This window comes from Mesorhizobium sp. M0159 (assembly GCF_040322295.1).
Classification (GTDB): Bacteria; Pseudomonadota; Alphaproteobacteria; order Rhizobiales; family Rhizobiaceae; genus Mesorhizobium.
Window position 1 is genome coordinate 170,572 of sequence record NZ_JAMYTF010000006.1, and the last position, 102,945, is coordinate 273,516.

A 102,945-nucleotide genomic window follows, 5' to 3' on the forward strand; every position below is an offset into this window, starting at 1 on the left:
ATCCTGCTCCATCACCTCGGAGCCGAGAATGTCCGATGGCATCAGGTCGGGCGTGAACTGGATGCGGCGCGAATCGAGGCCGAGCACGATGCCCAGCGTTTCGACCAGCTTGGTCTTGGCGAGGCCGGGCACGCCGACCAGCAGTGCATGGCCGCCGGCCAGCAATGCGACGAGCGTGCGCTCGACGACGCTTTCCTGGCCGAAAATGACCCGGCCGACGCCGTCACGGACCCTCGAAATGTCGGCCAGCGCTTTCTCGGCCTGCGCCACCATGTCCTTTTCGCTGATCGGGCTTTCCTTGATCATAACGCTCATGCAGCATCGATCCTTCTGGTTGGAAATTCCGCTTGGCACCTTGGTGCCGCAGAGAATGCCGCGATTCGGCCTCGCATGGCGCCTGCAATGAACTTAAATCACAGACTTAGGCTGACAAGCGGAACAACAGTGACTATTTCGTGACCATGACGGAAGCCGCCGACCATCGTGAAGAGAGGCTGACGGCCGCGACCGAGGCGCGCGGGCTGGAGGCGCTGGTCTCGCGCGCGACGCGCGCTGGCAAGGGGCCGGCGCCGGTGGAACGCTGGAATCCGGCATTTTGCGGCGATCTCGACATGGAAATCAAGCAGGACGGCACCTGGTTCTATCTGGGAACGCCGATCGGCCGGATGCCGCTGGTGCAGCTTTTTTCCTCAGTGCTGCGCAAGGACGCGGACGGTAGAACCTACCTGGTGACGCCGGTGGAAAAGGTCGGCATCCGCGTCGCCGACGCGCCCTTCATTGCCGTCGAGATGGACGTGTCGGGCGCCGGCGACGGACAAATCGTCACCTTTCGCACCAATGTCGGCGACGTGGTAGAGGCTGGGGCGGGACACCCGCTGCGCTTCGTCGATGAGGACGAGACAGGTGGCCTGAAGCCTTATGTGCTGGTGCGCGGGCGGCTGGAGGCGCTGGTGGCACGGCCGGTGATGTACGAATTGGTCGAGCACGGCGAAGAGATCGACATCGGTGGCAAGACGATGTTTGCCGTCCGTTCCAAAGGCGAGGTCTATCCAATCATGCCGGCTGAGAAACTGAAACGGCTGAGCGCATGATGGACCGCCTATGATGGATCAGGTGATGCCGTTGCCGTTTTCCGCTGCCGGGTTTCGCCAGCGCGTCGCGGCACAGCCGCTGGCGCATGCCGGCGACGATTTTGGCGACCACCGCTTCAATCCGGGCCATCCCAGGCTGAAGCTGGCCAAGGCGCTGCGCGATGCCGCCGTGCTCATCCCGGTGGTCGATCATGGCCATGAAGCCACGGTCCTTTTGACCAGGCGGGCGGAAAAGCTGCGCAACCATTCGGGGCAGGTGGCTTTCCCCGGTGGTACCATCGATCCAACCGATGCGAGCCCGGAAACGGCGGCGTTGCGCGAGACATCCGAGGAGATCGGTCTCGATAGTGATTACATCGAGATCATCGGCCGTCTGCCGGACTACGTTTCCGGCAGCGGCTATCGCATCGCCCCGGTGCTCGGGATTGTACGGCCCGGTTTCAGCCTGACGCTGAATTCCGACGAAGTCGATGCCGTCTTCGAGGTGCCGCTGGGCTTTCTGATGGACCCCGCCAACCACACCAGAGACAGTCGCATGTGGAACGACCTCGAATGGTTCTATTACGAGATGCCCTATGGCGGCCAGCGCATCTGGGGCGTCACCGCGGGCATCATCCGTACGCTTTATGAAAGGCTCTATTCGTGAGCGATCCAGTATCGATCGCGGGCAAGGCCGGGTGGCTCGGCGAACACCACCTGCAGCGCCTGCTCGCCGCTCTGACTGATGGCGGCGAGGAGGCGCGTATCGCCGGCGGTGCGGTGCGCAACGCGCTCATCGGCCAGCCGGTCGCCGACATCGACATCGCCACCACCACGGTGCCCGAGGAAACCATCCGGCGCGCCGAGGCGGCAGGCTTCAAGACGGTACCGACCGGCATCGAGCATGGCACAGTCACCGCGGTCGGCCACGGCAAGGCCTATGAGGTCACCACGCTCCGTGCCGATATCGAAACCGACGGCCGGCGCGCCAAAGTGTCGTTCGGCCGCGACTGGAAAGCCGACGCTGAGCGGCGTGATTTCACTATCAATGCACTCTATGCCGAGGCCGATGGAACGGTCGTCGATCTGGTCGGCGGTATCGCCGATATCGAAGCGCGGAGGCTGCGATTCATCGGCGATCCGGAAGCGCGTATCCGCGAGGATTATCTGCGCATCCTGCGTTTCTTCCGTTTCTTCGCATGGTATGGCGACGGCAGGCCGGATGCCGAAGGGTTGAAGGCTTGTGCCCGGCTGAAGCAGGGGCTCGACCAGCTTTCGGTCGAGCGCGTCTGGTGGGAATTGAAGAAATTGCTGTCGGCGCCGGATCCGTCGCGGGCGCTGCTGTGGATGCGCCAGGCCGGCGTTCTGACCGCCGTTTTGCCGGAAAGCGAGAAATGGGGCATCGATGCCATCCACGGGCTGACCAAGACCGAGAAGGATCTGGCCTGGGCGCCGGACCCGCTGCTCAGGCTGGAAGCCATCGTGCCGCCGGATGCCGCGCGCATGAAAACGCTTGCCGAGAGATTGAGGCTTTCCGTGAGCGAAGCAAGCCGGCTGCGGAATTGGGCGATCACAGCTGCCGTCGATCCGAAAACGACCGAAGGAGAGTTGGCGAAAAGGCTCTATTTTGGCGACCGCCAAGGCTTTGTCGATCGGTTGCGGCTGTTGCTCGCTTCCGCTCGAGCCCGCGCGATCGAGGACAATGACGCACTGCTCGAAGCCGGCGGCTTCTCGCGCCTGCTTGCCTTCGCTGCAAAATGGCAAAACCCTGTTTTTCCGGTCAAGGGCGCCGATCTGACGACGCTTGGCGCATCACCGGGGCCGAAGCTTGGTGCAACGTTGAAGAATCTCGAAAAGGAATGGGTCGAGTCCGGTTTTGCGCTTGATCGCGGCGCGCTGCTCAAGCGCGCCGCGGAGGCACTCGAATCCTGACTGTCACGCTGCGTCGCGGACCTTTTCGATGCGCGAGCGGATCGCCTCGATCATCGTCTCGCGGATCACCGTCTCGCCGTGCGTCTCGCGCAGATGCTCGACGGCACGGCGCATGACCTCAGCCTCCTCCTCGGCGCGTGTGTGCCACTCGCAGCCGGGTACGAGCGACCCGCAATGGAATTCCTTCATCGGCTTCTCCTCATTTCCTCCTTGGAGCGCCGCGCCGCGCAATGACACGGAAGCTCCAGACCTTTGACTGCGCGATCCGGAAACCGCGTCCGGTATCCGGGCTACACGCTGGCCAGCTTAGCATAACACGATCGAACGGTTTTGGTTGCCTTAGAGTGCCGTGCGTCCAAGCCGACACGCGGCCCTCTAGTGATCGGGTTGCGAAAAGGCGGAGCATCGCTGCTCCGCCCTCTTACGCTACCCAGGAGTAAGACCTCGTCTTGCTCCAGCGGGCAGGACATCACTTCACGATCTTGACTGCCTCGGCAATTTTATCCTTGCCGCTCATATCCCACGTGACGCGGACCTTTTCGCCGACCTTCAGGCCAGGATCCTTGAAGGTCTGGGGCAACGTAAAGGTGGCTCCGTTATCCAGAACTAGGCTCATCGCCGTTCCATCAAAGCTTTTGATCGTGCCGGTGGTGTGCTTGACCGCAGCGAATGCGGCAGTACCAGAGGCGAGAACGGCAGCGGCGGCTGCGGTCATAATAAGCTTGCGCATGGCATGCTCTCCTGGAAAATGCGGGCACCGCTTGGGAAAGGTGCCCCATTCAATCATGGGCCGTCCGGTCACGTCGGGTCGCGGCTCTCGGGAGTAAAGAACCGCCGGCGTTTCCCGGCCCGACGCGACAAATAGCCCAATCTTTACAATGGTATATTAGACGAAAAAGATATTTTCTGGCGCGCCTTGCGCCACATTCGCCGTCAAATTCTGGGGATTTGGACCCGATTGCGGCTCACGTCGTGCTCACCGAGATTTTACGGCCATTTCGCTTCTGGCGGCAGGCTGGACAGGATCGAGGCGACATTGCCGCCGGTCTTCAGCCCGAAGATGGTGCCGCGATCGTGAAGCAAGTTGAATTCGACATAACGGCCGCGGCGGATGAGCTGCTCGTCACGGTCGCCATCGGTCCAGTTGTCATTGAAGTTGGCGCGCACCAGATGTCCGTAGACGACGAGAAAAGATCGCCCGACGTCCTGGACGAAGTTGAAATCGGCGTCCCAGCCGCCATTGTCCTCATCCGAATGCAGCCAGTCGAAGAAGATACCGCCGGTACCGCGTGGCTCGTCGCGGTGCGGCAGGTAGAAGTACTGGTCGCACCAGGCTTTGAATTTCACGTAGTCGGCGATCGCCGCGTTCTTCTCGCAGGCAAATTGCATCGCTCTGTGGAAGGCGATCGTGTCGGGGTCGTCCTGGCTGCGGCGGCGGTCGAGCACCGGTGTCAGGTCGGCGCCGCCGCCGAACCACTGGCGCGAGGTGACGACCATGCGCGTGTTCATATGCACGGCCGGCACGTTGGGGTTCCACGGATGGGCGATCAGCGAAATGCCGCTTGCCCAGAAGGAGGGGTCCTCTTCGGCGCCCGGCATCTGCTTCCTGAATTCGGGCGAGAACTCGCCGTGGACGGTCGAGGTGTGGACGCCGACCTTCTCGAAGACGCGGCCGTGCATCATCGACATGATACCGCCGCCGCCCTTGCCGGCATCGCGTTGCCACGGCGTCTTTTCGAAGCGGCCGGGCGACCAGCTGGCCTGCGGCCCCTGCAGGTCCTGCTCGATCTGCTCGAAGCTGGCACAGATGCGCTCGCGCAACGTCTCGAACCACAGCCGTGCCTTCGTCTTCTTCTGTTCGATGTCGGCTGGCAGCCCCGCCGGTATCTCGGGTCGTTGCAAATCCTGTCTCCGGTTGCGGGCGCGCCCGACAAATGACTCGTCTTTTCCGGCCGCGATCCCTAATCTCTTGGGTGCAAGGGTCAAGTGTGAATGGAGTTCTTTCGTGCGCACCCCGGCAAGACCGCCGCTGGATGGCCTGAAGAAGAGGCTCGACCGTTCGCGCGCCGAGAACGCGCGCATGCCGCGCGACGGCTTCCTGCGCGAGACCTTCGTGCTGCCGCGCTCGGACGCTCGTCTCAAGGCGAAGGAATGGTTCGAGCGCTTTCCTAAGCAGGCCTATTGGACCGAGATCGAAAGCTGGTTCGAGCGGCCGGGCGACGTCATCGAATTCACCATCAGGCGGCTGCCGGCGGCGGATTAACGCTCCGGTCTCGAGGCTGAACGTATCAGGGCTAGTTCATCTGCCCTGAACGATCTTGATAAACACGCTTCTGTCGCCCGTTCCAAGATGCGCTCGTTTCATCTCGGCATACGTCAGGCGCCCATTCGCGAAGGCCCGCACGGTTCTTCCGCACCAGACACGTGGCGCCGCGGCTGCGCTGACATTCATGATCTTGCCAGCTTCCTGCTTCGAACTGAGAGGCGATTGCTCCGAATGCCTGATGCATTCCGTAAGCACTTTCTTATACATGGCAGGACTGCCCTGAACCAAAGTCCTTGCCGTATTCCATTCACCTTCGCTCGGCATGCATCCAGCCAACACAATGGCGCCAAGCAACGCGGCGTAAGTCTTGTATGCAAATTTCAATTCTGCCCCCCAAGGTTAGTTGCAGGGGCGTATCAAGCACGGGCACATGACCTTCACAAGACTGTATAGTGACTAACGGACAGGATAAGTTCGCTGAACCCGTCCAGACCGTCATGGCTTCAACGCACGACCAGCCTGCGGGCGCCCGCGCCGTCCCTTGCCAGCCTGTCGTTCTTATTCCGCAGCGGACATTTGTCGATCGACATGCAGCCGCAGCCGATGCAGTCGCTCAGCCCGTCGCGCAGCTTCTTGAGCTGACTAATTTTCTGGTCGAGGTCGTCGCGCCAAGCCGTCGAAAGCAGGTTCCAATCCTCGCGCGTCGGCGTCCGGCCTTCAGGCAATGATCGAAGGGCTGTGCCGATCTCGGCCAGCGAAATGCCGACCTCCTGCGCTACCTTGATGATCGCCACCCGTCGCAGCACGTCGCGGCCGTAACGCCGCTGGTTGCCTGATGTGCGGTGGCTGCGGATCAGCCCGCGTGCTTCGTAGAAATGCAGCGCCGACACCGCCACGCCGCTGCGCATCGCCACCTGGCCGACTGTTAATTCCGTTGCCGCAGCCATCTCCGATTTTCCGCTTGACCTCAAGTTAAGTTGAGCTTGTAGCGAAGAAGCCTCGAAGATGCAAACGGCAGGAGAAGGCGATGGGCGTCTGGATGAGAATGACCGGAGAGGACGCAGTGTTGCGTGAGGATGACGCCTTGGTCGCTGCGGCCGGCGATCGCGTACACATCCTAGCGGAGCTGCCGGATCGCCTCGGCCGCCACCATTGCAACGGAAAGCGCGACGTTGATGCTGCGCGCGCCGGGCTGCATCGGGATGATCAGTCGCGCATCCGCCGCCTCGTGAACGGCGTCCGGCACGCCTGCGGATTCACGGCCGAACAAGAGAATGTCGTCGCCGGCAAAAGCGAAATCCGTGTAGGCGGCAGCTGCTTTGGTCGACAGCAGCACCAGCCGCCGCATGGCAAGCTTGCGCCAGTCCTCGAAGGCGTGCCAGTCGACATGGCGGGTCAGCGCCGCCATTTCGAGGTAGTCCATGCCGGCCCGTTTCAGCGCCCGGTCACCGAGCGGGAAGCCCGCCGGTTCGATGATGTCGACGCCGAGACCGAGGCAAGCGGCGAAGCGCAGGATTGTCCCGGTGTTGCCGGCGATATCAGGCTGATAGAGCGCGATGCGGAGACGGTCGTTCATTTCCGCGTCTTTCTAATAAGTGGCAGATCAGCCACAGAGCTCTCGCGGTTTTGGAAATTCCTGGACTGGCGGGTGGTCATTTTCTGCGAAGTCGGTTATACGGCCAGCATTGTCAACCCGAACCGATGGAGGGGTAATTCATGATGGCCATGCACATCCACCACCCCTCTCGTGGGCTTACCAGCCCGACGGCGGTTTCGGTACGACGATTCTCCTGACCTTCTAGACTTCAATCGCACCGATTCCCGCCGAAACCTTTTTCGGCCTTTGAAGGAATCCTGCGATGTTTTTCAAGCTGTGGAAGGGGCTGAACGCCCCACCTGAACACGCTTCGACCGATGCCACCTTTGCCGCGCCGCGCGTGCCCGCGGCCTGGGTTGGTTCACCCTTCTACCTGCATCTTCAACTGGAGGACGGACCGATGTTCGATCCATGTAGAATACCCGGCTCAAGAAGCCTGCACGAGCGCAAGACTGCGACCTGGGCGCTTTTGATCGGCGAGACCTACTCGTCGGCGGTTCACGCCGAGACCCGCCGGCGTCCGCATCGCGGCATGCTGCCGGACGTCGATTTCTCGCGCGCCGTTCCGGACTATAGCCGGCCGTCGCTGGTGCGCCGGATCATCAGGCTGATCCGGCCTGGTGCAAAAACCAGCGCGAAAATCCGGATCGTCAAAACGTCGTCAGCATCGTCAAACGAGACTGTCGGCGAAAGGCCCGCGACAACCTATATAGCGCGAAGCAGGACCGGCGAGGCGGACGATTCCGTATCGCCGGTCCTTGACGCCATGCGGTCTGGGCACCTCGTCCGTTCGCGTGCCGCGTGAGCGGAAACAGTATTGTGAGCATCTCTATGTTTAGCTGGTTTGAAAAAAGGCTCGATCCGTTCCCTGCCAAGGAGCCGGTCGAGCCGCCGCGGACACTGATCGCCTTCTGCGTGCATTATACGCGCGGCGCGTGGCCCTACATCGCTCTCGATGCGGTACTGGTGACGGCCATCGCCCTTGCCGAGGTGTGGATGTTCGGCTTCATGGGCCGGATCGTCGACTGGCTGTCCGGACAGAATCGCGAGACGTTCCTGCAGACCGAAGGCTTGAAGCTGGTCGGCATGGCCTTCATCGTGGTTTTCGCGCTGCCGGCGACGGTCTGGTTCCATTCGCTGCTCAACCAGCAGACGCTGATGGGTAATTATCCGATGCGTATCCGCTGGCAGGTGCATCGTTACCTGCTCAAGCAGTCGATGAGCTTCTATCAGGACGAGTTTGCCGGGCGGATCGCGACCAAGCTGATGCAGACCGCGCTCGCGGTGCGCGAGTGCGTCATCAAGCTCATCGATGTGCTCAACTATATCGTCGTCTATTTTCTCGGCATGCTGTTCATTGTCGGCTCGGCAGACTGGCGGCTGGCTGCGCCGCTTGCCGTCTGGCTTGCCGGATATGTCCTGCTGTTGCGCTATTTCATCCCGCGGCTGGGCAAGGTCGGCGAGGAGCAGGCCAATGCGCGCTCAACCATGACCGGCCGTGTCGTCGACAGCTACTCCAACATCCAGACGGTCAAGCTGTTCTCGCATGCGCGGCGCGAGGCATCCTTCGCCAAGGACGGTATGGCCGGCTTTCTCGATACAGTCTACCGGTCGATGCGGCTGGTGACACAGCTCTACGGCCTGCTCTACGTCCTAAATTCGCTGCTGTTGTTTTCGGTCACCGCAATCTCGCTATGGCTGTGGCTCGGCCAAGCCGTGACGATCGGCGCCGTCGCCCTGGTCATCGGCCTCGTGCTTCGGCTCTGGGGCATGTCGCAATGGATCATGTGGGAGATGTCCACGCTGTTCGAGAATATCGGCACGGTGCAGGACGGCATCGCCTCGATCTCGCTGCCGCGCCTCGTCGAAGACCGGCCTGGCGCCAAGGATATCGCCGTGACCAAGGGCGAGATCCGTTTTGAGGACATCCGCTTCCACTATGGCAAGCAGAGGGGCGTGATCGAAAGCCTGTCGCTGACGGTGAAGCCGGGCCAGAAGGTCGGCATCGTCGGCCGTTCGGGTGCCGGCAAGTCGACGCTGGTCAATCTTCTGTTGCGCTTCTATGACCTCGAAAGCGGCAAGGTCCTGATCGACGGCCAGGACATTGCGGCGGTGACGCAGGACTCGCTGCGCGCCCAGATCGGCATGGTCACGCAGGACACCTCGCTGCTGCATCGCTCGGTGCGCGAGAATATCCTCTATGGCCGGCCGGACGCCAGTGACCAGATGCTGATCGAGGCGGCGCGGCGCGCCGAGGCGCTGGATTTCATCGCCGGATTGTCGGATTCTAACGGTCGAAAGGGTTTCGACGCGCATGTCGGTGATCGCGGCGTCAAATTGTCCGGCGGCCAGCGGCAACGCATCGCCATAGCCCGTGTTATGCTGAAGGACGCACCAATCCTTATCCTCGACGAAGCGACCTCCGCCCTAGATTCCGAGGCCGAGGCGGCCATCCAGGAGAACCTCTACAGACTGATGCAAGGCAAGACCGTCATCGCCATTGCGCACCGGCTGTCGACGATCGCCGCCATGGACCGGCTCGTCGTCATGGACAAGGGCCGCGTCATCGAGGAAGGTTCGCATGAGGAACTGGTTGCCAGCGGCGGGCTCTACGCCCAGCTCTGGCAGCGCCAGTCGGGCGGCTTCCTGCTCGACGACGGCCCCTCTGCCAACGATGCAGCCGCCAACGATGCACTCGTCAAGGGTGAAGCCGCCGAATGACTGCCATCTACCGCTGGTTCGAGAACTGGGTCTATCCATTCCGGGAGCCTGCGGACCTTCGGCCACCTGCCGGCGTCAGGGGTTTCCTCTGGCATTATGTCGGGCAGGCGAAGATCGCCTTCTTCGCCATGCTGCTGATCGGCGGCATCGCGCCGTTAGTCGAAGCCGGACTGTTCTATTTCGTCGGGCGGCTGGTCGACATCCTCGACCAGCTTCCCGGCGAACGCAGCTGGCACGCGTTGTGGACTGCCGCCGGCCCGGAACTTGTCTTCATGATCGCGGTGGTGCTGGTCATCCGCACCATCGTCGTCGGCCTGTCGGCGCTGGTCGACGAGCAGACGATCACGCCGGGTTTCTATAATCTGGTGCGCTGGCAGGCGCATCGCCATGTCTCGCGCCAATCCTACGCCTTCTTCCAGAACGACTTTGCCGGACGTATCGCGACCAAGGTCTGGCAGGCGGGACAGGCGACCGGCGATCTGATGGAAAGCTTCATCGAGGTCGTCTGGTTCATGGTCGTCTATACGGTAACGACGCTGGCGCTGGTCGCCGGGCTCGATCTCCGGCTGGCGGTGCTGGTGGTGATCTGGATTACCGCCTTCGGCTTGCTGGCCAGGCGCTATTTGCCGGCGATCCGCAAGCATGCCGAAGCCACCGCCGAAGCCGGCTCGATGATCACCGGCCGCCTTGTCGATTCCTATTCGAACGTCCAGACGCTGAAACTGTTCTCGGCCGATGGCGACGACCGCTACATCAGGAACGGCTTCGACATCTATCTCGACGCGCTGCGCCCGTTCACCCGCAGGCTGACCGGCGTGCGCATGGCACTGACGATGCTGTCGGGCATTATGATCACGGCGATCGCCTGCTTTGCCGTTTATCTCTGGGTCGAGGGTTCGATCACAGTCGGCGCCGTGGCTTTCACGCTGTCTTTGGTGCTGCGGCTGAACATGCTGCTCGGCCGGCTGATGATGCAGCTCAACGGCATCTTGCGGAACCTCGGCGTGCTGGAAAACTCCAAGGCGCTGATCTCACAGCCGCTCGGCCTGATTGATGCGCCGGACGCGAAAGAGATTGTCGTCGGCGGCGGGCGTATCGACGTCAGCAATGTCGAGTTCCACTACGGCAAGGGGTCCGGCGTGCTCGACGGCATCGACCTCGTCGTGCGGCCGGGCGAAAAGGTCGGCCTGGTCGGCCCGTCCGGCGCCGGCAAGACGACCTTGGTCAATCTGATCCTGCGCCTCTACGACCTCGAGAGCGGCAAGATCACCATTGACGGGCAGGACGTCTCCAGGGTCACGCAGAATTCGCTGCGCGCCAATATCGGCGTCGTCAGCCAGGATACGGCACTTTTCCACCGCTCGCTGCGCGACAACATCAAGCTCGGCATGCCGGAAGCGACCGACGCCGAGGTGGTCGCGGCAGCGAAGAAGGCCGAGGCGCACGAGTTCATCCTCGGTCTGCGCGACAATCGCGATCGTATCGGCTACGAGGCCTATGTCGGCGAGCGCGGCGTCAAGCTCTCCGGCGGCCAGCGCCAGCGCGTGGCGATCGCCCGCGTCTTCCTCAAGGATGCACCGATCCTGGTGCTCGATGAGGCGACCTCGGCGCTCGATTCCGACATCGAGGCGGCGATCCAGGAAAATCTGGCAAGGCTGATGGAAGGCAAGACGGTCATCGCCATCGCGCATCGGCTGTCGACCATTGCGGCACTCGACCGGCTGGTGGTGCTCGACGAGGGCCGCATCGTCGAGCAAGGCACGCATGACGAGCTGGTCGGGCTCGACGGGCTCTATGCCAGGCTGTGGAAGCGGCAGTCCGGCGGCTTCCTGTTCAACGAGGAGAGCGCGCTGGCCGAGACCCGGCCGGCGGAGTAGTTTCTAAAAACCGGAGTAGACCATGGCGGTGAGAATGCCATCGAATTTCGGACGGTCCGGCGCGCAGGAGAGCGCGTTGGACCTGCTTGGCCATGAAATCCTCGGCGAGAAGGCGGCCGCGCTCGGCCGCGCCGGCCGGCGCGTCGAGGAAACATTGACGAGGCTGCGCGAGAATGGCGACAGCGACGATCGAGCCCGGCTGCTCAGGGATGCAGCCGAAGCGGTGCACAGCTATTTCATCCAGCGCGAACTCTGCGGCCTGCGCAAGCACGACGCGGTGATCCGGGAATACAATATTCCCAAGGCCGTGCTGGCCAGGCTCGGCGCCAGCGCATGATCCGAACCGAAATCGGTTTGGGAGGCGCTATTCCAGCCACTCGGTGATGAAGCTGCCGTTCTCGTGTATGTCGGTGGTTTCCAGCGGGCCTGGATTGGTGAATTTGTGCGGCGTGTTCGGCGGTACGACCAGGATCTGGCCGGCTGTGGCCTCGATCTGCCGGTCGCCGACGGTGAACAGACCGGTCCCGGTCCGGATGATAAAAATCTCGCAATAGGGATGGCTGTGCAGCCTGGGGCCGCCGCCGATCTCGGGCAGGTAGTTGAAGATCAGGCAGCTGCGGGAGCCGTAAGCTCCGCCTTGCAGCCCGCCCTGCCAGTGGTCGGGCCAGCGGTCGGGCGCTTCGGCCCATTTGTCGCGATCTATGACATGCGCCATAGGCCGAGGATAAACCGGGCCAGCGCCAGCTGTCGAGGCGAACGCAGCCAGTTGGTTTTGCTGCTGTTTTCCAATCGTTCCGCCGTGCGAATTACGCCCCCGCGACAATCTGCCCTTGTGCCTTCACCCGTCTGGACAAAAACAGGCTTCACGCATAAACCCAAGTCCCAAATGCCGGAGGAATTCGCTAGCCTGTTCGCCATGCGCAGTCGGGCCGGCGCGATTGAGCGGGGAACAAGGCTCGGCCGCCGGCACGGAAAAGGCGAAAGGATCAGGCACCCGTGAGCGCAACCGACACCCAGGATCCCAACCGTCGTGATTTTCTCTACGTCGCCACTGGCATGGCGGCGGTGGTCGGCGCGGGCGCTGTCGCTTGGCCGTTCATCGATCAGATGCGTCCGGATGCCTCGACGCTGGCCCTTGCCTCGGTTGAGGTCGACGTATCTTCGCTGACGCCAGGAATGTCGCTCGTTGTGAAGTGGCGGGGCAAGCCGGTGGTCGTGCGCAACCGCACCGAGCAAGAGATGAAGGACGGCGAGGCGGTCAATCTCGCCGAGCTCAAGGATCCAATCGCCCGCAACGCCAATTTGCCGGCCGACGCCCCGGCAACCGACGCCAACCGCACCACGCCGGGCAAGGAAGCCTGGATGGTGATGGTCCAGGTCTGCACCCATCTCGGCTGCATCCCGCTCGGCCAGGAAGGCGATTTCGGCGGCTGGTTCTGCCCGTGCCACGGTTCCGTATACGATACCGCCGGCCGCATCCGGAAGGGGCCGGCGCCCGAGAACATGGCGGTGCCGGTGTTCCAGTTCATTTCCGACACCAAGATCCGTATCGGCTGAGGCAAGGGATATTTCCATGAGCGAGGGACACTCGACCTATACGCCCAAGACCGGCATCGGACGCTGGTTCGATTCGCGCATGCCGCTGCCGCGGCTGGTCTATGACAGCTTCATCGCCTATCCGGTGCCGCGCAATTTGAATTACGCCTGGACCTTCGGCGGCATTCTCGCGCTCATGCTGGCGGCGCAGATCCTGACCGGTATCGTGCTGGCCATGCACTACGCGGCCGACAGCACTCTCGCCTTCGATTCGGTCGAGAAGATCATGCGCGACGTCAATTCGGGCTGGCTGCTGCGCTACCTGCATTCGAACGGCGCGTCGTTCTTCTTCGTCGCCGTCTACATCCATATTTTCCGTGGCCTCTACTACGGCTCCTACAAGGCGCCGCGCGAGCTGCTGTGGATCCTCGGCTGCATCATCTACCTCTTGATGATGGCGACCGGGTTCATGGGCTATGTGCTGCCCTGGGGCCAGATGAGCTTCTGGGGCGCCACCGTCATCACCGGCTTCTTCACGGCGATCCCGCTGGTCGGCGACTGGATCCAGCAACTTTTGCTCGGCGGCTTCGCGGTCGACAATCCGACGCTGAACCGCTTCTTTGCGCTGCATTACCTGCTGCCGTTCATGATCGCCGGCGTCGTCGTGCTGCACATCTGGGCGCTTCACGTCGTCGGCCAGAACAATCCGACCGGCATCGAGGTCAAATCGAAGACCGACACGCTCGCCTTCACGCCTTACGCGACCATCAAGGATGGGTTCGGCATGATCGTGTTCCTGTTCGTCTTCGCCTATTTCGTCTTTTATCTGCCGAACTATCTCGGCCATCCGGACAATTACACCGTTGCCAACCCCCTGAAGACGCCGGCCCACATTGTGCCGGAATGGTACTTCCTGCCGTTCTACGCGATCCTGCGCGCTATCACCTTCAATATCGGGCCCATCAACTCCAAGCTCGGCGGCGTGCTCTGCATGTTCGGCGCGATTGTCATGCTGTTCCTGGTGCCGTGGCTCGACACCTCGAAGGTGCGCTCGGCAGTCTACCGGCCCTGGTACAAGCTGTTCTTCTGGCTGTTCGTGGCCGACGCCATCCTGCTCGGCTGGCTGGGCTCGCAGCCGGCCGAGGGCAGCTATGTGTTCATGGCGCAGATGGCGACGCTGTTCTACTTCGCCTTCTTCCTGGTAGCGCTGCCGGTACTTGGGCTGATCGAGACGCCGCGGCGGCTGCCGAATTCGATTACCGAGGCGGTGCTCGGGAAGAACAAGGGTGGCGGTGGACATCCTGCCGGCGCCACGGCCGCGCCGGAAACCAAAGGCTGAGCATGATCCCGAAAAGTGGAAACCGGTTTTCGGACAAGATCATGCTCGAGACGATGACAGCGCGTCAGAGAATCTCAAGGGGATTTGCATGAAGAAGATTCTCACCTCGCTGGCGCTGCTTGGCCTTGTGGCCGCTGGCATTGGGGCCACAGGCACTGGAGCGCGCGCCCAGGAAGAGGCGCACAACGAGGCGGCGCCGACGCATTTCCCGATACACGAACCAAAGGAAATGGACTGGAGCTTCGCCGGGCCGTTCGGCACCTACGACAAGGCCCAGCTGCAGCGCGGGCTGAAGGTCTACAAGGAAGTCTGCTCAGCCTGTCATTCGATGAATTTGGTGGCGTTCCGCACGCTGGAAGGCCTTGGCTATTCGGATGCGCAGATCAAGACGCTGGCGGCCGAATACACGATCCACGACGGCCCGAACGATGCCGGCGACATGTTCGATCGCCCCGGCAAGCCGTCCGACCATTTCCCGGCGCCGTTCCCCAATGCGGAAGCGGCGGCGGCGGCCAATGGCGGCGCAGCACCGCCCGACATGTCGCTGCTGGCCAAGGCGCGCGGCGTCGAACGCGGCTTCCCGCGCTTCGTCTTCGACATCTTCACGCAATATGCCCAGGGCGGTCCCGACTACATCCACTCGCTGCTGACCGGCTACGACCAGCAGCCGCCGGCGGGCATGGTCATACCGGAAGGCACGCATTACAATCCGTACTTCCTGTCCGGCGTGTCGCTGAAGATGCCGAAGCCGCTCTCTGACGGCCAGGTAACCTATGATGACGGCGCGCCGCAGACGGTCGACCAGTATTCGCGCGACGTGTCGGCCTTCCTGATGTGGGCGGCCGAGCCACACCTCGAGGATCGCAAGAAGACCGGCTTTCGCGTGCTGGCCTTCCTGCTGCTGTTCGGTGCGCTGGTCTACCTGACCAAGCGCAAGGTGTGGGCCGGCGTAGCGCACTGAGCCCTGCAACACACGAGACCGGGAGGGCGTCGAAAGGCGCCCTTTTCATTGCAGGCATTTCGATTCATTGCAGCCGTCGCTGAGCACGCCCTTTGCCGGACAATTTTCCGTCAGGCGTCACATGGCGGTAGCCGGACTTAGCTGCACCGGGTTACGATTGGCCAATTCCCTTCACGTCTTCAGCCGAATCTGAAAGGCCCGGAGAGCCGCTTGATGAAATCCTCGCTCGAAGAGACGCTGCTTGCCGCGATCCGCACCATTCCGGATTATCCCAAGCCGGGGGTCCTGTTTCGCGACATCACCACGCTGCTCGGCAATGCGCGGGCCTTCCGCCGCGCCATCGACGAGCTGGTGCATCCCTATGCCGGCCTCAAGATCGACAAGATCGCCGGCATCGAGGCGCGCGGCTTCATCCTCGGCGGCGCCATCGCCCACCAGCTCTCGGCCGGCTTCGTGCCGATCCGCAAGAAGGGCAAGTTGCCTTACGAGACGGTGCGCGTCGCCTACAGCCTGGAATACGGGCTGGACGAGATGGAGATGCACAAGGACGGTGTTTCTCCAGGCGAGAAGGTAATCCTCGTCGACGATTTGATCGCCACCGGCGGCACGGCCGAGGCGGCCGTCAAGCTATTGCGGCAGATCGGCGCCGATATCCTCGCCGCCTGCTTCGTCATCGACCTGCCGGACCTTGGCGGCCGAGAGAGGTTAGAGGCGCTCGGCGTACCGGTGAGGACGCTGATCGGGTTTGAGGGGCATTGAGCGTTTCTTCCTTCTCCCCTGTGGGAGAGGGAAAGAACTCCGCTCATTCCACCTTCACCAGCACGGCACTTTCGAATTCGATGACCTTGTCGCCGGTCGAATCGAAGGCCTCCGAGCGGAGCGTCAGCAGCCGCCAGCCCGGTCGCGAGGCAATGGGGCGATGGGCCAGCGCGGTGCGGGTGAAAGTCACGGTTTCCCCGGCATAGACAGGTTTGGGCCATTTGAGGTTCTTGAAGCCGGGCGAGGGGCCGAATTCCGGCACCGGCCCAGGACCGGGCCAGCGGGCGACCTCTGCCTCTATGCCAGCCTCGAGGTTCAATTTCATCCAGGTGGCGGCGGTGTGCCAGCCCGAGGCGCAGAGCCCGCCGAATATGCTGTTCCTCGCCGCCTCTTCGTCGATATGGAATATCTGCGGGTCGTATTTGCGGGCGAACGCCTTGATCGCCTCCGGTTCGAATCGATGTGAACCGAGCGTGACGGTGATACCGATGCAGAAGAATTCGTCGAGGCTCACGCACGGCCCTCGCGGGTGAGGAACATGACGGTGTTTTCGAGCTCGAAAACACCTTCGCCGCGCTGGTTGAACAACTCGCTGCGCATGGTCACCAGGCCAAGCCTGGGCTTCGATCTGGACAGTCGCTTGGCAAGGACGGTGGTGCTGCCGGTCAACAGGTCGCCGGCCAGGACTGGCCGTTTCCATTTGACCTGGTCGACGCCCGGCGCGCCCTGCGAGGTCGAGTCGAGCAGGAAGGCATCGCACAGCATGCGCATGAACATGGCGCAGGTGTGCCAGCCCGAAGCCGCCAGCCCGCCGAGAATGCTGGCCTGGCCCGCGGCCTCGTCGAGATGCATCGGCTGGGCATCGAATTCACCGGCGAATTCTATGATTTCGGCGGCACTTACCAGCTTGGTGCCGAGGTCGAGCGAAGCGCCCTCGATAAAATCCTCATAAGCCCAGGTCTTTGCGGTCATGGTCTGGAAATCCTGTTCAGGATTGTACGATCGCTACGGGTCCGGGTCCCGGATGCAGGCAGCGTGGCATTTGGTCAAGCAATTTCTATTGCGCCAGCCCGCTGCGCCCAAGCCGCAGCGCGGTATTGACGACCCTATAGCCAGCCGCGGCGGCGGAAATACCAGAAGGGCAGGATTGCCGAAAGCACCATCATGCCGATGGCGAAGGGATAGCCAAAGTGCCATTTGAGCTCAGGGATGATGTCGAAATTCATGCCGTAGATCGAAGCGACAAGCGTCGGCGGCAGGAAGATGACAGCGGCGACGGAGAAGATCTTGATGATGGCGTTCTGCTCGATCGAGATCATGCCGAGCGTCGCGTCGAGCAGGAAGCTGATCTTCTGCGACAGGAACGTGGCGTGGTCGGCGAGCGACAGCACGTCGCGCGACAAGGTCTTGATGCGAGCGCGGGTGTCCTTGCTCATCCTGCTTTGCGTGGAGGCATGGGCGAGAAAGCCGGCAAGGCGCTGCAGCGAGATCAGGCTGTCGCGGATCGAGGAGGCGAGGTCCTCCTTGCGGCCAATGCCTTTCAACAGCTCCTGGAAGTCGCGGTTGCGCTTGGAAACCTTGGTCGAGCGTGCCTCGAAGATGTCGCGCGAGATCGCCTCGACGTCGCGGCCGGCGCGCTCCAGAATGTCGGCGAGGCGGTCGACGATCGCCTCCAGCAGTCCGATCAGGATGGTGTCACCGCTGGTGCAACCGGTCGCCACCTTTTCGGCGCGCAGCGGAAAGGTCTTGAACGCCTTCGGTTCGTGGTACCGCACGGTGATCAGCCTGCTGCCGGCGAGCACGAAGGTAACCGGCGACATCAACGGATCGTTCACCTCGGTCTGCGCAGGCAGAATGGCGGTCATGAAGTAGGCGCCGTCCTCGACGTAGAGACGGCTCGAGATCTCGATCTCTTCCATCTCTTCGCGGGTCGGAACGGCGACGCCGAGCCAGGTCTCGATTGAAGTCTCTTCTTCCTTTGTCGGGTTGAAGAGGTCGACCCAGACGACAGTGTCGCTGTTTTGCAAGAGATCGTCGACCAGGCGCAGGCGATCATTGTCGACGACGAAGGCCTTGATCATCGCCGGGTCTCCCTTGCTGTTGCCAAAGAGCGTTCGTTTGGAGGGGGCGCGTCAGTCACATCGCACGGACACGGGCAGGCGAGGCGCGAGGCCGGTGCAGAGGCCCCTTAGACCCCGCACGATGGCCCGTCAAGCAGCGCAAGAGGCACTGCGACACCCTGCTTTGAAGTTTGTCATCGAGCGACGGCAATGGTGACCATCGGGCTCCCTCGCCGGGTCAGGTGTTGAACTTGAACAGCATGATGTCGCCGTCCTGGACGACATACTCCTTGCCTTCGTCGCGCGCCTTGCCGGCCTCCTTGGCCGCCACTTCGCCGCCCAGCCTGACGAAGTCGTCATAGGCGATGGTCTGGGCGCGGATGAAGCCGCGCTCGAAATCGGTGTGGATGACGCCTGCCGCCTGCGGCGCCTTGGCGCCCTTGTGCACGGTCCAGGCGCGTGTCTCCTTGGGGCCAACGGTAAAGTAGGTGATGAGCTGGAGCAGCTCGTAGCCGGCGCGGATGACCTTGTTCAGGCCGGGTTCGTCCAGACCGAGCGTTGCCAGGAATTCCATTTCCTCTTCGTCCGAGAGCTGGGCGACCTCGGCCTCGATCGCCGCGGAAATCACAACGGTGCGGGCACCTTGCGCGGCGGCCATCTTCTCGACCGCCCTGGTATGCGCGTTGCCGGTGGCGGCATCGGCTTCCGCGACGTTGCAGACGTAAAGCACCGGGTGTGAGGTCAAGAGATTCAGCCCCTGCAGGATGCGCAGATCCTCAGCCGAGATGCCGTTGAGCAGGATGCGGGCGGGCTTGCCGGCCTGCAACAGTTCAAGCGCCGCTTCCATCATCGGAAGTACGGTCGCTGCTTCCTTGTCCTTGCCGGCGGCACGCTTGCGGATCTGCACGATACGGCGCTCGAGGCTGTCGAGGTCGGCAAGCATCAATTCGGTCTCGACGGTCTCGGCATCGGCGACAGGATCGATGCGGCCCTCGACATGGGTGACGTCGTCATGCTCGAAGCAGCGCAGCACATGGACGATGGCGTCGACCTCACGGATGTTGGCGAGGAATTGGTTGCCAAGCCCTTCGCCTTTGGAGGCGCCACGCACCAGGCCGGCAATGTCGACGAACGAGATGCGGGTCGGGATGATCTCCTTCGACTTGCCGATCGCGGCGATCTTCTGCAGGCGCGGGTCGGGCACCGCCACCTCGCCGGTATTCGGTTCGATGGTGCAGAACGGATAATTGGCGGCCTGCGCCGCCGCCGTCCTGGTCAACGCATTGAAGAGCGTCGACTTGCCGACATTGGGCAAGCCAACGATGCCGCATTTGAAACCCATTTTTGTCTGGTCCTATCGGGAAATCGAAATTTGAGCAGGGCTATGGGCGAAAGCGCCGATGATCGTCAAGGCGCAATTCAATTCAGACGCTGCGCGATGTCATCGGTGCCTATCGCCAACGAACGAACGCCGGACCTGCTCAGTATTTGTAGAAGATGCCAGAACGCGTCGACCTCAGCGGTTCCGAAATCGATGGTCAGTTGCCCGTCGAGCAATTGCGCACTGTGAATGACGTTTCCGACGGTCTCTGATGTTTCACGCTCGCCATCGATATCGAACCAGCCGCGAAACCATTCGTCGAAGAGATCGCCGTCGAGCTCATTTATAGGGAATTTAAAATGAGCCTCATCCCACCTGAAAGGTGAGATGAGGACATCCATTCCACCCATCCCGGCGTGAATATCCGGAGAGAATTTCACATAGGAATCGCTGTTGATGAATTGCGGATTTGGCTGTCCGTCATTACTGACGAAATCAACCGCGATGAAATTTCGATAGAAGGAATCGACGTTCGAAAACTTGATTTCGGTCGCATGCGATCCTTGGCTGTTGCGAGCAAGTTCGCCGGCAGCGGCGACGAAATAATCAACATACTTCTGTCTGATGAGACGGACCAATTCCTGAATGTCATCCAGATCCATGGCTCAGTCCTTGCCGCCAAAAAGCTTCTTCAGCATGGCCGCCATCGGGCCGGTTTCGGGCAGCTTGGCCGCCGGCTGCTGCGGCCGCGCCTGGCGGACGTGGCTTTGCGCCTTTGGCGCCTTGGGCGGCGGGCGATCGTCGTCGTCCGTCGGCGTGAGCTTGTCGCGCAGCGCCAGCGTCACGCGGTTCATGAACGAATTGTCGTCGCCCTTGGCAAGCAATCCGGCACCATCGGCGATTGCGTCGAGCAGCACGTCCAGCCATTCGCGGTCGCCCTTGGCGAAATCGCCAAGCACATGGCCGTGCACCATTTCCTTGACGCCGGGATGGCCGACGCCGATGCGCACACGGCGAAAATCCTTGCCGACGTGCTGGTCGAGCGAGCGGATGCCGTTGTGGCCGCCGGAACCGCCACCGACCTTGACCCGCACCTTGCCGGCGGCAAGGTCGATCTCGTCATAAAAGACAGTCAGCGCCGAAGGGCCGAGCTTGTAGAAGCGCAAGGCTTCGCCGACCGACTGGCCGGACAGGTTCATGAAGGTCTGCGGCTTGATCAGGATCACCTTTTCGCCGGCAAGCGTGCCTTCGGCGATCAGACCCTGGAATTTCTTCGACCAGGGCGAAAAGGAATGGCGGCGGGCGATCGCGTCCGCCGCCATGAAGCCGACATTGTGCCGGTTGTTGGCGTATTTCGCGCCCGGATTGCCGAGGCCTGCAAAGACAAGCATCGTCGCCTCCGGGCGGGAAGGGGTTACTTCTCTTCGGCGGCAGGAGCCGCTTCGGGCGCAGCCGCTTCAGTCGTCTCTTCCGCAGCCTCCGGCTTCATCGCCGAGGAGCCGGCAATGGTCGCGATGGTGAAGTCGCGGTCGGAGATCACCGGCTTGACGCCGGCCGGCAAGGTGACGGCCGAAATGTGGATGGAATCGCCGATATCGGTACCGGTGAGATCGACGGTGATGAAATCCGGGATCGCATTGGCTGGGCAGTGGAACTCGACCTCGTGGCGCACGATGTTGAGCACGCCGCCGCGCTTGATGCCGGGCGACTTGTCTTCATTGATGAAGTGCACGGGCACATCGACGTTGACTTCGGTATCCTTGCCGATGCGCAGGAAATCGACATGGACAGGGAAATCCTTGACCGGGTCGAGCTGAAAATCCTTGGGCAGAACCTGGATCTTGTTGCCGTCGACATCGATCGTGGCGACCGTGGTCAGAAACCCGCCGCCATGGATCTTGTAGTAGATGTCCTTGTAGGTCAGCGCAATCGCCAGGGGAGGCTGCTTGTCGCCGTAAATCACTGCAGGCACTTTACCGTTGCGGCGAACTGCACGGGCGGACCCCTTACCGACCTGTTCGCGCGCTTCGGCCTTGAGCTCGTAAGTATCGTGGCTCATGGCATTTCCTTTCGCGTTGTTCTGGAGCGCTCACGGTCAGCGTGGCTGGGCCGTAAACGTCGAAAGCCGACATAGCTAACGCATGACCTGGTCCGAAAACCGGAATCCACTTTTCGGGATCATGCGGGAAGGCGGCCTTCCGCCGCGTTGCCTCCAAGGGTGTCTACGCGGGTGGCGGCTCTATAGCGGAAGGCGGCGCGAGGTGCAAGCGGGCGGAAGGGCGCCAGGGATGGACCGTGTCCCATCAGGCCGGAAGTAGCAGTGCCGAAAGCAATGCTGCAACGTACAGCCCAACCCCGAAAGACAGATGGGCCATAAGGCTGCGCAGGCGCGCAGTGCGCGGATTGGGAACTTTCGAAGCCGCGATGCCGATCCCAAAAGCCGGTTGCATCACGAAGAACGGGGCGACGATGGTGCAGACGCCGATCAACAGGGCCGGAAGCACTGTCGGGTGCCGTGCCCAGTCGAGGCCCCACACTCCAATCAGCGCTGCGGCAAATACGATGCCGGTCGCGTAATGCGCACTCCATCCAATGGCGGTTTCGCCGCGAACGCGGGCAGCTTGTGCGATATTCGCATGTGCAAAACGTCCATGTGGAAAGTGCCCGATCCAGCGGCCGACCCAGGCGTAATCAAGCGGTGGAATCGCGAACATTCGCTTCAGAAACCATCCCCAGAGATCCATCAGGGCTGTCGCGCCGATTCCAATGACGGCCGCACGGACAACGAACTCCAACATTTTGGCATCTCCTGTTTCACCTGTCAGACACTAGCCAGAAAGAATCAATCATTCAACATATTGATTGATTGATTGAGTGATGCTAGCCATGTCACATGAAAAGCGCGGACGTTCACCACCCAATCTTCGACGAAATAGCGGATCTCGCCCGCACCTTGGGGCATGCCCACCGGCTGGTTCTGTTGCGTCACATTGCCGATGGCGAACTGGCCGTCGAACAACTGACGCAACTTTCCGGGATCGCGTTAGCGAATACGTCGCAGCATCTTCAGCACCTCAAGCGAGCGGGCTTGGTGCAGACCCGGCGAGACGGAAAACGCGTTCTGTACCGGCTTGCAGATGGCCCAATCGAAAACGTGCTTGCGGCGCTGCGAAATCTTGCAAACCACAGACGCCAGCAGATCCGTGAGTTTATCAACGATAGGATCAGCCAGCCGGACAGGTTGGAAAACATCTCGCGCGAGGAACTCGTGCGCCGCATGCGAAACGACGAAGTCGTGCTGCTCGATGTCAGGCCGCAGAACGAATTCGTAGCGGGGCATTTGCCGGGTGCGATCAACATTCCCGCCGACGAGTTGGAGCAGCGGCTTGCGGCGCTCCCACGGGAGAAGGTCGTTGTCGCCTATTGTCGTGGAGTCCAGTGCGTTCTGTCGGCCGACGCCTTGGCAATCCTCAGGGCACGAGGCTGGGCCTCGCGCCGGTTCGAAGGCGGCTTGCCCGACTGGGCGGCTGCAGGCCTGGGGGTAGAGGGCGTGAATTACGAAAGCGGTTAACGGCCGCCAAATCGGCGTCGCCGGGCCGGGCCCGAATATAAATGGAAAGCTGGGACCCCGGCGGGGCAATGCCCACGGTGGCTGGACGGCGCTCGCCGGAAGCATGGAAGGGAGGCCAATGAACACCTATTCGTCGGTGGAAGCGGCGTTGCGGAAGGGAAGGCTTCCAGCGAGTGGCGAGAACGGTGCGATAAAGAGGTTCGCTCTACCTTCTATGGCTTCCGCTCGACCAGCATGTAGCCGATCCCACGAACCGTCTGAATGCTAGCCGATGCATCCGGCCCGAGCTTCGCACGTAGATAGCGAATGTATACCTCCACGATCTTCGTCCCGGGTTCGAAGCTGTATGACCAGACATTGTTGAGGATGCGCTCGCGGCTAACCACTTTCCCCGCATTGAGCATGAGGAAATACAGAAGGTCGAATTCGCGTCGGGTAAGGCTGATTTCCCGGTCGCCGTCCGTAAAACGACGAGCGCTCCTGTCGAGATTGAGGCGGCTCACTCGAAGCAACTGCCGATCCACTGCACCCTGACGGCGTCGGCGCAGCGCGTCAATCCTGGCCACCAGTTCATCAAACGCAAACGGTTTCGTCAGGTAATCGTCGGCACCGCCCTTGAGCCCATCTACGCGATCCTGAATTGTCTCCTTCGCGGTCAGCATCAGGATGAGAACCGGCCGCTGCTCCAATCGCACGATCCGGCACAGCTCAAGGCCGTCCAGGTAGGGAAGCAGACGGTCCAGGATCACGAGATCGAATGGATCCGTACGAATAATGGCTAGTCCCTCGCGACCATCCTCCGCGACACTCACGTGGAAGCCTTCGGCCTCCAACCCCCGGCGGAGAAAGTCGGAGACACGCCGGTCGTCTTCAACGATCAGGATTCGAATCATGGGTGCGATGTACCAGCGGCAGTCTGATTCTGAGGAGGGTTCCCGAAGGCTCAATTCCTTCAAGGCCGATTGTGCCATTGTGCCCGTCTATAATCTCCTTGGCGATCGCGAGGCCAACACCAAGGCCATCGGCTGCGGACCTCCCGCCGACACGCCCGCGATAATAACGGTCAAACACGAACGGGAGATCGTTGGCATCGATCCCTGAACCGTTGTCGCGGATGGCGATCTCAAGCATTCCATGACGCTCAGCCATCTCGACTGCTATCGTCTGATATGGCTTTGAGTACTTTATGGCGTTGTCGAAGCCGATCAGCAGCGCTTGCTTTAGGCGCAGGGCGTCACCCCGAAATGAGGCAATGATCTGTGTTGAGCGACAGATTAACGGATATCTGCTTGGGACCTGCGAGTACGGAAGCCTCCTGAACGGCCGCCTTCACAACCTCACCGGTATCGATGTTGTGCAAGGAGAACCTGAAATTTTCAGCTTCGGAGCGGGCGAATGCCAGAAGGTCCCCCAGGTTGCGAGCCATATCTTCAGCGCAATTGCGGATTCGGCTCAGAGCTTCGCGGTAAGGTCGAACACGCGGTTGGCCGCGGAGGGCAACGTCGGCCTCTCCGCGGAGAATCGTCAACGGCGTGCGGAGTTCGTGGCTTGCCTCCGCAAAAAATTGTGTGCGTCGGCTATCGATCGCTCTCAGTTGCTCATTGGCTTTCCGCAGTTCACGGGTGCGCAACTGAACCTCCGCCTCCAAGCGGTCCTGTACCGAAATCAGAGCAGCACGTTCGATCTCGAGAGCCTCGGCCATGCTGTTGAAACTTCGCGAGAGGGAAGCGAACTCGTCGCGTCCGGTCGCGGAAACGCGATGGTCGAGCTTGCCTGCAGCGATGGCTTTGGCGCTTTCGTTCAGTTCACGCACAGGTGTGGCGATTGATCGTCGCAGGACGAGGCCGAACCCCAGACTGCCTAGCATGAGCAACGTAGCGAAGCCGCCGGTCAGCAGTAGCAGTCGCCATTGTGCGCCACGGACGCCGGCGAGTTCCTCTCCAACCTCCCTGCGCTCCTCGTGCAAAGCGGCTTCAATCATTTCTTCGAGATCGTTCTCCAGTCGATGCTCCACATCGTTGCGGAAGGCGTCTACGATGCCCTTTGGATCCCCCTTTGTTCGCTGGCTAAACAGTCGCTGGGCGGCCCGATCGATCGCCTCAAACAGCGCGTTGATGCGGCCGACGAATCTGAGTTCGGCCTCCTCCTGGTGTCTATCGCTCCAATATCCGAGAGCGCCGAGTTCCTCGCGAGTGGCGCCCTCCAGCTTGTAGAATCCGGATTTCACTGCTTCTCGTGCCGCTTCGAAATCCGGCATTTGCTCGGGCCCAAGCAGCAAGACTTCAGCGAGTTGCTCGGTGTAATTGTTGGCATGCCCATTGAGTTCGGCGAGCGCCTCGAACCGCCCGTGGACGCTGTCGATTCGGCGGACGAATTCCTCTGTCAGCTGGAGTGTTGCGAATGCCAGTCCTGAAATCAGTCCGACAAGGGCGAGAATGACGATTTGAAATAGGAAGATGCGGCCTCGAACGGTCATGCGGTAATCCTGCCGGCGATCGGATAATGCCTCTCACCAAATTCTAACCGGAGCTCTCCCAAGCGTCTAATCGGAACCTCCTAAGTTCGAGCGGAGGGTGTGCGACGCCCTCATCGCCGTTGGCGACGAACTAGACGAGGTTTCGGTTGGCACAAGTAGATTTTCGGACCGACAGTGACGCCACCCTTCGGGAAAGGACATCGCCGGTGCTCTGGCCGATATGGCGAGCCGCACTGATCGGAACCTGTGTATCCCTGTGTGTGGCCATCATTGAATTCGGCCTCCCCGCGCTCCCGTCCGACGCCCGGCGAGCGCTCGAGATCCTGCTTGTCGCGATCATCGGGTGGACCTTAACGCGGTTCGACGATGCCTTCGTTGCAATCGCCGCCGGATTGGCAATGGCGCTGCTGGTCAACCGTGATCCAGGCGCGCTGTTTCATGCGCTTGGCGATGAGTTGATCTGGCTATTGCTTGCCTCCTTCATATTGGCGGCCACCATCAAGGCGAGTGGAGTCGCAGATCGCGTTCTCGGCCTCGTGACGGGGCGCATGCGATCGGTTCGCGCAATCGCCTATTCCTTGACGGCCGTCATGATCGCCACAGCCTTCGTCATTCCGTCGACCTCAGGTCGCGCAGCTTTGATGATCCCCGCCTATCAGGCGATCGCGGGACGCTGTGGAAGCGCCCGGTTGCGAAGGGCCTTCGCGCTGCTGTTCCCCACTGTTATCCTGCTCTCGGCCATTGCATCGCCCGTCGGCGCCGGTGCCCATCTGCTGGCGATCGAAATGGTCGGCCGCCTCTGGGGTGTGAAAGTAAGCTATCTGGAATGGATCGCTTTCGGCCTGCCGTTTGCGGCCGTGAGCACCTTCCTTTCGGTCGAATGCCTGCTCCGGCTTTTCCTGTCGCCGGTCGAACGGCGGATGACCCTTTTGCAGCCAACGACGGTGACTAGTGGCGGTGCCGGATTGGCACGGCAGCCGATACTCTGGATCGCCGGCGGGGTTGTCATCGCGTGGCTGACCGAACCTGTCCACGGACTTGATGCCACCGTTATCGCTCTTGGCGGCGCTCTCTTGGCCACGCTTCCTGGAGTCGGCTCCGTGGCGTTTGGCGATGCAATCAAGAGTGCGGAGTGGAAGCTGCTCTTGTTTCTGGCGGCGACGATCTGCTTGGCAGACGGCCTGACGGCATCAGGCCTCAATCGGTGGTTGATCGAGACGACGGTCGATCCACTGCGCGGCACCGGCTTGGGCCCGTTGGCGCTTATCTCCTTATTAGCCTTGCTTGGGCTTTTCAGTCATCTCGTGATCCACAGTCGCACGGCGCGTGTCTCGGTGCTGCTGCCCCCGGCGCTAATGCTCGCATCGACAGCGCGGCTCGACCCTCTCCTTGCAATGTTTGTCCTCGTCTCGGCGACTGGCTTTTGCCAAACCCTCGCGATCTGCGCGAAACCGGTGGCGCTTTTCGCGGGGGTCGACGAGGAAGGCTACGGCCCGAAAGACCTCGCCTTGCTCAGCTCAATCCTGCTGCCGATGCAGTTCATCCTCATCGTCGTGTTCGCGGTCGCCGTGTGGCCAGCCACCGGAGCCCTGCTCAACACGCTCCATCTGCAACTTCCTGGAGAGCCGTAGAATGTCGAAAAAGAAAGGATTGACGAAACGAAGACGGCTTCGAGTATTGGTCGCACCCTCCGGCTTTAAGGAGAGCCTCGGGGTTCGTGATGTCATCGCTGCATTGGCGCGGGGCGTTCGCAATGCCGTTCCGACAGCAAAGATCCTGGGCCTTCCAATGGTGGATGGCGGCGAGGATTTTACGCGGACCCTTGTTGAATTGTCTGATGGCGAGCTGCATTCCGTCACAGTGACGGGACCGGTGGGACAACCCGTGGCGGCCAATGTCGGTTTTCTCGGGCGAAGAAAGAAACGGACAGCAGTTCTGGAAATCGCGGCGGCTGCCGGGCTCCGGCTCGTCCCCACGGACATGCGTGACCCGACCCGCACTACAAGTTATGGGGTTGGTGAGTTGATTCGTTTTGCGCTCGATCTTGGCGCGGAAAGAATTCTGATCGGCTGCGGTGACTCGGGTGTCAACGATGCAGGAACCGGCATGGCCCAAGCATTAGGCGTGCGTCTGCTCGATGGCGGCGGCCGTCCCATTTCGGGGAGCGGCTCGGCCCTCTCATCGCTAGCTCGTGTCGATCTTTCCAGTCGTGATCATCGCCTTTCGAATGTTCGTATCGACGTCGCGGTAAATCCCTACAACATGCTGCTCGGCGAGAGAGGCGTCGCCCGGGTGTTCGGCCCGCAAAAGGGTGCAACACCTGACCAGGTGGTTTTGCTCGAGCAGGGCATGGAAAATGTCGCTCACGTCGTTCGCCGCGACCTCGGCGTCGACGTGACGCCGCTTGTCGGCGGAGGAGCTTCCGGGGGACTCGGCGCCGGACTTCACGCCTTTGCTGGGGCCCGGCTGCATCCGCGCTTCGACCTGATTCTGCGGTATATGGATCTCGATCATCGGCTGTCAAACGCCGACATCGTCATGACAGCCGAGGGTGGCCTGGATGGTCAGACGAGCTTTGGAAAGATACCAGCCGAGATTGCCCGGCGCGCGAAACGTCACAATCTGCCTGTCATCGCCTTGGCCGGAACGATCGGAGCAGGTGCAGAGGCGACCCACGACATCGGCATCGATGCCTTCTTCAGCATTCTGTGCCGACCGTGTTCCCTCGAAGACGCGATCCGTGACGCCGACACGCTGCTGGCGAACGCTGCCGAGCAGGCATTCCGGCTGATGCGGGCGACGCGTGCTTTCAAGTTCAGATGACGGAGCGTGTCAGCCAATGGCCGCGATGTCGCTACGCGGCGGCCCTGACCGGCTCGAAGTCTATGTCGAGAACCGAATTTCGCGCTGCCCGGTGGGCGGGGAAGCCGAAGTCCAACCCAAACTTCACCCGATCGTGGTCCCCGCCTTGAGCTTCCTCGCCTCCTTCATGTTGGGAAGAAAAACCGTCAGCAGCCCGAGCAGCGGCAAATAGGAGCAGACCTGGAAGACGAAATCGATGCCCTTCATGTCGGCGACGACACCAAGCACGGCGGCGGCGATGCCGCCCATGCCGAAGGCGAAGCCGAAGAAGATGCCGGCGATCATGCCGACGCGGCCGGGCACCAGTTCCTGCGCGAAGACGACGATGTTCGAGAAGGCCGAGGACAGGATCAGGCCGATCAGCACGGTGAGAACCATTGTCCACTCGAAATTGGCGTAGGGCAGGGCCAGGGTGAAGGGCAGCACGCCGACGATCGAGAACCAGATCATCGCCTTCTGTCCGTAGCGGTCGCCGAACGGGCCGCCGAGCAGGATGCCCAGGGCCGAGGCGCCGAGGAACAGGAACAGCATGACTTGCGACATCTGCACCGAAACGCCGAATTTATGGATGGCATAGAAGGTGTAGTAGCTGGACAGGCTGGCGATGTAGGCGTTCTTGGTCAATACCAGCAAGGTCAGCATCGCCAGCGCGCCCAGGACCTTGCGGCGCGGGAAAGGCGAGACGAAGCCTGCCCCCTTGCGGGTGCCCTGTGCGGCGCGCAGGCGGCTGTACCAGCCGCCAACCTGCCACAGCACGATGATGCCGATCAGCGAGCCGCCGGCAAACCAGGCGATGCTGGTCTGGCCGAAGGGCACGACGATGAAAGCTGCCAGCAGCGGACCCATGGCCTGGCCGAAATTGCCGCCGACCTGGAACAGCGACTGTGCCAGACCGAACCTGCCACCAGAGGCGAAGCGGGCGATGCGCGAGGATTCCGGGTGGAAGATCGCCGAGCCGATGCCGATCAGCGAGGCGCCGATGAGGAGCAGCGAGTAATGTCCGGCATAGGCCAGCACGACCAGCCCGATCAGCGAAGAAGCCATGCCGTAGGGCAGCGAATAAGGCATCGGCCGCTTGTCGGTAATCATGCCGATCACCGGCTGCAGCAAGGATGCCGTCACCTGGAAGGTGAAAGTCAAAAGGCCGATCTGCCAGAAATCGAGACCGTAATTGTCCTTCAGCAGCGGATAGATCGCCGACAGCAGCGACTGCATGATGTCGTTGATGCAATGGCAGAAGCTCACCGCCAGGATGACGGTGAAGGCCGTCGCCTGAGCTGAAATGTGGCTGGCCGCTGCCGGCTTGGCGTCGGCGGTTGCTGTGGTATCGGTCAAGGCAGGCTCCGTGGTCTTTTTAGCGGGCGCTTCCGCAGGCGGTCTTATAGGCCGCAGCCTTATACGTTGCTTGTCACGCGACTTCTTTCGTGGTTTGGTCCAATAGTTTCGCAAGTGGGCCATAGCTGATGCCGCATGGCAGGGAAATGTTCAGAGCGGGCGACACCGATCTCGGGCTGTTGCATGAGCGTCGCTGGCAATGGCTGGAGCAGGCCGTAGGGCCGGCAGTGGCGCTGCCGACCGAATATCCGGACGGCTACCATGTGCCACGGCACCATCATAGCCGCAGCCAGTTGCTGCACGCGCTGGTCGGTGTCGTGCTGGTGACGACGCGGCATGGGCGCTGGATGGTGCCTCCGGACCACGCGATGTGGATCCCCGCCGGCACCGAACATTCCGTCGAGATGCTGGGCGACGTCAGCATGCGGTCCGTCTATGTGATGCCGGAGGCCATTCCCGGCCTGCCGGACGGGTTGCGTGTCGTCGGCATCACCGACCTGATGCACAGCCTGATCGTGGAATCGGAAAAGCTGCCGCAAGGCGCCGAGCTGGAGGGGCGGGGCGGGCTGATCATGAAGCTCCTGCTGCACGAAATCCCGAACCTGCCGGAACGGCCGCTCGGCCTTCCGTTCCCGTCCGATGCAAGGCTGGCGACGCTGTGCCGGCGCTTCGTCTCGGCACCGTCACCGCATGCGACGATCGACGAGTGGGCCGCTATCGTCGGCATGAGCCGCCGCTCTTTCACCCGCGCGTTCCACCGCCAGACCGGATTGTCGCTGTCGACCTGGCGTCAGCAGGCCTGTCTGTTCGCGGCGCTGCCACGGCTGGCCGACGGCGAGCCGATCACGAGGGTGGCGCTCGATCTCGGCTATGACAGCGTGCCGGCGTTCATCACCATGTTCAAGCGCATGCTGGGAGCCTCGCCACGCGGTTACATGCGGGGCGCCCGTGATGCTGGCGAAGGTGTGCGACGAATAAGCGGTCCGGCTCGGCCTGAGTCGCAGCCCTGAAGGGCGTCGCGTTCGACCGGCCTCATGCGAGGCGCTTTGGGTTCTTGATTTTATGCATGTCGTTATCGCAAAACCGCTGCACTTTGCGCGACACGCATCAATCGAACAGGCTCGACACCGATTCCTCGGTCGCCGTGCGCGAGATCGCCTCGCCCATCAATTCGGCGATGGAGATGACGCGGATATTGGCGGCGTCCAGCACTGCCTGGGTCGGCTGGATGGAATCGGTGATGACCAGTTCCTGCAGTTTCGAGGCGCCGATGCGGGCGATGGCGCCGCCGGACAAAACGCCATGGGTAGTATAGGCGGTGACACTGGTGGCGCCGTCGGCAAGCAGCGCATCGGCCGCATTGCACAGCGTGCCGCCCGAATCGATGATGTCGTCGATCAACAGGCAATCCTTGCCGCGCACGTCACCGATGACGTTCATGACTTCCGATTCGCCGGGGCGCTCGCGGCGCTTGTCGACGATGGCAAGCTGGGCGTCGATGCGCTTGGCGAGCGCGCGGGCGCGGACCACGCCGCCGACATCCGGCGACACCACCATGACATTGGCAAGCTGCTTGTATTTCGCTTTTACGTCGCGGGCCATGACCGGCACGGAAAACAGATTGTCGGTCGGGATGTCGAAGAAGCCTTGAATCTGGCCGGCATGGAGATCCAGGGTCAGCACCCGGTTGACGCCCGCCCTCGTGATCATGTTGGCGACCAGCTTGGCCGAGATCGGTGTGCGGCCCGAGGCACGGCGATCCTGCCTGGCATAGCCGAAATAAGGAATAACCGCAGTGATGCGCTTGGCCGAAGAGCGCATGAAGGCGTCGATCATGATGAGCAGTTCCATCAGATGATCGTTGGTCGGGAACGAGGTGGACTGCAGGATGAAGACGTCCTCGCCGCGCACATTCTCCTGGATCTCGACGAAGATTTCCTGATCGGCGAAGCGCCTGACGCTGGCCTTGCCCAGCGGAATGTTGAGGTAGCGGGCGACTGATTCGGCCAGCACCCTGTTGGAATTGCCCGCGAAGAGCTTCATGCACCGTTCCTGGCGAAGGATTGAGAGACTCCGATAGCACTCCAGCCTCTTAGTCGGGCTTTTAGCGGCCCGCGCCGGTATTGCAAGCGTCGTGAATGGGAATCCGCCGGCTAATCTCAATAAACGCTTACGGCTTGAGCATGCGGCGATAGAGCCAGTTCCATGCCGACGGAATCGGGATAGCTTCTAACTTTCAGTCTGAGCATGCTCTTTTCCGAAAACCGGATTCCACTTTTCGGAATCACGCTCCAGGTCAGCCGGCGCCGCCGCCAAGCCAGGTGGCGAACTGGTCGATTGTCTGGTCGGCAATTGCCTGCATGGTCGCCGGCTCGACCGCCGCCCAGCCTTCGCCGCCGCCAACAGAGGGCGCCTTCTGTTGGCCGTTGATGCGATGCAGCCGGTTGCCGGCCGGGTCATAGATGTCCCAGACGTAGATGACGGTGGTGTCCTTGCCTTCCGTCATGGTCGAGAAATAGCCCTTGAGCACATGCGTAGGGGTCTGGTCGGTGCTGCCGGCCAAGGTGATGCCGCGCTGCCTGGCGCGTGTCTGAAGCTCGGCGGTCAGCGGTGTCGCGGCTTCTACTGAGGCGCCGACGATCGGCGCCACCTGCAGCCGGGTCCGCGCAATGGCAGCCGCGCTTTTGGCGGGCGGCACGGCTGCTGCAGCGGAAGGCTGCGCTGTATCTGCGGTTTGCGCGGTGCCGGCAGGCTGAGCCGGAGTTGCGGGGGGCGTTGCGGCACCTCCGGCTCCGGAGAGCGATTGCGTCGATTGCGGGGCAATGGCCGAGGGTTCGAGAACGTCCTTCGCATTGGTGCAGGCCGCCAGTGCCAGCGCCACGAGCAATGACACGGTCGTCACATGCGATCGTCTCATTAGCCTGAAAACTCCTTGGCGACGAACGCCCCTCACACTCTTTCCATTATGGATTCACTGCACGATCAAGTCGAGATCATGGCGGGACAGCGGCTTCGGCTGGGATTCGGTGGTCAGATAGGTGCGGCCAAGCGTCATCGCGGTTTCGGTTTCGGAGTCCATGATGATCATATGGGCGAACAGCGTCATGTTCGGCGCAATCGGTTCGGGATTACCCTGATAGAACATCGGCATATCCATCCAGGACGGGGTGAAGCGGGCGCCGAGCGAATAGCCGCAGGCATTGAGCCGGTGCTTGGTCAAATTGTGGGCTTCGAGGGTGCGGGCATGGGCGTCGAACACGTCGCCGAACGTATTACCGGGCGTCATCGCCTTCTCGACTGCAAGTAGCGCGGCGCGGGCGGCATCGAACAATTCCTGGTGGCGTTTCGATACCTTGCCGGTCAACACCGTGCGCATCATTGCCGCATGGTAGTGGTGGAAGACACCGGCCCATTCGAGCGTCAGCTGGTCGTTCTTGGTGAGCTTGCGGCGACCGGCCTTGTAGCGGCAAAGCAGGGCGTCGACTCCGGAGCCGATGATGAACTCGTTGGCCGGATAATCGCCGCCGCCGGCAAAGATCGCACCTTGCATGGCGGCGAGGATCAGCGCCTCATCGCCGCCCTGCTTGATCAGCGGCAGTGCTGCGTCCAGCGCGTCGTCGGCCAGATTTGCGGCTTTTTCCGCCTTGGCGATTTCTGCCGGGCTCTTGAACAGCCGTAGCCGGCTGACAATGCCGGAGGCATCCGCGATCTGCCCGAAGGTCTGCAACTGCTCGTCGAGGCGCCGGCCATTATAGGCGGTCAGGCCGTGGGTGTCGTATTCGACGCCGATCCGGGCGCCGAGCAGGTCAAGCTCGTTGAGCAGATTGCGCAGATCTACCGCCGGATTGGCGCCGTTGCGGTCCGTCCACAAAACGATGTTGTCGATGATCGAGGTGTGGCGCGCCTGGCGCAAGTCGGCCGAACGCGTCAGCAGCACCATCGAGCCGTCGGCCTTGACCACCAGGCACTGGAAAAAGCAGAAGCCGAAGGTGTCGTAGCCGGTTAGCCAATACATGCTTTCCTGGGCAAACAGCAGGACGGCGTCGAGCTTCTTTTCGGCGATCTCGATCATCAGTCGATCGCGCCGCGCGTCGAATTCCGAGCGTTCGAAATGCAGCGCCATCAGTCAGCCTCCAAAACGATTGCCGAAACCTGCCGCCCGTAGTCGGACTCGTTGCGATGCGTGCTGCGCCGATAGGAGTAGAAAAGCTCTTCCTCGGCATAGGTGCAGCGGCCAAGTCCCTCGGCGTTGACGCCAGCCTTGGTCAGCCGGTCGACCGTGTAGCGGTTGAGATCGAACATCGCGTGTCCGGCATTTGCGGAGGGCGCGAAATAGCGAGCATTGCCGGCATCGGCGTCGACGAAACGGGCGACGAATTCCGGTCCGACTTCGTAATTCCGCGGGCCGATCGAAGGACCGAGCACTGCGACGATGCGGTCGCGCCGGGCGCCGAGGCTTTCCATTGCCGCGATGGTGTTTTCCAGCACTCCGGTGAAAGCGCCTTTCCAGCCGGCATGGGCGGCGCCGATAATGCGCGCCTCGGCGTCGGCGAAGAGGACCGGTCCGCAGTCGGCGGTCGAGGCACCGACGGCAATGCCCGGCCGGTCGGTGACAATGGCGTCGGCCTTGGGCCGCTCGCCGGCAAAAGGCTCCCTGGCAATGACGACGTCCGGCGAATGAACCTGGTGAGCGGTCAGCAGATGGTTTGCAGGCACGCCCATCCATTCGGCGACCCGGCGGCGATTCTCGCGCACCAGCGTCTGGTCGTCGTTCGAGCCGGTGCCGATGTTGAGGCCCCGGTAGATGCCGCTGGAAATGCCGCCGACTCGCGTGAAGTAGCCGTGGCGGATGCCTTGCGCCGTTTCCAGCAAGGGCGACCGAACGGGATCCGGTTTGGTCTGATTCAGCATGGCGGCTTTGTTGTCCGTATGGGCGATTTCGTCAAGCGAGTTGAAGGGGCGCAGTTGAAGGCTGGTCAGTTGAAGGCTGGTCAGTTGAAGGCTGGCGCAGTTGATGTCGGGCGCTAGTCGGAGACGGGAGAGTGAGAGAGGCGGCAGCGAAAAGTCAATCCGTGCTTGGAAACGGCGGAACGGCAATGCCGGCAGGGAGGACGGCAAGCACCTTGAAGAGTTCGCCCATGGCCAGCGGGCCGGCGAGGCGCTCGACGTCGGCCGCGATCTTTTCGCGAGCTGCCTCATCGGCATTGGCGCCGAGCCGGCCAGCTCGTTCGAGAAGCCCCATCTTGAGCAGGAATTCACCTTGCGTTGAGAGGTGGGCATCGAGGCTGTGTGCCCGAACGGTTGCCGCGAGGGCAGCGAAATCGACATGGGCTGTGAGATCGGCCTGCCCCGGATTGGCCAGCACGTCCTCATGACCATGCTTGCGCAAGGCCTGCAAGGTGTCGCCGATCCCGGGCTGGAGGTGACCATAGTCGAGAAACAGGCCGGCCCCGCCAAATCCGGCAAGTCGCCCGGCGATGGCCGCCATCAGGGCGGCGCGGGCTGGCGCCACCTCGACGATGGCACCTTGCGGCGCATTCTCGGCACCCTCCGGCAGCAGCATCGGGTCAAGCGAGCCGGCGCCGACGAAAAAGCGCAGCCGGTTCGCATCGTCGAGACCGATCATCCGCTCGCGCCAGCCGGCCCCAGCGCGGACGAACTGGCGGATGGGCACCGCGTCAAACAGCTCGTTACCAACAATCAGAAGCGGCCCCTGCGGTAGTGTGTCGACGGCCTCATGCCAGGCGATGGTGGCCGACGTCCCGGCAAGCGTTCGTTTCTGGACCTCGGTCAACCGCAGACTGGTCTCGATCAAGGCGAACGATGCGCTGGCGGTAAGCGTCGGATCGAGCCGCGAAAGCGTGCGCAGCATATCTCTCATCAGCGTGCCGCGGCCGGGGCCTATTTCGGCGATGGCGACCGGCGTCGGCCGGTCGATCGCCAGCCACGCCTGATAGAGCCAGATGGCGACCAGCTCGCCAAACATCTGGCTGACCTCCGGCGCGGTGACGAAGTCGCCGGCGGCGCCGAACGGCTCACGTGTCGTATAATAGCCGTCCTGCGGATCGAACAGGCAGAGCGCCATGTATTCGCTGATGGGGATCGGTCCCACGGCACCGATCAGCTCGGCGATGCGGGTCTTCAGCCGCGTCATGCCGGCTGCGGTTTTGTCACCGGCTTGGCTGTAGCCATCGCCCAGATGCCGGCCAGCACCATCGGCAGTGACAGCACCATTCCCATGGTCAGCCAGCTCGTGCCAAGCAGGTAGCCAAGCTGCTGGTCGGGCTCGCGAAAGAATTCGACGAAGATGCGCGAGGCGCCATAGCCGGCGATGAAGGCGCCGCCGACGAAGCGCGGCGCCTTCAGCTTGAGCCGCGAATGGGTGAGGAAGCGCAGGACAAGGAACAACACCAGCCCTTCGAGCAGCGCCTCGTAGATCTGGCTCGGATGGCGTGCAAATGGGCCGCCATTGGGGAATTCGAATGCCCATGGAACGTCGGTCGGCCGGCCCCATAGTTCGGAATTGATGAAGTTTGCCAGGCGAACGAGGCCAAGCCCCACCGGCACGCCGGCGGCAACCACGTCGAACAGCGACCATGTGCGGATGCCACGAGACCGGGAAAACAGCGTCATGGCGAGAATGACGCCGATCAGGCCGCCATGAAACGACATCCCGCCCTGCCAGACGGCGACGATATCGAGCGGATTGGCAATGTAGCGCGGCAGGTCGTAGAACAGCACGTAGCCGGTGCGTCCGCCGAGCACCACACCGATGGCTGCCCAGACGATGAAGTCATCGAGGTCGACGGGCTTCATCGGCAGGGTGCCGTCGGGCCACAGTTTTGGGTTGGTGACGAGGCGCTTGGCATACCACCAGGCGAACAGAATGCCGACGATGTAGCCGACGCCGTACCAATGCACCGCCAGCGGTCCGATCCGGACGATGACCGGGTCGATGTTGGGAAAGGGCAGGGCGGCCAGCGGCAGCAAATATTCGCTCAACAGGGTCTCCGGGTTCCCAATCAGGTTCGGGCGCGGACCATGCGGCAGGCTTTTGGCGCGGTCAAGGCAAGCATATGCTTGCATTCCGAATCGTGCGCCACTACGTCAATTCGACCAAGCGAGGATTTGCCATGGCGACCGGACCGAACCGCATTCTCGATGAATTCGCCAAGCTGATGACCGATGCAGCCGGTGCCGCGCAAGGCGTGCGGCGCGAGGTGGAGACCGCCTTCAGGGGCCAGGCCGAGCGCATACTCAACTCCATGGACGTGGTGCAGCGCGAGGAATTCGAGGCCGCTCGCGACATGGCGGCGAAGGCCAGGGAAGAAAACACCCGCCTCGCCGCTCGCATCGAGGCGCTCGAGGCCAGGCTTGCCGAATTGACCGGTCAAGCAGCGCCTGCGGCTGCGGCAAAGCCGCGTGCAAAAAAATAACAAGAAATAAATCGTTAAACTTTTCCACAAAGCCGGATCGCAAAAAGCGCTTTGTCGTGAATCGCTTACCGGTACTGCGTGAATCTTTGTGACAGCGCCTTTCCACATGCGAATGACGCAGTGCGAAAAATTTGGCTGGTCACGCGACTCCCGATCAATAGACTGAATTTGTTGCATGATTCGGAGCAGGGTCATGCGCCGGGCGGTGGGGTCCGGTCCAGGGTCTTTGCGTTGACGAAGTCCTGGCCGTCCGAGTTCTAGGCAGAATTGTTCGAGTGTGCCTCTCCCGCGGAGCGTGTGGTGGCGCTCCCAGAACGACAGGAAGCATTTCATGGAACTTCTCGAACTCGAATTCTCCCGCGAAATCCATCCGGTGGATGTTATCGAGCAGGTGGCGCACAACAACGATTGGTCCTTCGAGCGGGCCGGCGACGACGAGATCTCGATCTCGGTTGCCGGAAGCTGGACCGACTACCACGTTTCATTCTCCTGGATGGAGGACTACGAGGCGCTGCACCTGGCCTGCGCCTTCGACATCAAGGTCCCGGAGGCGCGCGCGCTCGAGGTGATGCGGCTGCTTTCGCTGATCAACGAGCAGATGCTATTTGGCCATTTCGACCTCTGGGAGCAGGAAGGCGCCATCATGTTCCGCCAGTCGCTGCTGCTGGCCGGTGGGGTCGAGCCGTCGAGCCAGCAGGTCGAGGTGCTGCTGTCGTCGGCGCTGGAAGCCTGCGAATGCTATTTTCAGGCGTTCCAGTTCGTCGTCTGGTCGGGAACTTCGGCCAAGGATGCGTTGGCCGGCGTGCTGTTCGAAACCTACGGAAACGCCTGACCGTCGATGGTTTCGAGCAACGCGCGAAAACCCGAGATCAGCTTTGCCGATTTCGACCGCATCGACATCCGCGCCGGCACGATCGTCGAGGCCGAGCCTTTTCCCGAGGCGCGCAAGCCGGCGATCAAATTGAAAATCGATTTCGGTCCCGTGATCGGGGTGAAGAAATCCTCGGCCCAGATCACGAAATACTATACGCCCGAAACCCTGATCGGCCGGCAGGTGTTCGCTGTGGTCAATTTCCCGCCGCGTCAGATCGGGCCATTCATGTCGGAAGTGCTGACGCTCGGCTTTCCTGACGAGGAGGGCGCCGTCGTCCTTGGCGCGATCGAGCGCAAGGTGCCGGACGGCGGCAGGTTGTTCTAGCTGCGCTGTTGTTCACGCAGCCAGTTTACGCCTGGTACCCAGCGCCTCTTCGACCGTTTCCATGAACATTTCCGCGCAGGCCTTCCAGCTGTAGCGCATCGCGCGTTGCCGCGCCTCGGCGCGGTCGACGTGAAGGGCGGCGAGCGCTGCTTGCCGCAGGTCGTCCGACACCGCGCCGCTGATGCCGTCACCCACAATATCGATCGGTCCGGTGACGGGATAGGCTGCGACCGGCGTGCCGCTGGCCAGCGCCTCGATGATGACGTTGCCGAACGTGTCGGTACGGCTGGGGAAGACGAAAACGTCGGCCGAGGCGTAGATCTCGGCCAGTTCGTCGTTCGGACGATGGCCAAGGAAATGGGCATCGGGATATCTGGCCTTCAGCCTCGCCAATTCCGGCCCTTCGCCTACGACCAACTTGCTGCCGGGCAGGTCGAGGTCTAGGAAGGCCGGCAGGTTCTTTTCGATCGCGACGCGGCCGACGCAGAGAAAGATCGGTCCGGGAAATCCCAGGTCCTTTCTTTTATCCGGCCGAAAATGATCGGTGTCGACGCCGCGCGTCCACGGCCGGAGCTTGGTGAAGCCGCGCGCCGCAAGATCGTCGGCAAGCGACTGGGTGGCAACCAGCGTGCCCTGTCCTGAATTGTGGAAATCACGCAGCCAGCGATAGGCCCATGCTTCAGGCACCGGCAGGCGCGCGCTCAGATATTCCGGAAAACGTGTGTGATAGCTGGTCGTGAACGGGCGGCCGGCATTGCGGCAGTAGCGCCGGGCCATAATGCCGAGCGGTCCTTCGGTGACGATATGGATGTGGTCCACCTTGCGTGCCTCGATCAGCTGCGCAACGCGGTGCGGCGTCGTCAGCGCCAGCCTGATATCGGGATAGGTCGGCAGAGGCAGGGTGCGAAAGATATTCGGCGTCAGGAAGTCCGTCTCGATATCGAAGGATTTCAGGGTCTCCGAGAGGCGCTCCAGCGTGTGGACGACGCCGTTGACTTGCGGGCGCCAGGCGTCGGTGACCATCAGGATGCGCATGGCGGTCCCTTGGCGGCAAGCTTGATTGCCTCGCCGCGACGCCTGAGCGGCGGCCACGCCGCAGCCGGGGCGGCGCACCGGCGCACCCGGGCAGGCGCGGGGTCGAAATGAGGCCGCAGGGCCGAATCAATCAGGATCGCGCGCTTCATTGGCGCTCTTCACCATGGTTTCATGACGGGCCGATGAAGGCCGGGTGTCGCTGCTGTCAAGCGGGGACCTTGATCACCGCCCGAAGGCCGCCGAGCGGGCTGCGTTCGAGGACGATGTCGCCGCCATGGCTGCGGGCAATGTCACGTGCGATGGAGAGGCCAAGGCCGGTGCCGCTGGCGTCGAGGTTGCGGGCCTCGTCCAGCCGCACGAACGGCTTGAATACATCCTCTCGCTTTTCGGCCGGAATTCCCGGGCCGTCATCGTCGATGGTGACGAGCAGCGAACCGCGCCCATGATTGGCATTGATCTCCACCGTCTTGGCATAGCGGAATGCATTGCCGACGACGTTGGACAGCAGCCGGGCAAAGGCATTGGGGCGCACGTGCACATGCGGATCGCCGACAAGCACGGTCGACAACTTGCGCTTGCGCAGCGCGGCTTCCTCGCGAAGCTTGTCGAAGAAGGCTTCGAGATCGAACTGACCGGCGTCTTCCGAAGCTTCGCCGCGTGCAAAGGCAAGGTAGCCTTCCAGCATCGACTGCATGTCATCGATGTCCTGGTCGAGTGCCTGGGTATCGGCTGCCTTGGTCCCGGCAAGCGCCAATTGCAGCTTGAAGCGGGTGAGGATGGTCCTCAGATCGTGGCTGACGCCACTCAGCATGGCGGTGCGCTGCTCGAGCTGGCGTTCGATGCGTTCGCGCATCTGGATGAAGGCAAAGCCGGCGCGGCGGACCTCCTCGGCTCCGCGCGGGCGAAAATCGCGCGGCATCGGCCGGCCCTTGCCGAAGCTCTCGGCCGCCTCGGCCAGCGTCAGAATCGGCCGGATCTGGTTGCGCAGGAAGGGAATGGCGATCATCAGCAGCACCAGCGAGGTGCCGACCATCCAGATCAGGAAAATATGGGTGTTCGATGCATAGGCCTGGCTGCGGCGCACGAAGACGCGCAGCACCTTGTTCTCGAGCTGGACGCGGACCTCGACGATATTGGAATTGCCGACCGTATCGATCCAGAACGGACGGTTGATCTGGCGGGTGATCTCGGACGAAAGGATCTCGTCGAGGATCGAGAAGAACGGCTTTGGCCCGGGAGGCGGCAGCGGGTCGGGCGGTAGGAGGTCGACTTTCAGCTGCATGCGATCCTGGGCGATGCGGATGACGTTGGCGTAGTCAGCGTCGTGCGGATAGGTCTCTATCAGGTCGATGATGGCGGCGATGTCGCGCACCGTGGCCTGCGACAGGCGCTGCGTCACGGTCTGCCAGTGGCGCTCCATGAAGACAAAGGCGACGACCGACTGCAGCATGATCATCGGCGCGATGACGATGATCAGCGAGCGGGCATAGAGCCGCTTCGGCATGTAAAGCGACACCAGGCGCCAGAAACGGTTCCAGGCGCGCGGCACGGCCTTGAGCGCCCGCGTCGCGCGAGCGCTCAAGCCGCCATCTCCCGGCCGTTCGAGTTGCGTGGTCGCCATTCGTCTTTTCGCTCACCGGCGGCCTGGCAAAGGACCGCTGTCGGCGACATTCTATTCCACGCTGAGCCGATACCCAATACCGCGCACTGTCTGCAGCCAGACCGGATTGGACGGATCGCGTTCGATCTTGCGGCGGAGCCGATTGATCTGGACGTCGATCGTGCGCTCGCCGACCTCGGATTCATCGCCGACAAGCTCATGCCGCGGTATCGTTTCGCCGGCACGCGCAGCGAAGATCGCCAGGATTTCCTGCTCGCGGTCGGTCAGCTTGAGCGCCTCGCCGCCGCGCTTCAGCTCACGCCTGGCGATCTGGAACGTATAGGGGCCAAAGACCAGCTGTTCGACCTTAGGCGTTGTCGCGGGGCCGCCGCGGCGCAGGATATTGTTGATACGCAGGATCAGCTCGCGCGGGTCGAACGGTTTAGGCAGATAGTCGTCGGCGCCGGCCTCGAGCCCGGTGATCCGGCTGTCGGTTTCGGACAGTGCGGTGAGCATCAGGATCGGCACGTTTTTCTCCGCCCGCAGCGCCTTGGTGAGGTCGACGCCACTTTCACCCGGCATCATGACGTCGAGCACGATCAGATCGAAGTCGAGGCCGGCGAGCTTGCGCCGCGCCTCGCCGGAATTTCCGGCGACGGTGACGCGAAAGCCGTTTTCGGTCAGATACTGTTTCAGAAGATTGCGGATACGGGTGTCGTCGTCGACCACCAGCAGATGCGGCGCGTCGTCTTCCGGTGCTGTCGGATGATCAACCCTCTCAATGGTCTCCATGGTTTTTCCCTGACATCTTTGCGGCCACAATGTCGATCTGCGCCCTTAGTTCCGGATTGACCATCGCTTCAAGGAACCGTTCGATAACGGCGCGTTCGGTGGCTCCGGAATCTTCCAATGCAGCATGGATGCGGCGCGACTGTGGCCGCGCCAGCGCCAGCGCCAGGGCACGGCCCTTGGCCGTCGGGTAGAGTTCGCGCTGGCGGCGGTCGCGAGGGCCCTGCAATTGCACGATATGGTCGGTGTCGATCAGTTGCTTGAGCACGCGCGCCAGGCTCTGCTTGGTGATCTTGAGCACGTCGAGGAGCTCGGCGACCGTCAGCCCGGGCCGGCGATTGACGAAATGCAGAACCCGGTGATGGGCACGGCCAAAACCGTATTCGGCCAGGATCTGGTCCGGATCGGAGGTAAAGTCGCGATAGGCGAAGAAAAACAACTCGATGATGGCGAAATCGATGCCGTCCTCGTCGGTGATCGCCGTCCTGATCGGTTCTGCGGCTGCGTGGCTCGTCATCTTTTCTCCGTGTGAAGCAGGAAATTATGTCAGCACTATTGACGTATTTTCCGCGCGATGGTAATTTTTGGCAAGCTTTTCGGCGGATTGCGAACGAAAAGGCAAGCGAAGCCGTTTTTTCCGGAACTTCCTGAGTTTGCCAGACCTTAAATATCCGCCTACGCTTTGACACAATGGCCGCCCGCAGCGGCCGAGGCGAAACACGCAACGACACAATGATGTGCGGGCTGCCGCCCGCGGGAGGTTACCATGGCATCCGTTCCCTTCGACCAACTGGACGGCTTTATCTGGATGAACGGCGAGTTCGTCAAATGGGCCGACGCCAAGATCCACGTCTTGACCCACGGGCTGCACTACGCCAGCGCGGTATTCGAGGGCGAGCGCGCTTATGGCGGCGAAATTTTCAAGCTGACCGACCACACCGAACGCCTGCATGAATCGGCGCGCCTGCTTGGCTTCAAGATACCCTACTCGGTCGCCGAGATCGACGACGCCTGCCGCACGCTGTTGAAGAAGCAAGGTTTCCAGGACGCCTATGTCCGGCCGATCGCGTGGCGCGGCAGTGAACAGATGGGCGTTTCCGCACAGAACAGCCGGATCAACTGCGCCATCGCCATCTGGCAGTGGCCAAGCTATTTCGACCCGGCGCAGAAGCTCAAGGGCATCCGGCTCGACATGGCCGAATGGCGCCGCCCCGACCCGCGCACCGCACCGTCGAAATCGAAGGCGGCCGGCCTCTACATGATCTGCACCATGTCCAAGCATGCCGCCGAGGCCAAGGGCTATGCCGACGCCATGATGCTCGACTGGCGTGGCCAGGTGGCGGAAGCGACAGGCGCCAACATCTTCTTCGTCAAGGACGGCAAGATCCATACGCCCAAGCCTGATTGCTTCCTCGACGGCATCACCCGCCGCACGGTCATCGACCTTGCCAAGGACCGCGGTTTGGAGGTGATCGAGCGCGCCATCATGCCGGAGGAGCTTGAAGGCTTCCACCAGTGCTTCCTCACCGGCACGGCGGCCGAGGTGACACCGGTTTCGGAGATCGGTCCGTACCGATTCGAGGTCGGCGATATCGCCAAGACATTGATGAACGACTATTCTGCGGCGGTTCAACCCAACCACGCGATTGCTGCAGAATAACGAAAGTCACAGGTTTTTTATCAAGTAGGGGCGGTTTTCGGGCCGCCCCTTTTATTTAAGCGTTTGCGCATTTGACTTTCATTCAATTCGGCGTCTCATGATGGCGTCGGCCTGGGAGGCTGGCAGCTATGGAGGGACTGGAAATATGGATATGAACACGCTTCTTCCGATCATTATTCAGGTGATTACGGGCATCATCGGTGGCCAGGCGGTGGGTGCGGCTATCAAGAGTGCGGCGATGGGGCAGCTTACCAAAATCCTGGGTGGCGCTGTCGGCGGCGTCGGCGGTGCGGCCATCCTCAACAGTCTGCTGGGTGGCGCGGTCGATCCGGCAGCAGCCGCCACGGCGGCAGGGGCCGGCAGCGCGTTGAACATTTCAAATATCGTTGGCGGTGCCGGCGGCGGCGCCATCCTGACCGGCATCATCGGTGCGGTCATGAACGCGATGAAGAAATAAGCTTCGACGTTTCAGGTTTTCAAATGGGCGGCTTCGGCCGCCCATTTCGTTTGCCGTTTGTGGGAGCGGTGGACGCCGTTCGCGTGTGTCTCTACATCAGGGCCTGGTTCAAGGTTGGAGCTCTCCTGACGCGTTCGAGGGGACGCGCAGCACTCCGACAGCGTGAAAGGACGAATATGGGTCAGCTCAACGCCGGCATCGTGCCGGTCACGCCGTTCCAGCAGAACTGCACCATCCTCTTCGACATGGACGACAGACAAGGCGTTGTCGTCGATCCGGGCGGTGACATCGACAAGGTGCTGGCGGCGCTCGAGGACAATGCGATCACTGCCGGCGCGATCTGGATTACCCATGGCCATATCGACCATGCCGGCGGGGCCATGGAACTGAAGGAGGCGCTCGGTATCGAGATCATCGGTCCGCATGCCGCCGACCGGCCGCTGCTCGCCAATCTCGAGAACCAGGCAAAGCGCTACGGCATCACCGATCCCGTGCGCAACTGTGTCCCCGACCGGTTCCTTGCCGAAGGCGAGACCGTTTCGTTCGGCTCACACGAGTTCGAGGTGCTCCATTGTCCGGGCCACGCACCCGGCCACGTCGTCTACTATAACCGGGCGGCGAAGTTCGCGCATGTCGGCGACGTGCTGTTCCGCGGTTCGGTCGGCCGCACCGACCTGCCGGGCGGCGACCACGCCGCGCTGATCGCCTCGATCAAGGAGAAGCTTTTGCCGTTGGGCGACGACATCGGCTTTATCTGCGGCCATGGTCCCGGCGGCCGTTTTGGTGAGGAGCGGCGGAGCAATCCTTTTCTGGTCTGAAACCGCTTGCCGGAAACAAAAAGCGCGGCCTGTGCGACCGCGCTTTTTTCCGACGGGAAACTGCCTCCGCTAATTGGCGGTGCAGAAATGCTGTTCGCCGTCATAGCCGGTGAACGTGCCGGTACGGGCGTTGAAGCTCCGGTAGCGGTCCGAGCAGTATTCGTACCAGCCGCGGGTCCACGGCTCCGCATAGCTTTCGGCATAGGCCACTCGCGGCTGCACGTAATAACGGCGTACCGGGGCAGGCCTGTAGTATTCATCATCATAGGCCGGGTCGTAATAGCGGGGCTGCGGGTTGGCGAGAGCACCGCCGATCAGGGCACCGGCCGCAAGGCCGGGCACGCCGGCCGCAACGGCGTCGCCGTGGCCGTGGTGGCGGCGGTGATGGCGCCATTCGTCGGCATTGGCCGCGGGCAAGGTCGCAAGCGTGGTCGCAACGACCGCGGCGGACAGGATGGCAGTCTTGAAAATTCGGTTCATGTCGGTCTCCTTCGTGCCGGCCCGGGTCGTTTTCGGGGGATGCGGTCCGGCTTTAACGAAGATTAATATGCGACCGTGGCTGAACGGGGGCTGAACGAAATTTGACCAGGCGGTTCATCTAACTGGGCGGTTCAAGCGTGCGGCAAACACCGCAGGCCAGACCGGCCCACGTCCATTCTGTCCGGGGGTGGTTCAGCCGATCGACAGGTTGACGGCTTTCGGACCCTTGCCGCGCTTGTCCGGCTCGGTGTCGAATGTCACTTTCTGCCCATCCTCAAGACCGGGAAGACCCGACGCCTGCACGGCCGAAATATGGACGAAGACATCCTTTGCCCCGTCGTCCGGCGTGATGAAGCCGAAGCCCTTGGCGTGATTGAAGAATTTGACGGTGCCGGTCTGCGGCATGGGAAGCTCCTTTGATCCCACAAGTCCAGTCTCGGGCCGGCAAATGCCCGGACGGAAATTTGTCCTTTATTTTAGTGCCATCGGCAAGAGAAAGTTTTGCGGGTGCGGGCAAGCATCCCGGAACACAAAAGGCGCGACGAAAACCGCCGCGCCTTTACAGAATTCAAGTTCACTCCAAAAGCCTTGCAGCATCCTCACACCCCGAAAGGACGCGCGGCACGCTGTGGTTTCAGGCAGCGCGGAGATTGACCGCTTTCGGACCCTTGCCCATACGGTCGGGCTCGACATCGAAGGTGACCTTCTGACCGTCGACAAGCGTGCGCAGCCCGGAAGCCTCGATCGCCGAGATGTGGACGAACACATCCTTGGCGCCGCCATCGGGCGTGATGAAGCCGAAGCCTTTGGTAGCGTTGAAGAATTTAACGGTGCCGGTCTGGGCCATTGGGGAAACTCCTTCACCCGTGTCAGTCTTGGTGGTTCCGCCCGCCGCCTGGCGCCGTGGGCAAGTCCCGGTGGTTGCTTCGGCAGTCATGCATTGGCGCATGGGTAAAACCCCCCGCCGAAAACGGGGCTGTCAGAGATTCACAGTATCGGGGAAAGGTCGTCCAAAACGTTCCGCTCTCCGGGTCGCAAATGCCCGAACACAAAATTTATCGCACGGAAACGTGATGCTTGCAAGACACAGCCGCGGGCGGCCCCAACAGGCGCATCCCGACGCATCGCACCGATAGTCCCGGTTCTCTGCGCGGTCATCGGCCAGACTTCACCCAGGCATGGTCCAGCCAACGGGGCAGGTGCTGTCTTGGCTTGCGCCGGCATACCGCCCTGGCTCGCCAGTTGCAAACAGGGGTTGCATCTGGCAGCGGAATGACGAGGATCGGCCTGACCCAGGCACCATTTGTGCAGGCAGGAGTTTCGAGGGAGGGAACATTCATGCGGTTTCTTGCGGCAATCTTTCCGCGGCAGGTTTTTTCCATCCTGTTCCTGTCGGCAATTCTCGCAGCCTGCACCGTCGTGGTGGATGATGAGGGGCCGGGGCCGCGCCCGCCACGGCCGGGGCCGCAATTCTGCACTAGGCAATATGACCCGGTCTGTGCCCGGCGCGGCGGCGACCGCCAGACCTTCGCCAATGCCTGCCTTGCCGAACGGGCCGGATACCGCATCATTCGCGAGGGCGAGTGCCGCGGCGGTGGTGGTGGCGGTGAGGAGCAGACATTCTGCACCCGCGAATACCGCCCGGTCTGTGCCCGTCGCCATGGCGAACTGCGCACATTCCCCAACGAATGCGAAGCCCGCGCGGCGGATTATCGCGTCGTCGATGACGGGCCCTGCTAGCGCACCGACCTACAGCCTGGCCGGATAAGCACCATCTGGGGGCCGGCGTAGAGCTCAGCGCCGTTCCCGTTGGAGATGCGCAGGCGACGCAGATCTGCGGCACCATCAGCATGTGAAGCAGCGTTGCGGCGCGTCGGCTCAGTTGGCCGGGTTGTCGACCGGTTCGAGATTGTCTTCCGTGGTGACCCGCTCATAGGTCTCCTGATCGCTGCGGATGCGATATTGCGGCGAGCCGTCCTTGACCGGCAGCCGGCTCTTGATCTGGAACAGCTCCGCGGTCTTTTGGGCAAGGCCGGTGCGGCTCTTCATGCGGACGGTCTGGCCGACGGTGAAGATATGCGCCGGCGTGTCCGTGCGCCGCGCATTCTGCTGGAAGCGGATCATGTGACATTCTCCTGGTCGTGCCGAAGCGCTGCGTCGAGCTCGGCATGGTCAATGGCGACAAGCTGGCTGGTCGCGCTTTTCACTGTCCTTGCCGGCAGATGGATGAAAGTGGCGACGCGGCGCCAGGCAGGCCAGGACATGCCGTCGATCAGTTCTTCGTCGTGGTCGATGTCATAGTCGCCGGCCGGCTGCACGCCATCCAGCCCGCCAAGCACGAAAGGTGCCGCGAAATGCGCTATGGAATGGGTGGTGCGAGCAGACATTCTTGTGCCTCGAAGTTCTCGCTTGTGCCTTGAAGTTCTCGTGCCTTGAAGTTTCTTTCCGGCCTGCCCCGGAAGCGGAGCCTGCATTGCGGTACCAGGTGTCGGCGATTTGGATAAGTTTGGCGGGCCGAGAATCCCTGACACCGCGGGGCCAAGCATGGCCCAAAACGGTTTCATACCAATAGTCTGAAAATACGGCTTATTCAAGAAGTTTTCGGCCTCTTACCCCTACCAACGTCAAATTACTTTTCTATAGTTATCCGCAGAACGATGATACGGTCCCGGTGCACCTCAAAAATTGTTTGAAGAACTTCCGAAAAAATTCCTCCGGCATTTGTATTTATCTAGCAATGGAAGGAAGAGAGTCATGAACTCCGCAAGAACACCGGATGTCCCGACAGTTGCAGTCAGTCCTGTCGCAAAGCCGATAAAGGTCTTGTCGCCGCGTCTCACGATAAGAAGCGACGAGGCGGCAAGGCGAAGGATTGCCGACACCGACGGCACGGCGCGGCGGGCGCGCCAGCTTGCCGAAAGCAACCGCCTGATTTGACGCGCAAGCCATGACGCTCAATTTTCCCAATCCCAGCCGCTCCTATGACGCGGCGGCCAAGCGCATTCGTTTCGTCGGCCATGACGGCATGCTCGAAGTCCCGTTCTTTGTCGAGGTCGCGGCACTTTCGGCGGCAAACCCGGCAGCAAGCGGAGCCGAGGCCGAATTTCTCAGCGCCTTCGACGCCAAGCGTTCGTCGATCCACGAGATTGCGCGCCAAGCCTACTCGCACGGCCGCAGGAACATGTATGTGCTGACGCCGGCCGACTTTCGGTAGGCTCCCCCCGGGTTCGAAGGTTTGCTTCGCAGCGACCGCCGTCTGCTCTTGCACGCGCCGCAGCGATGGCCTAGATCGCGGCAGGCGGACAACACGGCAGGTTTCCCATCAACAGAGATCCGAGACAACCGGCAGGCGCACGTTACGGCTCAGGCGGACAGCCGCCGCTGGGGCTCGACCAGCACGTGCAGCAGGCGCTGCAGCTGCACCAGGCCGGGCGCCGGCAGGAAGCCGAGGCGCTTTACCGACAGGTGCTGGCGCAAAAGGCCAACCACCCGGCTGCTGCGCATTTCCTCGGGCTTCTGCTGCACCAGACCGGGCGCAGCGCCGAGGGGCTGGCGCTGATCGAACAATCGGTGCGTCTGCAACCGAACAATCCGGATTTCCTCAACAATCTCGGCACCGTGCTGCGCGACCTCGGCCGGGTCGCGGCCGCCGCCGATCTCTTCCGCAAGGTGGTGGCGATTCGGCCGGACCAGCTGGCGGCGCGTGACAATCTCGGCTCGTCGCTGAAGCAGCTCGGCCAATTCGAAGGCGCCGAGGATATTTATCGCGGCACGATCGGCCGCAACCCGTTCCATGTCCGCGCCCGCGTCGGGCTTGCCGAAACGCTGCAGGAAGCGGGCCGGCTGGATGAGGCACTGGCTGTCTTTCGCGAGGCGCTGACGATCCGGCCGAAGGATGCCGATCTTTTACACGGCCTGGGTGTCGGGCTGATGGAAAAGGGCAATCTCGACGAGGCTGCGGATCTTTTCAGGCAGGCGCTGGCTGTGGACCCCGGCATGGCGAGGGCCTGGCTGATGCTTACCCAGGTCAAGCGCCAGAAGGAGCGCGACGCCGAGCTTGCCCGCATGGAGGCGGAGCACGCCAAGGCGCCGCAAGGCAGCCTGGCGCGCATGCAGCTTTCCTTCGGTCTCGGCAAGGCCAATGACGACCTCAGGCAGTATGGCCGCGCCTTCGACTATTTCGCCGAAGGCAACGCGATCCGCCGCCAGGGCATCGACTACGACGCCGGCAAGACGCGCGGCGAGTTCGAGGCGATGAAGGCGGTGTTCGACAAGGCCTTTTTTGAAAGGCACAGGCCGAGCGAGATAGCCGACGACACGCCGATCTTCGTCGTCGGCATGCCGCGTTCCGGCACCACGCTGGTCGAGCAGATCATCGCCAGCCATCCGCAGGTCTATGGCGCCGGCGAGCTCAGCATATTGAAGACGGCGGTCGGCAAGCAGTTTCCGCTCAGCATGAAGGGCGGCTTTCCCTGGGGCATCGCCGACATGCCCGACAAGGCCTATGCCGAGGCCGGCCAGGCCTATCTCGACATGCTGCACGCCCGCTATCCGGGTTCTCGGCACGTCACCGACAAGATGCCCGGCAATTTCCTCTTGGTGGGCTTCATCCATTTGATGCTGCCGAAGGCCAAGATCATCCATTGCTCGCGCGATGCGGCGGCGACCTGCCTGTCGATCTACAAGGTGCACTTCCGAGGCGAAAGCCATCGCTACGGCTACGATCTCGACGAGCTCGCCGATTTCCACAATCTGTACACCGACATCATGGCGCACTGGCACGCCGTGCTGCCTGATGTCGTGCACGACGTTCGCTACGAGGATTTCGTCGCCGACCAGGAAGGCCAGTCGCGGGCGCTGATCGCCCATCTCGGCCTGCCGTGGGACGACGCCGTGCTGTCGTTCCACCAGACCGACCGGCCGGTGCGAACGGCGTCGGCTGCTCAAGTGCGCCAGCCGATGTATCAGGGCTCGGTCGACCTGTGGAAGCGCTATGGCGACCGGCTGAAGCCGCTGCACGACAAACTTGATCGAGGGGCGCCTACAGCTCGATGAAGGGCTGAAAACCGCCAAAGATCATGCGCTTGCCGTCGAACGGCATGGTCTCCCAGTCCGACTTGAGGCGCGGGTCGGCCATCACCTTGGCCATCGCCGCGTCGCGGCTCTGGCGCGATTCGTAGACCACCCATGAGAAGATGACGACCTCGTCGTCCTTGGCCTGTACGGCGCGCGGGAACGAGGTGAGCTCGCCATAAGGGACGTCGTCGCCGACGCATTCGACGTAGGCAAGAGCACCGTGCTCCTTCCAGACGGCGCCGCCGGTTTCCGCCAGCTTCTTGTAAGCATCGAGCTTTGCCTTCGGTACGGCAAGTACGAAACCGTCGACATAGGACATCTGATTTCCTCCATGCGATCGTTTTCCTCTCCCTCTGGAGCGGGAGAGGTGATTTCAGACACAGCCTGTGTGGAATGCTAAGCTGCTTTCACCGGTGCGTTCATTGCCCATTCGACGCCGAACGGATCACGCATATTGCCCCAGCGATCGCCCCAGAACATCACCTGCAACGGCACGACTTCCTTGCAGCCCGCCTCGACGGCTCGCTGCCACCAGGCGTCGATGTCGTCGCTGCCGAGGTGGAGCTGCATGGTGTAGCCCTGCGGCTTCACAGCGGCCATTCCATGCTCGGGATAGAAGTCGGAAAGCATCAGGGTCGAACCGTTGATATGGAGATGGATATGCATGGTACGGCCCTGTTCGTCCGGCGGATAGGCAAAGACCTGCTCGGCACCGAAGGCCTTTTGGTAAAATTCTGCGGCTTTGAAAGCGCCGTCCAGCTGAAGGTAGGGCGTCAATCCGCCAAGCACTTTGGCGGCGGGCTGGGTCTGCGGCTGGTCATTCATGTCATGCTCCTCTTTGCGTCTGGTTTGCCTTTGCGAACCACAGGACGAACGGAACGGCGACGATCCTACACGGCCGATGGTTTTTTGGATTCGAAATGGCGCCTGCCGCGACGGCCAACTGCCACCTTTCAACCTTCGATGCGAATCCGCGGGCTGTTTTGCGCGTCGACGACGATTTCCGGCCAGCCAATATCTTTGCGCAGCTCGATCGGCAATGAAAGGATGGCGCGTTCGCTGCGATAACGGGCGCGAGCCGCCGAGTAACGCGTCACGGCGTGACCTATGGATGACAGAATAGACATGATGCTTTCTCCTCAATTGGCGCCGGCATCACCGTGTCGGCAACCCAAGGACGTGGCATGCGATCATCATCCGACAGAGCGCCGGATTTTTTTCCGCAAGCCTTCAGCCGCCGGCTTCGGCAACCTCCCGGAAGAACACCTCCGGGCTGTCGATCTCGGTCAATCGCCGTTTCTCGATCAGCCAGATGCGGTTGCCAACCGCGCGGATGAAGGAGCGGTCGTGCGAGGCAAGCAGGCAGCTCGCCTGATGTTCCAGCGATTCCGCTTCCAGTGCTTCCTGACCATCGATATCGAGGTGGTTGGTCGGCTCGTCGAGCAAATAGAAGTTGGGGTTGGCGAGCCTCAGCGCCAGCATCATCAGACGCGCCTTCTGTCCGCCCGACAGCACGCCGATCCGACGCTCCTGCATGTCGACGAGCATTATGCAGTCAACGATGAATGGTACCTGAGAAGCCGACGTCCTCTTGCACCCATTGGGGTGTTCGGCAAAAATACTGCCGGACCAGCGTGGTGTTACGCGGCTGCGGATCTTCTGGATGCGACACAGAGAACCACTCTACCGACGGGAAAACACGCGAACCCACGGCGTTCGCCATGGCGGCGGCGACTACAAATTTTCCCGGCATATCAAGAAAGAGGACAAGACGAGCCGCGGCTCCATGCATGGCGAAAAACAATGGGGCCGCGACTACACGCCGTTGTTCAGATTCCTGCTTTCGAAAGTTGGACAGGATTGGTCCGATGTTCACAGTCAGGCAGTGGCGCGACTGGATCGACCGGACCCGATTTTCTGGATCGTTGCACTCAACGATGCCGACAAGCACTCGTTCGTCCGAGTGGGAGAAAATTCATATTACAGTGGCCTGTACTTGGATCAGGACAATCGCCTGGCGCTGGTCGATCCCGAACTCAGGTTGGAAGACATGAAGCCAAGCTGTTCCTGTTGTACACAAACGTTCAATGGTGTTCCATTCATCCGAAAATACGAAGCAGGTTAGGGCAGAGCCTCGCCGCGCCTTTCAGCCTCACCTGATCCCTGCGGCCCAAGCCACAGGTCGTCCTCGCCGCTGCGCAGTCGCTTCATCACGCGTTGCATGGGCCAGCAGGTAACGCCGCTTCCAACTTCGAGAGCCGCGTTGATTTCCCCTTCGGGATCATCATCATTCGTCAGCCAATGCCCACCAAGTTCCCTGCGGAGCACCTCGCCGCAATAGCTGCCCAACGCAAACAAGCGCGGCCCGATATCTTGCGACATCAAACCGGCGGAGATGGGCTCCCCGTCCTTCGTCTGCTCGCGAAAGAAGCGCTCCACCTCCGATATGCTCCGTGGTGTGAAATTCGCGTCATAGCCCGAACTTTGCAGTGCTTTGGATATCCACTGCGCGGCTATCGGAATGTCATCCTGCAAGCGCCGCGGCGCGTTCGTCGTTTGAGACGCCGCGCGGGGCGGCAGGAAAGCTGCGGCGACGGCTGCGAGAAGTCCAAAGAAACGACGCGTCATCATCTGCACCCACCCAAGCGATGGCATGAGAATAGCTGTGGCTTCAAAGGAGCGCCACGGCGGATTGCCGGAGGCAATGGCAATGACGGTTGGCATTCGGCAGGACTGTCACACGGACCTCAAGTGGCCACCGCTTACTCCGTATTCCTTGTTCAAATCCAGCAGGAAATGTCCGAACACCGAGCTTCTGCTGAGATCGACAACGATCACAAGAAGGGCGTTGAACCTGCCGGTGCCAATCAAAACCTGATCAAATCGGTTTTGGGCGTCTCGGTAGACATAGTGGACGTCGTTCAAATATGGCAGCCCGATCTCATCCAGATCCAGCGCCTCGACATATGGCCATATGTCTACTGCAGCCTCTGCCGTGGCGGTGACGTTCGTCATAGGCTCCGCGAAGCAAGCCTTGAATTCGTCTTCCTGAAGTCTGCGAGTGACGACCATCAAGCATTCTAGACACCGGTTGAGAATGCTCGCAACAGGTATGCAGCCCGTTTACCGCCCCGGCCGACCCGTCTTGCCGGGCCGGCGCTTTTCACGGCGGGCGTCGGCGGGGTCTTCGTAGGAGCCGATGCCGGCGCGCTGGCGGACAATGGGTTTTGCAAAATCGCCGTGTTCCTTCGCGCCCCCCTCTGTCCTGCCGGGCATCTCCCCCACTTGGGGGGAGATCGGCTGCGGCTTCGCCGGCACTTTTCCCTCGACCGGCTTCTCGGTCCGCCGCACGGTCATCTCATCGAGCGAGTTCTTCTTGAACAGCGGCTTGGTCGGTTCACCCGGGATGCCGAAGTCGGAGCCGTGCGCTTCTTGCGCCGACTGTTTCTTGAACAGCGAACGCGACACCGCGCCTGACGGCGTCGGCATGTCGGTGCCTGGTCCCATATCGTCCAGCGACGGCTTGGCAAACAACCGCTTCTTCACCGGCACGGCGCCGTCGGCGCCCATTTCGTCGAGCGCCGGCTTGTGGAAGAGGTTGGACCGGGTAGCCTTGGTCGCCTCTTCGGCGGCACGTGCCTCGTCGAGCTTGCGGAAACGCTCCTGTTCCTCTGATGTACGATGTTTGGCCACGCCCTTGTTGTGCTTGCCCTTTTCGCGGCCCGAGACTGGGCTTTCCATGTCGGCATATTTGGCCAGCGGATCGTCGGAGATGGACAGCTCCATCTCGCGCAGCCGCTTGATCTCGTCGCGGATGCGGGCTGCCTTCTCGAAATCGAGGTTGGCGGCGGCGTCGCGCATCTGCTTGTCCAGGGCGTCGAGATGCGCCTTCAGATTGTTGCCCATCATCGCGCCGGCGCTGTCGGTGAACTGCGAGATATCGGCGCGGACATGATCTTTTTCGTAGACCGAGTCCAGGATGTCCGAAATGCGCGACTTGACCGATTCCGGGGTGATGCCGTTGGCCGCGTTCCACTCCATCTGCTTTTCGCGACGGCGATTGGTCTCGGCCATTGCCCGCTCCATCGAGCCGGTGATCTGGTCGGCATAGAGGATGACCTTGCCGTCGACGTTTCTGGCGGCACGGCCGATGGTCTGGATCAGCGATGTCTCGGAGCGCAGGAAACCTTCCTTGTCGGCATCGAGAATGGCGACGAAACCGCATTCGGGAATGTCGAGGCCTTCGCGCAACAGGTTGATACCGACGAGCACGTCGAAGGCGCCGAGGCGCAGGTCGCGCAGGATCTCGATACGCTCCAGCGTGTCGATGTCTGAGTGCATGTAGCGCACGCGAATGCCTTGCTCATGCAGGTATTCGGTCAGGTCCTCGGCCATGCGTTTGGTCAGCACGGTGACCAGCGTTCGATAGCCGGCCCTGGTGGTCTCGCGGATTTCGCCGACAACGTCGTCGACCTGGCTCTTGGCCGGGCGCACTTCGACCGGCGGATCGATCAGGCCGGTCGGGCGGATGACCTGTTCGGCAAAGACACCGCCGGACTGCTCCATCTCCCAACCGCCGGGCGTTGCGGAAACCGCAACGGAAAGTGGGCGCATGGCGTCCCACTCCTCGAAGCGCAGCGGCCGGTTGTCCATGCAGGACGGCAGGCGGAACCCATACTCGGCCAGCGTCGCCTTGCGGCGAAAGTCGCCGCGATACATGCCGCCGATCTGCGGTATGGTGACGTGACTTTCGTCGACAAAGACCAACGCATTGTCGGGGATGTATTCGAACAAGGTCGGCGGCGGATCGCCCGGCTGGCGGCCGGTCAGATAGCGCGAGTAATTCTCGATGCCGGCGCAGGAGCCCGTCGCTTCCAGCATCTCCAGGTCGAAGCGGGTGCGCTGCTCAAGCCGCTGCGCCTCGAGCAACCGACCGGCCCGTTCGAGTTCGACCAGCCTGTGCTTGAGCTCTTCCTTGATCGATTTGATGGCCTGATTGAGGGTCGGACGCGGCGTCACATAGTGCGAATTGGCGTAGATCTTGACGCTCTTCAGCTCGCCGGTCTTCTGTCCCGTCAGCGGGTCGAATTCGGTAATCGCCTCGATCTCGTCGCCGAACAGCGAGATGCGCCAGGCGCGGTCCTCGAGGTGGGCCGGGAAGATCTCGATCGTGTCGCCGCGCACCCGGAACGAGCCGCGGACGAAGTTGATGTCCTGGCGCTTGTACTGCTGGGCGACGAGGTCAGCGAGCAACGCGCGCTGGTCGAGCCGGTCGCCGATCTGCATCTGGAAGGTCATCGCCGTGTAGGTCTCGACCGAGCCGATACCGTAGATGCAGGACACCGAGGCGACGATGATGACGTCGTCGCGCTCGAGCAGCGAGCGCGTCGCCGAATGGCGCATGCGGTCGATCTGCTCGTTGATCGAGGATTCCTTCTCGATGTAGGTGTCGGTCCGGGGCACATAGGCCTCAGGCTGGTAATAGTCGTAGTAGCTGACGAAATACTCGACGGCGTTTTCCGGGAAGAATTTCTTGAATTCGGAATAGAGCTGCGCGGCCAACGTCTTGTTGGGCGCCAGGATCAGAGCGGGGCGCTGCGTCTCCTCGATCACCTTGGCCATGGTGAAGGTCTTGCCCGAGCCCGTGACGCCGAGCAGAACCTGGGTGCGGTCGTTGCTGCTGACGCCCTCGACGAGATCCTTGATCGCCGTCGGCTGGTCGCCGGCGGGCTCGAAATCCGAGACCATCTTGATGGCGATGCCGCCTTCGGATTTTTCCGGCCGGGCGGGACGGTGCGGCGTCCACAGCACGCCGTCCTTATGCAACGGATTGCCGGATTCAATCAGCGCCGACAGCGCCGCGACGGTGGCGGTGACGCCGCCCGAGGCCATTGTCTCGGCCTCTTCCAGTGAGACATCGAGGCCGGCGACAGGGTTGAGACCGGCCGCAGTGCGCTCCCGCGCCGAAGCCGCGCCGCCCATCGAGGTACCGCGTGCCGTACGGCCGGGGGAAGAGGAGCGCTCGGGGATTTTCTTGGCAGACTTGGCGCCTTCCCTCCCCCTCGAGGGGAGGGTGGCGGCGGAGCCGCCGGGTGGGGTCGGTGCGGCAGTACTCGACGTTCCTTTGCGTCCCGCGCTGCCTCCGGCGACCCCCTCTGTCGCCTTCGGCGACATCTCCCCCTCGAGGGGGGAGATTTGGCGCCCTTCCTTCTCGGCTTCCTGCTCTATCTGCTCGGCCCAGTCGGCGATCGAGCCGGTCAGCGGGGCGCCGGTGAACTCGGTCTGCGGCGCCTCGGCAAAGCCGCCCTTGTACAGGGGCTCCGACGCATCGAGGAAATCGGTCAGCGGACTGCGCCGCTTGGGCGGTGAAGCGCGCTCGTCATTCGCCGGCGGAGGCGTTTTCTTGTCGGACAGTCTGGCCATGGCCCGAATATGGGAGGTATCGGCCAAAATGGAAAGAGCGGAGTGGCGGGTGGCGCGAGGCGCAATCCAGCTGCTGACAGAAGGGTGTCAGGAGCACCCTCCACGTTTCCCGCTCAATTAAACCAAAGCGCGAACGTCAGAAACCCGGCGCCGCCGAATTGGCGTTGGATCTGATCGAACTCCTCGCTGGTGAGAATCTTCCCGCGTTCGAGATAGGGCGCGATGGCCGGGCCGGTGATCGACAGCACCAGGTCGAAGGGCTTCGGCTCGTCGAAGAAGCGCTTCATGTTGATGCCTTTGTCGGCGATGCGGAAATGCGGCAGCAAGGTGCGGCCTTCCAGCAGATCCTCGGCCATGGCCAAGGCGGCGAGCCAGGCCTGCACCTGCTGCTCGCCGACTTCGAGGCCGGTCAGCGGGCTGGCGCCTTTTTGCTGCGGGCCGGGCAGCCATTCACGGTCATTGTCGGTTTCGGCTCGGATGGCTTTCCAGTCCTCGCGCGACAGCCGGATCATTTCCATGAGATGGCGGCGCGCCGCTTGCCGGCGCTCCGGCTCGACCACTTGCCAGTTGATGAGATGGACCAGCGAGATGAAATCGGCGATGCGCCATTCGGACGACAGAATGCCGCCGCTCATGCCGCCGTCCGGCGGAACGAGCGTGTCCTGCAGCGGTAGTTTGGCGCGCGGGAACAGCATGTGGAAGGAGCCGTCGAACGTGTCCCTGAAATCATGCGCCAGCCAGAAGTCGGCCTGCGCCATCAGGAACTCGGCATAGCCCTGCAGCCAGTAGCCGTCGGCGCGGTCGAAGCGGAAGATGAGGGCGGGTGCGGCCGCGTCTGGCGCACCGCCGCCGCGTGACAGAGACGCCATGATCGCCGCGGCGCTTTCGTCCGGCGCGATCGTACCGTCCTCGTTGAGGTCGATGCCGAGGCGGGTGAGGTCGATGACCATGCCGATGTCCGCGTCGGCGGGTACCGAACCCAGCGTGGCTGCGGATTTCTCCAGCCGGTCGCGGAAGGCGACGAGAATGGCGCGGAATTGTTCGTAGGTCAGCGGCTCGGGATTGGCATTGTCCGGCACCGGCAGCCGCATCAGCGGCAGCATGAAGGATTGCGGGCTGTCGAAACCGTGGCGGTGCAGACCGCCGGCCAGGATCTCCAGCGCTGTGAAGAATTCGCCGGCGCCGGCGGCGTAGGCGGCTGCCGGATCGCCTGGCGCGGCGGCTTCCAGAGCGGCAAGAGCGCTGTCGCGTTCGGCTACGATTTTTGCCTCAAACAGGGCCGCCGCTTCGGGAGCCGCGGCGCTGGGTAAAGCCAGCGGCAGGAGAAGAATGATGGCGCACGCCACCAGCCTGGAAAAACGCTTCATCGTGATCGCCCCTTTTGTCGCTCCGCAGTGGATCATACACGCATTTGGTTCGCTGCGCCTGTGGCCCTGTGGTTCACCCACAACAGTCGACGCTTCAATCAATCCGGCGGACGGTCTACACAAGGCAAACGATTGGGCGTCGCGTGTCGAACTATCCGCTTTCCTACAAACTGTCGTGGCTGCCACGCTTCCTCCGGCCTTCGCTCGATGGCGACGCGCGCGGCTTTGCTCCGGCGGCCGCAGCCGTGCTCGAACCACTGCCGGCGCGGACGGTGCGGCTGGTTTTCGTCGGCGATATCTCGGCGGTGGCCAATCGCCGCGCGCCGGACTGCGATCCGGCGATTGCGGCACTGCTTGCCTCGGCCGATCTGGTGGTCGGCAATTGCGAAAGCCCGGTGGTGGAGCGGCCGAGCGCTGTTTTGGGCACCAGGCTTGGCACGCACCACGCGATGAGCGAGCGGTTCCTTGCCGAGGCGCTGGCCGCCGCCGGCATTTCGCGTGAAAAACTGGTGCTGTCGCTGGCCAACAACCATGTGCTCGACCAGGGTATTGCCGGCTTCGACGAGACCGTCGCCGCGCTGGAGCAATTAGGCATCCGCACGATCGGCACTGCGGCTCCGGTCGAGCGGTTTGCGGTTGGTTCGCTGACCATAGGCCTTGCCGCCTTTACCTTGTGGCGCAATACCGACGAGGCTCAGTTCGCGGGCCGAGTCTCGATGCAAGCCGATCCGACGCAATGGCCGCACGCTGCCGCTTTGGGTGTCGACCTCCTCTGCGCGGTGCCGCATTGGGATTGGGAATTCCGGCATTTTCCACGTGCGAAGACGCGGGCAATGGCGCGACTTCTGGCCGAACATGGCGTCGGCCTGATCGCCGGACATCATGCCCATGTCGTGCAGCCGATCGAGCGGATCGGCAAGACGCTCGTTGCCTATGGGCTCGGCGATTTCATCGGCACCGCCTTCGCGCGGCAGCCATGGCCCGGCCGCATCGGCGCCATTCTCGTCGTCGAGATCAGCGACGATCCCGGCACGCGCGGGGCCATCGCCGCCTACCGGCTGCATGCCTTCATGCGGTTGCGCGCCGGCGATCACGAGCGGCTGGTCCCGCTTGAAACGCTGGCGGGAAAATCCAGGCAAAGGGTTCTAGCCCGCCTCGATGCGGTCTTCGGTGCCGTGCGCTGACGCAGTCCACCAAACCGGCTATCATGCCCAGCGCGGGCAGGCTTGTGGCGGCGGGTGGGTGATGGAAACTGCGGATTTCATGCCGAACGAAGCGGTGATCGCCGGCCTCAGGAAGAACATCGAGGCCTATGAGGCGCAACGAGCTTCGGCCCATCGCCGGACGCGCTGGCGGGTGCCACTTTTCATCGGGCTGGTGCTGGTGTTCGTGGCGCTTGTGGCCTGGCTCTTCAACGGGGTTGCCGACCCCAACGAGCAGTGGTTCTCGACCCCGCATGTGTTCCTCTATATCGGCGGATTCCTGGCCGCGATCCTGCTCTATTTCCAGGCGATCAAGCCGGCGAGCAAATTGCAGCAGTCGTTTCGCAGCACGCTGTTGCCGATCATCTTCGGCTTCATCGACGACATGCGGTACCGGCACAACATCAAGCCGAATTCGTTCGACCGGTTGCCGCGCGAGACGGTTGGTCCGTTCAACCGGCAATCTTTCGATGATGTTTTTTCCGGCCGTTATGAGGGGTTTCCGTTCGAGCTTTACGAAGCAGATCTCCGGGAAGGGACGGGCAAGAGCACGACGGCAGTGTTCAAGGGCGTCATCGTCGCCTTCGAGACGATCGTGCCGTTCCCCGGCACATTGGTGGCCGCGCGCCGGACCAACAAGGTCGTCGGCTTCTTCCGCGGCATCTTAGGCAGCAAGATGCAGGAACTGTCCAGCGGCGTGCCGGAGCTCGATGCCGCCTACGAGTTCCGCACCGACAATATCGAGGCGGCGCGGCCGCTGGTGACCGGCCGGCTGGCGCAGGCACTCGAATGGCTTGGCGAAACATGGCCGAAGGAACCGGCACGCGTCGCGCTCAACGGCAGCGACGGCTTTCTGCTGCTTCCGCAGACGAAGAACTTCTTCGAGCTGCCGGACATCTCTGTGCCGCTCGACTATGTCAAGCATGTTGCGCCGATCATCGCCGACATGGCCACGATCCTGGCGACCGCGGCGCTGGTGCGCAAGATCGGGGCGCAGGACGAGGAGGCGGGGTAGCGGCTAAAGCGCCTCGCGCTCGGACATCAGCAGTCGAAGCCGTAATTGTCGCGGAGATAGTCCGCGTCTTCCTTCGACATCTTCTTGAGCATCACACAGACGGTAAAGCTGCCCACCTGATGGCCGTTCTTGGTGTATCCCCAGTCCGAAATTTCGTCCCGGGTGAATTCGATCTCCTGGCCGGCGACGACGTTGTGCACTGCCTGCGGCTCGTTTGCTAAAATTCCGGCAAATCCGCTCGCCGTTCGGTGAAAGGGAATGATCCAGAAATGTTCCGTCGCGGTTCCGTCTTCGATCCTTACCTTCAATTTGAACGTGGCTGTTCCGGACGGCGGCGCCTCGGACAGGATCAGGAAGTCATCCAGGCTGGCGCGGGCCTGCTCAATCGCCGCCGCCATCTCCGGATCGTCCCTTGCCACACCGAGGACTCCCTTTTCACCGCTTTGGGCGTCGGCTGAGACCGGAGCAAACGCGAGTACCAGGGCAATCGTGGCACGGACGGCAAGCTTCATGGTGCGGCTGCTTTCGACGCTTTCGCCAGAACGACTGTGATCATCATTTGCCGAACGTCTGATGGCAACTGGTTTTTGTCTCCATCTGGCGCTATTCCTGGGACAGTGGGGTGGGGCTATGATCGAGGAACGCAAGGGGTTTCGCCTGTCGCGGCGGCTGCTGCTGGGTGCGGCGGTGGTCGGCGGCGCGATGCTCTGGGGCGGGACGACCGTGGCGCGGCTGGCGCGCGGTCCGTCGGGGCAGAAGAATTCCGGGCGCATCGCCGACATTGACGGGATCGACCTGGCGCAGAAGCCGCTGGAGGGCCCGCCAGCCTACGATCCGGCGCTGCCATGGCTGACCAAGGGCGGCAACATCAACGATGCCAGCGGCCTGTCGATGACACCGGTCTACGGCGTTATCGAAGTCAGCGAGGAAGACCACATCGCGAGCGCGCTGGCCCTTGCCCGCGCCAATAGCCTGAAGGTCTCGGTCGCGGCGGTGCGCCATTCGATGGGCGGCCACGCCTTCGACGACAACGCGCTGGTCCTCGACATGCGCAAATTCAACAAGGTCAGTGTCGACCCGACGGCGAAGACGATCACCTTGCAGCCGGGCGCGCGCTGGCACGACATCCAGAACCTTTTGCACCCGCGCTTTGCGGTGAAGGCGATGCAGTCGACCGACATCTTTTCGGTCGGCGGCTCGCTGTCGGTCAACGCGCATGGCATGGACCACCAGGCCGGCTCGGTCGCCGGCTCGATCCGATCGATGCGGGTGATGCTGGCGGACGGTTCGGTGACGACCTGCTCACCGGCCGAAAATACCGAGCTGTTCCGCCACGTCGTCGGCGGCTACGGCCTGTTCGGCGTGGTGCTGGAGGCGACACTCGACATCGTCGACAACGCCGTCTACCGGACCTCGCGCGAGATCATCAAATCGGACGATTTCCCGACGTTCTTCGCCGAGGTTCTGGAGCCAAACAGGGCGATCGGTCTGTTTTATGGGCATCTGTCGACTGCGCCGGGCAATTTCCTCGAGGATATGATCGTCTACCGCTATGACAAGGTGGCCGACCAGCCGCCGGCCGACCAGCCGGCAATCGGTGAACCGGGTTCGGTCGGGCTCAAGCGGGTGATCATCAACCTGGCGAAATGGGGCAGCCTGTTCCAGGAGCTGAAATGGTTCACCGAAAAGACGCTGGAGCCGCAATTCGAGAACTGCACGGTGGCGCGGACGACGGCAATGGCCGAGGGCGAGGTCTGCCTCGTCACGCGCAACAATCCGATGCACGATTCAGTGCCCTATCTGTTCAACGATCTGCTCGATGAGACCGACATCCTGCACGAGTATTTCATCCCGCGGGCGGCCTATAACCCGTTCATCGCGGAAGCGCGCGAGATCCTGCGCAACCAGACCCTGCCGGTGCTCAACGCGTCGGTACGCATCGTCCACAAGGAGGATGTGGCGCTGAATTATGCGCCGGAGCCGGCCTATTCGCTGGTGCTCTACATCAATCAGCCGACAGACGCCGACGGCAATGCCAGGATGCGGGCGCTGACAAGGGCGCTGATCGACGTGACGATCAAGCATGGCGGGCGTTTTTTCCTGCCCTACCAGCTCCACTACACAGGCAAGGAACTGCTTGCCTCCTATCCGGAACTGCCGTCCTTCCTGGCGAAGAAGCTGCAATACGATCCGGGCGAGCTGTTTTCGTCGATTTTTTATCGCGCCGTCAAGGCACTGATCGGCACGGCCTGAAGCGGCGGCTACAGACCGTCAGGCAGCTTCGCCGCCAGCCAGTTCGCCGAACGCCTGGCGATGCCGATCGTTGCCGATGCGGCGCGGCCGAGATCGGTCTTGACCACGGCGTAGCCGGCCTTCGTGCGGTAGAGCAGGGCGCTGCCGCCATCGACCGCCGCTTCATAGGCGACCGGCCGGACGGCTTCCGTTTCCGTCGCCGTGGCCTGCGTTCCGACCGCAGCACTGGGCCGATGGCTCAGTTCCGGTGGCAGCGGGTCTGTCGCTGCGGTGCTGGCCGTCGTCAATTCAGGCTCGGAAGCGGTCGCAGCGAGCTGCGATGACGAAGACGAGTTCTGTGTCCGGCAGATGCCGGAGACCAGCGGATAGTCGAAATTGCGCTCGTGCAGCATCTGGCTTTTCATCGCCGCTTCGCATTCGGCGATGGTCGACCATTTGGCGGGCGTCTCGCCGATATATTCGCAAAGCCTGGCGTCGCAATCGCAGCCGACGATGGTCATGGCGACAAGGGCGGTCTTGATCACGGTCTTGTCCCTCCGAGTTGCCTGGCACATGTGCGCAAGACAACGTGTCTACGGCATCATCAATCGTTGCGGAACAAGGCGGGATTTGGCCGCGATTGTGGAATGAGCGTGGCGGAGCATCACGCAACGTCTTGCCGAGGCCGGCTGTGACCGAAAGGCCTCAGTAATCGTAGACATGCTCGAGCCTGGCGCCCGCCGTCATCAGCGCCGGCAGCACGATGTGCAGCTTGCGCACGGCGACAGTCAGGCCAGTGCGGCGCGTGGAGGGTTCCGCCGGAAGCGGGTAGCTGAACAAGGTGCGTGCACCTTCGGGAACATTGATCTCGTCATTGGAAAGCATGGTGACCATGATCTCGTCATTGCCGCCGATCTCGACGAAGGAGACGCCCTTGTCGATCAGGCGCGGGATCATGTCGGTGAACACCTGATAGCGCCTGGTGACGAAGACCGTGCCGTCGGCGCCGAGATCGCGCTCCAGCAAGGTGTCGGGTTCGTTGCGCGTCACCTCGCTGACCGGACCCTTGGCCCAGACGTGAATGTCGAGCAGGGCCGGGTCGGTGGTGGCGGCGAGCGCCGACTTGATCAGATCGGCGTAGCCCTGCTTGATGGTGTCGGCGAGGCCGAAGGCGAGCTTGCGTTCGCTGGTGCGGACGGCGCTGTCGTCCGTTGCCGGCTGGACGGCAAACAGGCCGGCACGCTTTTCGGCATAGGGAAACTGGTACCACGGCACCTGGTCGAGAAAACCGGCATAATCGGCCGCCACCTTGGCCCTGTAGATGTCGACGGCGGTGCGCTTGCCGGCTGTCGCTTCGGTGACGCGGCCGATCGTATTTTCATAGGCCCACTGGATGGCGTGCTCGATCGTGTGGCTGGTGCCGATGACCACCAGCATCTGGTGATTGTCGAGGTTGAATTTGTAGGCGGAGCTGGCGCGGGTGACCATCGCGTAATCCTGCCAGAAGCGGCCGATATAGGAGAGATAAGGGAAGCCGCTCGGCTGGTTCTTGTCGACAAAGCCGGCATATTCGCGGGCGGCGTAGACGATGGCCCATTCCGGATAGGTGAGAAAGGTCGATTCCTCCGGCCGTTGGTAGCCGGGGATCTCGGCACGGACCTTGTCGGCCAGCGCCTTTGGCGGAGCACCCTCGGCGATGCCCGGCAATGGTGTTGTGTCCAGCGACGGCGTGGTGAGAAAGCCGTAGGCCAGCCCGGCGATCGGGATCAACACGACAATGACGACGAGCCAGAGGATCGCCTTGATGATGCGCTTCAGCCAGCGGAACAGGAACATGGCCGGTCAGGCCGTGGCGAAATGGTCGTACACACGTTTCGACAACCAGAACCCGACATAGACGGCGAAGCCGCCGATGACGATGTGCGGCAGGTTGGCGAAGAAGCGGGCCGGGAATTCGATGTCGTTCAGGGAGCGGAAGCCGTTGATGAAGATGCCGCCATCGAGGCAGCCGGAACCGGTGACCAGGCCGAGCACGCCGTCGAACAGATAGACCGAGCCGAACAGCTTGAAATAGAACACCGCCTGGCGGTGCGAGATGAAGGCGGCGGCCAGCGCCCAGACGCCGGAGAAGGCGTGCAGCAAATCGTCGTACCATTGCAGCGAGAACAGGCCGAACAGATTGCCGCCGGCGTCATTGAAAGCCGGCACATAGCCGATGGCAACAACGCCGAAGAACAGGAAAGCATAGGCAACAGCAAGCTTCTGGATGAGCGTCATGAAATGTCCCCCTGCCGTCAGCCCTTTTAAACGGCCCCTGACGGCAAATGGATAGTAGCTGATTTTGGCGCAGCGTGAAGCGTCGCCGGCAAAATCGTCAGGCGAGGCCACAAAGACAGTCGGCGCCGGGATTTCTCCCAGCGCCTCCCTGTCAGATCAGGACACGGTCGCGGCAGCAACTCCCGAAAGATGTCGCGCCATGCCGGCCTTGATTTTGACGGTCCTGCCAGTCGCCGCCCGAAGGCAGCGTCCGTTCCGGACCACGCCGGTCTCCACTCTTGCGAGCTTTGCCCAGCGCGCCATCGAAGGTTTTTGCCGTCCTTCATGGCAGCATCGGTCCGCCGTCGGCGTTCGCACGCTTTCCGCGGCCCCGTAGGTCTCGGCTTCCATCCCTCCAACAAGCAAGCCTGTTCTCGTTCAGGGCCGTACGGGCCTCAGGAAATCCGCCGTTCCGCTTTGCCTTTCGGCGTGGCGATCGGTAGCCGCCTGAGATGGGTTTAATGTACGGCGGATAAGCGTTTGGCGAAACTGCCGCGAGCCTGTGGATAGCGGGATTATCGGGGACTGACCCTGCCAAAATAGCGACTTTCCAATCTCTGCCGCCGCCGGCCGGGATTTGCCGCCTCGATACAGAAGCCGCATTGTCGGACATTCGATCTTGCCCCGCGGCCCGGCGCGGGCTTCAATGCCGGCAAATGATTGGAAGGCGTGTTCGATGGCCTTGGGGAGGCAGGCTTGAAGGTCGCGGTGGTTCTCAATCCGATCGCCGGCGGCGGCAGGCTCAAGCGGCATTGGCCCGAGGTTGCGGCTTCGCTGAAAAGACATTTCGGCGATTTCGAGCTCCGTGAAACGCAGGCCGAGGGCGATGCCGAACGGCTGGCGCTCGACCTTGCCGCCATCGGCTTCGAGCTGGTGATCGCGGCCGGCGGCGACGGCACCGCCAGCGAAGTCGCCGACGGGCTGCTGAAGGCTTTCCGGGAAAGCGGCCGGACGGCCGAACTCGGGCTGCTGCCTTGCGGCACCGGCATCGACTTCGCGCGCGGGCTCGGCCTGTCGAATAATGTCGATCTGACGCTGAAGCGGATTGCCGAGGCCAAGCCGCGCAAGGTCGATGCCGGGTGCATCAGCTATGTCGACGACCATGGCGCACTGGCCAGCCGCCATTTCATCAACATCGCCAGTCTCGGGCTTTCCGGCGCCACCGACCGCGCGGTCAACGCCGACAAGCGCAAGGGCAAGGTTTCGGCCAAGGCGCTGTTCTATTGGCGCACGGTCTGGGAATTCCTCCGTTACCGCTTCCAGGACGTTGCGATCACCATCGACGACGGTGCCCCGGTCGAGGCGCGCATGGCATTGGTGGCGGTGGCCAACGGAAAATTCTTCGGCGGCGGCATGATGATCGCGCCCGACGCCGAGCTTAACGACGGCGAGTTCGACATCGTCATCCTGCGCGCCGCCGGCAAGCTGAAGCTGATCTGGGACATCCGCCTGCTCTATGGCGGGCGGCACCGCAACCATCCGGCGATCACCATCCTGCGCGGCAAGAAAGTGGTTGTCGAGCCGCTCGGCGATGTGCAAAAGAACGCCGCGCTGATCGACATAGACGGCGAATCGCCAGGTCGCATACCGGCGACCTTCGAAATCCTGCCCGGCGCATTGACGCTGAGATATTGAATCAAGCCGTTGAGGGATTGATTCAAATCCTTTCGGCGGTGATTCCGATCCTGCGTCCAACACGTTGAAATCGCGTGATATTGTCTGTCGATCCCGCTCGACAGGTCACGGCATCAACGGCGTCTGCATCATCTGCAAATGCAGGTCCTTGCCGGTCCAGGGATGCGCCTCGCAGACGGCTTCGTCGAGTTCGACGCCGAGGCCCGGCTCCTTTGACGGGATGACGTTGCCGTCCTGCCATTCGATCTTTTTCTTGAGCAGCTTCGCGTGAAAACCGCCCCACTGTTTCAGCGATTCCAGAATGAGGAAATTGGGCAGCGTCACCGCAAGCTGAATGTTGGCGGCGCCGACGATCGGTCCGCAATAGCAGTGCGGCGCGACCTGGATGTGGTAGGCTTCGGCCATGGCGGCGATCTTCTTGGTTTCGAGAATGCCGCCGGAGCGGCCAAGGTCGGGCTGAAGAATGGTCGCCGCACGGTTCTCGATGACGCGGGCGAACTCAAATTTGGTTGTTAGCCGCTCGCCGGTGGCAATCGGGATCGAGGTCGCGCGGGCGACCTGCGCCATCACCTCGGGCATGTCGGGCGGCACCGGCTCCTCGAACCACAGCGGATCATAGGGCTCGATGGCGCGGGCGAGGCGCAGCGCGCCCGATGCGGTGAACTGGCCGTGCGTACCGAACAGGATGTCGGCTCTTGTGCCGACCGCCTCGCGGATCGCCTTGACCATGCGGGCGGAGAGGTCGATGTCGACGAGGCGCGGCTGGTGGCCGTCGAAGGCGGTGTAGGGGCCGGCTGGGTCGAGCTTGACCGCGTTAAAACCCTGCTCGACATATTCGAGCGCGCAGGCGGCGGCCAGATCGGGGTCGTTGTAGACGTTCTTGCCGCGGGCGTCCTCCGAATGGACGCTGCCGCTGTGCGGGTAGAGGTAGGTATAGGAACGCAGCGTTTCGTGCACCTGGCCGCCAAGCAGCTTGTAGACCGGCTTGCCGGCCTCCTTGCCGATAATGTCCCAGCAGGCGATTTCGAGCGCCGAGAAACAGCCCATGCCCGACACGTCGGGGCGCTGGGTGAAGCCGGATGAATAGGCGCGGCGGAAGAAGTTTTCGACGTCGTGCGGATCGCGGCCGACGAGATAGCGCTCTGCCATGTCCTCGACCATTTTTGCGGTGACATGTGCCGAGAAGGTGGCGTTGTAGGCCTCCCCATAGCCGACGACGCCGCCATCGGTGGTGAGCTTGACGAAGATGAAATACTTGCCGCCGATGCCGGGCGGCGGATTGCCGACCACCCAGGTCTTGACGTCGGTGATTTTCATTTCTGATCCTCCAGAACCAGTTCGGCGCCCTTCCATCCGGTCATGATCGCGGCGGCGTTGGTGTTGCCGGTTATGTTGTCGGGAAAGATCGAGGCGTCGATGACGCGCAACGCCTGGATGCCGTGTACCTTGAGGCGCGGATCGACGACGGCGTGCGCCGCGTCCGGCCCCATGCGGCAGGTCGAGACCGGGTGATAGACGGTGCCCGAGCGCTTCCTGAAATCCTGAATGAGATCGGCGTCGGAGGTGATCGAGGGACCAGGCAAAACCTCTTCCTCGATGATCTCGGCCATCGCCGGCATCGAGGCGATCTTCCTGACGAATTTCACCGCCGCCAGCATTTCAGCGACGTCCGCCTCGGTCGAAAAGGCATTGGCGACGATTTTGGGATAATCGCGCGGATTGGCGGAACGGATCATGATTTCGCCGCGGCTTGACGGACGGCAGTTGGACAGCCCGATGGAAAAGCCCGGCCATGGATCGGGTGTCAGGATCGGGCGTTCGCCGCTCTTCGGAATGACGGTTGAAAACGCCTGGAAATAGAGCTGCATGTTGGGCCGTGCCGTGGCCGGATCGGTGCGAAAGAAGCCGCCGGCATTGTTCATCGACAGCGACAGCGGGCCTGAGCGCAAAAACACGTATTGCATGCCGACCAGCAGCTTGCCCCACCACGGGCGCAGGATCTGGTTGAGCGTCGGCAGCCTGCCCTTGAACGTGTAGTTGATGCCGACATGGTCCTGCAGGTTTGCCCCGACATTCTCGTTGGCGTGAACGACGGGAATGCCGAGCGCGCCAAGAAGCGCCGACGGGCCGACACCGGAAAGCTGGAGAAGTTGAGGCGAATTGACCGAACCGCCCGACAGGATGATCTCGCGGCCGGCGCGGGCGGTTTTCGTCGCGCCATTCTGGAGATATTCGATGCCGACGGCGCGTTTGCCCTCGAACAGGATTTTTGTCGCTAGGGCGTTGATCTCGACGCGGACGTTTTTGCGCTTCATCGCCGGGCGCAGGAAGGCGCGCGCCGCCGACATGCGGCGGCCGTTCCTGGTGGTGATCTGGTAGGCGCCGACGCCTTCCTGCGAGGCGCCGTTGAAATCCGGGTTGAGCGGCAGGCCGGCCTGGTTGGCGGCGGCGAGATAGCGCTTGGTGAGCGGATGGACGGAGGTCGAGCAGTCGGTGACATGCAGCGGCCCGCCGACGCCGCGCCATTGGTCGGCGCCGGCCTGGTTATCCTCCAGCGCCTTGAACGCAGGCAGCAGGTCGTCGAAGCCCCAGCCGGGATTGCCGGCCGCTGCCCAAGCGTCGAAATCCTCGCGCGCGCCCCTGATCCAGACCATGGCGTTGATCGAGCTCGAGCCGCCGAGCAGCTTGCCGCGCGGCCAGTGGTCGACATTGCCGGCCAGGCCCGAATCCGGCTCGGCCTTGTAGTTCCAGTTGACCGCCGGGTCGAAGAAGGTCTTGCCGTAGCCGAGCGGCATCTGCACGTAGAAGCGACGGTCGCTGCCGCCGGCCTCGAGCACCAGCGCCGAGAAGCGGCCGGAAGCCGACAGTCTCTCGGCCAGGACCGAGCCGGCCGAACCGGAGCCGACGATGATGAAATCATAGGTCTGCATGATGGATGCGGCTGGCTCCGAATTTCAGGCTGCAGCCTAGACGCCGCAAGCCGCCGTCATCACCGGAGCTTCCGGCATCGCTTGTGAAAAAAGCGACTGGCGATACCCGGTTTGGATTTCGGCGTGTTGCCGGAGCTGGTTTGGAAGCTCAGCTATCAGAATCGCATCTGCGCCCATCCGGGTCGAACAAGGCCGCAACCTCATTGGCTTCTTCCAGCAGGAAGGTGAACACGCTTGAGTAGGAGTTGATCGAACCCAACAGAGGATCATCACTCTCCCAGCGAAAGACCCTCCCGTCCGGATTCATGGCAATTAAATTCCTATTATCCCCGAGTGAACCAATAAAGAGAACATCGTCTGGTGCATTGCCTGGCCGTCTCTGTACATTCGGTTCCAGTATGGAGAAGGGTTGTTGACCCGCCTCCACTAAATTTGTGCGTGACCAGCTGCGTCGCAGCCCATAGACGTTTATATAATTCGCAAACAGACCTATCCCGTTGTGGAGCATGAGAAAGCAACGGAAATTATCTGGGAGTCGACGCGAAATTTCAGACTCCATCTGCCCAATTCCGATGGCGTCAAGCGGCGCATACAGTTGATGCAAATACGCTTCAGGCGCTCGATCAGGAGTATGCCCGATCCACTCTGTTCCATCCGGATATGTCTTCGTCCCGAGGCGTTTCCATTTATCGACTAGGGTTCGGAGCTCTCTGTATGCACGAGCGTCTTCATTGCTTGACCATTCTTCCTGCGAACGCATTGTCCCTAATAGCTCCATTTACCCACTTTTGACGGGTTCTAGGGTCTACCTTGTCAACCTGATCTATCACATCGAAAACAACGGGCGAACATCACAGAGTTGGTAATCACGCCCGACGGTGACTTTCGCGCCTACAACCTAAGGTCGCCAGCCAGTTCGTTCGGCCGGAGACGTGAGACTTGCCAAGCTGCGATCCGCTGCGGAAGTCTAGTCTTGCTGTTGCAATGTCGGTGAGCCTCGCTACGGCTTTGATTAATCTGTTTGCGTTCAGTAATGTTCGCCGGTGACAGCGAAGCGGGCGCAATAGCGGCTGGATGGCAACTTTCCACCCATAGCCGAAACTTCAAGCTGCGATTACAGGCGATGATCGGCAATCTGCTTGAAATCATAGCGCATGATCGGGCGGGCCGGCGTTCTGCGAGCGACGACCCGGAACCCGGCGCGCGCGAAGGTGGAGGCATATCCGCTGCCGGAAGCACTCGGCGATACGTCGGCCTCGAAAGGATAGGCTTCGAGTGCCGGAGCATTTGCGCGCCTTGCGACTTCCAGTGCTTCCGCAATCAGCTGGAATGTTACGCCCCGCCTGCGGTATCGTTTTCGCACGTAGAGGCAGGACAGGGACCAGACCGGCCTGTCGTCCACGCGCTTGAGCTGCCATAGCCGATCGAGCCAGGGCAGGGCATCTCGCGGCGTCAACTGGCACCAGCTGACAGCGGTATCGCCGTCGAAGGCGAGGATGCCCGGAGGCGGACCATGCTGGACGGCCTGCCGGAACGCGGCCTTGTTTTCCTCGCCGGGTCGCTTTCGATAAGAACTGCCGATCCGTCCGTACATACACCAACAGCGACTGCAGACGGCGCTGTCACCGAACAGGTCCTCGAGCGCCGGCCACAGATCGGGCGTTAATGGGCGAAAGCCAAGTTCCATGTTAGCCGTCATCCGCTATCGATATTGCCCAGTCTAGCCTGAGCTACGCGTTAGTGCATCATAGGTTGCGGTCCATGCGGGTGATGTTCGAAACGGGGTTCACTCAGCATCCCCGTCGTGCTCCGGCTCAGCGCAGAAAACCGAGCACGGCCTGCATGAACTCGGCAGGATACTCGACATTCGACAAGTGGACCGCGGGCAGGACAACCAGTTTCGCGCCGGGCACCGTCGCCGCGATCAGCTCGCTATGGCTGGCGGCTGTCACAGTGTCGTGCCGGCCGGCGATCACCAGCGTTGGCCTGGAAATCAGCGCTACGGTTCGGCGAAGGTCCGCATCGCGAACCGCCGCGAACAAGCCAGCCAAGCCTTGCCGGTCGATGGCCAGCAGCATGGTGCGAAATTCTTCGATGACGGGCTCGTTGGCCGCCAGCATACGCGCAGGAAACCAGTTGCCCAGGAACATCTCGGCGGTTTCGGACATATCCGGCGCCTGCAGCACGGCGGCAATCCGCTCGTCAAACTGCTTTGCCGGTCCGAGGTAGGATGAGGTGTTGCTCAGGATCAAGCGCTCGATCCGCTCGGGCGCGTGGATGCCGAGCCACTGCCCGACGAAGCCGCCCAACGACAGACCGAGGAAGTGTACGCGTTCAATGCCCAGGGCGTCGAGCAACTCGATCACGTCGCGGCCAAGCCGGTCGAGCGAATAAGCGCCGGCCGGAACGCTCGACCCTCCGTGGCCACGAAAGTCATAGCGCAGAACACGGAAATGCTTCGACAGTTCGTTGACCTGCATTTCCCACATCCGCAGTGTGGTGGCGATTGAATTCGACAGCATCAGCACGGGCTTCCCGGCGTCGCCGTCGATGCGGTAGGCGATGCGGGTACCATCGCCGACGGTCACGAAATCCAGCTCATTCATGGTGAATACACCTTCCTTCTTGGAGCGTTGAGTGTGGCAAAGCCTAGCTGCGGCGCGCTTTTGATGATATTACAAAGATAGGACTATCTCTGTAATAGAAGCTGACATGGCCGAATTCACCCTGCACGACCTGCAATGCTTCGATGCCGTGGTCCGCTGCGGCGGCTTTCAGCCTGCGGCGGCCATGCTGCATCGCTCGCACCCGGCGGTGTTCGCAGCCGTTGCAAAGCTGGAGCGGCAACTCGACCTCGTTCTCTTGGATCGCAGCGGCTATCGCGTGCGCCCCACCGAGGCAGGGCTGTCGTTCCATCACAGGGCACAATCGCTGCTGCGCGAGCTGGAAGGCTTGCGGCTTCATGCTGCTCAGCTGTCAATGGGCGAAGAAAGCGAGATCCATGTGGTGATCGGCGACCTGTGCCCGCGCCCACAGGCACTGGGCATGCTCGGACGGTTCTTCGCCCAGTGTCCGGGCACACGCCTGCATCTGCATTTCGAGGCGGTGGGCGGCCCGTGGGAGCGCCTCTTCGACGACGAAGCCGATTTGATCCTGCACTGGATCGACAAGAGCGATCCGCGGGTGGAATGGATCGATCTGTGCAAGGTGCCCTTCGTCCCAGTAGTGGCGTCGGGCTTTCTGCCGGAGCGCATCAAGCACCCCATCACGCCGGATCAGATGCACGCGTTCACCCAATGTGTCATGCGCGACACGGCCCGCCATTCACCGCAACAAGACTACTTCATGATCGAGGGTGCGCCTCAATGCATGGTGGCCGATCAGGGCATGAAGAAGGAAATCATCCTGCAGGGCCTCGGATGGGGCCACATGCCCCGCTTCCTGATCGAGGAGGAACTGCGCGACGGACGCCTGCAATCCATGGCCGGCCGTCATCTGCCAGGCCGTACCGAGGAGTTGGTGGTGGCGCGCCGCCGCGACCGGCCGCACGGGCCGATCTCGAACCGTCTGTGGGATTATATCGAGCAAGAGGCGCCGACGTTGCGCCGAGCGCTCGAGCCCCGGCAACCTGTCCAGTAGGTGAAGCCGGGGCTCAGCGAGGCCGTTCGGAGGGCCGAACCAGCGGCCTTACTCGCTTAAGTTCACTGCTGCATAATCTGCAGCAGTGAACTGCATCCCATCGCTATTCCCGCAGTTTGTGAGGCGGATTATTGATGTCGCAAGGAGTTGGCCATGAACCGCGCCGACCCCCGCCCAAGAGCGGTCCGAGCGGTCGGCATCCGCCCCGGCAGCGACGACGTAGTCTGGGACTAGCTTCATCTGCAATTCGAAGGACAAGACCATGAATATCGACCGTCGAACCTTCGGCATCGGCACCTTTAGTGCCGGTGCCCTGCTACTTTCCCCGATCAGCCTCTTTGGGAGCAACGCTGCGGCTATCGCCGCCCGGTCTCCGGCTTCGCTTGCGAGCGCCCACAGGTTCATGCTCGGCGACCTCGAGATCACAGCACTGAGCGACGGCTACCTCAATCTCGGCCTCGAACTCTTCCCTTCCGCAGATACGGCTGCCGCCGAAGCGCTGCTGGCAAAGGCATTCCTGCCAAAACCACTCCCGACCTCGGTCAATGCTTACCTTGTCACCAAAGGCGACAGACGGGTGCTGATCGATACCGGCACGGCATCGGCGATGGGGCCTATACTGGGACATATACCCGAGGCGCTCGCCGCCGCTGGCGTCAGGCCGGAAGAAATCGACACGGTAATCATCACCCACCTCCATCCCGACCATGCCAACGGCCTTGTCGGTATTGGAGGCAAGGCCGCCTTCCCGGCAGCGGAGGTCGTGGTTGCCGCGCCGGAATTCGCTTTCTGGCACGATGACGGGATCCGGTCCAAGGCGCCCGACCAGATGAAACCGTACTTCGAAATAGCGCGCAAATCGCTGGTGCCTTACCATGGCAAGGTCCGGAAGATCGAAGGCGAGGTCGAGATCGCGCCCGGGATCAGGGCATTGCCTGCGCCCGGACACACGCCGGGGCATCTCGCGCTTCGAATTGGCTCTGGTGACGCCAACCTGCTGCTCTTCACTGACGTAATCCACGCCTCCGCGCTGCAATTTGCGCATCCGGAATGGGCAATCGCCTTCGACGTGGACCAGCAGGCCGCAATCGCCACACGCAAGAAGGTGCTCGACATGGTGTCGGCGGATGGCCTGCTCGTCGCAGGCATGCACCTGCCCTTTCCAGGCATCGGTCATGTTATTCGCGAGGGCAACGCCTACGCCTACGTCCCAACGCCCTGGCCCGCTTTGTGAAGCACGCCTATTGGTAAGCTTTCTTACCTCGGCCATGGAATGCAATCCTGCTGGTGCGCTCGTCTAGCTCCGCACAGCATCTTTTCAACACTGTCGACCGATAGCCGAACCTCAGGCCGCGACCTGTTCAGTGGCGCGTTGACCTGTCCGTGCCATGACGATACGGGATCGGGACAATCGGCTTCGAGAGGATTGGCCAAATGGTGCATTACGCGGACGGGCGGCCGATCGGCGATCTGACGCTCAGGACGCTGGCCATGCCTTCCGACGCCAATGCGGCAGGCGACATTTTTGGCGGCTGGGTGATGGCGCAGATGGATCTCGCCTGCGGCATCCGCGCCGCCGAGCGCGCCAAGGGCCGCGTGGTGACGGCGGCGGTGAAGGAAATGTCCTTCGCCAAACCGATGAAGATCGGCGACACGCTGTGCATCTATACGCATGTCGAACGCGTCGGCCGCACCTCGATGACGCTCAAGGTCGAGGCCTGGGCGCAGCGCTATCTCTCCGACCTGATGGAGAAGGTCACCCATGCCGACTTCGTCATGGTGGCGCTGGACGGCGAAGGCAAGCCGAAGGCGGTTCCGGCCGAAGGCTGACCCGGCCTGATTCCAGAAGACGGATTTAAACAGCCGTCTCTCCCGCGCGGGGGATGCGGACAGCGATCCCGCGTGGTCTTTGGCTAACGGGTTCCCGCATGCGCGCCTGCAGCGCGACCGACGGGATCTTGGGAGGAAAGACAATGCGTCAACACATGCTGAACGCTGCCCTGGCGGGTGCCTTTGCAGCCTTGCTCTGCCTGTCGTCAGCAAGCGCTTTGGCCGAGGTCAAAAAAGGCGATCCAGGCGCCACCTGCACGTCGGAAAACCGCACCATCAACGGGCAAGCGGCCAAGTGCGAGATCTGCTCGGCGACGAAATGCGACACCAGCGGCACGACGGTGAGCAATTGCCGCAAGGAGACGACCACGACCTGCACGATTGGCGGCAGGGTGGTCAGTCCCAACCCGAAATGGAACCGGATCGAGAAGCTGCCGAAGAGCAAGATGCAGTTACAGCAGTAGCGCTCATCCGAGGCTCCCCGACAGGTTCAAACCCTTGCAGCACAAGGGTTCAGCTGTGCATGGCGTCGAACTTCTCGCGCGCCGCCTTGACGCGCTCGGTGTTCTTGCGTGCCCATTCGCCGAGCGCATCGACCGGCACCAGCAGTTCGTAGCCAAGATCGGTCAATTCGTAGTCGACCCGCGGCGGGATGGTCGGGAACACGGTGCGCGTAACGAAGCCGTCGCGCTCGAGCCCGCGCAAGGTCGTGGTCAGCATCTTTTGCGAAATGCCGCCGACGGCGCTGCGCAACTCGTTGAAACGCAGCGGCCCGTTGCCAAGCTTGCCGACCACGAGCACCGTCCATTTGTCGCCGACGCGCTGCAGGATTTCCGAGATGGCGCGGCAGTCCTCGGTGCGGTGCGGGTGCCTTGGTAACAAAAAAGTGCCTCCTTGCACATTGAGCGGCCAGTTACTCATATAGCTCAGGTATCCAAACGATACCAGTATTCCCGTAAGGAGAGCCCCCTCTATGTCAAAACCCAAAATCGCCATCATCATTGGTTCAACCCGCGCGGCCCGCTTTGCCGACGTCCCGACCCAATGGATTGCCAAGATAGCCAAGTCGCACGCCGACATCGACGTTGAAGTCGTCGACCTGCGCGATTTCCCGCTGCCGTTCTTCGATGAGGTCGCATCCTCCGCCTGGGTGCCGTCGCAGAACGAAGTGGCGCAGCGCTGGCAAAAGAAGGTCGCCGGATTCGACGGCTTCATCTTCACCGCCGCGGAATACAATCATGGCCCGACGGCCGTGCTGAAGAACGCCATCGACTACGCCGCCAACGAGTGGAACAAGAAGCCGGCCGGCTTCGTCGGCTATGGCAGCGTCGGTGGCGCGCGCGCGGTCGAGCAGCTGAGGCTGCATGCGGTCGAGTTGCAGATGGCGCCGGTGAAGTCCGCCGTACACATCGCCTGGGCCGATTTCCTTGCCGTCAAGCAAGGCGACAAGAAGCTCGATGAGTTCGAGCACCTCAACCAGGCGGCAACCGCGCTGGTCAACGACATTGCATGGTGGGCCAGGGTGCTGAAGACGGCGCGTCAGGCCGATGCCGTCGCCGAGGAAGTCAAGGCGGCCTGAGCACAGGTTCGAGCAGTCCTCCCAAGGATTAATTCTCCCAAGCATTGGGGCGGCGCATGCGCCGCCCTTTTTGTTCACACGGCATGGGCGTCCTGCGCTTGCCGTGGTCTGATGATGCAATCGGCAAGGCGGTCCATCTCATTCAGCTCGTCGGCGTGATGCTGGCCCCACTGGCAAAGTGCCAGCAGGATCGGCTCGAGGCTGAGGCCGAGCCGCGTCGCCGAATATTCGACGCGCGAAGGTATCTCGGCAAAGATCTCGCGGCGGACGAGGCCGTGCTCTTCCATTTCGCGAAGTTGCTGGATCAGCACTTTCTGGGTGATATCGGGCATCAGCGCCTGCAGCGCCGACAGCCGCCGGGGGCCGTCGAAGAGATGGTACAGGATGACCGCCTTCCAGCGGCCCGAAATCACTTTCAGCGCGCGCTCCGCCGGCAGCGTCGGCAGTCTCTTGATCAGCTTGGCCATGGTCACCTCCCGGTCAGCAGCGGACAAATCGGTGTGTAGTCGAAGCCAGGCAGATAGTGGCAAACAGCGGCCGATGCCAACAGCGATCGGTGCATGCGATGAGAGCCATTCAACTGAGCCGCTTCGGCGGGCCCGACGTTCTCGACATAGTCGCGGTGCCGAAGCCTGAGCCGCAAGCCGGCGAAGTCTTGGTCCGCGTTCATGCGGCCGGGGTGAATTTCTTCGAAGTGCTGATGCGCGCGGATCGCTATGCGGTGACGCCGCAACTGCCGATGATCCCTGGCGTCGAGGCCGCCGGGATCGTGGAGGCGCTTGGCCAGGGGGCGGACGCTTCCTTGCTCGGCACGCGCGTCGCCGCACCGTTGTTCGCCTCGAGCCGCCCGTTTGGCGGCTATGCCGAGTATGTGACGATCGACGCAAGCCTGACCGTGCCCTTGCCGGATTCGCTCTCGTTCGAAAACGCGACGGCATTGATGGTGCAAGGACTGACGGCATTGTATCTATCGCGGCAAAGCCCGCCGGCCGGCAGATCGGTGCTGGTCGCCGCTGCCGCGGGCGGCGTCGGTTCGTTGCTCGTCCAGCTTGCCAAGCGCGCCGGCGCTAGCCGTGTCATCGCGGCAGCCGGCAGCAAGGCCAAGCTCGACCTTGCTTTGTCGCTGGGATCCGATGCTGCCGTCGACTACAGCAACACGGATTGGCCGGTGCACGTCCGGGCAGCGACAGGTGGCGCTGGCGTCGACATCATCTACGACATTGTCGGCGGCCCGCTGACGGCGGTTGCGCTGGAGGCTCTGGCACCTCGCGGAGAGTTGGTGTTTGCAGCACTTGGCAGATACGCGCTCGGCGCCCCGGAGATGGAGGCGATGATCGGTCGCAACCAGTCGCTGAAGGGTTTTGCCCTGCTGCCGTTGCTGTCTACGGACGGTCTCCGTGACTGCCTTTTGGAGCTTTTCGATCTGGCCGCTGGTGGTCAGCTTATGGTGACCAAAGGTGGCCGCTTCCCGCTCGACCAGGCCAGCCACGCACATCGCCTGCTGGACGAGCGCGGCGCGACCGGCAAAGTTGTCCTGATACCTTAGTAGGTGCTCGGCAAGGAGCCGAGGATCCGGGCTTGTGCCGTTCCGGCCGTCAGCGAACCCGGTAGAACGGATTAGGCAGCAGGAACAGCTTCTCGGCATGCCCACCGAACAGGTCGGATGGCTGGTCACGGACATTGGCAATTATCGTGTAGCCGGCCTTTTCGATTTCGGCCCTTATGGGTGCCTTGAAATCTGCGGCGGAGCCGTATTTGGCCCCAGGCTGGACCATGTAAAGGTGCTCGTAGCCGGCATAGCCGGCCGACTGCAGGTTCTGTTCGGTTGCCTGACGCTGGTCCTCCGGACGTCCGGTGATGAAGAACACCGCGACTTTCGCCGCTCGTGCCTGCCGGAAGACCTCCAGCACGGCGTCGATGGCCGGATCCTTCGCAAGCTGATCCCAGGCGGCCCAGCCACAGGGACCATCGATTGCGATGTCGCAGGCGCCGCCGATCGGGCGGCCGAAATTGTCACGTGTGATCACCTCCCAGTTGGCCAAAGCCGTCTCGTCGATATCGAGCACCAGTGCGGGGCGAGGCACCTCCATTGCGCGCTTGATGACCCAGTCGCCTGCCTGATTCGCCACAGTGGCCAGGTCGCGGTCATAGTCGCCGGAATCATGATAATTGGCAGCCGCCAGCATCGCATCGCCGACATTGGCTGGCTGGGACGGGCTTGTGAGAAGGAGCGAGTCGGAACGCGCCGGCCGAGGAACATTTGTGCCGATCATCAGCACGATTGCACCGGCACGCGCAATTCTATTCCAACCAATCGCCCGCATCACGGGACTTTGCGGTCACGAGAAGTCGGCTGTCAAGCGAGGTCTTCCACAGGTCCTCGAGACCGCGACGCTGAATTGGACATTCCAGATGCCGAATGTCTCTATGGGTTGCTGCACGCTACACGATTTCCGCCGTCGCGGTCTTTGCCTCCGACAGGTGACGCACCGCCGGAACCGTCGGTCGAAATGCGTCACCCGAAAATCATGGCCGTTACGCGCTTTGCCGTGCCCTACGCCGCCTGAACGATCTCGACCAGTTCAACGTCGAACACGAGATCGCGTCCGGCCAACGGATGATTGCCGTCGAGCTTGACGCTGGTGTCGTCCACGCCGACGACTGTTACCGGCATCGGGCGCCCTTCTGAGGTTCTGACCTGCAATCGAGTGCCGATATCGACGTTGATGTTGTCTGGCACGCGGGCGCGATCGACGGTCATGACCGCTTCGGGGCGGTGGGGGCCATAGGCGGCCTCGGCGGGAACAGTCACGGTGCTTTTCGCGCCCACCTCCATGCCCTCGACATGGGTTTCAAGACCAGGGATCACTTGTCCTTCACCCAGCGTGAATTGCAGCGGTTCGTTGCCGGAAGAATCGAATTGGGTGCCGTCTGCCAGGCGTCCATTGTAATTGATGCGCACGGTGTCGCCATTCTTGGCCTGTGTCATGATAGCCATCCTTTGAAAGTTTCGAGGGGCCGGCCAAAGCTCACGGTCCCGTCCTCGATCATCCACGCACTTAGGTGCGCGGCGCGAAACGCTAAAACTAGGGACCTGGCTGCCGATGTAAACCCCGATTGAGCGACGCCGGCATGACCCGCCGGCGTTCGTCGCCTTCGGCAGCAGTGCACCGGACTAGCGGTCATGCCGGCTCAACCCATTCAGGCGGCGTGCAAATGGCGGCTAGATCAGGTTATGGCCGCCATCGATGCGGATCGTCTCGCCGGTGGTGAAGTCGCTTTCCATGAGGTAGAGGTAGGCGGCGGCGACGTCCGCTGCGGTCGGAATTTTTCTCGATGGCAACCGGGCAGCCATGTCGGCAAAGAAGCTGGATTTGGCTTCTCCAACAATGTCCCACATCGGTGTATCGACCCATCCGGGCGACACGACATTGACGCGCGTCGGGGCCAGTTCGAGCGCCAGGGCGCGGGCGAAGTAGCTGAATGAACCGGCAATCGCGGAGACGACCGAGCCTCCCGGCACCGGCGGCCGATCCTTATTTATTCCCGAGGTGAAGGTCATCGAGCCGCCGGCTTTCAGGGTGCGCACAGCGTGCTTGGAGAGCAAGACGGCGCCAATCAGCTTGTTATCGACGAAGCCTCGCACAGCCTCCATGTCGGTACTGCCGATGGGATCGCCGGGCGGCAGTGTTCCGGCGGTCGATACGAGGTGATCGAAGGGACCGACCTCGTCGAACAGGCGGGCGACGTCCGCTTCGTCGGTCATGTCGGCGACCACGCTTGTCACGCGGCCCGCATTGAGCGTCCGTTCGGCAGCCAGCAGTTTCTCGGGCGAGCGTCCGACGATCACGACCTTCGCTCCGCCGTTGAGAGCAGCTTCCGCGACGCCGAGACCGATGCCGGAACTACCGCCGACGACGATGACTTTCCTGTCCACGAGCGATGTCATGAGGGTTCTCCGTTCGTTGCGATTGCGGTGGGAGAGTCAGGCCTTGCCGGCGTAGGCGGCTTCGAGCTCGGCGATGATGATCTTGCGCATCCCATACATCGCCTGCCGGACGCGGTTGGCCTTTTCGCGGTCCGGATCGGCACTGAGCCGCGGCAGGATTTCCGGGATGACCTGCCAGTAGACGCCGTATCTGTCGGTGAGCCAGCCGCAGGGTTGTTCCCTGCCGCCGCCGGCGGTGAGCGCCTCATAGTAGTAGTCGGTCTCGGCCTGGTCCTTGGTCTCGATGTAGAGCGAGAGCCGCTCGTTGAAGGGCGGCTGCGGCCCGGCATTGAGCGCAGTAAGGTGCAGTCCTTCGAGCTCGAAATCGAAGGTGGCATGCGGGACCGTCTTGTTGGTTCCGGACACCCAGTCGGTGTATTCGATGGTCTGGAGCGCTTTGCTGTTCTTGAAGACCGAGAGATAGAAGTCGCGGGCTTGCTCCGCATCGGTGTTGAACCAGAGGAATGGGTGGATGGTGGCCATGTCCGTTCTCCGTTAATTCCTTGCGACAGCGATCTTTTGCGAAGAGCCTGTCCGCTGTTGCTTTCGTTCAGGCTAGCGGTAGTCCGACGGCCGATGGACCGAGCCGTCCCAGTCGCGGGCAAATCCGAGGTCTTCGAGCCGGCGGGTCGAGAAGCGTGCAATCTGCCGCCCGGTCCGGCGCCGGCTGCTCGAGGCGAGGATGCGGCCGGCCATGCCGGTCAGGACGTCGACGATGGGTTCAACTCGTTTGGCGTTCATGGTGCTCTCCTGGAGTGGCGGCAGTTTTGGTTTCAGCAGTTGCCCCGCGACTTTCGTCAGCGAGAGTATCAGTCACATCAAACTCTCCTTTTTGCAGCGGCGGTGAATGACTGATTACGCGAGCAAATATGCCGGCTTCTGGCCTGGACGACAAACGACTTATCGGCGACAATTTGTGAGCATCACTCACACGTACAGGTATCGATCCATGCCCCGGAAGCTGCCTCCCCTCACCACCTTGCCAAGTTTCGAGGCCGCGGCGCGCCTGTTGAGTTTCTCCAAGGCGGCAGAGGAACTTCATGTCACCCACGGTGCGATCAGCCGGGCGATCAAGAATCTTGAGGATCAGCTCGGTGTGCAGCTGTTCGAGCGCGGTACGCGTTCGGTGAGTCTGACAGCCGTTGGCGAGCCCTATGCGCGGGCGGTGCGCGAGGCGCTCGCCCAGTTGGCCACCGCCACCGCTGCAGCAACAGCCCGCTATTCAAGCTCGACATTGAACGTCAGCACCTCCGATGGCTTTGCGGGGAGATGGCTGGTGCCGCGCCTCTATCGCTTTCACCGTGCGCATGGCGACGTCGATGTGCGGGTTTCGACAAGCGGGAAGCTGACCAACTTCCTCGGCGACGGCATCGATGTCGCCGTCCGTTATGGCAGCGGAAACTATCCGGGGCTCACGTCGGAATTCCTCACCGGCGAGGAGGTGTTTCCAGTGTGCAGCCCAAAGCTTCTTGAGGGTGCACATCCGCTCCGCACGCCTCAGGACCTCAAACACCACACGCTGATCCGTGACAGCTTTCCGATCGACTGGGCGACCTGGCTGGCAAGCGCCGGGGTCGAGGGCGTGGACCCGCAGAGCGGGATTACCTTTGACTCTGCCACCTTTGCCATGGAGTCGGCCGCACAGGGCGAGGGGGTGGTGCTCGGCCGGACCATGCTCGTTGCGGCCGACCTTGCCGCCGGGCGACTCGTCCGCCCCTTCGGCCACGCCCTGAAATCCCCCTCCAGCTTCTATTTCGTCTACCCGCCAGAGGCGATCCGTCAGCGCAAAGTCAAGGCTTTTCGGGATTGGCTGCTCTCAGAAGTCGCGCCGCAAATGGACTGACGGAAAGGCCGAGAGAACAGGATCGTCTACATCGCGCAGTCACCATCGGCTCGCCCGAAACGCGGTGACGATCCAGGCACGCGAGTCGAAAAGCACACCGTCCGCGGTCAAATGCGTGTCGAGCAGATCGCGCAACCGCCGCAGCGCCGCGTCGACATCCACATCTGCGCGGGCGAGCGGATCCTTGACCAGTTGCAGGCCAAGCAAAGCGTCATAGGCCGCATCGACGTCCTGGCCGTAGAAGACCGGCTCATGCACTTCGGCATAGTCGACCGAAACAAAACCGGATGCACGCAAGATCTCCGCGGTGATGGCGGGGTCGCCAAGCGAAAACGGGGTGGCGGCGCCCCCCGATATGGCGGTCGCCGGCGCAATTGCCCGCTGAATGGCAGTTGCCCACTCGTTACGGTCCTGGCATTGCCATACCATCCACACAAGACGTGCCCCTGGTCGCATCGCCCGGGCGATATTGGCGAACGCCGCCGCCGGATCGGCAAAGAACATCACTCCAAATCGACTAATGCACAGATCGAAGCCGGCAGGCGGAAATACCAGCAATTGCGCATCGCCGCGCTCAAAGGCGACGTTTCGCAATCCCTCTTTCGCGCTACACTTCCGGGCGATCTCGAGCATCTCGGCCGATACGTCCACGCCGAGCACGCTGCCTTCCACCGCGACACGGGCAGCATCACGAGAGGATTGTCCCGAACCGCATCCGATATCGAGCACGCGATCGCGCGTTCCCACCTTGACCGCAGCCCTGAAGACCTCGTTGTGCCGTCGCAGTTCGGCGTCGTAAAACGCAGCGCAGTTCAGCACCATCGCACGCCTGCCTGGAGATGATGGGCCGGCAGCATTTCCGGCCGCTCTGCCCTGATCTTTTCGCGTCGGGCCACCCCCGAACTGTCAGCCGCGCCGCGCCGCCTCGATCGCTGCAACGTCGATTTTCTTCATCTCCATCATCGCCTCGAATGCGCGCTTTGCTTCATCGCCGCCGGCGGCCATCGCTTCGGTCAGCACGCGCGGCGTGATTTGCCAGGAGATGCCCCATTTGTCCTTGCACCAGCCGCAGGCACTTTCCTGGCCGCCATTGCCGACGATGGCGTTCCAATAGCGGTCGGTCTCCTGCTGATCGTCGGTGGCGATCTGGAAGGAGAAGGCTTCGTTGTGTTTAAACGCGGGCCCGCCATTGAGGCCGAGACAGGGGATGCCGGCGACCGTGAACTCGACCGTCAGCACGTCGCCTGCCTTGCCGGACGGGTAGTCGCTGGGAGCGCGGTGGACGGATTTCACCGAACTGTCGGGAAAAATCTCGGAATAGAAGCGGGCCGCAGCCTCGGCGTCCTTGTCGTACCAAAGGCAGATCGTGTTCTTGGCGATTGTCATTGCTGGTCCCTTTGCTTTCGAAATCAATCTGCGCTTTTGAAATCAACCCGGGTTTTTACAGCTGGCCTCGGCGTTGCACCGGACATGGAAATGCGCTCGTGCCATCGACGTTCCGACAGCAGCAGCTGCCCGGAATCAAGGTACCACGGCTGGTGCTTTCAGGACCAGATGCGGGCAGTGACTCGAACCGGCGATGGTCCGCCTAGTCCGACCGGCGGCCTCACTCTTTGCGTAGGGCAGCGCCGCTTTGCTCAAGGTCGCGCTGGCTTTCCGTTGGCGCGCCGTTGCCTCAGAAGGCGCATGAGCAAGTTCCGTCTGTCCTTGCGCGGGACGAGTTCGATATCGCTGACAAGTTTTGCGCCGCCCTTGTGCCGCTCCAATGTGATCTTGCGGCTGTGGAACGCCTCCAGCTCGGCGCGGTGCGCTACGCTTATGATGGTGACCTTCGGCAATTCGCGAATAATCATCTCCATCATCTTGTCCTGGCTCTTCTCATCGAGTGCCGACGTTGCCTCGTCCAGCACGATGATATCGGGGCGGTGCAGCAGAAGACGCGCGAAGGCGAGGCGCTGCTTTTCGCCACCCGACAAGGTCTGGTCCCATGGCGCGTCCTCCTCGATCCGGTCGTTGAGGTAGTCGAGTCCCACCTTGTCGAGGGCAGCCTTGATCTTATCCAGCGTCCAGTTGTCGGCGGCGCCTGGATAGGCGACAGCGCGGCGAAGCGTCCCGGTCGGGATGTAGGGCCGTTGCGGCAACATGAACAACCGTCTGTCGGCGCGGATGTTGACGCTGCCGCTACCCCATGGCCACAGACCCGCGACGGCCCGCACCAGCGTACTCTTGCCCGAGCCGGATTCGCCGGCGACGAGCACCCGCTCGCCTGGTTCGATCACGACCTCGGTTTCCTTGACCACGGCGGTGCCGTCGTCGAGCGACACGGAGAGATTGTTCAGGCTGAGCATCGCATTGCCGCCGGTCTCGCCGCGCTTTATGCGTCCCAGCGTGTTGCTCTGTTCCGCCCGCTCGAGCCCGTCGAGCGACATCATCAGCGAGGCGATGCGCCGTGCACAGGCGTTCCAATCGGCGAGACGGGGATAGTTGTCGACCAGCCATCCGAACGCGCCCTGCACGATGGCAAAGGCCGAGGCAGCCTGCATGACCTGTCCAAGTGTCATGCTGCCTTCGAGGAACTTTGGAGCGCAAAGCAAGACCGGCACGACAGGCGCAAACAGGCTCGACCCCTGAGACACCAGCGCCGTGCGCATGTGCTGGCCTGCAAGGAGCGCCCATTGCCTGAGCACATGGGCAAATGTCTTGTCCATGCCGCTGCGCTCCTCCTCCTCGCCGCCGAGCAATGCGATGCTCTCGCCGTTTTCCCGCACGCGCGTCAGCGTGTAGCGGAACTCGGCTTCCGCCTGATTTTTTCCCTCGGAGAGGTGGACGAAATGGCGGCCAATGACCGCCATCGAAGTGGACGTGATCGCGGAATAGAGCACTGCGGTGATGACCAGGAAGCCGGGAACGGTGACGGTCGAACCTGCAATCGTCAGGGTCAGGGCGCCGCCGATCGTCCAGAGCACCACGATGAAGGTCGAGGCCGACAGAAATGCGACGATGACACCGGCGATGAAATCGACGGGCGATTCGGTGGCAATCCGCAAATCCTCGGCGATGCGGGCTTCGGGGTTGCTATGATCGCCGCCGACGAGGTTCAGCTGATAGTAGCGGCCGCTTGCGAGCCAGCGCGCGATGACCGCAGTGGTGAGCCAGGAACGCCAGCGGCGCTGTATCCTCATGCGAAAGAAGACTTGCGCCACCACAAGGCTGGCGCTTCCGAGCACGAGTGGCACGAAAACGGCGCTCAGCCAATATACGGTATGGGCATTGCGTTGCTCAATGGCGTCGAAAATTGCGCGATTCCAGACATTGATCCCATACTGGAAGCCGACATTGGTGACGATCAGAACCAACAGCCCGATCGTCAACGGCCAAGCCACCCTGTCGCCACTGCCGCCCCAGTAACCGCGCGCGCTGATCCAGAAGCGCTTAAGCAGGTATCTCTTGCGCGCCCGCTCGGCCTCTTCAGGTGTCAGCTCCGGACCGGGTTCGGTGACATCCGGCGGCGGCGCGGGCTCGCCGACGACCTCGGACGCGACTTCGACAGTCGATTGTTTCTCGTGGCGCGGCTTCTCGGCATAGCGCGATTGGGCGCCGTCAACCGATTTCAGCTTAAATTTAGCCTCGGGCATCCGGCGATAACGGCTTAAAAATCAGAAGGTTTCATAGCGTCCGCTCGAGATCCCAGATGCCAACAACGCCAAGGCTTCTCAGCTGTTCCGGTGCTCGCAGCAGCCTATGGTCGTTCTCGATGACAGGCTTTGATCGTTGCGGGGCAGAATTCGCTTCAGGCTCTCAAGATTTGTCCGCATGCTGCATTCGAAGAGGCTGGACGCAAGCGGCGCGAGAAGTGCCATCGGCCCGAGTCAACAGGATCGAGGAGGAGAGATCATCTCGATTGCGATTGCGAGCATCTGCTGCCCAGCCGGACCGCGCCAGCCCCGAGTTCCGGAACAAGGGTGCGATTTTGCCGTTGAGCCAGAAACTGGAAGCGACCCGCATGTCCGAATTGCCGAATGAAGAGATCGAAGGGCGGCTGAACGCCCAGCGCGAGACTCTGGCGCTGGTCGTTGCGCTGCTTGCCAGCAAGGATACGGCACCCGAGCGAATATGGGCCGAACTGGAGGCCCGTTTTCAGTTTCAGAACAGTCAGGAGGACCCTGGCGTCCTGCCAAGCCGCGCATTCGCCATCGAAGCTGCGAAGATGCGGGAGTTCAAGCTGATCGCCGAAGAGGCGCGGGCGCGCAATGCGGAATGGAACGGCAGGGACAAGCCACAGGGCGCCAGCTGAAACCCCGGAGAGTGGATGCAGGACCAGCTATTTTATGATGACTGAGCAAGCGTCAGCTTTGCTGCAAAAGTGTACGTGCCAACTCTTGCCATTCCTCGTCAAGCGTTAAGGTCGACGGCGCCGCGTTGCTGCGGCGATACCAATATTCCGCATTCGACTGGTCGCCTTCCTTGCGGTGGAGATAGGCATGCACGTGCATGCCCGCCGTATCGTCGCGCTGCTGCGCGCACTCGTGCGCCTTAGCCCAATCGCCCTTTGCATCCCACCACAGCGCCTGCAGGGCAGGGCTCAAGCCGGCTGGCGGCTGTGGTTTCGCAATCGATTCCCTGAAGGCTTGCAGATCCATTTTCCACCTTAGCGACGGTGCAGGCGCCGATAATAACCGCGCCGGCAGCCGACCGCTAGCGCGCATCGGGCGGTATGACCGGAATGGGTGTCGGGAGCGCTGAGCGCGGACGTCCGATAACCGCGTGGCCGGAGGCTTGATTCGATGACGTGCATGAAATAGTGCGCGCCACGACACCATGATGCCTGAGACAACGAGGATGAGTAGCGAGCCGATGACAGCCTCCGACCAGCCGCGCCAATTCTACCACGGCACCCGGGCCGACATTAAACCGGGAGACCTGATCGAAGCCGGTTACAACTCCAATTACGGGGCGCGAAAGCAGGCAGCCTGGGTCCATCTAACCGGCACTCTGGATGCAGCTATCTGGGGTGCAGAACTGGCCGCCGGTGACGGACGCGAAAGGATCTACATCGTGGAACCAACCGGCCCGGTCATGGACGACCCCAATCTTACGGACAAGAAATTTCCCGGCAATCCGACGCCGTCCTATCGCCGCCGCGAGCCGCTCAGGATCACGGGCGAGGTCACCGAGTGGCAGGGCCACTCCCCCGAGCGGCTGAAAGAGATGAAGGACCATCTCGAACGGCTGAAGGCACAAGGCATCGAGGCAATCGATTGATCGCTGAGCCCTGCGATTGCCAAGCTTGGCTCTGACCTACGGTCGGCGGCAGTCCCCGCGAAATACGGCTCCACGTCCGCAATGGGTCCGCGAGTTGTCGTTGCTTGCAGGGCTGGAGAGCGGATGCTCCTTTTCATCTCGTCGCGAACGTGATGATCTCTGGGCTCGAAGGGCCAAGTGGGCTGCCGTCAAAGCCGCCGAATTGCTGTTCGATCCGTAGCCCCGCGTTCCCCAGCAGGCTCGATAAGGCGTCCGTCTCGAGGAATCGCAAGGTGCTGCGACTAACTTGCGGAAGGCTCGGATGCTTTCCGCCGAACCTGTGGGTGAATGTCACCGTCTGTCCATCGAACGGCATGATCACCTCTGTTGTGATCTGCACCAGCGACCCGTCAGGCAGCTCAACGACGACCGCATTTTCGGGTGTCCAGTGCTCCCACGCCCGCACCGAAGGGTTCCGCGTTTCGAACGCGAAGCATCCGCCTGGCACAAGGGCGTGTCGGACAGCCGCCATGAAATCCCTCAGGTCTTCGTCGCTGACAAGGGCCTGGAATGCGTGCCCCGTCATCACAATGAGATCAAACTCGGCTGTCCAGCCGGCCGATTGGAGATCGCCGAGAACCCATTCGATATCCGCGCGCGTTCGTGCGCGATTCAACACGCCGGGTGCTGGGTCGATGCCGCAGAGCCGCCCTGAATGTCCGGCCAGGCGTGCCTCGTGAAGGAGGGTGCCCGTTCCACATCCGACATCAAGCACCGCGTCTGCTGTTAGAATGCGGGGCAGGTAGAAATCATAGTCGTCGCGCGCAGATCTCGGGTGCCAGGCGTCGTAGACGGCAGCGAGATATGGGTCGGCGAAAAGGTGGTCGACCATAGGCGGTATTCCCAATCAACTTTGACTGTGCGAGCGGTGTCGCCGCGAGCATATAGCCCATAAGTCGCGTCGATCGTTACCGCACGACCTCGCGGTGGCGGCCGGGCAGGCGGGTGGCGATGAGCTTGTCGATGCGGCGGCCGTCGAGGTCGACGACCTCGAAACGCCAGCCTTGCGCGTCGACACATTCGCCGGTCGCCGGCAGATGGTGCAAATGCGACAGCACATAGCCGGCGACGGTTTCGTAGTCGCGGCTCTCAGGCAGGTCGATGCCGAGGACCTCTGCCATCTCGTCGGCCTGCATGTAGCCGGCGAGCAGCCATGAGCCGTCCTCGCGCTTGACGGCGTTTTCCTCTTCGCCGGCGTCGAGATCCGAACGGAAGACGCCGGTGATCGCCTCCAGAATGTCGGCCGGGGTGACGATGCCTTCGAAATGGCCGTATTCGTCATGCACCAGCGCCATCGGCACGTCGGATTCCTTCAGTGTCGCAAGCACGTCCAGCGCGTCGGCCTGGTCATGCACGATCGGCGCGGCCCGCACGTGCCGGCGCGGGTCGAGAGCGCGGCCGCCGAGCATTGCGGCCAGCACGTCGCGGGTCTGGACGACGCCGATCATGGCGTCGACGCCGCCGTCGCCGGCCGGCAGGCGCGAATGCTGGGTGTCCATCAGCAGCCTCCTGATGGCCGCCTCGTCGGATTGCAGATTGATCCAGTCGACCTCGGTGCGCGGCGTCATCACCGCGCGCACGGCACGGTCGCCGAGCCGCATGACGCCGGCGATCATCCGCCGTTCGTCGGATTCGATGGTGCCGTGGTGCTCGGCTTCGGCGACCAGCATCTTGATCTCCTCGTCGGTGACCTTATCCTCGCTCTGACCGCGCTGGCCAAGCAGCCACAGGAGGGCGCGGCCGGAAAAATCGAGCAGGAAGACCAGCGGCGCCGAGACGCTGGCGAGGATGGTCATTGCCGGGGCGACCCTGACGGCTACCCGTTCGGGGTCGCGCAATGCGATCTGCTTGGGCACCAGTTCGCCGATGATCAGCGAGCCATAGGTGATGAGGGCAACGACGATGCCGACGCCGAGCGGATCGGCGAGGCTTTCGCGGATGCCGGCCGACGCCAGGGAGGTGGCCAGCCGCTCGCCGAGCGTGGCGCCGGAAAAGGCACCGGACAAGACGCCGACCAAAGTGATGCCGATCTGCACCGAGGACAGGAATTTTCCCGGATTGGCGCCGAGCGCCAGGGCCCGGCCGGCGCCCTTGACGTTGCGGTCGATCATCGTCTTGAGGCGCGCCGGCCGCGACGAGACGATGGCGAGTTCGGACATCGACAGAAGGCCGTTCACGCAGATGAGGACGACCACGATGGCAATTTCAGCATAAAGCATGCCGGGTCCATAGCATTGCCGCGCGGTTTTCGAAAATAGGACGGTCGCGCTTTTTAAATTTAGCGAGCCGGGCAATCAGGCGGCACCCATACCGCATCCCAGGGCGGCGCGGAAAAATGCTCGATCAGGGCGTCGACGACGACGCGCACCTTTGGCGCGAGATTGCGTGTTACCGGCCAGATGGCATGCACCACGGTGTTTTCGACAAGACAGTCCGACAGAACCATTTCGAGCTCGCCGCGCCTGATGCTGTCGGCCGTCAGCCATGTCGGCAGATAGACGATGCCGCAGCCGGCCAGTACCGCATCGAGCATCGGTTCGCCGTGGCCGAGCACCAGCCGCGCCTTGGGCGCGAATTTTTCGAGACGGCCGTCGACATGCCTGACGGTCCAGGGATGGACCGTGCCGTCGCGGCCGTAGCCGATGAGGCTGTGCCTGGCCAGGTCCTCGATCGATAGCGGCCTGCCATGGGCGTCGAGATAGGCGGGGGCGGCGCAGATGGCCGAACGTTGGGCATAGATGCGGCGCGCGGCGATCGACAAGCTGTCGTCGAGGTCGCCCATACGCACCGCCAGGTCGATGCCTTCCTCGATCAGGTCGACGCGCCGGTCGTTGAACGAGATTTCCATCGTCAGGTCCGGGAATTTTTTGGAAATGTCGAACAGCAGCGGGGCGACGCATCGCCGGCCGAAGGCCAAAGGCAGGTCGACGCGCAGCCGCCCGGAAGGCACCTGCTTGCGGGAAGCGAGTAGTGACTGGGCGGCTTCGATTTCGGCCAGTGCCCTGACGCAGGCTTCGTAATAGCTCAGGCCCTCGCTGGTCGGGCTGAGGCTGCGGGTGGTGCGGTTGAGCAGGCGGACGCCCAATCGCTGTTCCAGCTGCGCGATCGACTTGCCGACCGCCGATTTGGTGACATGCAGCCGTGCGCCAGCGCCGGTGAAGCTGCCGGCCTCCACCGCGTGAACGAATGCGACGATGCCTTGCAAATTGGCCGATTCCAATGAAGCGCTCCTATTGTAGAGTTTTGCTCCTTAATCTGTCGCAGAACATGCCACATGGAAGCACTTTTCTCCATAGTGAAACGGCGTAAATGTCTCGCGCAATCATCAACCACGGAGCGCGAACCAAATGAGCACCGAAAACAGATCCTGGCAGATGAACGGTTTCGGCCTGGCCAGGTTGAAGCCGGCTGATGGAAAGCTGCCCCAACCCGGGCCGCATAATCTTCTGGTACGCGTCACAGCGGTATCGCTGAATTACAAGGACAGGATGATCGTCGATGGCGTGCTGATACCGGACCTCAGCTTTCCGTTCGTGCCGACATCGGACGCGGTAGGCGAAGTAGTCGCCACCGGCAGCGAAGTCAGCCGCTTCGGCATCGGGCAGCGCGTGCTCGGCCAGGTGATCGCCGACTGGCCGGACGGCGACGCCCCGCCGGTGCTGCACAAGCATACGCTTGGTTCGTCGCTGCCCGGCACGCTGTCCGAGCATGTGCTTTTTCACGAGGATGCCGTCGTGGCGGCGCCGCCGTCGCTCAGCGACGTCGAGGCATCGACGCTGCCGATTGCGGCGCTGACGGCGTGGTTCGCGCTGGTCGAGGCGGCCAAGCCGATCCCGGGCGAAACCGTTCTCATCCAGGGCACCGGCGGCGTGTCGCTGTTTGCGCTGCAATTTGCCGCCGCCTTCGGCCTGCGCACCATCATCACCTCGAGCAGCGACGAGAAGCTCGAGCGGGCGAAGGCGCTCGGCGCCTGGAAGGCGATCAATTATCGCAGCCGGCCGGCGTGGGACGAGGCGGCGCGCGAGCTGACAAACGGCGCCGGCGTCAGGCATGTGCTGGAAATGGTCGGCGGCGACAATGCGCGGCGCTCCCTCAATGCGCTGGGCGCCGACGGCCGGCTGTCGCTCATCGGCCTTCTCGGCAGCATGGAGCTCAGTTTCCCGATCATTCCGTTCTTGCGCAACCGGATCGTCGTACAAGGCATTTCGATCGGCCACCGCCGCGCTTTCGAGCGAATGAACCAGGCGATCGAGACGCTTGCCATCAAGCCGGTAATCGACAAGGTGTTTGGCTTCGACGAGGTGCCGCAGGCATTTGAGCGTCTGGAGACGGGACCGTTCGGCAAGATCGTGATCACCATGCCCTGACCCGTCGGGACGAAATGGCTGTCAGACGGGAAGGCTGATCGCGCGCCTACGGCAGTTGCAGCAGGACGCCGACGATGGCCTTGCCGTCGGTGAAATAGGGATCGCCTTCGCCGTTGCGCCCGGCCTTTGTGGCGCCGACGCCTGGTATCTCGCTGGTCGAGATCAGCATGCCGGCGGCGGAGAGGTCGCGCATCAGCCCGTCGCGCTCGGCGTCGATGTTGGCGCCGATATGATGAGTGATCGCGCCGGTGTCATGGCTGAGGCCGACGCCGCGGTCAAAGCTTGCCGAGCCAAGCCAAAGCGGCCGGCCGTCGTCTCCGGTCGCATCGGTCTGCCAGAAGCGGACGTGGTGGCGCCGGTCGGCGCTGTCGCCGACCGGCTTTTCGAAGGCGAGGTCCTGGGCGCGGCCTTCGAACAGCAGCCGGCTGACCGGCGCGTCGGGATAGGGGCGGTTAAACAGCACGCTTTCGCCGATCTCGATGGCAGTCTTCAGCGTGATGGCGTCTGCCGTATCCCAGCCGGCGACGGCAAAAGCATGGACAAGCTCCTTCTTGGTGCCGACAAGGCCGACATTGATCGGATCGCCCGGAATGCCTTGCGGCGTGTGCGTCACCATCTCGAATTGCTGATTGCGAAAATTGCGGTCCCGTAACGTCCAGAACTCAGGCGCGGCGAAATAGGCGAGCGAAAGATAAGCGGCACAGCATGCCACCAGCCAGGTCGTTGCACGTCGTCGAAGGCTTCGTTGGCTCAAGAGGCACCACCCAAGCGTCTGCGCACCATCTTAACCGGCACAGCAAGTCTTGGGCAGGGGCTGCAATCAGCGGCAGGCGCGATAGCCGTTCTTGCGGTTCTTGATGTCGAAATGGAAATGGTTGCGGTGATCGTAATTGTAGCCGGGGCCGAGCACGGTGGTGAAATACTGGCAGCCGTCGGCGCGGACATTGTTGAGGAAGCCGCGCGTCCGGAAGGCGAACAGGCCGGGCTTGCGGACGTCGATGTCGTCGCCATTGTTGAGCTCGATGCTCATCACGTCGAGCGCATTGCCCTTGCCGTGTTCCGACAAAACACCTTCGCCGGCAATCCTGCGGCAGGAATAGCTCGAGCCCTGGTGGATGGTCTTGACGCCCGAGAAATAGCGCCAGCGGGCCGACGGCACGAGTTCGTTCCTGGTCCAGCCGGCAAAGGTGGCGGCCATGTCGCAGGTCAGCGTCGCGGCCGGCTTCATCTCGACACTGCCGATGGCCGAGACCTTGACCGGATAGTCGATGCCGCACTGGCCTTCATGGATCGGCGCAACGTCGGTGTAGACGACGCCGAGGCGTTTTAGCTCTTTACGGCAATCGATCTCTGTGGCCGGCATCTGTTCGGCCGGCGACATCGGGTTGTCCAGGCGCGGATAGGCGGCGGTCATAAAGGGATTGGACGGGACGAGGCGCTGCATACCCGAATATTGCGGCCCGGAATCTTGCGCGCCGGAATATTGCGGGTCGGAATTGGGCGGGACGGCAGCGGTCTGGCTGCCGACATCGACGGCCGGCTGCAGCGACAGCACGCTGCCGGTATTGCAGGCTGAGACCGCCGCCACGGCAAGTAGGGCGGCAAGCCTGCCGGCTATGCGCGCGCATCCTGTGTGCCGCGCAGCGGCAAGCGCAGCGCGAAATAGCCCGGCCATCGGAAGGGTTCCTGTCCCCAGATGGCACAGACTCTAAACCTGAAGAGTAAAGGAAAAATCAGCGGCGCCGTTCACGCCTGCGGCCAAATTGCGGCGCCCCATTACCGGCGGCCGGCGTCATTGGCAAAACGTGCCGCCGTTGCGGCGCGGTTCGAGGTCGAAGTGGAGATGCTGCGAATGATCGGCGTCGCTGCCGGGGCCAAGCACGGTCTTGAACGGTCCGCAGGCTGCCTTGCGCACTGCGTTCAGGAATTTCGCGTCCTTTTCCGGCGGCGCCGGGCCGACATCGATCTCCTTCCCGTCCGAAAGCTTGAAGCTGGCGATATCGAGCGCGTTGCCGAAGGCGTGCTCCGACAATTTGCCGCCGCCATTGCGCGACCGGCAGACAAAGGCGGAGGCCTGGCCGATCGATTTAATATCCGCGCCGAACTCGGCCTTTGCGGCAGGCTGGATGACGGACGCAGCAAAGCGGGCGGCCGCTTCCGCCATCTGGCAATTCAGCTCGGGCTCCGGGCCGATGGCGATGGATTTGCCGAGCGTCTTCAGCGCGATCGGGTAGGGGATCGAGCAACCGACTGACGTATCATGCTCTGGCTTGCGCTCCTCGAAATCGACGCCCATCGACTTCAGCCGCCTGCGGCAGGCCAATTCCTCGGCCGGCATTTCTCTCCCGGCAATGGCGGCCGATCGAGGATCAGGAAGGATTTTTTGCTCCGCCTTCTCGTCTGCCTCGGCCGGGTTTGGTGGCGCGCCTGGTGGGCCTGCCGGCGGCTCAGCCCGTGCCGGCTTTTCGGGCGGCTGCGGTGCAATCGCCGGCGGCTCCGGAGCATCCTCCGGGCGCGGTTCGGGGACCGGGATCTCGGTTGGTGGCGGCGGAGTGACTTGCTGGTTGAGCTGCGGAACTGGTGCAGTTTGCGGTAGGTCGGGTGCCTTGGCTAAAACGGGTCCCGCCAGCGGCGTAGCCGCAACGGCCAGCAGCAATCTGCCCAATCTGAAAAAGCCAAACGCCGCCATTACGTCGCAACGGCCAGAATGCAGGGAAGTTGCCTTGAGCGAAGGGGGCGGCCGATCACAATCGGTAACCGCGCCGTCACGCGCCGATCGCTTCCAAGCCTTCCTCGAGCCAGTCCGCCAGCAGCGGCATGCCGAGCAGATATTTTGCCGTGCGCTTGTTGGCGCGCTCGCGGGCGGCGGACAGCGCGTCCGTCCATTCCGTCGCGTCATAGTCGCCGCGGCCGACCCAGGCCAACGCAATCAGTTCGGCCGCTTCGTCGACATTGAGATCGTCGATCAGCTCGCGCAGTTCTTCTTCGGTGAGATCTTCGGAGCTTTCCTCGGCAAGGCCGTCATGATGGTGGTTGTCGTGCGCGTTGCCGTCGAGCTCTACCTCGTGCTCGGCGCCGTCGGCATAGTCTTCGTTGACGGCGGCGCTGAGCGCCTTCGCCTTCAGGATGAACAGGCGCACGGTGTCGGGACCGATCGAAAGCTCCCAGTCTCGTTCAACGCGTTGCTGCACCGGCCGTCTCCCTGCTTCGTGCTCGGTCGGCCCGATGATAGCGGATTTGCAGCGCTCGTCACATTATCTTGCGCGGCGGCGTTGATCGTGAAGCATGATTTCGATGCCCTCTCTTCCCGGATAAGATGGCCTTGCTGGGAGAGATCGCGGTTTTGAGATAGGATGACATTTTCCGGGACGAAACGGCGTTGGGCCGGCGTTAGTGTTGCATTGTCAGGTTCAAAGGAGAATTCGATGCGCAGACGATTGCTGATTTACGCCATGGCCATCGCCGCCCTGCCGCTGATTGCGGCTCCGGCGTTTTCGGCTGGTGAAGGCGGGGGAGGTGGCGGTGGCGGCGGCAATGGCGGCGGCCAGTCCCAGTGCAAGAAGGGGGAGGCGTGGGACAAGAAACAGAAGAAATGCGTCTCCCCGAAGCAAGGCATGCTGGACGACGACAGCATCTACGATGCCGGTCGCGCGCTGGCGATGGATGGACGCTACGACGAGGCGATCGGCGTGCTCAGCCTCGCCGCCAACAAGCAGGATCCGCGCATCCTCAATTATCTCGGCTATTCGCACCGCCATTCCGGCCGCGTCACCGTCGGCCTCGGCTATTACGAGGAAGCGCTGCGCATCGACCCGAATTACACGCTGGTGCGCGAATATCTCGGCGAGGCGCACCTGCAGATCGGCGATCTTGCCGGCGCCCAGGAACAGCTCCGCGAGATCGAGAAGCGCACGGGCAAGGGGTCTCGCGAATACGGCATGCTGTCGGAGCAGATCGATCATTTCATGAGGAGCTGATCCTCCGGAACGCTCCTCATAACCGGCTGTGAGCGATCGCAGCCGGTTTTTTGCTGTGCTGCACATGTTGGCCACAACCGAGATTTGGCATCACGGTACACGATACGATCTTGGAAACCGCCGCTTGACGTGGGGTCAGCCGTGCAATCGGTGGATGATTTTTCAAAAACCGACTTTTTGGACGTGAAAAACCCGCGAAGATTGCTATATCTTGCGAAATTGTGGTGAGACGGTTCCGTTAGCCCGAGGCTGCCGGACCGTTTTCTTTTTGTACCATCGACAAGGTCGCTCCCGATTGCGGGGGCGGCGGCAGGAAAGGTCAGGCATTATGAACAAGGTCCCGATGACAGGCGAGGGGTTCGCGTCATTGAAGGAAGAACTGCGCTGGCGCCAGCAACAGGAGCGGCCGCGTATCATCGAGGCGATTTCCGAAGCGCGCTCGCATGGCGACCTATCCGAAAATGCCGAATATCACGCGGCAAAAGAGGCACAGAGCCTCAATGAGGGCCGGGTCAACGAACTCGAGGACCTGATCGCGCGGGCCGAGGTGATCGACGTCACCAAGCTCAGCGGCGACAAGGTCAAGTTCGGCGCCACCGTGGTGCTGGTCGACGAGGATACCGAGGAGAAAAAGACCTACCAGATCGTCGGCGACCAGGAAGCGGACGTGAAGTCCGGCCGCATCTCGATCTCCTCGCCGATCGCCCGCGCCCTGATCGGCAAGGAAGTCGGCGACGCCATTGAGGTCAATGCGCCAGGCGGCGCCAGGGGCTACGAGATCGTCCAGGTGCAGTTCATCTGAGGAATCTGAGGCGAGCCCTAATCCCGTCAGGTAGCGCCGCCCCTCATCGCCCTGCCGGGCACTTCTCCCCGTATAGTGACGGGGAGAAGGGGCCGTCCGGAACCTCGGCGCCGTTTCCTGCAACGCCACCGATTGGCGAAATCTTCGGTGAAGGCGTCCTTCTCCCCGTCCCTATACGGGGAGAAGATGGCGGTAGCCAGATGAGGGGCAGCGCCAACTTTCAGGACTATCCCCTACCGACTTTGACCTGACCGGTCTCCCGAAGCGCCAGCAATCTCTCGGCTTCCGCAATCACCTCCGGCGGCGTGACGCTGCGGCCAGGCGCGGCCAGTAGCGTCGATGAGAGCGGCCCGCGCGGGCCGGTCAGGCCGGGCTCGGTGGCGATGAATACGGCCACCGTCGGCACGCCGAAAGCGCTGGCGAGATGGGTGAGGCCGGTGTCGGCGCCGATGACCAGCGTCGAGCTGCCGATGACGGCGGCGATCTCGGCAAGCGGCGATCTGGGAAACACAACGGTTTGCGAAATGGCGCGGGCGATCGCCTCGGCAACCGCCTGTTCCCGGTCGTTCGACCAGGTGGTGACCGGCGTCATTCCCATGTTCACCAGCAGGCGGGCGGTTTCGATCCAGTCCGCGACCGGCCATTTCTTGTCCTCGCGGCTGGTGCCGTGCAGCAGGAAGGCGGTCTTTTCACCGGCAAAAGTCGATCTTCCGGCTGGCGGCGCGATACCCGATTCAAGCCTGGAAAAATCCGGCTCGTAGCCGAGCGCCAGCCCGAACAGGCGTTTCGTGCGCTCGATGGCATGCAGGCCGCGCGGCACGGCATAGCGATGGCCATGAAACAGGCTTGCCGAAGGCTCGCGGGCGCTCGACCGATCGAACCCGGCGACCGGGGCTGCCGCCAGCCGCGCCACCAGCGCCGATTTCAGCAAGCCTTGTGCATCGAGGACGAGGTCGTAGCGGCAATCGCGCAAGGCGCGGCGCAAGCCGACCACTTCCCGCCATGTGCCGGGCTCGAGCAGCTTCCTGCGCCAGCGCCGGATCGCCACGCTGTGGATGGTTTGGATGGCTGGATGCAGCGCCACGATGCCGGCAAATGCCTCTTCGACACACCAGTCGAAGGAGATATCCGGCCGAGCGCGGCGCGCGTCCTCGATCGCCGGGAAGGTGTGGATGACGTCGCCCATGGACGATGTCTTGACGATCAGCACTTTCATGCGGCGGCCGGCATTTCCAGCAGCCGCTCCGCCGCCGCCACGACGCGTTCGACCTCCAGCGTGTTCAGGCAGTTGAGATGACCGAGCGGGCAGATTTTTTTGTGGCAGGGCGAACAGGACAGGCCGAGCCAGAGCAGTTCGCGGCGCTCGGCGAGCGGCGACGTGTTCTGCGGCGAGGTCGAGCCGTAAACGGCGACTACCGGCGTGCCGACGGCGGCGGCGACATGCATCAGCCCGCTGTCGTTGGAGACGGCGAGCCTCGCCGCCGCGATCAGGTCGATGGCATCCTCGAGCCGCGTCTGGCCGGCAAGATCGACGGCGCCCGGAGCCAGCGCGGCGATTTCAGCCGTCACCCCAGCGTCGTTCTTCGACCCGAACAGCGCGACGCCAAACCCTTTCGCCATCATCTCACGGGCAAGGCCGGCATAGTGTTCGCTCGGCCAGCGCTTGGCCGGGCCGAATTCTGCGCCGGGCATGACTGCCACGAATTTCCCCGCTGTCAGCCCGAAACGGCTGAGCAGTGCCGCCTGGCTGGCTTGATCGACGGCGAGCTTCGGCGCCTGGAAGGCGCCACCACGGGCAAGGCTGAAATAGGCCTGCGCGGTGCGCCGTTTCAGGCGATCGGGCAAGGGCACGATGTCGGTCAGTAGCCCGTAGCGCATTTCCTTGAGATGGCCGACACGGCGCGGAATGCCGGCAAAGAACGGGATCAGCGCCGACTTCCAGCTTCCCGGCAGGACAAAGGCCATGTCGTAGCGGCCGCGCAGCAGGCGGCCGAAGCGCCTTCGGGTGCGGAATTCGAACGTGCCGGATTGCAGCGGCAGGTCGATCTGCTGGCGGATTTCGGGCATGCGCTTGACCAGCGGTGCTGCCCACGCCGGCGCCAGCACGTCGATGGCGGCGTTCGGATGAAGCTCCCTCAGCGCCTGGAACAGGCACTGCGCCATCACCATGTCGCCCACCCAGCGTGGGCCGATCACGAGGATCGTTGGGCTTTCAGCCATTCGACATAGTCTCTGACGCCGGTTTCCACTGTGCGGAACTGGCCATTGTAACCGGCTGCGCGCAAGCGGGACATATCAGCTTGCGTAAAGCTCTGGTAGCTGCCCTTGAGGTGGTCGGGAAACTCGATGAACTCGATCTGGCCTTGGCCGAGCGTATCGATCACCGTTTCGGCAATGGCGCGGAACGGCTGAGCCTTGCCTGTGCCGCAGTTGAAGATGCCGCTCGAGCCGCGTTTCCACAGCCACAGATTGACGTCGGCGACATCGCCGACATGGATGAAGTCGCGGCTCTGCTCGCCGGGCCCGAAACCACCATAGGCGCCGAACAGCTTCGGGTTCTGCCCTTGCTCGACTTGGTTGAACAGATGGAAGGCGACAGAGGCCATGGCGCCCTTATGCGCCTCGCGCGGTCCGTAGACGTTGAAATAACGCAGGCCCGCCACCGGCGAATGGTCGGTATCGAACACGGTACGGCGGACATAGTCGTCGAACAGCTTTTTCGAATAGGCATAGACGTTGAGCGGGCGTTCGTATTGCGGCTCCTCGCGGAACTCGGCGCCGCCGCCATAGACGGAAGCGGAGGAGGCATAGAGAAACGGCACGCGCAGGGCCAGGCAGGCGTGCAGCAGGCGCTTCGAATAGGTGTAGTTGACCTCCATCATGAACTTGCCGTTCCATTCGGTGGTGGTCGAGCAGGCACCCTGGTGGAAAACCGCCTCGATGCGGCCGAGGTCGCCGGCCTCCATCCGCGCCAGAAAATCGTCCTTGTCGAGATAATCGGCGATCTCGAGATCGGCGAGGTTGGCGATCTTGTGGCCGTCGGTGAGGTCGTCGACGACGAGGATGTCGCTGAAACCGTCGGCGTTGAGCGCGGCGACGATGTTGGAACCGATCATGCCGGCGCCGCCCGTGACGATGATCATGAAAGCCTCTGGTACCTTGTGCCGGTTGTAGCCCTTGTGGGATTCTGGCCTTATAGGGGAGGCGGGCCGGGCTGTCGACAAAGCAGGTGGCGGGGCGGCCGGATGAGCGCCACAGTGCCGCCGCAAAGCTCTCGCTTCAGTCGGTGACCACCGGCGAAGCGTGACAGGAGCAAGGTAATGCCGTCAACCGAACTGCTTGTCGCCTTTTTCGCCACCACGGCGATCTTCGCCTATATCCCCGGTCCCGCCATGCTCTATGCCGCCGCGCAAACCATGGCGCGCGGCCGCTGGTCCGGGCTGATGGCGGCGCTCGGCATCCATCTCGGCGGTTACGTTCATGTCTTCGCCGCCGCCGTCGGCCTGTCGGTGCTTTTCCATGCCGTGCCGGTGCTTTACATGGCGGTCAAGCTGGTCGGTGCGCTGTATCTGATCTGGCTCGGTGTTTCTTTGTTTCGCGCCAAGGCGCAAGGCGACGTTGTCTTGCCGGGAATTCAGCCGAAATCCGCCCGCCGCGCGTTTTTCGAGAGCGTTGCCGTCGAGGTGCTCAACCCGAAAACGGCGATTTTCTTCATGGCGTTCCTGCCGCAATTCATCGATGCCTCGGCAGCGTTTCCGGTCTGGCTGCAGTTCGTCGTGCTTGGAACGATCGTCAATTTGATGTTCTCGTCGGCCGACATTGTTTGCGTGGTGCTGGCCGGCGCGGTGATCGCCAGGCTGCGGCAGTCGAGCCGGGCGCAGCGCCTGATGCGGCGCGCCGGCGGTACGATGCTTGTTGGGCTGGGCGTGCATGTCGCGTTGCAGAAAAGCTGACGCACTGTCTCGCCGCGGCGATCGCTCGAAGGCCTGCCGTTGCGTCGGCTGAAATTGCGGTATATCGGCATCGCCATGAACGGCCGGCCCTGCCAATCGAATCCCCCGCCACTGAAAATCGGCTCTCCCACGCGTTGACATGATCAAGCTGCCCTCTCCCGAACCTCTTCACCGCGCCATTTCGCGCTTCGGTGGCGCCACCGTGCTGGTGGTCGGCGATTTCATCCTCGACCGTTTCGTCAACGGCGTGATCGAGCGCATTTCGCCGGAAGCGCCGATCCCCGTGCTGCACGGGCGCGGCGAAACGCTGGCGATGGGCGGCGCCGGCAATGTCGTCGCCAACATCGTTTCGCTCGGCGCTGCCGTGATACCGGTCTCGGTGATCGGCGCTGACGAGGCCGGCAAGAACCTCATGCGCATGCTCGGCGACTTTGGCGTCGACACCGGCGGGCTGGCGCAGGATGCCGATCGCATGACGTCGTCCAAAAGCCGCTTCAGCGCGCTCAACCAGCAGGTGCTGCGTTTCGACGAAGAGGAAATCAAGCCGCTGGGCGATGCCGAGCGCGCGGCATTGGTCGGGCATTTTCGCGAAGCGCTGGCGCGGGCCGACATCGTCATCCTGTCCGACTATGGCAAGGGCGTGCTGCTCGACGGTGTCGCCGGCGAACTGATCTCGATCTGCCGGCAAGCGGGCAAGCCGGTGCTGATCGATCCGAAGGGCCGCGACTATGCGCGTTATGCCGGCGCGACGGCAATCACGCCCAACCGCAAGGAACTCGGCGAGGCGGTCGGCCGCGCAGTGTTTGCCGACGACGAGATCGAGGCGGCGGCACGCCAGCTGATTTCGACGCACGGTTTCGATTTCGTCGTCGCGACGCGCAGCGAAAAGGGCATGAGCGTCATCGGTGCGGACGACGCCCGCCATATCGCCACGCAGGCGCGCGAAGTGTTCGACGTTTCGGGCGCCGGCGACACGGTGATCGCGACGTTTGCACTGGGACTTGCAGCAGGCGCCGACCGCGTCATGGCAGGATCAATCGCCAACGCCGCCGGCGGTGTTGTCGTCGGCAAGCGCGGCACGGCGCGGCTGACGATCGAGGAACTCACGGGTGCGCTGTTTCGCTCGCATGGTCCGGTCGCCCACTTGGATGCGATCCTCGATGCCGCCGCCGCCGCGCGGCTGGTGGCGGGCTGGAAAGACGAGGGCTTGAGCGTCGGCTTCACCAATGGCTGTTTCGATATCCTGCATGCCGGCCATGTCAGCCTGTTGCATGCGGCCCGCAGCCAGTGCGACCGGCTGGTGCTCGGCCTCAACAGCGATGCCTCGGTGCGCCGGCTGAAAGGGCCGGGGCGCCCGGTCAACGACCAGCATGACCGGGCCTGCGTGCTGGCAGCACTTGCCTCGGTCGACGCCGTCGTCATCTTCGAGGAGGATACGCCGCTTTCGCTGATCGAGGCGCTGAGCCCCGACATACTGGTCAAGGGCGCCGACTATACGGTCGATCAGGTGGTTGGCGCCGATGTCGTGCAGAAGGCCGGCGGGCGCGTCGTGCTGGTCGACCTCGTCGCCGGCAAGAGCACGACCGGCACCATCGGCAGATTGCGCGCCGGGAACTGAGGGTTTCATGTCCGAACTGAACGATTACCTGGCCCGCTCGGCGGCCGCGATTTCGGCGATGGTCGAGCGTGACCTGACCAGCGAGATGGAGCGGGCGGTCAGCGCCGTCGTCGCCGCGCTTTCGCAGGGCAAGGCGCTGCTGATAGCAGGCAATGGCGGTTCGGCCAGCGACGCCATCCATATCGCCGGCGAGCTGGTCGGCCGCTTCCTCAGGGAGCGCAAGGCCTACAACGTCATCGCGCTGCCGGCCAACGCGGCGGTGCTGACCGCCTGGGGCAATGATTACGGCTTCGACACGGTGTTTGCGCGCCAGGTCGAGGCGCATGGTTCGGCGGGCGCCGTGCTGCTCGCCATCTCGACCAGCGGCAATTCGCCAAGCATCCTCGCCGCCGCCCAGCAAGCGCGCATGATGGGCATGACGGTGATCAGCCTGACCGGCGATACCGGCGGCAAGCTGAAGCCGCTCTCCGACATCCTGCTCAACGTACCCTCGACCTCGACGCCGATCATCCAGCAGGGGCATTTGTGCCTCTACCACCATTTGTGCGAAATGGTCGAAACGCGCCTCTGCGACGCGGGGTGATCCTCGAACTCTCAGGACCTGGGTTCCTCGCCCACCGCGAAGCGGGGGAGAGGTGGCCGCGAAGCGGCCGGGGAGGGGCCGTAGTTGAGCGCGGTTACCCCTCTCCGTGGTGG

119 protein-coding genes (1 of these 119 only partly in view) are annotated in these 102,945 nt (G+C 62.5%); 46 read left to right on the forward strand and 73 right to left on the reverse strand.

The genetic code is table 11. The features are described from left to right. Nucleotides 1-315: the start of an AAA family ATPase gene (locus NKJ32_RS08770; RefSeq protein ID WP_023679494.1), read on the reverse strand. The gene continues 690 nt to the left of window position 1, outside the view; 315 of the gene's 1,005 nt are visible here — the first part of the coding sequence; the start codon lies at nt 313-315; the stop codon falls past the left edge of the window. 146 nt (nt 316-461) lie between these two features. Here NKJ32_RS08770 and NKJ32_RS08775 point away from each other — a divergent pair, with 146 nt between their 5' ends. From NKJ32_RS08775 to NKJ32_RS08785, 3 genes are read left to right on the forward strand one after another with little or no spacing between them, the layout of a single operon-like run. Continuing rightward, nucleotides 462-1,091 (forward strand): DUF1285 domain-containing protein, encoded by a 630-nt coding sequence (locus tag NKJ32_RS08775; protein ID WP_023679493.1) that lies wholly within the window; start codon nt 462-464, stop codon nt 1,089-1,091. A gap of 13 nt (nt 1,092-1,104) precedes the next feature. Beyond that, complete coding sequence (locus tag NKJ32_RS08780) at nt 1,105-1,737, forward strand: CoA pyrophosphatase (protein ID WP_023679492.1); 633 nt, start codon at nt 1,105-1,107, stop codon at nt 1,735-1,737. Then, nucleotides 1,734-3,002, forward strand: a complete 1,269-nt coding sequence (locus tag NKJ32_RS08785; protein WP_352568017.1) for a CCA tRNA nucleotidyltransferase — start codon at nt 1,734-1,736, stop codon at nt 3,000-3,002. The genes NKJ32_RS08780 and NKJ32_RS08785 overlap by 4 nt, the downstream gene beginning before the upstream one ends. Before the next feature lie 3 nt (nt 3,003-3,005). Here NKJ32_RS08785 and NKJ32_RS08790 read toward each other — a convergent pair whose 3' ends face one another. The 3 genes from NKJ32_RS08790 to hemF form a co-directional block, all read right to left on the reverse strand. Further along, nucleotides 3,006-3,191 carry a DUF1059 domain-containing protein gene (locus NKJ32_RS08790; protein WP_023679490.1) on the reverse strand — a complete coding sequence of 62 codons (186 nt, stop codon included), beginning with the start codon at nt 3,189-3,191 and terminating at the stop codon, nt 3,006-3,008. 280 nt (nt 3,192-3,471) lie between these two features. After that, the gene (locus NKJ32_RS08795; RefSeq protein WP_023679489.1) at nt 3,472-3,732 is read right to left on the reverse strand and encodes a DUF1344 domain-containing protein; all 261 of its coding nucleotides are present in this window, start codon (nt 3,730-3,732) and stop codon (nt 3,472-3,474) included. A gap of 257 nt (nt 3,733-3,989) precedes the next feature. Further along, complete coding sequence (gene hemF, locus NKJ32_RS08800) at nt 3,990-4,904, reverse strand: oxygen-dependent coproporphyrinogen oxidase (RefSeq protein WP_352827348.1); 915 nt, start codon at nt 4,902-4,904, stop codon at nt 3,990-3,992. 103 nt (nt 4,905-5,007) lie between these two features. Between hemF and NKJ32_RS08805 the strand changes: the two genes are divergently transcribed. After that, complete coding sequence (locus NKJ32_RS08805; RefSeq protein ID WP_023679487.1) at nt 5,008-5,265, forward strand: hypothetical protein; 258 nt, start codon at nt 5,008-5,010, stop codon at nt 5,263-5,265. A gap of 36 nt (nt 5,266-5,301) precedes the next feature. Here NKJ32_RS08805 and NKJ32_RS08810 read toward each other — a convergent pair whose 3' ends face one another. The 3 genes from NKJ32_RS08810 to NKJ32_RS08820 all read right to left on the reverse strand — a co-directional run bounded on the left by NKJ32_RS08810 (nt 5,302) and on the right by NKJ32_RS08820 (nt 6,844). After that, a complete protein-coding gene (locus NKJ32_RS08810) occupies nt 5,302-5,652 on the reverse strand; it encodes a hypothetical protein (protein WP_156937440.1) in 351 nt (116 codons plus the stop codon). A 119-nt stretch (nt 5,653-5,771) separates the two neighbouring features. Then, complete coding sequence (gene soxR / locus NKJ32_RS08815; protein ID WP_023679485.1) at nt 5,772-6,215, reverse strand: redox-sensitive transcriptional activator SoxR; 444 nt, start codon at nt 6,213-6,215, stop codon at nt 5,772-5,774. A 170-nt stretch (nt 6,216-6,385) separates the two neighbouring features. Continuing rightward, a complete protein-coding gene (locus NKJ32_RS08820; RefSeq protein ID WP_023679484.1) occupies nt 6,386-6,844 on the reverse strand; it encodes a tRNA (cytidine(34)-2'-O)-methyltransferase in 459 nt (152 codons plus the stop codon). A 283-nt stretch (nt 6,845-7,127) separates the two neighbouring features. Between NKJ32_RS08820 and NKJ32_RS08825 the strand changes: the two genes are divergently transcribed. The 4 genes from NKJ32_RS08825 to NKJ32_RS08840 are packed head-to-tail and all read left to right on the forward strand — an operon-like array spanning nt 7,128 to nt 11,800. Further along, on the forward strand, nt 7,128-7,670 hold the full coding sequence (locus NKJ32_RS08825) for a hypothetical protein (RefSeq protein WP_031212588.1): 543 nt from the start codon (nt 7,128-7,130) through the stop codon (nt 7,668-7,670). Nucleotides 7,671-7,696: 26 nt separating this feature from the next. Continuing rightward, the gene (locus tag NKJ32_RS08830) at nt 7,697-9,586 is read left to right on the forward strand and encodes an ABC transporter ATP-binding protein (protein WP_352827351.1); all 1,890 of its coding nucleotides are present in this window, start codon (nt 7,697-7,699) and stop codon (nt 9,584-9,586) included. Beyond that, nucleotides 9,583-11,463 carry an ABC transporter ATP-binding protein gene (locus NKJ32_RS08835; RefSeq protein ID WP_352568015.1) on the forward strand — a complete coding sequence of 627 codons (1,881 nt, stop codon included), beginning with the start codon at nt 9,583-9,585 and terminating at the stop codon, nt 11,461-11,463. Before NKJ32_RS08830 ends, NKJ32_RS08835 begins: the two co-directional genes overlap by 4 nt. Nucleotides 11,464-11,485: 22 nt before the next feature. Continuing rightward, nucleotides 11,486-11,800: a DUF6665 family protein gene (locus NKJ32_RS08840; RefSeq protein WP_352586764.1), complete on the forward strand. Its 315-nt coding sequence runs from the start codon at nt 11,486-11,488 to the stop codon at nt 11,798-11,800. Between the two features lie 27 nt (nt 11,801-11,827). On the opposite strand, the gene NKJ32_RS08845 is transcribed toward NKJ32_RS08840, so the two are convergent. Beyond that, entirely contained in the window at nt 11,828-12,178 is a 351-nt protein-coding gene (locus NKJ32_RS08845; RefSeq protein ID WP_352690619.1) for a cupin domain-containing protein, read from the reverse strand. 281 nt (nt 12,179-12,459) lie between these two features. Here NKJ32_RS08845 and petA point away from each other — a divergent pair, with 281 nt between their 5' ends. The 4 genes from petA to NKJ32_RS08865 all read left to right on the forward strand — a co-directional run bounded on the left by petA (nt 12,460) and on the right by NKJ32_RS08865 (nt 16,058). Then, complete coding sequence (gene petA, locus NKJ32_RS08850; protein WP_023719206.1) at nt 12,460-13,020, forward strand: ubiquinol-cytochrome c reductase iron-sulfur subunit; 561 nt, start codon at nt 12,460-12,462, stop codon at nt 13,018-13,020. 16 nt (nt 13,021-13,036) lie between these two features. Then, nucleotides 13,037-14,338 carry a cytochrome b gene (locus NKJ32_RS08855; protein ID WP_352586768.1) on the forward strand — a complete coding sequence of 434 codons (1,302 nt, stop codon included), beginning with the start codon at nt 13,037-13,039 and terminating at the stop codon, nt 14,336-14,338. 88 nt (nt 14,339-14,426) lie between these two features. Continuing rightward, on the forward strand, nt 14,427-15,299 hold the full coding sequence (locus NKJ32_RS08860; protein ID WP_352586770.1) for a cytochrome c1: 873 nt from the start codon (nt 14,427-14,429) through the stop codon (nt 15,297-15,299). A 213-nt stretch (nt 15,300-15,512) separates the two neighbouring features. Next, entirely contained in the window at nt 15,513-16,058 is a 546-nt protein-coding gene (locus tag NKJ32_RS08865) for an adenine phosphoribosyltransferase (protein WP_023679476.1), read from the forward strand. A 43-nt stretch (nt 16,059-16,101) separates the two neighbouring features. Here the strand turns inward: NKJ32_RS08865 and NKJ32_RS08870 are convergent, their stop codons facing one another. From NKJ32_RS08870 to NKJ32_RS08905, 8 genes are all read right to left on the reverse strand, one after another. Then, nucleotides 16,102-16,572, reverse strand: coding sequence for a MaoC family dehydratase (locus tag NKJ32_RS08870; protein ID WP_023678444.1), 471 nt, complete (start codon nt 16,570-16,572; stop codon nt 16,102-16,104). After that, nucleotides 16,569-17,030: a MaoC family dehydratase gene (locus tag NKJ32_RS08875; protein ID WP_352575772.1), complete on the reverse strand. Its 462-nt coding sequence runs from the start codon at nt 17,028-17,030 to the stop codon at nt 16,569-16,571. The genes NKJ32_RS08870 and NKJ32_RS08875 overlap by 4 nt, the downstream gene beginning before the upstream one ends. 134 nt (nt 17,031-17,164) lie before the next feature. Further along, nucleotides 17,165-18,139 (reverse strand): magnesium/cobalt transporter CorA, encoded by a 975-nt coding sequence (gene corA / locus NKJ32_RS08880; RefSeq protein ID WP_352508136.1) that lies wholly within the window; start codon nt 18,137-18,139, stop codon nt 17,165-17,167. A gap of 217 nt (nt 18,140-18,356) precedes the next feature. After that, nucleotides 18,357-19,460: a redox-regulated ATPase YchF gene (gene ychF / locus NKJ32_RS08885; protein ID WP_352827355.1), complete on the reverse strand. Its 1,104-nt coding sequence runs from the start codon at nt 19,458-19,460 to the stop codon at nt 18,357-18,359. A gap of 77 nt (nt 19,461-19,537) precedes the next feature. Beyond that, a complete protein-coding gene (locus NKJ32_RS08890) occupies nt 19,538-20,101 on the reverse strand; it encodes a hypothetical protein (RefSeq protein WP_352568010.1) in 564 nt (187 codons plus the stop codon). 3 nt (nt 20,102-20,104) lie between these two features. Then, nucleotides 20,105-20,830, reverse strand: coding sequence for an aminoacyl-tRNA hydrolase (gene pth / locus NKJ32_RS08895; RefSeq protein WP_352568009.1), 726 nt, complete (start codon nt 20,828-20,830; stop codon nt 20,105-20,107). A gap of 23 nt (nt 20,831-20,853) precedes the next feature. Next, nucleotides 20,854-21,498 carry a 50S ribosomal protein L25/general stress protein Ctc gene (locus NKJ32_RS08900; RefSeq protein ID WP_352469743.1) on the reverse strand — a complete coding sequence of 215 codons (645 nt, stop codon included), beginning with the start codon at nt 21,496-21,498 and terminating at the stop codon, nt 20,854-20,856. 244 nt (nt 21,499-21,742) lie between these two features. Further along, the gene (locus NKJ32_RS08905; RefSeq protein WP_023678437.1) at nt 21,743-22,237 is read right to left on the reverse strand and encodes a DUF2938 domain-containing protein; all 495 of its coding nucleotides are present in this window, start codon (nt 22,235-22,237) and stop codon (nt 21,743-21,745) included. Nucleotides 22,238-22,332: 95 nt separating this feature from the next. On the opposite strand from NKJ32_RS08905, the gene NKJ32_RS08910 reads away from it, so the two are divergent. Further along, the gene (locus NKJ32_RS08910) at nt 22,333-23,010 is read left to right on the forward strand and encodes an ArsR/SmtB family transcription factor (protein ID WP_031212133.1); all 678 of its coding nucleotides are present in this window, start codon (nt 22,333-22,335) and stop codon (nt 23,008-23,010) included. 212 nt (nt 23,011-23,222) lie between these two features. Here NKJ32_RS08910 and NKJ32_RS08915 read toward each other — a convergent pair whose 3' ends face one another. Genes NKJ32_RS08915 through NKJ32_RS08925 form a run of 3 tightly spaced genes read right to left on the reverse strand, consistent with a single transcriptional unit; the run spans nt 23,223 to nt 25,486 of the window. Next, nucleotides 23,223-23,903 (reverse strand): response regulator transcription factor, encoded by a 681-nt coding sequence (locus NKJ32_RS08915; protein WP_023678433.1) that lies wholly within the window; start codon nt 23,901-23,903, stop codon nt 23,223-23,225. After that, nucleotides 23,881-24,285, reverse strand: a complete 405-nt coding sequence (locus NKJ32_RS08920) for a sensor histidine kinase (RefSeq protein ID WP_352827412.1) — start codon at nt 24,283-24,285, stop codon at nt 23,881-23,883. The genes NKJ32_RS08915 and NKJ32_RS08920 overlap by 23 nt, the downstream gene beginning before the upstream one ends. After that, nucleotides 24,245-25,486: a HAMP domain-containing protein gene (locus NKJ32_RS08925; RefSeq protein ID WP_352827358.1), complete on the reverse strand. Its 1,242-nt coding sequence runs from the start codon at nt 25,484-25,486 to the stop codon at nt 24,245-24,247. The genes NKJ32_RS08920 and NKJ32_RS08925 overlap by 41 nt, the downstream gene beginning before the upstream one ends. A gap of 260 nt (nt 25,487-25,746) precedes the next feature. Here NKJ32_RS08925 and NKJ32_RS08930 point away from each other — a divergent pair, with 260 nt between their 5' ends. After that, on the forward strand, nt 25,747-27,117 hold the full coding sequence (locus tag NKJ32_RS08930) for an SLC13 family permease (RefSeq protein WP_023678431.1): 1,371 nt from the start codon (nt 25,747-25,749) through the stop codon (nt 27,115-27,117). A 1-nt stretch (nt 27,118) separates the two neighbouring features. Beyond that, nucleotides 27,119-28,309, forward strand: a complete 1,191-nt coding sequence (locus NKJ32_RS08935; RefSeq protein WP_051406170.1) for a glycerate kinase family protein — start codon at nt 27,119-27,121, stop codon at nt 28,307-28,309. A gap of 123 nt (nt 28,310-28,432) precedes the next feature. Here NKJ32_RS08935 and NKJ32_RS08940 read toward each other — a convergent pair whose 3' ends face one another. Further along, nucleotides 28,433-29,683 (reverse strand): MFS transporter, encoded by a 1,251-nt coding sequence (locus NKJ32_RS08940; RefSeq protein WP_352568006.1) that lies wholly within the window; start codon nt 29,681-29,683, stop codon nt 28,433-28,435. A gap of 128 nt (nt 29,684-29,811) precedes the next feature. On the opposite strand from NKJ32_RS08940, the gene NKJ32_RS08945 reads away from it, so the two are divergent. Further along, nucleotides 29,812-30,693 carry an AraC family transcriptional regulator gene (locus NKJ32_RS08945; protein WP_023678428.1) on the forward strand — a complete coding sequence of 294 codons (882 nt, stop codon included), beginning with the start codon at nt 29,812-29,814 and terminating at the stop codon, nt 30,691-30,693. Between the two features lie 97 nt (nt 30,694-30,790). Here the strand turns inward: NKJ32_RS08945 and NKJ32_RS08950 are convergent, their stop codons facing one another. The 6 genes from NKJ32_RS08950 to lgt all read right to left on the reverse strand — a co-directional run bounded on the left by NKJ32_RS08950 (nt 30,791) and on the right by lgt (nt 36,685). Beyond that, nucleotides 30,791-31,726 carry a ribose-phosphate pyrophosphokinase gene (locus NKJ32_RS08950; RefSeq protein WP_023678427.1) on the reverse strand — a complete coding sequence of 312 codons (936 nt, stop codon included), beginning with the start codon at nt 31,724-31,726 and terminating at the stop codon, nt 30,791-30,793. Nucleotides 31,727-31,979: 253 nt separating this feature from the next. Further along, nucleotides 31,980-32,600, reverse strand: coding sequence for a hypothetical protein (locus NKJ32_RS08955; protein WP_352568005.1), 621 nt, complete (start codon nt 32,598-32,600; stop codon nt 31,980-31,982). A gap of 54 nt (nt 32,601-32,654) precedes the next feature. Beyond that, nucleotides 32,655-33,806, reverse strand: a complete 1,152-nt coding sequence (locus NKJ32_RS08960) for a M24 family metallopeptidase (protein WP_023678425.1) — start codon at nt 33,804-33,806, stop codon at nt 32,655-32,657. Continuing rightward, nucleotides 33,806-34,594, reverse strand: a complete 789-nt coding sequence (gene pgeF, locus NKJ32_RS08965; protein WP_352756385.1) for a peptidoglycan editing factor PgeF — start codon at nt 34,592-34,594, stop codon at nt 33,806-33,808. The genes NKJ32_RS08960 and pgeF overlap by 1 nt, the downstream gene beginning before the upstream one ends. 154 nt (nt 34,595-34,748) lie before the next feature. Next, nucleotides 34,749-35,837 (reverse strand): class I SAM-dependent methyltransferase, encoded by a 1,089-nt coding sequence (locus NKJ32_RS08970; RefSeq protein ID WP_352756387.1) that lies wholly within the window; start codon nt 35,835-35,837, stop codon nt 34,749-34,751. Next, nucleotides 35,834-36,685, reverse strand: a complete 852-nt coding sequence (gene lgt / locus NKJ32_RS08975; RefSeq protein WP_352450498.1) for a prolipoprotein diacylglyceryl transferase — start codon at nt 36,683-36,685, stop codon at nt 35,834-35,836. Before lgt ends, NKJ32_RS08970 begins: the two co-directional genes overlap by 4 nt. Before the next feature lie 131 nt (nt 36,686-36,816). On the opposite strand from lgt, the gene NKJ32_RS08980 reads away from it, so the two are divergent. From NKJ32_RS08980 to NKJ32_RS08990, 3 genes are all read left to right on the forward strand, one after another. Continuing rightward, nucleotides 36,817-37,119, forward strand: a complete 303-nt coding sequence (locus NKJ32_RS08980) for an accessory factor UbiK family protein (RefSeq protein WP_023678421.1) — start codon at nt 36,817-36,819, stop codon at nt 37,117-37,119. 331 nt (nt 37,120-37,450) lie between these two features. Further along, the gene (locus tag NKJ32_RS08985) at nt 37,451-37,951 is read left to right on the forward strand and encodes a type III secretion system chaperone family protein (RefSeq protein ID WP_023678420.1); all 501 of its coding nucleotides are present in this window, start codon (nt 37,451-37,453) and stop codon (nt 37,949-37,951) included. Nucleotides 37,952-37,957: 6 nt separating this feature from the next. Further along, nucleotides 37,958-38,317, forward strand: a complete 360-nt coding sequence (locus NKJ32_RS08990; protein ID WP_023678419.1) for a tRNA-binding protein — start codon at nt 37,958-37,960, stop codon at nt 38,315-38,317. A gap of 12 nt (nt 38,318-38,329) precedes the next feature. Here the strand turns inward: NKJ32_RS08990 and NKJ32_RS08995 are convergent, their stop codons facing one another. The 4 genes from NKJ32_RS08995 to NKJ32_RS09010 form a co-directional block, all read right to left on the reverse strand. Beyond that, nucleotides 38,330-39,352 (reverse strand): glycosyltransferase family 4 protein, encoded by a 1,023-nt coding sequence (locus NKJ32_RS08995; RefSeq protein WP_352827363.1) that lies wholly within the window; start codon nt 39,350-39,352, stop codon nt 38,330-38,332. 205 nt (nt 39,353-39,557) lie between these two features. After that, nucleotides 39,558-40,973 carry an ATP-binding protein gene (locus NKJ32_RS09000; protein ID WP_352827366.1) on the reverse strand — a complete coding sequence of 472 codons (1,416 nt, stop codon included), beginning with the start codon at nt 40,971-40,973 and terminating at the stop codon, nt 39,558-39,560. A gap of 51 nt (nt 40,974-41,024) precedes the next feature. Then, nucleotides 41,025-41,744 (reverse strand): response regulator, encoded by a 720-nt coding sequence (locus NKJ32_RS09005; RefSeq protein ID WP_023678415.1) that lies wholly within the window; start codon nt 41,742-41,744, stop codon nt 41,025-41,027. Next, nucleotides 41,731-42,258 carry a MarR family winged helix-turn-helix transcriptional regulator gene (locus NKJ32_RS09010; protein ID WP_352827368.1) on the reverse strand — a complete coding sequence of 176 codons (528 nt, stop codon included), beginning with the start codon at nt 42,256-42,258 and terminating at the stop codon, nt 41,731-41,733. The genes NKJ32_RS09005 and NKJ32_RS09010 overlap by 14 nt, the downstream gene beginning before the upstream one ends. A 249-nt stretch (nt 42,259-42,507) precedes the next feature. On the opposite strand from NKJ32_RS09010, the gene NKJ32_RS09015 reads away from it, so the two are divergent. From NKJ32_RS09015 to NKJ32_RS09025, 3 genes are all read left to right on the forward strand, one after another. Continuing rightward, nucleotides 42,508-43,401 carry a branched-chain amino acid aminotransferase gene (locus tag NKJ32_RS09015; RefSeq protein WP_352568001.1) on the forward strand — a complete coding sequence of 298 codons (894 nt, stop codon included), beginning with the start codon at nt 42,508-42,510 and terminating at the stop codon, nt 43,399-43,401. Nucleotides 43,402-43,546: 145 nt separating this feature from the next. Further along, complete coding sequence (locus tag NKJ32_RS09020) at nt 43,547-43,858, forward strand: hypothetical protein (RefSeq protein ID WP_023678412.1); 312 nt, start codon at nt 43,547-43,549, stop codon at nt 43,856-43,858. A gap of 176 nt (nt 43,859-44,034) precedes the next feature. Continuing rightward, nucleotides 44,035-44,676, forward strand: coding sequence for an MBL fold metallo-hydrolase (locus NKJ32_RS09025; RefSeq protein ID WP_352568000.1), 642 nt, complete (start codon nt 44,035-44,037; stop codon nt 44,674-44,676). Between the two features lie 69 nt (nt 44,677-44,745). Here the strand turns inward: NKJ32_RS09025 and NKJ32_RS09030 are convergent, their stop codons facing one another. The 3 genes from NKJ32_RS09030 to NKJ32_RS09040 form a co-directional block, all read right to left on the reverse strand. Further along, a complete protein-coding gene (locus tag NKJ32_RS09030) occupies nt 44,746-45,156 on the reverse strand; it encodes a BA14K family protein (protein ID WP_352827373.1) in 411 nt (136 codons plus the stop codon). 192 nt (nt 45,157-45,348) lie between these two features. Continuing rightward, entirely contained in the window at nt 45,349-45,561 is a 213-nt protein-coding gene (locus NKJ32_RS09035; protein ID WP_006202521.1) for a cold-shock protein, read from the reverse strand. A 229-nt stretch (nt 45,562-45,790) separates the two neighbouring features. Beyond that, nucleotides 45,791-46,003, reverse strand: a complete 213-nt coding sequence (locus tag NKJ32_RS09040; protein ID WP_006202520.1) for a cold-shock protein — start codon at nt 46,001-46,003, stop codon at nt 45,791-45,793. Nucleotides 46,004-46,494: 491 nt separating this feature from the next. Between NKJ32_RS09040 and NKJ32_RS09045 the strand changes: the two genes are divergently transcribed. Beyond that, nucleotides 46,495-46,896, forward strand: coding sequence for a Kazal-type serine protease inhibitor family protein (locus tag NKJ32_RS09045; protein ID WP_023678409.1), 402 nt, complete (start codon nt 46,495-46,497; stop codon nt 46,894-46,896). A 138-nt stretch (nt 46,897-47,034) separates the two neighbouring features. Here NKJ32_RS09045 and NKJ32_RS09050 read toward each other — a convergent pair whose 3' ends face one another. Together NKJ32_RS09050 and NKJ32_RS09055 are read right to left on the reverse strand one after the other, a co-directional pair. Then, the gene (locus tag NKJ32_RS09050; RefSeq protein ID WP_023678408.1) at nt 47,035-47,280 is read right to left on the reverse strand and encodes a hypothetical protein; all 246 of its coding nucleotides are present in this window, start codon (nt 47,278-47,280) and stop codon (nt 47,035-47,037) included. Next, entirely contained in the window at nt 47,277-47,543 is a 267-nt protein-coding gene (locus NKJ32_RS09055) for a hypothetical protein (RefSeq protein WP_023678407.1), read from the reverse strand. The genes NKJ32_RS09050 and NKJ32_RS09055 overlap by 4 nt, the downstream gene beginning before the upstream one ends. A gap of 367 nt (nt 47,544-47,910) precedes the next feature. On the opposite strand from NKJ32_RS09055, the gene NKJ32_RS09060 reads away from it, so the two are divergent. From NKJ32_RS09060 to NKJ32_RS09070, 3 genes are all read left to right on the forward strand, one after another. Next, nucleotides 47,911-48,093, forward strand: a complete 183-nt coding sequence (locus NKJ32_RS09060) for a hypothetical protein (RefSeq protein ID WP_023678406.1) — start codon at nt 47,911-47,913, stop codon at nt 48,091-48,093. A 10-nt stretch (nt 48,094-48,103) separates the two neighbouring features. After that, on the forward strand, nt 48,104-48,370 hold the full coding sequence (locus tag NKJ32_RS09065) for a DUF1488 family protein (protein WP_023678405.1): 267 nt from the start codon (nt 48,104-48,106) through the stop codon (nt 48,368-48,370). Between the two features lie 185 nt (nt 48,371-48,555). Then, nucleotides 48,556-50,211, forward strand: a complete 1,656-nt coding sequence (locus tag NKJ32_RS09070; RefSeq protein ID WP_352690634.1) for a tetratricopeptide repeat-containing sulfotransferase family protein — start codon at nt 48,556-48,558, stop codon at nt 50,209-50,211. Here NKJ32_RS09070 and NKJ32_RS09075 read toward each other — a convergent pair. The 4 genes from NKJ32_RS09075 to NKJ32_RS09090 all read right to left on the reverse strand — a co-directional run bounded on the left by NKJ32_RS09075 (nt 50,198) and on the right by NKJ32_RS09090 (nt 51,906). Next, entirely contained in the window at nt 50,198-50,551 is a 354-nt protein-coding gene (locus NKJ32_RS09075) for a DUF1428 domain-containing protein (RefSeq protein ID WP_352690636.1), read from the reverse strand. The two genes, NKJ32_RS09070 and NKJ32_RS09075, sit on opposite strands and share 14 nt — an antisense overlap. 77 nt (nt 50,552-50,628) lie before the next feature. Next, nucleotides 50,629-51,057 carry a VOC family protein gene (locus NKJ32_RS09080; RefSeq protein ID WP_023678402.1) on the reverse strand — a complete coding sequence of 143 codons (429 nt, stop codon included), beginning with the start codon at nt 51,055-51,057 and terminating at the stop codon, nt 50,629-50,631. A 128-nt stretch (nt 51,058-51,185) separates the two neighbouring features. Beyond that, nucleotides 51,186-51,359, reverse strand: a complete 174-nt coding sequence (locus NKJ32_RS09085) for a hypothetical protein (RefSeq protein WP_023719167.1) — start codon at nt 51,357-51,359, stop codon at nt 51,186-51,188. A 103-nt stretch (nt 51,360-51,462) separates the two neighbouring features. Further along, the gene (locus NKJ32_RS09090; RefSeq protein ID WP_352690695.1) at nt 51,463-51,906 is read right to left on the reverse strand and encodes an ATP-binding cassette domain-containing protein; all 444 of its coding nucleotides are present in this window, start codon (nt 51,904-51,906) and stop codon (nt 51,463-51,465) included. Here NKJ32_RS09090 and NKJ32_RS09095 point away from each other — a divergent pair. Next, nucleotides 51,896-52,357 (forward strand): hypothetical protein, encoded by a 462-nt coding sequence (locus tag NKJ32_RS09095; protein ID WP_352690638.1) that lies wholly within the window; start codon nt 51,896-51,898, stop codon nt 52,355-52,357. The two genes, NKJ32_RS09090 and NKJ32_RS09095, sit on opposite strands and share 11 nt — an antisense overlap. Here NKJ32_RS09095 and NKJ32_RS09100 read toward each other — a convergent pair. From NKJ32_RS09100 to NKJ32_RS09115, 4 genes are all read right to left on the reverse strand, one after another. Next, nucleotides 52,354-52,956, reverse strand: coding sequence for a hypothetical protein (locus NKJ32_RS09100; protein WP_352690640.1), 603 nt, complete (start codon nt 52,954-52,956; stop codon nt 52,354-52,356). The genes NKJ32_RS09095 and NKJ32_RS09100 overlap by 4 nt on opposite strands. A gap of 12 nt (nt 52,957-52,968) precedes the next feature. Continuing rightward, nucleotides 52,969-53,247, reverse strand: a complete 279-nt coding sequence (locus NKJ32_RS09105) for a hypothetical protein (protein ID WP_352690642.1) — start codon at nt 53,245-53,247, stop codon at nt 52,969-52,971. 108 nt (nt 53,248-53,355) lie between these two features. Continuing rightward, on the reverse strand, nt 53,356-56,655 hold the full coding sequence (uvrB, locus tag NKJ32_RS09110; RefSeq protein WP_352756395.1) for an excinuclease ABC subunit UvrB: 3,300 nt from the start codon (nt 56,653-56,655) through the stop codon (nt 53,356-53,358). Nucleotides 56,656-56,768: 113 nt separating this feature from the next. Next, nucleotides 56,769-58,022, reverse strand: coding sequence for a hypothetical protein (locus NKJ32_RS09115; protein WP_352697572.1), 1,254 nt, complete (start codon nt 58,020-58,022; stop codon nt 56,769-56,771). 143 nt (nt 58,023-58,165) lie between these two features. On the opposite strand from NKJ32_RS09115, the gene NKJ32_RS09120 reads away from it, so the two are divergent. Together NKJ32_RS09120 and NKJ32_RS09125 are read left to right on the forward strand one after the other, a co-directional pair. Further along, complete coding sequence (locus NKJ32_RS09120; protein WP_352697574.1) at nt 58,166-59,206, forward strand: CapA family protein; 1,041 nt, start codon at nt 58,166-58,168, stop codon at nt 59,204-59,206. 61 nt (nt 59,207-59,267) lie between these two features. Continuing rightward, on the forward strand, nt 59,268-60,239 hold the full coding sequence (locus NKJ32_RS09125) for a hypothetical protein (protein WP_352697576.1): 972 nt from the start codon (nt 59,268-59,270) through the stop codon (nt 60,237-60,239). Between the two features lie 26 nt (nt 60,240-60,265). Here NKJ32_RS09125 and NKJ32_RS09130 read toward each other — a convergent pair whose 3' ends face one another. After that, nucleotides 60,266-60,751: a YegJ family protein gene (locus NKJ32_RS09130; protein ID WP_352697578.1), complete on the reverse strand. Its 486-nt coding sequence runs from the start codon at nt 60,749-60,751 to the stop codon at nt 60,266-60,268. A gap of 118 nt (nt 60,752-60,869) precedes the next feature. Here NKJ32_RS09130 and NKJ32_RS09135 point away from each other — a divergent pair, with 118 nt between their 5' ends. Further along, nucleotides 60,870-62,492 carry an FAD-binding oxidoreductase gene (locus NKJ32_RS09135; RefSeq protein ID WP_352827380.1) on the forward strand — a complete coding sequence of 541 codons (1,623 nt, stop codon included), beginning with the start codon at nt 60,870-60,872 and terminating at the stop codon, nt 62,490-62,492. Between the two features lie 8 nt (nt 62,493-62,500). Here the strand turns inward: NKJ32_RS09135 and NKJ32_RS09140 are convergent, their stop codons facing one another. The 3 genes from NKJ32_RS09140 to NKJ32_RS09150 all read right to left on the reverse strand — a co-directional run bounded on the left by NKJ32_RS09140 (nt 62,501) and on the right by NKJ32_RS09150 (nt 64,748). Further along, complete coding sequence (locus NKJ32_RS09140; RefSeq protein WP_352456941.1) at nt 62,501-63,016, reverse strand: hypothetical protein; 516 nt, start codon at nt 63,014-63,016, stop codon at nt 62,501-62,503. A gap of 160 nt (nt 63,017-63,176) precedes the next feature. After that, nucleotides 63,177-64,307, reverse strand: coding sequence for a hypothetical protein (locus tag NKJ32_RS09145; RefSeq protein WP_352756399.1), 1,131 nt, complete (start codon nt 64,305-64,307; stop codon nt 63,177-63,179). A gap of 6 nt (nt 64,308-64,313) precedes the next feature. Further along, nucleotides 64,314-64,748, reverse strand: a complete 435-nt coding sequence (locus tag NKJ32_RS09150; protein WP_023719157.1) for a DUF4383 domain-containing protein — start codon at nt 64,746-64,748, stop codon at nt 64,314-64,316. 735 nt (nt 64,749-65,483) lie between these two features. Here NKJ32_RS09150 and NKJ32_RS09155 point away from each other — a divergent pair. Further along, nucleotides 65,484-66,422: a diacylglycerol/lipid kinase family protein gene (locus NKJ32_RS09155; protein WP_023678389.1), complete on the forward strand. Its 939-nt coding sequence runs from the start codon at nt 65,484-65,486 to the stop codon at nt 66,420-66,422. Between the two features lie 105 nt (nt 66,423-66,527). Here NKJ32_RS09155 and NKJ32_RS09160 read toward each other — a convergent pair whose 3' ends face one another. The 5 genes from NKJ32_RS09160 to NKJ32_RS09180 all read right to left on the reverse strand — a co-directional run bounded on the left by NKJ32_RS09160 (nt 66,528) and on the right by NKJ32_RS09180 (nt 71,958). Further along, nucleotides 66,528-67,739, reverse strand: coding sequence for a mandelate racemase/muconate lactonizing enzyme family protein (locus NKJ32_RS09160; RefSeq protein WP_352690661.1), 1,212 nt, complete (start codon nt 67,737-67,739; stop codon nt 66,528-66,530). Next, nucleotides 67,736-69,352: a GMC family oxidoreductase gene (locus NKJ32_RS09165; protein ID WP_352690663.1), complete on the reverse strand. Its 1,617-nt coding sequence runs from the start codon at nt 69,350-69,352 to the stop codon at nt 67,736-67,738. The genes NKJ32_RS09160 and NKJ32_RS09165 overlap by 4 nt, the downstream gene beginning before the upstream one ends. A 148-nt stretch (nt 69,353-69,500) precedes the next feature. Continuing rightward, the gene (locus NKJ32_RS09170; protein ID WP_198023585.1) at nt 69,501-70,112 is read right to left on the reverse strand and encodes an SMI1/KNR4 family protein; all 612 of its coding nucleotides are present in this window, start codon (nt 70,110-70,112) and stop codon (nt 69,501-69,503) included. Nucleotides 70,113-70,466: 354 nt separating this feature from the next. Continuing rightward, complete coding sequence (locus tag NKJ32_RS09175) at nt 70,467-71,051, reverse strand: GNAT family N-acetyltransferase (RefSeq protein ID WP_352690665.1); 585 nt, start codon at nt 71,049-71,051, stop codon at nt 70,467-70,469. Nucleotides 71,052-71,166: 115 nt separating this feature from the next. Beyond that, nucleotides 71,167-71,958, reverse strand: coding sequence for an alpha/beta fold hydrolase (locus tag NKJ32_RS09180; protein WP_352690667.1), 792 nt, complete (start codon nt 71,956-71,958; stop codon nt 71,167-71,169). A 106-nt stretch (nt 71,959-72,064) separates the two neighbouring features. Between NKJ32_RS09180 and NKJ32_RS09185 the strand changes: the two genes are divergently transcribed. The 4 genes from NKJ32_RS09185 to NKJ32_RS09200 all read left to right on the forward strand — a co-directional run bounded on the left by NKJ32_RS09185 (nt 72,065) and on the right by NKJ32_RS09200 (nt 75,285). Next, nucleotides 72,065-72,991 (forward strand): LysR family transcriptional regulator, encoded by a 927-nt coding sequence (locus NKJ32_RS09185; RefSeq protein ID WP_352697595.1) that lies wholly within the window; start codon nt 72,065-72,067, stop codon nt 72,989-72,991. 262 nt (nt 72,992-73,253) lie between these two features. Beyond that, on the forward strand, nt 73,254-74,225 hold the full coding sequence (locus NKJ32_RS09190; protein ID WP_352743236.1) for an MBL fold metallo-hydrolase: 972 nt from the start codon (nt 73,254-73,256) through the stop codon (nt 74,223-74,225). A 200-nt stretch (nt 74,226-74,425) separates the two neighbouring features. Continuing rightward, nucleotides 74,426-74,821 carry an acyl-CoA thioesterase gene (locus tag NKJ32_RS09195; RefSeq protein WP_023678380.1) on the forward strand — a complete coding sequence of 132 codons (396 nt, stop codon included), beginning with the start codon at nt 74,426-74,428 and terminating at the stop codon, nt 74,819-74,821. A gap of 143 nt (nt 74,822-74,964) precedes the next feature. Next, nucleotides 74,965-75,285 (forward strand): hypothetical protein, encoded by a 321-nt coding sequence (locus tag NKJ32_RS09200; protein ID WP_352567975.1) that lies wholly within the window; start codon nt 74,965-74,967, stop codon nt 75,283-75,285. 49 nt (nt 75,286-75,334) lie between these two features. On the opposite strand, the gene NKJ32_RS09205 is transcribed toward NKJ32_RS09200, so the two are convergent. After that, nucleotides 75,335-75,703: a winged helix-turn-helix transcriptional regulator gene (locus NKJ32_RS09205; protein ID WP_023678378.1), complete on the reverse strand. Its 369-nt coding sequence runs from the start codon at nt 75,701-75,703 to the stop codon at nt 75,335-75,337. Between the two features lie 91 nt (nt 75,704-75,794). Here NKJ32_RS09205 and NKJ32_RS09210 point away from each other — a divergent pair, with 91 nt between their 5' ends. Further along, entirely contained in the window at nt 75,795-76,400 is a 606-nt protein-coding gene (locus NKJ32_RS09210) for an NADPH-dependent FMN reductase (RefSeq protein ID WP_023678377.1), read from the forward strand. Nucleotides 76,401-76,474: 74 nt separating this feature from the next. On the opposite strand, the gene NKJ32_RS09215 is transcribed toward NKJ32_RS09210, so the two are convergent. Continuing rightward, on the reverse strand, nt 76,475-76,867 hold the full coding sequence (locus NKJ32_RS09215; protein WP_023678376.1) for a winged helix-turn-helix transcriptional regulator: 393 nt from the start codon (nt 76,865-76,867) through the stop codon (nt 76,475-76,477). A 98-nt stretch (nt 76,868-76,965) separates the two neighbouring features. On the opposite strand from NKJ32_RS09215, the gene NKJ32_RS09220 reads away from it, so the two are divergent. After that, nucleotides 76,966-77,946, forward strand: coding sequence for a quinone oxidoreductase family protein (locus tag NKJ32_RS09220; RefSeq protein ID WP_352567974.1), 981 nt, complete (start codon nt 76,966-76,968; stop codon nt 77,944-77,946). A 49-nt stretch (nt 77,947-77,995) separates the two neighbouring features. Here the strand turns inward: NKJ32_RS09220 and NKJ32_RS09225 are convergent, their stop codons facing one another. From NKJ32_RS09225 to NKJ32_RS09245, 5 genes are all read right to left on the reverse strand, one after another. Next, on the reverse strand, nt 77,996-78,586 hold the full coding sequence (locus NKJ32_RS09225) for an HAD family acid phosphatase (RefSeq protein WP_352827387.1): 591 nt from the start codon (nt 78,584-78,586) through the stop codon (nt 77,996-77,998). 368 nt (nt 78,587-78,954) lie between these two features. Then, entirely contained in the window at nt 78,955-79,389 is a 435-nt protein-coding gene (locus NKJ32_RS09230; RefSeq protein ID WP_352456956.1) for an FKBP-type peptidyl-prolyl cis-trans isomerase, read from the reverse strand. 234 nt (nt 79,390-79,623) lie between these two features. Continuing rightward, nucleotides 79,624-80,349 (reverse strand): SDR family oxidoreductase, encoded by a 726-nt coding sequence (locus tag NKJ32_RS09235; protein ID WP_352567972.1) that lies wholly within the window; start codon nt 80,347-80,349, stop codon nt 79,624-79,626. A gap of 36 nt (nt 80,350-80,385) precedes the next feature. Continuing rightward, on the reverse strand, nt 80,386-80,871 hold the full coding sequence (locus NKJ32_RS09240; protein ID WP_352623119.1) for a VOC family protein: 486 nt from the start codon (nt 80,869-80,871) through the stop codon (nt 80,386-80,388). 72 nt (nt 80,872-80,943) lie between these two features. Further along, complete coding sequence (locus NKJ32_RS09245; RefSeq protein WP_352456959.1) at nt 80,944-81,129, reverse strand: DUF1127 domain-containing protein; 186 nt, start codon at nt 81,127-81,129, stop codon at nt 80,944-80,946. Between the two features lie 208 nt (nt 81,130-81,337). Between NKJ32_RS09245 and gcvA the strand changes: the two genes are divergently transcribed. Further along, nucleotides 81,338-82,231, forward strand: a complete 894-nt coding sequence (gene gcvA / locus NKJ32_RS09250) for a transcriptional regulator GcvA (protein ID WP_352645015.1) — start codon at nt 81,338-81,340, stop codon at nt 82,229-82,231. Between the two features lie 39 nt (nt 82,232-82,270). On the opposite strand, the gene NKJ32_RS09255 is transcribed toward gcvA, so the two are convergent. From NKJ32_RS09255 to NKJ32_RS09265, 3 genes are all read right to left on the reverse strand, one after another. Beyond that, nucleotides 82,271-83,053, reverse strand: a complete 783-nt coding sequence (locus NKJ32_RS09255) for a class I SAM-dependent methyltransferase (protein WP_352827391.1) — start codon at nt 83,051-83,053, stop codon at nt 82,271-82,273. An 84-nt stretch (nt 83,054-83,137) separates the two neighbouring features. After that, the gene (locus NKJ32_RS09260) at nt 83,138-83,611 is read right to left on the reverse strand and encodes a VOC family protein (protein WP_352450557.1); all 474 of its coding nucleotides are present in this window, start codon (nt 83,609-83,611) and stop codon (nt 83,138-83,140) included. Between the two features lie 257 nt (nt 83,612-83,868). Then, nucleotides 83,869-85,866: an ABC transporter ATP-binding protein/permease gene (locus NKJ32_RS09265; protein WP_352684355.1), complete on the reverse strand. Its 1,998-nt coding sequence runs from the start codon at nt 85,864-85,866 to the stop codon at nt 83,869-83,871. 368 nt (nt 85,867-86,234) lie between these two features. On the opposite strand from NKJ32_RS09265, the gene NKJ32_RS09270 reads away from it, so the two are divergent. After that, nucleotides 86,235-86,525, forward strand: a complete 291-nt coding sequence (locus tag NKJ32_RS09270; RefSeq protein ID WP_352684358.1) for a hypothetical protein — start codon at nt 86,235-86,237, stop codon at nt 86,523-86,525. A 52-nt stretch (nt 86,526-86,577) separates the two neighbouring features. On the opposite strand, the gene NKJ32_RS09275 is transcribed toward NKJ32_RS09270, so the two are convergent. Further along, nucleotides 86,578-86,871 carry a hypothetical protein gene (locus tag NKJ32_RS09275; RefSeq protein ID WP_352541050.1) on the reverse strand — a complete coding sequence of 98 codons (294 nt, stop codon included), beginning with the start codon at nt 86,869-86,871 and terminating at the stop codon, nt 86,578-86,580. A 214-nt stretch (nt 86,872-87,085) separates the two neighbouring features. Between NKJ32_RS09275 and arr the strand changes: the two genes are divergently transcribed. Continuing rightward, nucleotides 87,086-87,493, forward strand: a complete 408-nt coding sequence (arr, locus tag NKJ32_RS09280) for an NAD(+)--rifampin ADP-ribosyltransferase (protein ID WP_502902686.1) — start codon at nt 87,086-87,088, stop codon at nt 87,491-87,493. A gap of 133 nt (nt 87,494-87,626) precedes the next feature. Here the strand turns inward: arr and NKJ32_RS09285 are convergent, their stop codons facing one another. The 3 genes from NKJ32_RS09285 to NKJ32_RS09295 form a co-directional block, all read right to left on the reverse strand. Then, nucleotides 87,627-88,364, reverse strand: a complete 738-nt coding sequence (locus NKJ32_RS09285) for a class I SAM-dependent DNA methyltransferase (protein ID WP_352684361.1) — start codon at nt 88,362-88,364, stop codon at nt 87,627-87,629. 76 nt (nt 88,365-88,440) lie between these two features. After that, nucleotides 88,441-89,751, reverse strand: a complete 1,311-nt coding sequence (locus NKJ32_RS09290; RefSeq protein WP_023678360.1) for a hemolysin family protein — start codon at nt 89,749-89,751, stop codon at nt 88,441-88,443. 59 nt (nt 89,752-89,810) lie between these two features. Then, nucleotides 89,811-90,752: a LysR family transcriptional regulator gene (locus tag NKJ32_RS09295; RefSeq protein WP_352827397.1), complete on the reverse strand. Its 942-nt coding sequence runs from the start codon at nt 90,750-90,752 to the stop codon at nt 89,811-89,813. 127 nt (nt 90,753-90,879) lie between these two features. On the opposite strand from NKJ32_RS09295, the gene NKJ32_RS09300 reads away from it, so the two are divergent. Beyond that, a complete protein-coding gene (locus NKJ32_RS09300) occupies nt 90,880-91,899 on the forward strand; it encodes a zinc-dependent alcohol dehydrogenase family protein (RefSeq protein WP_352827400.1) in 1,020 nt (339 codons plus the stop codon). Between the two features lie 46 nt (nt 91,900-91,945). On the opposite strand, the gene NKJ32_RS09305 is transcribed toward NKJ32_RS09300, so the two are convergent. The 4 genes from NKJ32_RS09305 to NKJ32_RS09320 all read right to left on the reverse strand — a co-directional run bounded on the left by NKJ32_RS09305 (nt 91,946) and on the right by NKJ32_RS09320 (nt 95,090). Continuing rightward, nucleotides 91,946-92,653, reverse strand: coding sequence for an LssY C-terminal domain-containing protein (locus tag NKJ32_RS09305; RefSeq protein ID WP_352827402.1), 708 nt, complete (start codon nt 92,651-92,653; stop codon nt 91,946-91,948). Nucleotides 92,654-92,719: 66 nt separating this feature from the next. Beyond that, on the reverse strand, nt 92,720-93,574 hold the full coding sequence (locus tag NKJ32_RS09310) for an extensin-like domain-containing protein (RefSeq protein ID WP_352705316.1): 855 nt from the start codon (nt 93,572-93,574) through the stop codon (nt 92,720-92,722). A 117-nt stretch (nt 93,575-93,691) separates the two neighbouring features. Then, nucleotides 93,692-94,237, reverse strand: a complete 546-nt coding sequence (locus NKJ32_RS35495) for an extensin-like domain-containing protein (protein WP_023678355.1) — start codon at nt 94,235-94,237, stop codon at nt 93,692-93,694. 427 nt (nt 94,238-94,664) lie between these two features. Beyond that, nucleotides 94,665-95,090: a DUF3775 domain-containing protein gene (locus tag NKJ32_RS09320; protein ID WP_023678354.1), complete on the reverse strand. Its 426-nt coding sequence runs from the start codon at nt 95,088-95,090 to the stop codon at nt 94,665-94,667. A gap of 234 nt (nt 95,091-95,324) precedes the next feature. Between NKJ32_RS09320 and NKJ32_RS09325 the strand changes: the two genes are divergently transcribed. Both NKJ32_RS09325 and greA read left to right on the forward strand, forming a co-directional pair. Beyond that, nucleotides 95,325-95,876 (forward strand): tetratricopeptide repeat protein, encoded by a 552-nt coding sequence (locus NKJ32_RS09325; protein ID WP_352756411.1) that lies wholly within the window; start codon nt 95,325-95,327, stop codon nt 95,874-95,876. Nucleotides 95,877-96,204: 328 nt separating this feature from the next. Beyond that, nucleotides 96,205-96,678, forward strand: coding sequence for a transcription elongation factor GreA (greA, locus tag NKJ32_RS09330; protein WP_023719113.1), 474 nt, complete (start codon nt 96,205-96,207; stop codon nt 96,676-96,678). A 226-nt stretch (nt 96,679-96,904) separates the two neighbouring features. Here the strand turns inward: greA and waaC are convergent, their stop codons facing one another. The 3 genes from waaC to rfaD are packed head-to-tail and all read right to left on the reverse strand — an operon-like array spanning nt 96,905 to nt 99,821. Beyond that, a complete protein-coding gene (gene waaC, locus NKJ32_RS09335; protein WP_352827404.1) occupies nt 96,905-97,894 on the reverse strand; it encodes a lipopolysaccharide heptosyltransferase I in 990 nt (329 codons plus the stop codon). Next, on the reverse strand, nt 97,891-98,898 hold the full coding sequence (gene waaF / locus NKJ32_RS09340) for a lipopolysaccharide heptosyltransferase II (protein ID WP_352827406.1): 1,008 nt from the start codon (nt 98,896-98,898) through the stop codon (nt 97,891-97,893). Before waaF ends, waaC begins: the two co-directional genes overlap by 4 nt. Further along, nucleotides 98,871-99,821 (reverse strand): ADP-glyceromanno-heptose 6-epimerase, encoded by a 951-nt coding sequence (rfaD, locus tag NKJ32_RS09345; RefSeq protein ID WP_023678351.1) that lies wholly within the window; start codon nt 99,819-99,821, stop codon nt 98,871-98,873. The genes waaF and rfaD overlap by 28 nt, the downstream gene beginning before the upstream one ends. 177 nt (nt 99,822-99,998) lie before the next feature. On the opposite strand from rfaD, the gene NKJ32_RS09350 reads away from it, so the two are divergent. The 3 genes from NKJ32_RS09350 (at nt 99,999) to NKJ32_RS09360 (ending at nt 102,832) form a co-directional block, all read left to right on the forward strand. Further along, nucleotides 99,999-100,631 (forward strand): LysE family translocator, encoded by a 633-nt coding sequence (locus NKJ32_RS09350; RefSeq protein WP_352567962.1) that lies wholly within the window; start codon nt 99,999-100,001, stop codon nt 100,629-100,631. A gap of 139 nt (nt 100,632-100,770) precedes the next feature. Beyond that, nucleotides 100,771-102,249, forward strand: coding sequence for a D-glycero-beta-D-manno-heptose-7-phosphate kinase (gene rfaE1 / locus NKJ32_RS09355; RefSeq protein WP_352567961.1), 1,479 nt, complete (start codon nt 100,771-100,773; stop codon nt 102,247-102,249). Between the two features lie 7 nt (nt 102,250-102,256). Continuing rightward, nucleotides 102,257-102,832, forward strand: a complete 576-nt coding sequence (locus NKJ32_RS09360) for a D-sedoheptulose-7-phosphate isomerase (RefSeq protein ID WP_023678348.1) — start codon at nt 102,257-102,259, stop codon at nt 102,830-102,832. The last annotated feature ends 113 nt before the right edge of the window (nt 102,833-102,945 follow it).

Bases quoted from the DNA above. Each gene is read 5' to 3' on its own strand.
- NKJ32_RS08775 (WP_023679493.1), top strand. From the start codon at position 462: ATGACGGAAGCCGCCGACCATCGTGAAGAGAGGCTGACGGCCGCGACC.
- NKJ32_RS08780 (WP_023679492.1), top strand. From the start codon at position 1,105: ATGGATCAGGTGATGCCGTTGCCGTTTTCCGCTGCCGGGTTTCGCCAG.
- NKJ32_RS08790 (WP_023679490.1), bottom strand. From the start codon at position 3,191: ATGAAGGAATTCCATTGCGGGTCGCTCGTACCCGGCTGCGAGTGGCAC.
- NKJ32_RS08795 (WP_023679489.1), bottom strand. From the start codon at position 3,732: ATGCGCAAGCTTATTATGACCGCAGCCGCCGCTGCCGTTCTCGCCTCT.
- soxR (WP_023679485.1), bottom strand. From the start codon at position 6,215: ATGGCTGCGGCAACGGAATTAACAGTCGGCCAGGTGGCGATGCGCAGC.
- NKJ32_RS08820 (WP_023679484.1), bottom strand. From the start codon at position 6,844: ATGAACGACCGTCTCCGCATCGCGCTCTATCAGCCTGATATCGCCGGC.
- NKJ32_RS08825 (WP_031212588.1), top strand. From the start codon at position 7,128: ATGTTTTTCAAGCTGTGGAAGGGGCTGAACGCCCCACCTGAACACGCT.
- NKJ32_RS08830 (WP_352827351.1), top strand. From the start codon at position 7,697: ATGTTTAGCTGGTTTGAAAAAAGGCTCGATCCGTTCCCTGCCAAGGAG.
- NKJ32_RS08835 (WP_352568015.1), top strand. From the start codon at position 9,583: ATGACTGCCATCTACCGCTGGTTCGAGAACTGGGTCTATCCATTCCGG.
- NKJ32_RS08840 (WP_352586764.1), top strand. From the start codon at position 11,486: ATGGCGGTGAGAATGCCATCGAATTTCGGACGGTCCGGCGCGCAGGAG.
- NKJ32_RS08845 (WP_352690619.1), bottom strand. From the start codon at position 12,178: ATGGCGCATGTCATAGATCGCGACAAATGGGCCGAAGCGCCCGACCGC.
- NKJ32_RS08855 (WP_352586768.1), top strand. From the start codon at position 13,037: ATGAGCGAGGGACACTCGACCTATACGCCCAAGACCGGCATCGGACGC.
- NKJ32_RS08860 (WP_352586770.1), top strand. From the start codon at position 14,427: ATGAAGAAGATTCTCACCTCGCTGGCGCTGCTTGGCCTTGTGGCCGCT.
- NKJ32_RS08865 (WP_023679476.1), top strand. From the start codon at position 15,513: ATGAAATCCTCGCTCGAAGAGACGCTGCTTGCCGCGATCCGCACCATT.
- NKJ32_RS08875 (WP_352575772.1), bottom strand. From the start codon at position 17,030: ATGACCGCAAAGACCTGGGCTTATGAGGATTTTATCGAGGGCGCTTCG.
- corA (WP_352508136.1), bottom strand. From the start codon at position 18,139: ATGATCAAGGCCTTCGTCGTCGACAATGATCGCCTGCGCCTGGTCGAC.
- ychF (WP_352827355.1), bottom strand. From the start codon at position 19,460: ATGGGTTTCAAATGCGGCATCGTTGGCTTGCCCAATGTCGGCAAGTCG.
- NKJ32_RS08890 (WP_352568010.1), bottom strand. From the start codon at position 20,101: ATGGATCTGGATGACATTCAGGAATTGGTCCGTCTCATCAGACAGAAG.
- pth (WP_352568009.1), bottom strand. From the start codon at position 20,830: ATGCTTGTCTTTGCAGGCCTCGGCAATCCGGGCGCGAAATACGCCAAC.
- NKJ32_RS08900 (WP_352469743.1), bottom strand. From the start codon at position 21,498: ATGAGCCACGATACTTACGAGCTCAAGGCCGAAGCGCGCGAACAGGTC.
- NKJ32_RS08905 (WP_023678437.1), bottom strand. From the start codon at position 22,237: ATGTTGGAGTTCGTTGTCCGTGCGGCCGTCATTGGAATCGGCGCGACA.
- NKJ32_RS08910 (WP_031212133.1), top strand. From the start codon at position 22,333: ATGAAAAGCGCGGACGTTCACCACCCAATCTTCGACGAAATAGCGGAT.
- NKJ32_RS08915 (WP_023678433.1), bottom strand. From the start codon at position 23,903: ATGATTCGAATCCTGATCGTTGAAGACGACCGGCGTGTCTCCGACTTT.
- NKJ32_RS08925 (WP_352827358.1), bottom strand. From the start codon at position 25,486: ATGACCGTTCGAGGCCGCATCTTCCTATTTCAAATCGTCATTCTCGCC.
- NKJ32_RS08935 (WP_051406170.1), top strand. From the start codon at position 27,119: ATGTCGAAAAAGAAAGGATTGACGAAACGAAGACGGCTTCGAGTATTG.
- NKJ32_RS08945 (WP_023678428.1), top strand. From the start codon at position 29,812: ATGCCGCATGGCAGGGAAATGTTCAGAGCGGGCGACACCGATCTCGGG.
- NKJ32_RS08950 (WP_023678427.1), bottom strand. From the start codon at position 31,726: ATGAAGCTCTTCGCGGGCAATTCCAACAGGGTGCTGGCCGAATCAGTC.
- NKJ32_RS08955 (WP_352568005.1), bottom strand. From the start codon at position 32,600: ATGAGACGATCGCATGTGACGACCGTGTCATTGCTCGTGGCGCTGGCA.
- NKJ32_RS08960 (WP_023678425.1), bottom strand. From the start codon at position 33,806: ATGGCGCTGCATTTCGAACGCTCGGAATTCGACGCGCGGCGCGATCGA.
- pgeF (WP_352756385.1), bottom strand. From the start codon at position 34,594: ATGCTGAATCAGACCAAACCGGATCCCGTTCGGTCGCCCTTGCTGGAA.
- NKJ32_RS08970 (WP_352756387.1), bottom strand. From the start codon at position 35,837: ATGACGCGGCTGAAGACCCGCATCGCCGAGCTGATCGGTGCCGTGGGA.
- NKJ32_RS08980 (WP_023678421.1), top strand. From the start codon at position 36,817: ATGGCGACCGGACCGAACCGCATTCTCGATGAATTCGCCAAGCTGATG.
- NKJ32_RS08985 (WP_023678420.1), top strand. From the start codon at position 37,451: ATGGAACTTCTCGAACTCGAATTCTCCCGCGAAATCCATCCGGTGGAT.
- NKJ32_RS08990 (WP_023678419.1), top strand. From the start codon at position 37,958: ATGGTTTCGAGCAACGCGCGAAAACCCGAGATCAGCTTTGCCGATTTC.
- NKJ32_RS08995 (WP_352827363.1), bottom strand. From the start codon at position 39,352: ATGCGCATCCTGATGGTCACCGACGCCTGGCGCCCGCAAGTCAACGGC.
- NKJ32_RS09000 (WP_352827366.1), bottom strand. From the start codon at position 40,973: ATGGCGACCACGCAACTCGAACGGCCGGGAGATGGCGGCTTGAGCGCT.
- NKJ32_RS09005 (WP_023678415.1), bottom strand. From the start codon at position 41,744: ATGGAGACCATTGAGAGGGTTGATCATCCGACAGCACCGGAAGACGAC.
- NKJ32_RS09010 (WP_352827368.1), bottom strand. From the start codon at position 42,258: ATGACGAGCCACGCAGCCGCAGAACCGATCAGGACGGCGATCACCGAC.
- NKJ32_RS09015 (WP_352568001.1), top strand. From the start codon at position 42,508: ATGGCATCCGTTCCCTTCGACCAACTGGACGGCTTTATCTGGATGAAC.
- NKJ32_RS09020 (WP_023678412.1), top strand. From the start codon at position 43,547: ATGGATATGAACACGCTTCTTCCGATCATTATTCAGGTGATTACGGGC.
- NKJ32_RS09025 (WP_352568000.1), top strand. From the start codon at position 44,035: ATGGGTCAGCTCAACGCCGGCATCGTGCCGGTCACGCCGTTCCAGCAG.
- NKJ32_RS09030 (WP_352827373.1), bottom strand. From the start codon at position 45,156: ATGAACCGAATTTTCAAGACTGCCATCCTGTCCGCCGCGGTCGTTGCG.
- NKJ32_RS09035 (WP_006202521.1), bottom strand. From the start codon at position 45,561: ATGCCGCAGACCGGCACCGTCAAATTCTTCAATCACGCCAAGGGCTTC.
- NKJ32_RS09040 (WP_006202520.1), bottom strand. From the start codon at position 46,003: ATGGCCCAGACCGGCACCGTTAAATTCTTCAACGCTACCAAAGGCTTC.
- NKJ32_RS09045 (WP_023678409.1), top strand. From the start codon at position 46,495: ATGCGGTTTCTTGCGGCAATCTTTCCGCGGCAGGTTTTTTCCATCCTG.
- NKJ32_RS09050 (WP_023678408.1), bottom strand. From the start codon at position 47,280: ATGATCCGCTTCCAGCAGAATGCGCGGCGCACGGACACGCCGGCGCAT.
- NKJ32_RS09055 (WP_023678407.1), bottom strand. From the start codon at position 47,543: ATGTCTGCTCGCACCACCCATTCCATAGCGCATTTCGCGGCACCTTTC.
- NKJ32_RS09060 (WP_023678406.1), top strand. From the start codon at position 47,911: ATGAACTCCGCAAGAACACCGGATGTCCCGACAGTTGCAGTCAGTCCT.
- NKJ32_RS09065 (WP_023678405.1), top strand. From the start codon at position 48,104: ATGACGCTCAATTTTCCCAATCCCAGCCGCTCCTATGACGCGGCGGCC.
- NKJ32_RS09075 (WP_352690636.1), bottom strand. From the start codon at position 50,551: ATGTCCTATGTCGACGGTTTCGTACTTGCCGTACCGAAGGCAAAGCTC.
- NKJ32_RS09080 (WP_023678402.1), bottom strand. From the start codon at position 51,057: ATGAATGACCAGCCGCAGACCCAGCCCGCCGCCAAAGTGCTTGGCGGA.
- NKJ32_RS09085 (WP_023719167.1), bottom strand. From the start codon at position 51,359: ATGTCTATTCTGTCATCCATAGGTCACGCCGTGACGCGTTACTCGGCG.
- NKJ32_RS09095 (WP_352690638.1), top strand. From the start codon at position 51,896: ATGCGACACAGAGAACCACTCTACCGACGGGAAAACACGCGAACCCAC.
- NKJ32_RS09100 (WP_352690640.1), bottom strand. From the start codon at position 52,956: ATGCCAACCGTCATTGCCATTGCCTCCGGCAATCCGCCGTGGCGCTCC.
- NKJ32_RS09105 (WP_352690642.1), bottom strand. From the start codon at position 53,247: ATGACGAACGTCACCGCCACGGCAGAGGCTGCAGTAGACATATGGCCA.
- uvrB (WP_352756395.1), bottom strand. From the start codon at position 56,655: ATGGCCAGACTGTCCGACAAGAAAACGCCTCCGCCGGCGAATGACGAG.
- NKJ32_RS09115 (WP_352697572.1), bottom strand. From the start codon at position 58,022: ATGAAGCGTTTTTCCAGGCTGGTGGCGTGCGCCATCATTCTTCTCCTG.
- NKJ32_RS09125 (WP_352697576.1), top strand. From the start codon at position 59,268: ATGGAAACTGCGGATTTCATGCCGAACGAAGCGGTGATCGCCGGCCTC.
- NKJ32_RS09130 (WP_352697578.1), bottom strand. From the start codon at position 60,751: ATGAAGCTTGCCGTCCGTGCCACGATTGCCCTGGTACTCGCGTTTGCT.
- NKJ32_RS09135 (WP_352827380.1), top strand. From the start codon at position 60,870: ATGATCGAGGAACGCAAGGGGTTTCGCCTGTCGCGGCGGCTGCTGCTG.
- NKJ32_RS09145 (WP_352756399.1), bottom strand. From the start codon at position 64,307: ATGTTCCTGTTCCGCTGGCTGAAGCGCATCATCAAGGCGATCCTCTGG.
- NKJ32_RS09150 (WP_023719157.1), bottom strand. From the start codon at position 64,748: ATGACGCTCATCCAGAAGCTTGCTGTTGCCTATGCTTTCCTGTTCTTC.
- NKJ32_RS09160 (WP_352690661.1), bottom strand. From the start codon at position 67,739: ATGAAAATCACCGACGTCAAGACCTGGGTGGTCGGCAATCCGCCGCCC.
- NKJ32_RS09165 (WP_352690663.1), bottom strand. From the start codon at position 69,352: ATGCAGACCTATGATTTCATCATCGTCGGCTCCGGTTCGGCCGGCTCG.
- NKJ32_RS09170 (WP_198023585.1), bottom strand. From the start codon at position 70,112: ATGCGTTCGCAGGAAGAATGGTCAAGCAATGAAGACGCTCGTGCATAC.
- NKJ32_RS09175 (WP_352690665.1), bottom strand. From the start codon at position 71,051: ATGACGGCTAACATGGAACTTGGCTTTCGCCCATTAACGCCCGATCTG.
- NKJ32_RS09180 (WP_352690667.1), bottom strand. From the start codon at position 71,958: ATGAATGAGCTGGATTTCGTGACCGTCGGCGATGGTACCCGCATCGCC.
- NKJ32_RS09185 (WP_352697595.1), top strand. From the start codon at position 72,065: ATGGCCGAATTCACCCTGCACGACCTGCAATGCTTCGATGCCGTGGTC.
- NKJ32_RS09190 (WP_352743236.1), top strand. From the start codon at position 73,254: ATGAATATCGACCGTCGAACCTTCGGCATCGGCACCTTTAGTGCCGGT.
- NKJ32_RS09195 (WP_023678380.1), top strand. From the start codon at position 74,426: ATGGTGCATTACGCGGACGGGCGGCCGATCGGCGATCTGACGCTCAGG.
- NKJ32_RS09200 (WP_352567975.1), top strand. From the start codon at position 74,965: ATGCGTCAACACATGCTGAACGCTGCCCTGGCGGGTGCCTTTGCAGCC.
- NKJ32_RS09210 (WP_023678377.1), top strand. From the start codon at position 75,795: ATGTCAAAACCCAAAATCGCCATCATCATTGGTTCAACCCGCGCGGCC.
- NKJ32_RS09215 (WP_023678376.1), bottom strand. From the start codon at position 76,867: ATGGCCAAGCTGATCAAGAGACTGCCGACGCTGCCGGCGGAGCGCGCG.
- NKJ32_RS09220 (WP_352567974.1), top strand. From the start codon at position 76,966: ATGAGAGCCATTCAACTGAGCCGCTTCGGCGGGCCCGACGTTCTCGAC.
- NKJ32_RS09225 (WP_352827387.1), bottom strand. From the start codon at position 78,586: ATGCTGGCGGCTGCCAATTATCATGATTCCGGCGACTATGACCGCGAC.
- NKJ32_RS09230 (WP_352456956.1), bottom strand. From the start codon at position 79,389: ATGACACAGGCCAAGAATGGCGACACCGTGCGCATCAATTACAATGGA.
- NKJ32_RS09235 (WP_352567972.1), bottom strand. From the start codon at position 80,349: ATGACATCGCTCGTGGACAGGAAAGTCATCGTCGTCGGCGGTAGTTCC.
- NKJ32_RS09240 (WP_352623119.1), bottom strand. From the start codon at position 80,871: ATGGCCACCATCCACCCATTCCTCTGGTTCAACACCGATGCGGAGCAA.
- NKJ32_RS09245 (WP_352456959.1), bottom strand. From the start codon at position 81,129: ATGAACGCCAAACGAGTTGAACCCATCGTCGACGTCCTGACCGGCATG.
- gcvA (WP_352645015.1), top strand. From the start codon at position 81,338: ATGCCCCGGAAGCTGCCTCCCCTCACCACCTTGCCAAGTTTCGAGGCC.
- NKJ32_RS09255 (WP_352827391.1), bottom strand. From the start codon at position 83,053: ATGGTGCTGAACTGCGCTGCGTTTTACGACGCCGAACTGCGACGGCAC.
- NKJ32_RS09265 (WP_352684355.1), bottom strand. From the start codon at position 85,866: ATGCCCGAGGCTAAATTTAAGCTGAAATCGGTTGACGGCGCCCAATCG.
- NKJ32_RS09270 (WP_352684358.1), top strand. From the start codon at position 86,235: ATGTCCGAATTGCCGAATGAAGAGATCGAAGGGCGGCTGAACGCCCAG.
- NKJ32_RS09275 (WP_352541050.1), bottom strand. From the start codon at position 86,871: ATGGATCTGCAAGCCTTCAGGGAATCGATTGCGAAACCACAGCCGCCA.
- arr (WP_502902686.1), top strand. From the start codon at position 87,086: ATGACAGCCTCCGACCAGCCGCGCCAATTCTACCACGGCACCCGGGCC.
- NKJ32_RS09285 (WP_352684361.1), bottom strand. From the start codon at position 88,364: ATGGTCGACCACCTTTTCGCCGACCCATATCTCGCTGCCGTCTACGAC.
- NKJ32_RS09290 (WP_023678360.1), bottom strand. From the start codon at position 89,751: ATGCTTTATGCTGAAATTGCCATCGTGGTCGTCCTCATCTGCGTGAAC.
- NKJ32_RS09300 (WP_352827400.1), top strand. From the start codon at position 90,880: ATGAGCACCGAAAACAGATCCTGGCAGATGAACGGTTTCGGCCTGGCC.
- NKJ32_RS09310 (WP_352705316.1), bottom strand. From the start codon at position 93,574: ATGGCCGGGCTATTTCGCGCTGCGCTTGCCGCTGCGCGGCACACAGGA.
- NKJ32_RS35495 (WP_023678355.1), bottom strand. From the start codon at position 94,237: ATGCCGGCCGAGGAATTGGCCTGCCGCAGGCGGCTGAAGTCGATGGGC.
- NKJ32_RS09325 (WP_352756411.1), top strand. From the start codon at position 95,325: ATGCGCAGACGATTGCTGATTTACGCCATGGCCATCGCCGCCCTGCCG.
- greA (WP_023719113.1), top strand. From the start codon at position 96,205: ATGAACAAGGTCCCGATGACAGGCGAGGGGTTCGCGTCATTGAAGGAA.
- waaC (WP_352827404.1), bottom strand. From the start codon at position 97,894: ATGAAAGTGCTGATCGTCAAGACATCGTCCATGGGCGACGTCATCCAC.
- waaF (WP_352827406.1), bottom strand. From the start codon at position 98,898: ATGGCTGAAAGCCCAACGATCCTCGTGATCGGCCCACGCTGGGTGGGC.
- rfaD (WP_023678351.1), bottom strand. From the start codon at position 99,821: ATGATCATCGTCACGGGCGGCGCCGGCATGATCGGTTCCAACATCGTC.
- NKJ32_RS09350 (WP_352567962.1), top strand. From the start codon at position 99,999: ATGCCGTCAACCGAACTGCTTGTCGCCTTTTTCGCCACCACGGCGATC.
- rfaE1 (WP_352567961.1), top strand. From the start codon at position 100,771: ATGATCAAGCTGCCCTCTCCCGAACCTCTTCACCGCGCCATTTCGCGC.
- NKJ32_RS09360 (WP_023678348.1), top strand. From the start codon at position 102,257: ATGTCCGAACTGAACGATTACCTGGCCCGCTCGGCGGCCGCGATTTCG.